The organism is Sporosarcina sp. P3, assembly GCF_002743415.1.
GTDB lineage: Bacteria > Bacillota > Bacilli > Bacillales_A > Planococcaceae > Sporosarcina > Sporosarcina ureae_A.
This window is the reverse complement of sequence record NZ_PDZE01000003.1, coordinates 173,015-288,357: the sequence shown is the minus strand read 5'-3', so window position 1 is coordinate 288,357 and position 115,343 is coordinate 173,015. Positions and strand designations below refer to the sequence as shown.

General features: G+C 41.9%; 109 protein-coding genes, 3 riboswitches and 1 other annotated feature (2 of these 113 running past the window's edge). Of the genes, 79 read left to right on the top strand and 30 right to left on the bottom strand.

Annotated features, from left to right (window positions below; genetic code table 11):
• Positions 1-773, bottom strand: partial view of a sodium-dependent transporter gene (locus CSV61_RS05720; RefSeq protein ID WP_099638401.1) — the 5' portion only. 550 nt of this gene lie to the left of the window's left edge; 773 of the gene's 1,323 nt are visible here — the first part of the coding sequence; its start codon is at positions 771-773; the stop codon falls past the left edge of the window.
• A gap of 173 nt (positions 774-946) precedes the next feature.
• Here CSV61_RS05720 and CSV61_RS05715 point away from each other — a divergent pair, with 173 nt between their 5' ends.
• The 3 genes from CSV61_RS05715 (at position 947) to CSV61_RS05705 (ending at position 3,023) form a co-directional block, all read left to right on the top strand.
• The gene (locus CSV61_RS05715; protein WP_099638400.1) at positions 947-1,399 is read left to right on the top strand and encodes a helix-turn-helix transcriptional regulator; all 453 of its coding nucleotides are present in this window, start codon (positions 947-949) and stop codon (positions 1,397-1,399) included.
• Positions 1,400-1,414: 15 nt separating this feature from the next.
• Entirely contained in the window at positions 1,415-2,572 is a 1,158-nt protein-coding gene (locus tag CSV61_RS05710; RefSeq protein ID WP_099638399.1) for a PstS family phosphate ABC transporter substrate-binding protein, read from the top strand.
• A gap of 121 nt (positions 2,573-2,693) precedes the next feature.
• Positions 2,694-3,023, top strand: a complete 330-nt coding sequence (locus CSV61_RS05705) for a hypothetical protein (RefSeq protein ID WP_143561058.1) — start codon at positions 2,694-2,696, stop codon at positions 3,021-3,023.
• A gap of 38 nt (positions 3,024-3,061) precedes the next feature.
• Here the strand turns inward: CSV61_RS05705 and CSV61_RS05700 are convergent, their stop codons facing one another.
• Both CSV61_RS05700 and CSV61_RS05695 read right to left on the bottom strand, forming a co-directional pair.
• A complete protein-coding gene (locus CSV61_RS05700; RefSeq protein WP_099638397.1) occupies positions 3,062-4,417 on the bottom strand; it encodes an S-layer homology domain-containing protein in 1,356 nt (451 codons plus the stop codon).
• Positions 4,418-4,534: 117 nt separating this feature from the next.
• Positions 4,535-4,924 carry an OsmC family protein gene (locus CSV61_RS05695; RefSeq protein WP_099638396.1) on the bottom strand — a complete coding sequence of 130 codons (390 nt, stop codon included), beginning with the start codon at positions 4,922-4,924 and terminating at the stop codon, positions 4,535-4,537.
• A gap of 131 nt (positions 4,925-5,055) precedes the next feature.
• On the opposite strand from CSV61_RS05695, the gene CSV61_RS05690 reads away from it, so the two are divergent.
• The 32 genes from CSV61_RS05690 (at position 5,056) to CSV61_RS05540 (ending at position 35,874) form a co-directional block, all read left to right on the top strand.
• A complete protein-coding gene (locus CSV61_RS05690; protein WP_099638395.1) occupies positions 5,056-5,205 on the top strand; it encodes a YfhE family protein in 150 nt (49 codons plus the stop codon).
• A gap of 142 nt (positions 5,206-5,347) precedes the next feature.
• Entirely contained in the window at positions 5,348-6,334 is a 987-nt protein-coding gene (locus CSV61_RS05685; RefSeq protein ID WP_099638394.1) for an alpha/beta hydrolase, read from the top strand.
• A 63-nt stretch (positions 6,335-6,397) separates the two neighbouring features.
• A complete protein-coding gene (locus CSV61_RS05680; protein WP_099638393.1) occupies positions 6,398-7,828 on the top strand; it encodes a sensor histidine kinase in 1,431 nt (476 codons plus the stop codon).
• Positions 7,821-8,390, top strand: coding sequence for an ANTAR domain-containing response regulator (locus tag CSV61_RS05675; RefSeq protein ID WP_099638392.1), 570 nt, complete (start codon positions 7,821-7,823; stop codon positions 8,388-8,390). The genes CSV61_RS05680 and CSV61_RS05675 overlap by 8 nt, the downstream gene beginning before the upstream one ends.
• A gap of 154 nt (positions 8,391-8,544) precedes the next feature.
• Entirely contained in the window at positions 8,545-9,813 is a 1,269-nt protein-coding gene (gene eutH, locus CSV61_RS05670; RefSeq protein WP_099638391.1) for an ethanolamine utilization protein EutH, read from the top strand.
• A 24-nt stretch (positions 9,814-9,837) separates the two neighbouring features.
• Entirely contained in the window at positions 9,838-10,179 is a 342-nt protein-coding gene (gene eutS, locus CSV61_RS05665) for an ethanolamine utilization microcompartment protein EutS (protein ID WP_083034363.1), read from the top strand.
• Positions 10,180-10,191: 12 nt separating this feature from the next.
• A complete protein-coding gene (locus CSV61_RS05660) occupies positions 10,192-10,689 on the top strand; it encodes a EutP/PduV family microcompartment system protein (RefSeq protein ID WP_099638390.1) in 498 nt (165 codons plus the stop codon).
• Between the two features lie 438 nt (positions 10,690-11,127).
• The gene (locus tag CSV61_RS05655) at positions 11,128-12,573 is read left to right on the top strand and encodes an ethanolamine ammonia-lyase reactivating factor EutA (protein ID WP_083034361.1); all 1,446 of its coding nucleotides are present in this window, start codon (positions 11,128-11,130) and stop codon (positions 12,571-12,573) included.
• A 14-nt stretch (positions 12,574-12,587) separates the two neighbouring features.
• Positions 12,588-13,952: an ethanolamine ammonia-lyase subunit EutB gene (locus CSV61_RS05650; protein ID WP_099638389.1), complete on the top strand. Its 1,365-nt coding sequence runs from the start codon at positions 12,588-12,590 to the stop codon at positions 13,950-13,952.
• 7 nt (positions 13,953-13,959) lie between these two features.
• Positions 13,960-14,952 (top strand): ethanolamine ammonia-lyase subunit EutC, encoded by a 993-nt coding sequence (eutC, locus tag CSV61_RS05645; protein ID WP_369824307.1) that lies wholly within the window; start codon positions 13,960-13,962, stop codon positions 14,950-14,952.
• A 16-nt stretch (positions 14,953-14,968) separates the two neighbouring features.
• Positions 14,969-15,613, top strand: a complete 645-nt coding sequence (gene eutL, locus CSV61_RS05640; protein WP_233193526.1) for an ethanolamine utilization microcompartment protein EutL — start codon at positions 14,969-14,971, stop codon at positions 15,611-15,613.
• Between the two features lie 73 nt (positions 15,614-15,686).
• Positions 15,687-17,156, top strand: a complete 1,470-nt coding sequence (locus tag CSV61_RS05635; RefSeq protein WP_233193531.1) for an aldehyde dehydrogenase family protein — start codon at positions 15,687-15,689, stop codon at positions 17,154-17,156.
• A 23-nt stretch (positions 17,157-17,179) separates the two neighbouring features.
• Positions 17,180-17,464 carry a BMC domain-containing protein gene (locus CSV61_RS05630; RefSeq protein ID WP_029053414.1) on the top strand — a complete coding sequence of 95 codons (285 nt, stop codon included), beginning with the start codon at positions 17,180-17,182 and terminating at the stop codon, positions 17,462-17,464.
• Between the two features lie 33 nt (positions 17,465-17,497).
• Positions 17,498-18,370: a phosphate propanoyltransferase gene (pduL, locus tag CSV61_RS05625; protein ID WP_099638386.1), complete on the top strand. Its 873-nt coding sequence runs from the start codon at positions 17,498-17,500 to the stop codon at positions 18,368-18,370.
• A gap of 15 nt (positions 18,371-18,385) precedes the next feature.
• Positions 18,386-18,691 (top strand): EutN/CcmL family microcompartment protein, encoded by a 306-nt coding sequence (locus CSV61_RS05620; RefSeq protein ID WP_083034356.1) that lies wholly within the window; start codon positions 18,386-18,388, stop codon positions 18,689-18,691.
• Entirely contained in the window at positions 18,666-19,007 is a 342-nt protein-coding gene (locus CSV61_RS05615) for a BMC domain-containing protein (RefSeq protein WP_099638385.1), read from the top strand. The genes CSV61_RS05620 and CSV61_RS05615 overlap by 26 nt, the downstream gene beginning before the upstream one ends.
• Before the next feature lie 190 nt (positions 19,008-19,197).
• A complete protein-coding gene (mdh, locus tag CSV61_RS05610) occupies positions 19,198-20,148 on the top strand; it encodes a malate dehydrogenase (protein WP_099638384.1) in 951 nt (316 codons plus the stop codon).
• A 369-nt stretch (positions 20,149-20,517) separates the two neighbouring features.
• Positions 20,518-20,688 (top strand): hypothetical protein, encoded by a 171-nt coding sequence (locus CSV61_RS16705; protein ID WP_156890552.1) that lies wholly within the window; start codon positions 20,518-20,520, stop codon positions 20,686-20,688.
• Between the two features lie 165 nt (positions 20,689-20,853).
• Positions 20,854-21,028, top strand: a riboswitch (cobalamin riboswitch).
• A gap of 173 nt (positions 21,029-21,201) precedes the next feature.
• Positions 21,202-22,476, top strand: a complete 1,275-nt coding sequence (locus tag CSV61_RS05605) for a ribonucleotide reductase N-terminal alpha domain-containing protein (RefSeq protein ID WP_099638383.1) — start codon at positions 21,202-21,204, stop codon at positions 22,474-22,476.
• 75 nt (positions 22,477-22,551) lie between these two features.
• Entirely contained in the window at positions 22,552-23,667 is a 1,116-nt protein-coding gene (locus CSV61_RS05600; RefSeq protein ID WP_143561057.1) for a CdaR family transcriptional regulator, read from the top strand.
• Positions 23,668-23,801: 134 nt separating this feature from the next.
• Positions 23,802-24,929 (top strand): YibE/F family protein, encoded by a 1,128-nt coding sequence (locus CSV61_RS05595; protein WP_369824312.1) that lies wholly within the window; start codon positions 23,802-23,804, stop codon positions 24,927-24,929.
• Complete coding sequence (locus tag CSV61_RS05590; protein ID WP_099638380.1) at positions 24,926-25,714, top strand: YibE/F family protein; 789 nt, start codon at positions 24,926-24,928, stop codon at positions 25,712-25,714. The genes CSV61_RS05595 and CSV61_RS05590 overlap by 4 nt, the downstream gene beginning before the upstream one ends.
• A 236-nt stretch (positions 25,715-25,950) precedes the next feature.
• Entirely contained in the window at positions 25,951-26,985 is a 1,035-nt protein-coding gene (locus CSV61_RS05585) for a DctP family TRAP transporter solute-binding subunit (RefSeq protein WP_083034350.1), read from the top strand.
• 18 nt (positions 26,986-27,003) lie between these two features.
• Positions 27,004-27,489, top strand: coding sequence for a TRAP transporter small permease (locus CSV61_RS05580; protein ID WP_099633620.1), 486 nt, complete (start codon positions 27,004-27,006; stop codon positions 27,487-27,489).
• Positions 27,486-28,808 carry a TRAP transporter large permease gene (locus CSV61_RS05575; RefSeq protein WP_099638379.1) on the top strand — a complete coding sequence of 441 codons (1,323 nt, stop codon included), beginning with the start codon at positions 27,486-27,488 and terminating at the stop codon, positions 28,806-28,808. The genes CSV61_RS05580 and CSV61_RS05575 overlap by 4 nt, the downstream gene beginning before the upstream one ends.
• Before the next feature lie 16 nt (positions 28,809-28,824).
• Positions 28,825-29,526 (top strand): SDR family NAD(P)-dependent oxidoreductase, encoded by a 702-nt coding sequence (locus CSV61_RS05570; protein WP_199173592.1) that lies wholly within the window; start codon positions 28,825-28,827, stop codon positions 29,524-29,526.
• Positions 29,510-29,986 (top strand): PPC domain-containing DNA-binding protein, encoded by a 477-nt coding sequence (locus CSV61_RS05565; protein WP_099638377.1) that lies wholly within the window; start codon positions 29,510-29,512, stop codon positions 29,984-29,986. The genes CSV61_RS05570 and CSV61_RS05565 overlap by 17 nt, the downstream gene beginning before the upstream one ends.
• A 2-nt stretch (positions 29,987-29,988) precedes the next feature.
• The gene (locus tag CSV61_RS05560; protein ID WP_099638376.1) at positions 29,989-31,470 is read left to right on the top strand and encodes a class I adenylate-forming enzyme family protein; all 1,482 of its coding nucleotides are present in this window, start codon (positions 29,989-29,991) and stop codon (positions 31,468-31,470) included.
• Complete coding sequence (locus CSV61_RS05555; RefSeq protein WP_099638375.1) at positions 31,467-32,600, top strand: thiolase C-terminal domain-containing protein; 1,134 nt, start codon at positions 31,467-31,469, stop codon at positions 32,598-32,600. Before CSV61_RS05560 ends, CSV61_RS05555 begins: the two co-directional genes overlap by 4 nt.
• A 4-nt stretch (positions 32,601-32,604) precedes the next feature.
• The gene (locus tag CSV61_RS05550) at positions 32,605-32,910 is read left to right on the top strand and encodes a Zn-ribbon domain-containing OB-fold protein (RefSeq protein ID WP_099638374.1); all 306 of its coding nucleotides are present in this window, start codon (positions 32,605-32,607) and stop codon (positions 32,908-32,910) included.
• A 202-nt stretch (positions 32,911-33,112) separates the two neighbouring features.
• Complete coding sequence (locus CSV61_RS05545) at positions 33,113-34,066, top strand: bile acid:sodium symporter family protein (RefSeq protein ID WP_099638373.1); 954 nt, start codon at positions 33,113-33,115, stop codon at positions 34,064-34,066.
• A 269-nt stretch (positions 34,067-34,335) separates the two neighbouring features.
• Entirely contained in the window at positions 34,336-35,874 is a 1,539-nt protein-coding gene (locus CSV61_RS05540; RefSeq protein WP_099638372.1) for a serine hydrolase domain-containing protein, read from the top strand.
• 677 nt (positions 35,875-36,551) lie between these two features.
• On the opposite strand, the gene guaC is transcribed toward CSV61_RS05540, so the two are convergent.
• The 6 genes from guaC to CSV61_RS05505 all read right to left on the bottom strand — a co-directional run bounded on the left by guaC (position 36,552) and on the right by CSV61_RS05505 (position 41,342).
• Positions 36,552-37,535, bottom strand: a complete 984-nt coding sequence (gene guaC, locus CSV61_RS05530; RefSeq protein ID WP_083034339.1) for a GMP reductase — start codon at positions 37,533-37,535, stop codon at positions 36,552-36,554.
• A gap of 95 nt (positions 37,536-37,630) precedes the next feature.
• On the bottom strand, positions 37,631-38,395 hold the full coding sequence (locus CSV61_RS05525) for an ABC transporter permease (protein ID WP_099638370.1): 765 nt from the start codon (positions 38,393-38,395) through the stop codon (positions 37,631-37,633).
• Positions 38,392-39,288, bottom strand: a complete 897-nt coding sequence (locus tag CSV61_RS05520; RefSeq protein WP_099638369.1) for an ABC transporter ATP-binding protein — start codon at positions 39,286-39,288, stop codon at positions 38,392-38,394. The genes CSV61_RS05525 and CSV61_RS05520 overlap by 4 nt, the downstream gene beginning before the upstream one ends.
• On the bottom strand, positions 39,272-39,499 hold the full coding sequence (locus CSV61_RS05515) for a PLDc N-terminal domain-containing protein (RefSeq protein WP_099638368.1): 228 nt from the start codon (positions 39,497-39,499) through the stop codon (positions 39,272-39,274). Before CSV61_RS05515 ends, CSV61_RS05520 begins: the two co-directional genes overlap by 17 nt.
• Complete coding sequence (locus tag CSV61_RS05510) at positions 39,496-40,596, bottom strand: helix-turn-helix domain-containing protein (protein ID WP_099638367.1); 1,101 nt, start codon at positions 40,594-40,596, stop codon at positions 39,496-39,498. The genes CSV61_RS05515 and CSV61_RS05510 overlap by 4 nt, the downstream gene beginning before the upstream one ends.
• Before the next feature lie 149 nt (positions 40,597-40,745).
• Entirely contained in the window at positions 40,746-41,342 is a 597-nt protein-coding gene (locus CSV61_RS05505) for an N-acetyltransferase (protein ID WP_099638366.1), read from the bottom strand.
• 608 nt (positions 41,343-41,950) lie between these two features.
• Between CSV61_RS05505 and CSV61_RS16700 the strand changes: the two genes are divergently transcribed.
• Positions 41,951-42,109 (top strand): hypothetical protein, encoded by a 159-nt coding sequence (locus tag CSV61_RS16700; RefSeq protein ID WP_158233781.1) that lies wholly within the window; start codon positions 41,951-41,953, stop codon positions 42,107-42,109.
• 289 nt (positions 42,110-42,398) lie between these two features.
• Here the strand turns inward: CSV61_RS16700 and nhaC are convergent, their stop codons facing one another.
• Complete coding sequence (nhaC, locus tag CSV61_RS05500; RefSeq protein WP_233193525.1) at positions 42,399-43,778, bottom strand: Na+/H+ antiporter NhaC; 1,380 nt, start codon at positions 43,776-43,778, stop codon at positions 42,399-42,401.
• A gap of 265 nt (positions 43,779-44,043) precedes the next feature.
• On the opposite strand from nhaC, the gene CSV61_RS05495 reads away from it, so the two are divergent.
• Together CSV61_RS05495 and CSV61_RS05490 are read left to right on the top strand one after the other, a co-directional pair.
• Positions 44,044-45,303: a cytochrome P450 gene (locus CSV61_RS05495; protein WP_099638364.1), complete on the top strand. Its 1,260-nt coding sequence runs from the start codon at positions 44,044-44,046 to the stop codon at positions 45,301-45,303.
• A 240-nt stretch (positions 45,304-45,543) separates the two neighbouring features.
• Positions 45,544-47,040 (top strand): DASS family sodium-coupled anion symporter, encoded by a 1,497-nt coding sequence (locus tag CSV61_RS05490; RefSeq protein ID WP_083034332.1) that lies wholly within the window; start codon positions 45,544-45,546, stop codon positions 47,038-47,040.
• Positions 47,041-47,293: 253 nt separating this feature from the next.
• Here the strand turns inward: CSV61_RS05490 and CSV61_RS05485 are convergent, their stop codons facing one another.
• The gene (locus CSV61_RS05485) at positions 47,294-48,796 is read right to left on the bottom strand and encodes an APC family permease (protein ID WP_099638363.1); all 1,503 of its coding nucleotides are present in this window, start codon (positions 48,794-48,796) and stop codon (positions 47,294-47,296) included.
• A 236-nt stretch (positions 48,797-49,032) separates the two neighbouring features.
• On the opposite strand from CSV61_RS05485, the gene CSV61_RS05480 reads away from it, so the two are divergent.
• The 3 genes from CSV61_RS05480 to CSV61_RS05470 are packed head-to-tail and all read left to right on the top strand — an operon-like array spanning position 49,033 to position 51,291.
• Positions 49,033-49,851 (top strand): amino acid ABC transporter substrate-binding protein, encoded by an 819-nt coding sequence (locus CSV61_RS05480; RefSeq protein WP_099638362.1) that lies wholly within the window; start codon positions 49,033-49,035, stop codon positions 49,849-49,851.
• Positions 49,841-50,557 carry an amino acid ABC transporter permease gene (locus tag CSV61_RS05475; protein WP_083034329.1) on the top strand — a complete coding sequence of 239 codons (717 nt, stop codon included), beginning with the start codon at positions 49,841-49,843 and terminating at the stop codon, positions 50,555-50,557. Before CSV61_RS05480 ends, CSV61_RS05475 begins: the two co-directional genes overlap by 11 nt.
• The gene (locus CSV61_RS05470) at positions 50,554-51,291 is read left to right on the top strand and encodes an amino acid ABC transporter ATP-binding protein (protein ID WP_099638361.1); all 738 of its coding nucleotides are present in this window, start codon (positions 50,554-50,556) and stop codon (positions 51,289-51,291) included. The genes CSV61_RS05475 and CSV61_RS05470 overlap by 4 nt, the downstream gene beginning before the upstream one ends.
• A gap of 428 nt (positions 51,292-51,719) precedes the next feature.
• Here the strand turns inward: CSV61_RS05470 and CSV61_RS05465 are convergent, their stop codons facing one another.
• Positions 51,720-52,034: an MGMT family protein gene (locus tag CSV61_RS05465; RefSeq protein ID WP_099638360.1), complete on the bottom strand. Its 315-nt coding sequence runs from the start codon at positions 52,032-52,034 to the stop codon at positions 51,720-51,722.
• Positions 52,035-52,154: 120 nt separating this feature from the next.
• Between CSV61_RS05465 and kynU the strand changes: the two genes are divergently transcribed.
• The 4 genes from kynU to CSV61_RS05445 all read left to right on the top strand — a co-directional run bounded on the left by kynU (position 52,155) and on the right by CSV61_RS05445 (position 56,577).
• A complete protein-coding gene (gene kynU, locus CSV61_RS05460; RefSeq protein ID WP_099638359.1) occupies positions 52,155-53,426 on the top strand; it encodes a kynureninase in 1,272 nt (423 codons plus the stop codon).
• Positions 53,423-54,055: an arylformamidase gene (kynB, locus tag CSV61_RS05455; RefSeq protein ID WP_083034325.1), complete on the top strand. Its 633-nt coding sequence runs from the start codon at positions 53,423-53,425 to the stop codon at positions 54,053-54,055. Before kynU ends, kynB begins: the two co-directional genes overlap by 4 nt.
• Complete coding sequence (gene kynA / locus CSV61_RS05450) at positions 54,052-54,870, top strand: tryptophan 2,3-dioxygenase (protein ID WP_099638358.1); 819 nt, start codon at positions 54,052-54,054, stop codon at positions 54,868-54,870. The genes kynB and kynA overlap by 4 nt, the downstream gene beginning before the upstream one ends.
• Before the next feature lie 66 nt (positions 54,871-54,936).
• Positions 54,937-56,577: an S-layer homology domain-containing protein gene (locus tag CSV61_RS05445; protein ID WP_099638357.1), complete on the top strand. Its 1,641-nt coding sequence runs from the start codon at positions 54,937-54,939 to the stop codon at positions 56,575-56,577.
• A 101-nt stretch (positions 56,578-56,678) separates the two neighbouring features.
• Here the strand turns inward: CSV61_RS05445 and CSV61_RS05440 are convergent, their stop codons facing one another.
• Positions 56,679-57,911, bottom strand: a complete 1,233-nt coding sequence (locus CSV61_RS05440) for a dicarboxylate/amino acid:cation symporter (protein ID WP_233193523.1) — start codon at positions 57,909-57,911, stop codon at positions 56,679-56,681.
• A gap of 184 nt (positions 57,912-58,095) precedes the next feature.
• Here CSV61_RS05440 and CSV61_RS05435 point away from each other — a divergent pair, with 184 nt between their 5' ends.
• Together CSV61_RS05435 and CSV61_RS05430 are read left to right on the top strand one after the other, a co-directional pair.
• A complete protein-coding gene (locus CSV61_RS05435) occupies positions 58,096-58,515 on the top strand; it encodes a MarR family winged helix-turn-helix transcriptional regulator (RefSeq protein WP_083034322.1) in 420 nt (139 codons plus the stop codon).
• Positions 58,516-58,527: 12 nt separating this feature from the next.
• Complete coding sequence (locus CSV61_RS05430) at positions 58,528-59,718, top strand: MFS transporter (protein WP_099638356.1); 1,191 nt, start codon at positions 58,528-58,530, stop codon at positions 59,716-59,718.
• Between the two features lie 44 nt (positions 59,719-59,762).
• On the opposite strand, the gene CSV61_RS05425 is transcribed toward CSV61_RS05430, so the two are convergent.
• The 3 genes from CSV61_RS05425 to CSV61_RS05415 form a co-directional block, all read right to left on the bottom strand.
• Positions 59,763-60,707 carry a sensor domain-containing diguanylate cyclase gene (locus CSV61_RS05425; protein WP_099638355.1) on the bottom strand — a complete coding sequence of 315 codons (945 nt, stop codon included), beginning with the start codon at positions 60,705-60,707 and terminating at the stop codon, positions 59,763-59,765.
• A gap of 3 nt (positions 60,708-60,710) precedes the next feature.
• Entirely contained in the window at positions 60,711-61,523 is an 813-nt protein-coding gene (locus tag CSV61_RS05420; RefSeq protein ID WP_099638354.1) for an alpha/beta fold hydrolase, read from the bottom strand.
• 126 nt (positions 61,524-61,649) lie between these two features.
• The gene (locus CSV61_RS05415) at positions 61,650-62,840 is read right to left on the bottom strand and encodes a coenzyme F420-0:L-glutamate ligase (RefSeq protein ID WP_099638353.1); all 1,191 of its coding nucleotides are present in this window, start codon (positions 62,838-62,840) and stop codon (positions 61,650-61,652) included.
• Between the two features lie 112 nt (positions 62,841-62,952).
• Here CSV61_RS05415 and CSV61_RS05410 point away from each other — a divergent pair, with 112 nt between their 5' ends.
• Positions 62,953-63,837, top strand: coding sequence for a LysR family transcriptional regulator (locus CSV61_RS05410; protein WP_099638352.1), 885 nt, complete (start codon positions 62,953-62,955; stop codon positions 63,835-63,837).
• A 260-nt stretch (positions 63,838-64,097) separates the two neighbouring features.
• On the opposite strand, the gene CSV61_RS05405 is transcribed toward CSV61_RS05410, so the two are convergent.
• Complete coding sequence (locus CSV61_RS05405; RefSeq protein ID WP_099638351.1) at positions 64,098-66,155, bottom strand: catalase; 2,058 nt, start codon at positions 66,153-66,155, stop codon at positions 64,098-64,100.
• A gap of 70 nt (positions 66,156-66,225) precedes the next feature.
• Complete coding sequence (locus tag CSV61_RS05400) at positions 66,226-67,902, bottom strand: ABC1 kinase family protein (protein WP_233193522.1); 1,677 nt, start codon at positions 67,900-67,902, stop codon at positions 66,226-66,228.
• A 456-nt stretch (positions 67,903-68,358) separates the two neighbouring features.
• Between CSV61_RS05400 and CSV61_RS05395 the strand changes: the two genes are divergently transcribed.
• From CSV61_RS05395 to CSV61_RS05365, 7 genes are all read left to right on the top strand, one after another.
• A complete protein-coding gene (locus CSV61_RS05395; RefSeq protein ID WP_099638349.1) occupies positions 68,359-69,606 on the top strand; it encodes an EAL and HDOD domain-containing protein in 1,248 nt (415 codons plus the stop codon).
• A gap of 185 nt (positions 69,607-69,791) precedes the next feature.
• Positions 69,792-71,477, top strand: coding sequence for a BCCT family transporter (locus tag CSV61_RS05390; protein WP_099638348.1), 1,686 nt, complete (start codon positions 69,792-69,794; stop codon positions 71,475-71,477).
• Between the two features lie 65 nt (positions 71,478-71,542).
• Complete coding sequence (locus CSV61_RS05385) at positions 71,543-72,319, top strand: ABC transporter ATP-binding protein (RefSeq protein WP_233193521.1); 777 nt, start codon at positions 71,543-71,545, stop codon at positions 72,317-72,319.
• A 121-nt stretch (positions 72,320-72,440) separates the two neighbouring features.
• Positions 72,441-73,889, top strand: coding sequence for a phospholipase D family protein (locus CSV61_RS05380; RefSeq protein ID WP_099638346.1), 1,449 nt, complete (start codon positions 72,441-72,443; stop codon positions 73,887-73,889).
• A gap of 102 nt (positions 73,890-73,991) precedes the next feature.
• Positions 73,992-74,609, top strand: coding sequence for an NAD(P)-dependent oxidoreductase (locus CSV61_RS05375; RefSeq protein ID WP_099638345.1), 618 nt, complete (start codon positions 73,992-73,994; stop codon positions 74,607-74,609).
• A 138-nt stretch (positions 74,610-74,747) separates the two neighbouring features.
• Positions 74,748-76,319 carry a sensor domain-containing diguanylate cyclase gene (locus CSV61_RS05370; protein ID WP_099638344.1) on the top strand — a complete coding sequence of 524 codons (1,572 nt, stop codon included), beginning with the start codon at positions 74,748-74,750 and terminating at the stop codon, positions 76,317-76,319.
• 50 nt (positions 76,320-76,369) lie between these two features.
• On the top strand, positions 76,370-76,981 hold the full coding sequence (locus CSV61_RS05365) for an SAM-dependent methyltransferase (protein ID WP_099638343.1): 612 nt from the start codon (positions 76,370-76,372) through the stop codon (positions 76,979-76,981).
• 27 nt (positions 76,982-77,008) lie between these two features.
• Here the strand turns inward: CSV61_RS05365 and CSV61_RS05360 are convergent, their stop codons facing one another.
• The 3 genes from CSV61_RS05360 to CSV61_RS05350 form a co-directional block, all read right to left on the bottom strand.
• The gene (locus CSV61_RS05360) at positions 77,009-78,310 is read right to left on the bottom strand and encodes a uracil/xanthine transporter (protein ID WP_233193520.1); all 1,302 of its coding nucleotides are present in this window, start codon (positions 78,308-78,310) and stop codon (positions 77,009-77,011) included.
• A 180-nt stretch (positions 78,311-78,490) separates the two neighbouring features.
• Positions 78,491-80,908 carry a bifunctional diguanylate cyclase/phosphodiesterase gene (locus CSV61_RS05355; protein ID WP_099638342.1) on the bottom strand — a complete coding sequence of 806 codons (2,418 nt, stop codon included), beginning with the start codon at positions 80,906-80,908 and terminating at the stop codon, positions 78,491-78,493.
• A gap of 257 nt (positions 80,909-81,165) precedes the next feature.
• Positions 81,166-81,870 carry a pseudouridine synthase gene (locus CSV61_RS05350; RefSeq protein WP_099638341.1) on the bottom strand — a complete coding sequence of 235 codons (705 nt, stop codon included), beginning with the start codon at positions 81,868-81,870 and terminating at the stop codon, positions 81,166-81,168.
• 171 nt (positions 81,871-82,041) lie between these two features.
• Positions 82,042-82,261 (top strand) — a binding site (T-box leader).
• Between the two features lie 91 nt (positions 82,262-82,352).
• Here CSV61_RS05350 and CSV61_RS05345 point away from each other — a divergent pair.
• The 10 genes from CSV61_RS05345 (at position 82,353) to CSV61_RS05300 (ending at position 91,952) form a co-directional block, all read left to right on the top strand.
• Positions 82,353-83,732, top strand: coding sequence for an anthranilate synthase component I family protein (locus CSV61_RS05345; protein WP_233193519.1), 1,380 nt, complete (start codon positions 82,353-82,355; stop codon positions 83,730-83,732).
• Positions 83,733-83,802: 70 nt separating this feature from the next.
• The gene (gene trpD / locus CSV61_RS05340; protein ID WP_099638339.1) at positions 83,803-84,834 is read left to right on the top strand and encodes an anthranilate phosphoribosyltransferase; all 1,032 of its coding nucleotides are present in this window, start codon (positions 83,803-83,805) and stop codon (positions 84,832-84,834) included.
• Entirely contained in the window at positions 84,831-85,619 is a 789-nt protein-coding gene (gene trpC, locus CSV61_RS05335; RefSeq protein WP_083034307.1) for an indole-3-glycerol phosphate synthase TrpC, read from the top strand. The genes trpD and trpC overlap by 4 nt, the downstream gene beginning before the upstream one ends.
• Complete coding sequence (locus tag CSV61_RS05330) at positions 85,616-86,248, top strand: phosphoribosylanthranilate isomerase (RefSeq protein ID WP_099638338.1); 633 nt, start codon at positions 85,616-85,618, stop codon at positions 86,246-86,248. Before trpC ends, CSV61_RS05330 begins: the two co-directional genes overlap by 4 nt.
• A complete protein-coding gene (gene trpB, locus CSV61_RS05325) occupies positions 86,232-87,422 on the top strand; it encodes a tryptophan synthase subunit beta (protein ID WP_099638337.1) in 1,191 nt (396 codons plus the stop codon). Before CSV61_RS05330 ends, trpB begins: the two co-directional genes overlap by 17 nt.
• Entirely contained in the window at positions 87,419-88,210 is a 792-nt protein-coding gene (gene trpA, locus CSV61_RS05320; RefSeq protein ID WP_099638336.1) for a tryptophan synthase subunit alpha, read from the top strand. The genes trpB and trpA overlap by 4 nt, the downstream gene beginning before the upstream one ends.
• 255 nt (positions 88,211-88,465) lie before the next feature.
• Positions 88,466-89,395, top strand: coding sequence for a S66 peptidase family protein (locus CSV61_RS05315; protein ID WP_099638335.1), 930 nt, complete (start codon positions 88,466-88,468; stop codon positions 89,393-89,395).
• On the top strand, positions 89,396-90,505 hold the full coding sequence (locus CSV61_RS05310) for a mandelate racemase/muconate lactonizing enzyme family protein (RefSeq protein ID WP_099638334.1): 1,110 nt from the start codon (positions 89,396-89,398) through the stop codon (positions 90,503-90,505).
• A complete protein-coding gene (locus CSV61_RS05305; protein WP_158233780.1) occupies positions 90,498-91,382 on the top strand; it encodes a C40 family peptidase in 885 nt (294 codons plus the stop codon). The genes CSV61_RS05310 and CSV61_RS05305 overlap by 8 nt, the downstream gene beginning before the upstream one ends.
• Positions 91,383-91,472: 90 nt before the next feature.
• Positions 91,473-91,952, top strand: a complete 480-nt coding sequence (locus CSV61_RS05300; protein ID WP_083034300.1) for an acyl-CoA thioesterase — start codon at positions 91,473-91,475, stop codon at positions 91,950-91,952.
• 354 nt (positions 91,953-92,306) lie between these two features.
• Here the strand turns inward: CSV61_RS05300 and mscL are convergent, their stop codons facing one another.
• Positions 92,307-92,693 (bottom strand): large conductance mechanosensitive channel protein MscL, encoded by a 387-nt coding sequence (mscL, locus tag CSV61_RS05295; RefSeq protein WP_099638332.1) that lies wholly within the window; start codon positions 92,691-92,693, stop codon positions 92,307-92,309.
• A 37-nt stretch (positions 92,694-92,730) separates the two neighbouring features.
• Complete coding sequence (locus tag CSV61_RS05290) at positions 92,731-93,384, bottom strand: phosphatase PAP2 family protein (RefSeq protein WP_158233779.1); 654 nt, start codon at positions 93,382-93,384, stop codon at positions 92,731-92,733.
• A 603-nt stretch (positions 93,385-93,987) separates the two neighbouring features.
• Here CSV61_RS05290 and desA point away from each other — a divergent pair.
• From desA to CSV61_RS05270, 4 genes are all read left to right on the top strand, one after another.
• On the top strand, positions 93,988-95,034 hold the full coding sequence (gene desA, locus CSV61_RS05285) for a Delta(5) desaturase DesA (RefSeq protein WP_099638330.1): 1,047 nt from the start codon (positions 93,988-93,990) through the stop codon (positions 95,032-95,034).
• Positions 95,035-95,150: 116 nt separating this feature from the next.
• Positions 95,151-96,278 carry a sensor histidine kinase gene (locus CSV61_RS05280; RefSeq protein ID WP_099638329.1) on the top strand — a complete coding sequence of 376 codons (1,128 nt, stop codon included), beginning with the start codon at positions 95,151-95,153 and terminating at the stop codon, positions 96,276-96,278.
• A 5-nt stretch (positions 96,279-96,283) separates the two neighbouring features.
• On the top strand, positions 96,284-96,895 hold the full coding sequence (locus CSV61_RS05275; RefSeq protein WP_099638328.1) for a response regulator transcription factor: 612 nt from the start codon (positions 96,284-96,286) through the stop codon (positions 96,893-96,895).
• 55 nt (positions 96,896-96,950) lie between these two features.
• Positions 96,951-98,243: a D-serine ammonia-lyase gene (locus tag CSV61_RS05270; RefSeq protein WP_099638492.1), complete on the top strand. Its 1,293-nt coding sequence runs from the start codon at positions 96,951-96,953 to the stop codon at positions 98,241-98,243.
• Positions 98,244-98,418: 175 nt separating this feature from the next.
• Here the strand turns inward: CSV61_RS05270 and thiW are convergent, their stop codons facing one another.
• Genes thiW through thiM form a run of 4 tightly spaced genes read right to left on the bottom strand, consistent with a single transcriptional unit; the run spans position 98,419 to position 101,180 of the window.
• Positions 98,419-98,904: an energy coupling factor transporter S component ThiW gene (thiW, locus tag CSV61_RS05265; RefSeq protein WP_083034294.1), complete on the bottom strand. Its 486-nt coding sequence runs from the start codon at positions 98,902-98,904 to the stop codon at positions 98,419-98,421.
• An 11-nt stretch (positions 98,905-98,915) separates the two neighbouring features.
• Positions 98,916-99,575 carry a thiamine phosphate synthase gene (thiE, locus tag CSV61_RS05260; RefSeq protein WP_099638327.1) on the bottom strand — a complete coding sequence of 220 codons (660 nt, stop codon included), beginning with the start codon at positions 99,573-99,575 and terminating at the stop codon, positions 98,916-98,918.
• On the bottom strand, positions 99,575-100,390 hold the full coding sequence (thiD, locus tag CSV61_RS05255) for a bifunctional hydroxymethylpyrimidine kinase/phosphomethylpyrimidine kinase (RefSeq protein WP_099638326.1): 816 nt from the start codon (positions 100,388-100,390) through the stop codon (positions 99,575-99,577). Before thiD ends, thiE begins: the two co-directional genes overlap by 1 nt.
• A 19-nt stretch (positions 100,391-100,409) precedes the next feature.
• Positions 100,410-101,180: a hydroxyethylthiazole kinase gene (gene thiM, locus CSV61_RS05250; RefSeq protein ID WP_099638325.1), complete on the bottom strand. Its 771-nt coding sequence runs from the start codon at positions 101,178-101,180 to the stop codon at positions 100,410-100,412.
• A 62-nt stretch (positions 101,181-101,242) separates the two neighbouring features.
• Positions 101,243-101,345, bottom strand: a riboswitch (TPP riboswitch).
• Between the two features lie 192 nt (positions 101,346-101,537).
• On the opposite strand from thiM, the gene CSV61_RS05245 reads away from it, so the two are divergent.
• The 3 genes from CSV61_RS05245 (at position 101,538) to CSV61_RS05235 (ending at position 104,933) form a co-directional block, all read left to right on the top strand.
• Entirely contained in the window at positions 101,538-102,734 is a 1,197-nt protein-coding gene (locus tag CSV61_RS05245) for a hypothetical protein (RefSeq protein ID WP_099638324.1), read from the top strand.
• Positions 102,735-102,992: 258 nt separating this feature from the next.
• Entirely contained in the window at positions 102,993-104,534 is a 1,542-nt protein-coding gene (adh, locus tag CSV61_RS05240; protein ID WP_099638323.1) for an aldehyde dehydrogenase, read from the top strand.
• Between the two features lie 42 nt (positions 104,535-104,576).
• Complete coding sequence (locus tag CSV61_RS05235) at positions 104,577-104,933, top strand: DUF779 domain-containing protein (protein ID WP_099638491.1); 357 nt, start codon at positions 104,577-104,579, stop codon at positions 104,931-104,933.
• A gap of 99 nt (positions 104,934-105,032) precedes the next feature.
• Here CSV61_RS05235 and CSV61_RS05230 read toward each other — a convergent pair whose 3' ends face one another.
• Positions 105,033-105,434: a thiol-disulfide oxidoreductase DCC family protein gene (locus CSV61_RS05230; RefSeq protein WP_099638322.1), complete on the bottom strand. Its 402-nt coding sequence runs from the start codon at positions 105,432-105,434 to the stop codon at positions 105,033-105,035.
• Positions 105,435-105,606: 172 nt separating this feature from the next.
• Here CSV61_RS05230 and CSV61_RS05225 point away from each other — a divergent pair, with 172 nt between their 5' ends.
• The gene (locus tag CSV61_RS05225) at positions 105,607-105,807 is read left to right on the top strand and encodes a hypothetical protein (RefSeq protein ID WP_083034287.1); all 201 of its coding nucleotides are present in this window, start codon (positions 105,607-105,609) and stop codon (positions 105,805-105,807) included.
• A gap of 137 nt (positions 105,808-105,944) precedes the next feature.
• Positions 105,945-106,334: a hypothetical protein gene (locus CSV61_RS05220; protein WP_099638321.1), complete on the top strand. Its 390-nt coding sequence runs from the start codon at positions 105,945-105,947 to the stop codon at positions 106,332-106,334.
• Between the two features lie 227 nt (positions 106,335-106,561).
• On the opposite strand, the gene metH is transcribed toward CSV61_RS05220, so the two are convergent.
• Positions 106,562-109,999 carry a methionine synthase gene (gene metH, locus CSV61_RS05215; protein WP_099638320.1) on the bottom strand — a complete coding sequence of 1,146 codons (3,438 nt, stop codon included), beginning with the start codon at positions 109,997-109,999 and terminating at the stop codon, positions 106,562-106,564.
• Positions 109,980-111,839 (bottom strand): bifunctional homocysteine S-methyltransferase/methylenetetrahydrofolate reductase, encoded by a 1,860-nt coding sequence (locus CSV61_RS05210; RefSeq protein WP_099638319.1) that lies wholly within the window; start codon positions 111,837-111,839, stop codon positions 109,980-109,982. Before CSV61_RS05210 ends, metH begins: the two co-directional genes overlap by 20 nt.
• An 83-nt stretch (positions 111,840-111,922) precedes the next feature.
• A riboswitch (SAM riboswitch) is annotated at positions 111,923-112,034 on the bottom strand.
• 164 nt (positions 112,035-112,198) lie between these two features.
• Between CSV61_RS05210 and CSV61_RS05205 the strand changes: the two genes are divergently transcribed.
• The 5 genes from CSV61_RS05205 to CSV61_RS05185 all read left to right on the top strand — a co-directional run.
• Positions 112,199-112,396, top strand: a complete 198-nt coding sequence (locus CSV61_RS05205) for a hypothetical protein (RefSeq protein ID WP_083034284.1) — start codon at positions 112,199-112,201, stop codon at positions 112,394-112,396.
• A gap of 130 nt (positions 112,397-112,526) precedes the next feature.
• Entirely contained in the window at positions 112,527-113,126 is a 600-nt protein-coding gene (locus CSV61_RS05200; RefSeq protein ID WP_083034283.1) for a biotin transporter BioY, read from the top strand.
• A complete protein-coding gene (gene bioB / locus CSV61_RS05195) occupies positions 113,126-114,127 on the top strand; it encodes a biotin synthase BioB (protein WP_099638318.1) in 1,002 nt (333 codons plus the stop codon). The genes CSV61_RS05200 and bioB overlap by 1 nt, the downstream gene beginning before the upstream one ends.
• A gap of 325 nt (positions 114,128-114,452) precedes the next feature.
• Positions 114,453-114,923 (top strand): CtsR family transcriptional regulator, encoded by a 471-nt coding sequence (locus CSV61_RS05190; protein ID WP_083034281.1) that lies wholly within the window; start codon positions 114,453-114,455, stop codon positions 114,921-114,923.
• Between the two features lie 11 nt (positions 114,924-114,934).
• Positions 114,935-115,343 carry the 5' portion of a UvrB/UvrC motif-containing protein gene (locus CSV61_RS05185; protein WP_083034280.1) on the top strand. Its footprint extends 143 nt past the window's final position, so only the first 409 of its 552 coding nucleotides appear in the window; it begins with the start codon at positions 114,935-114,937; its stop codon lies beyond the right edge, outside the window.

The window sequence follows — 115,343 nt, the reverse complement described above, 5'->3', positions numbered from 1 at the left end:
GAAATTCCTATGTTCAGTATCGAGACATTAAATGCAGACTGTCCAAGCTTCTCTTCTTTTGAAAGATAGGAAGCGTAGGTCATCATCGCTGTCACACCGACACTCAGTGAAAAGAATGCCTGTCCTAACGCCACGAGGAATGTAGTTCCATTAAAATAACTCCAATCTGGCACGAATAGAAAACGCACACCTTCCATCGCGCCATCTAGTGTCAGCGAACGAATCGCCAATACAATGAATGATAAGAATAATAAAGGCATGATCCAGCGGCTAGCCCGTTCAATACCCCCACGGATTCCGCTTTGAACGATGAAGATCGTTAGTGCCATAAATAATGCTTGTGCCAATAATACTTCCCATGGATTCGCGATTGTTGTATTAAACAGATCACCATAATCCAGCCCACCTAATGTAAACGTAAAGGCTCGAGCTAAATACGATAAAATCCATCCCCCGACAACACTATAAAAAGATAGGATAATGAAAGACGAGGCAAGTCCCATCCATCCAACCCATCCCCAACTGCGTCCTGTGGATAATTTCTTCAAAGAAGTCACAGCATCTGCATGTCCTCTTCGTCCGATAACAAATTCAGCTAATAAAATCGGTAGACCGATCAATAATGTACAAATGATAAATAACAGCACAAACACGCTACCGCCGTTCGTACCAGCCATATAAGGAAATTTCCAGATTGCACCTAGACCGATGGCACTGCCGGCAGCCGCTAAAATAAAACCAATCTTGGATGTCCATTGTTCACGCTGTTTCATAAGAGTCCTCGTTTCTTTTACTAAATCACAAAGTCAATAAATCTTATCATAATTTTAAGAAAGAATCGATAGCTGTATGGTTAACAGAGAGTTTTGAAAATTGGCTTGCGTATACAAAAGTATTGGTGTAATATTACACCAATATATATAAAATGTAACCCCGGGGTGATCTTGTGAACCAGCAACAATTAATAGAACTGATTTCATTAAAGTTACGGGTGATCCGTTTAGAGAAAGAATATTCCCAACAGAAGATGGCAGATGTACTTGGGCTCTCAAAGAAAACATTGATTCAAATTGAAAAAGCTAGAGCAAAGGCCAGTTGGACAGCCGTCGTCGCTGTCTGTGCATTATTTCGAGATAGTGATGTATTGCAAGCAACAGTCGGTGGAGATCCACTAGAAGTACTGGAAACAATCGCGCACGACGGTATTGACCGTCGGATAGATCAATCGATGGGTGGTAAAGTGTGGTGGCGTGAATTGGAAACGACAGGACGTTTCCGTTTACAGCAAAACGTAATTAGTCAGCACTTTCGTATTTTGGATGGGGAGCATTATCGTTGGTATAGTTCATTTGATGAAAACGAGGCATGGCATCGGTTGGAGGAACTGAGCCGAAAGTAAAAGGGAGGAACGCGTATGATTGCACCTATAGCATTTGCAGCACTTTTATTGCTGGCGTTATTATTTTTCACAGGAATGGGATTATTATATTTGTTGTTTACGGGATTGATTCACTTTATTCCGTTAGCACTTAGTGCAGTAATCCTTTTATATGTGTGGATCGTCATGATGATTTTTCATTTCTTCAACACGAAACAACGTAAAAGGTCGTTCAGCATCATTGCTGGAGTAGTGATAATCGGAGCGGCAGTTTGGCCAATCATGCATATGTACGAGGAAAGTATTTCGACAGTGAATGCGGAAGTAGAAGTGCGTTATTATGAACCGTTTACGATTGGACAGGAATCAAAGCTGGCTGTACTTGATGAAGCTGCTACACTCGAACTGACTGACGAATTACCGAAAATAGACGGTGCTACCGCGCTATATCCGCTATATGCAGCGTTTGTTCAAGCAGTCTATCCTAGAAAAGAATACAATCCGTATGATAGTGAAGTAATGGTCAATACAACCCCTGTTGCTTATGAGAATTTGTTTTCGGGCAAGGTAGATATGATTTTTGCAGCAGCTCCTTCCGACGCTCAAATGAAAGTGGCAGAAAAACAAGGTCTTGAACTGAACTTAACACCGGTTGGTCGAGAAGCATTTGTCTTTTTCGTCAATCAAAAGAACCCTGTTGATCATCTAGAATTAAAACAAATCCAAGATATCTATGCAGGGAAAATCACAAATTGGAAAGAAGTTGGAGGCAAAAATGAATCAATTCGAGCATTCCAACGACCAGCAGACAGTGGTAGTCAGACTGGTTTGGAACGGCTGATGGGAGATACTCCAATTATGGAGGCTCCAAAAGAAAATGTAGCCGAAGGAATGGGTGGGATCATATCGGAAGTTTCAAAGTATCGAAATTATACGAATGCTATTGGCTATACATTCCGCTATTACTCAACGGAGATGGTGGGCAATGAGGAGATTAAATTGCTTGCAATCGATGGAGTAGAGCCGACGAAAGAAACCATCCGAAGTGATGAATATCCAATTGCCTCTGAGTTTTACGTCATTACGGCAGGCACAGAAAATCCGAATGTGGAAAAATTTATTGAATGGATCACTTCACCGCAAGGACAGGAATTGGTAGAGATCGTCGGTTACGTGCCGGTGAAAAAACCGTGAAAATATGTGAGGAATGTGAAGGTTCACGAATCCGGCTAAATATACAGTGCATTTTTTACCCTTAACTAATGGGAGTGATGAAGTAATTGTGAAAAGATATTTGAACATAGTATGGCTCGTTATGAGTTTGATCCCAGCGCCATTTCTATTTCATTTCTATGAGTATGGTCAGTATATGAAACGAGAAGATGCATCATATTTATTGGTAGTATGTGTTTTATATATTGTGATAACAGGTATTTTATCTCATGCCATAAAGGTTCGTTATATGTTGCTCATTAATATAATTACAGCCATAGTATCTTTACTATTGGCTATGAATTTCATCTCAGACGATGGTGGATGGTTCAAGCCATTTGGCCGAGACTTTGTCATCTTGTTAACGGCTATCCCGTTTTTCATTGGACAATTATTGATTCGGAAGGTTACTCAGCTTGTTATAGGTCGATAGAAAAAGGCATGCCACTAGTTTAGAGGCATGCCATTTTTTTATTTCTTAAGTGTATGTTTCTTACCAGCTTGATCGGTCACCAATAACTGTGTAGCGGTAACTTCCATATCTTTCGCAAGAACGTTGGAAACCTTGCTTGTTTTTTTATCTAATAAATTATATTTATACACACCTGTTTTGTTGAAATAATACATCGTAGAAAGGTCGAATGCTACAGACTTATTGTTTTGACTGACTTGATTGGTTTTCGTAGTAGCTTCCACTTCATCGAAAATAACACGCGCGTCAAAGTTCAATAAGGTCTTTTTGTTTTTCCCGTCCATTGTAACTGAATACAACGTCAATGGATCATCCAGTGGTGTAGTAGGATCAAATTTGGAATCGAAAACGCGGTCTTTATTCTTTTCAAGTGTATAGTAGATCCGATCATTCCAAATGAACATATTACGGAACTTTTGATCGATTGGAATACTACCGATCGTGTAACTCCAGTCATTGACGTTCAACTTCACTAGATTATAATTTGCCGGCATTTTATTTCCTGCATTGATCGAGTTCCAATACGGAATATATATTTCATCATTGTATAGGACCATTTGATAGCCCGCCATGAGCAGTATTCGGTTGATTCCGTTATCTGGCATAGTCGCGCTATCTAAGATTGCCGAACGTGTTCCTGCCTTTTTATTCTCTTTAAATAGCTTAGTAGAATTTTTGTCTTTTGCAATAGTATAAGTAAAACCATTTTGTTCAACCGTTTTACCTTTAACACTTACATAGGAATGGTAGTCACGTAACTTCATAGAGTCGTCTAATGCACGTACTAAAAATGCTGAGAACTGAGAACGTGTAACGGAGTTAGTCGGCATGTATTTACCTTCTGAACCGCCAGTGATTCCTTTTTTTGCAATCCCATTAATGTCAGGGAATGACCAATGGGCCGGAGAAACGTCTACAAATGTCGCTTGATGATCGACAGGTATGTTAAATGAACGACGAATGATCGCAGCCATATGAGCTCGTGAAGTGTCTTCACCAGGACGCATGAAGCCGTTATCTCCACGCATGATGCCTTTTTCATTCACTGTTGCAAGAATTTGATAATAGGAAGACTTTTTCGAGACGTCCTTGAATTGCACCGTGGGATTTTTAACCAATGGAATTTTCAATGCTTTGATGAGCATGGAAGATGCCTGCGCCCGTGTAATGGGATCATTTGGCTTAAAGGTACCGTCTGGAAACCCTCCGATAATATTACGGTCAGCTAAATACATGATTTCTTTCTTCGCCCAATGCTTGTCTACGTCAGAAAATGGTGTGGCCGCCTGTGCCTGAAATGGTGTTGCTGCGAAAATCAATAAAGCTGCTAACAACCCGATTAGTTTATTCTTCATATAAGTAGACCTCCTTTAGGTATTCTGTTCATTATACAGGAGTTTTAATGGTAAAATAAGGTCCTTTAAACATAGAAACCGACAAAAGAAAGAACTCTCTTGTCGGGTCATTGAAACTTATTTCGTACCCATCTCGTACGTTTTCACAACATCAATACAACCTATCACGGATTGTAACATAGAACAATTTTTCTCCGTCAGCTCCATGATTCGTGGCATCTTTTCGTCTGTAACGTCCGATCCGATAACAGTAAAATGAAGATGGATCTTCATCAGGCGGCTGGCATCATCTTGGGAGCGCACCACTTCTTTTACTTCAATTGCAATGTCTTCTGCTGGCACGCGCATTTTATCAAGGACTTTTCGCATGACACCACCACCGCAAGCAGCGATCGAAGCAACCATCAGCTGGTAAGGCCGAAACCCTTTTTCTTCATTTGATGAAATGTGTAATGTGCCGAATTCTGTCTCCGTGTCAAAACCGTGTTCTGTCATATGAAAATTCATGTTGATCAGCCCCTTATGCAGTTAGTATACGATGTTTCAGCAAGAAAACCAAAGAACGATAACTGACTCTCTGTGTTTAATTTGACGAATAAGTGGAATACTAAAAGTAAGATGGAAAGGAGTGTTGAGAAATGAGTGAAAACAAACAACCACACAAAACACTGACTGATAAGAACAACGGCCTTTCATCCGCTCAGGAAGTGTTGTATGCCGAAGATTACAAACGGGCAGATAAGGCTACCGAGACCGAGAAAGAAGAAAACGACAACAATAAGAAGTAAGATACGAAAATAGTGAATGAGGCGTTCCCTAGTAGTTGTAATCCAACTACTGGGGTTTTTCTCATGAAATAGACCTGACGTATTCTTCGCATTCGCTGTATACTAAGAGTAAATGTTACTACAAAGAAAACGAGGATATAGAATGAAGAAAATTAGATGGAAAAAGGTTATCGTCTTACTAGTTGCTTTCTTCGTCATTTTTCAAATAGCAGGAAGTTTTTTCTTTTACAACTTGGCGATTAAGCGTGGACCGAAAGATTTCCTGACGGGCAATGTAGATTTGAAAGTATCGGCCGAAACTATGGATGTGTTTTTAAATGGAGACTGGATCGATTGGGTAGAACAACAGGAGTTTGAAGAAATGCATATGCCTTCAAGAGATGGTGTAGATTTGACGGGTTATTACTTAGCTGCTAAACAGCCTACCGACAAGTTGGTGATTCTGACACATGGCTATTTAGGGCATGCCAAACAAATGGGGTTATATGGTCAATATTATCATGAGGAACTCGGCTATAACATTTTCATGCCGAATGCGAGAGGGCATGGAAAAAGCGGTGGTGATTATTATGGATTTGGTTGGCCTGATCGTCTGGACGTGATGGATTGGACGAAGTTGCTTGTCGGAGAAATGGGTACTCACACACAAGTGATCTATCACGGTTTGTCTATGGGTGCTGCAACGGTATTGATGGCGAGCGGTGAAAACTTACCGAAACAAGTGAAAGCAATTATTGCAGATAGTCCGTACCAATCCGTCTATCAGCTCTTTGCTTATCAATTGGATCGAATGTTTCATTTACCAGCCTTTCCTTTACTTGACAATATGAGTTTACTGACGAGTGCCAGAGCAGGCTATTCATTGAAGGAAGCGGATGCGTTGAGCGCGGTTCAGCGTGCGACTGTACCGATCTTATATATCCATGGTAATGCGGATACATTCGTGCCGACAGAAATGACAAAAGAGCTGTTTGAGAAGACAAAAAGCGATGCAGAATTGTTTTTAGTAGATGATGCCAATCACGGTGAAGCATTCGTGATGGAACAAGAAGCGTATAAGAGAAAGGTAGTTGAATTCCTTGAAACACATTGGTCGACATCGAACCTGCCAATTGACCTCTCTCGCTAACCGTCTTATACTGTTTTTACAAAGTAGGGGAAATCGCATTCCTCATTATAAGGTCGTGGCATATTGGTAAAAGCAACAGTAGAACAACTCTGTAAACAGCATACCGAACTAACTAGTCAAGATGTGAAGATTCTTCAGGAGATGGCGTTTAGCCTACAAACCTATGCAGATCTATCTGATTCGTACATGTTTATTGATTGTAAGTTAAAACCAAGTAATCAGGCAATCGTCGTTGCGGAAGCTTTTCCAGTTGGTAGTACTCCACTGTATACTAACTCAGTCATTGGTAAGATTGTTTTTGAATCTTTTGAGCCAGGTGTGTTTTATTCCTATCGTAACGGAAAGAAATCGATCATACAGCAAGCAATGACGCAAGAAGGTATCTTGGTGCATCAGACTGTGGTACCCATTAAAAACACATTTCATCAAGTGATTGGTGTATTGATATCTGAGAAACGAGTCATTTCACCGCAACAGAGTGATGACATAAAAAGATTTTCGGTAGTTACAGAAACGGCAGAAGACCAATTGACGAATTCGGGACTTGGCGTAGTCTCAGATTTATTGATGGAAATGCTTATTTTAACGGATGCTAGTAATCGGTTAGTATACGCGAATCCTTCGGGTTTAAAGTTGATATCTGAAATGAGTGGCAAAGATGATGTGCTGAATCGCAATTTATTGGAAATATTACCGTTTTTGCACGCAGTTTATGAAAATAAAGAAGATGTGTTTGTCTTTGAGATGACGATTCAAAATAAAAGCTTAATTGTAAAAAAAATAAGAATGCGTGAAAAAAACAAATCTCAAGAAACGCTGTTGATTGTCCAAGATATTACTGAACTTCGAACGAAGGAAAAAGAATTAATGATGAAATCCGTCGTCATTAAAGAAATTCATCATCGGGTTAAAAATAATTTGCAAACTGTGGCAAGCTTGATAAGATTGCAAATGCGTAATGGATTACCAGTTGAAAGTCGGTCTGCCTTTGAGGAAACGCTTAACCGGATATACAGTATTTCTTCGGTTTATGAAATTATCCTCACGAAGGAAGATGCAGACGACGATGATGTAAATATTATAAATTTAACGAGGAAAATTTGCTCCACGATGGTGCTAAATGAATACAATTTAAAAGTAGACTTGATTATTGAGCCGAATAGCAATAAAATAATAACAACGTCGAAGAAAGCGGTTTCAATAGCACTGATCATTAATGAGCTCATACAAAACTCTCTAAAGCATGCATTTCAAGACAAAGAAGAGGGGATTATTGACGTGGAATTTATCGTAGATCATGATTTTGTAGAACTTCACGTTTCCGACAACGGCGTTGGAATGAAGAATCCGCAAACTTCGCTTGGTACGGAAATCATCCACAATTTGGTGACCAATGACTTGAATGGAGAGTTTCTATATGTGCCTAGGGAAATTGGGACTCATGCAGTAATCAGTTTTCCGTTGGGTGCGGAGGTGGAAACTTTTGATGAGTAAACGAATCTTGATAGCAGAAGATGAATCAATTATTCGCATGGACCTGAAAATGACCTTGCAAGACCATGGCTATGAAGTCGTTGGGGAAGCTGGTGACGGAGACAGAGCGATCGAGTTGGCTTTTTTGCATAAACCTGATTTGATATTGATGGATATTAAAATGCCGAAGATGAATGGGTTGAAAGCGAGTCGAATCATTGGAGAGCAACTGGATATACCAGTTTTAATCATTACTGCATACAGTCAAAAGGAATTCGTGGAAAAGGCTCAGCAGGACAATGTGGTCGGTTATTTAGTTAAACCTATTTCTGAAGCTAGTTTGATTCCTGCAGTTGAAGTGGCGCTTCATCAATCCAGTAAAGCTAAGAGATTAAAGGACAGCATTCAGCATGCGAAGCAGCAAGTGGAAAAGCGGAAAGTTGTGGAACGAGCAAAAGGTATATTGATGAATACAGAGCACTTAACCGAGCAACAAGCATTTAAAAAAATGCGTGATACGAGTATGTCACGGCAAATGACAATGGAGTCACTTGCCATGGAAATTATAGATTCGCACAAGTAAATAGATCTAAGCAAAGGCGCTTAAAGAGAAACTTTCTTTAAGCGTCTTTTTGTCTTCTTTTTTTGCGAGTTGTTTAAAATATTTAAAGGTGGTGGCTAGTGAATTAATACACGTAGATGATGTCACAATAGGATAGTAAGAGGGGGAAATTTAAATGGAAATGATCGGTACAGTCATTGTATATATCATCATGGCCTGTGCAATTGCAGGGGCATTTGCTTCAATAAAGAATCCTGAAGAGGGATTGGGTAAGGAATTTATGTCTGGATTACACGCAGTAGGGCATATCTTCGTTCCTGCGGCAGGAATTATGGCATCGATTCCATACTTAACATGGTTCATCAGTAAATTTATCGGTCCGATTTTCAACTCGATCGGGGCAGATCCGGCAATTGCCGCAACGACGATTCTAGCTTCAGATATGGGCGGATACCAGTTAGCGGAAGCGTTAAAAGTAACAAATGAAGGATGGATCATGGCATTAATCGTCGGTTTCATGTCGGGCGCAACGATTGTATTCTCCATTCCGATGGGTCTTGCGATGCTTGATAAACGGGACCATAAATATATGGCACTTGGTATCATGTCGGGTGTACTGACCATTCCGATCGGTGCTTTCATTGCATCTGTTTTAGTTGTCTTATTCAATACGGATGTGCGTGATGTGATCAGCACGACTGCAACATCTAATTATGAGTTTGCAATTGGTTATTTACAAATTTTCATAAACTTATTGCCATTATTACTATTTGTTGTCTTAATTGCGGTTGGACTGAAATTCGTCCCGCGTATTATGATTAACGGGTTTATGTTGTTTGGCCGTGTGATGGATGCGGCTATTAAACTGGTGTTAGTGTTCTCTATCGTTGAAGTATTTACAGGGATTTTCACTAAAATCTTTGGCGTTTGGGGATTCGATCCCATTATGGCGGATAAAGCCGATCAGTTCCGTGCGCTTGAAACGGCCGGATATATTGGTATTATGTTAGCAGGTGCCTTCCCAATGATTTACTTGATTCGAAAGTATATGGGAACACCTTTGGAAGCTGCTGGAAAGAAAATTGGGCTTTCGCCTGAAGGCAGTGCAGGTCTACTTGCAACTGTCGCGAATATCTTAGCGATGTTCTCGTTAGTTCGCTATATGAGACCGAAAGACAAAGTAATTAACATCGCATTCGCAGTATGTGCGGCGTTCTTGCTGGGTGATCATTTATCTTTCACAGCGAATTTCCAGCCGAATATTATTTTACCGGTTATACTAGGTAAATTGAGTGCGGGAATCATCGCAGTTATCATTGCGTACAAGCTATCTGTACCAACGGCATTAAGGCTAGAAAAGCAAGATCGTGAAGCTGGAATTATTAAAAAGGGTGAGTACGAAACTGAAAACGTTGAACCAGAAGCTCCTGCGGCTAAAGCATAAAAATATAAACAGGGAGTGTGTATAATGAGCGAAGAAAAGAAACGGTTTATACAGGAATTCGTTCCAGGAAAACAGATTACACTTAGTCATTTGATTGCTAATCCTGATTCCGATATGTTTCAGAAGTTAGGTATACAGGAAGCGGGTGCCTTAGGTATTCTTACGTGTACACCAAGTGAAACCGTCATTATTGCGGGAGACTTGGCAACGAAAGCAGCGAATGTCCGCATTGGATTTCTCGATCGATTTACAGGTAGCCTTGTCATTGTAGGCAGTGTCTCAGAAGTAGAGATGGCTATGCTGGAGATTAACCGGTTTCTATCGGAGAAGTTAAGTTATACGCCATCTGAAATTACAAAATCATAAGGAGTGAGGACGATGCGAAACAAGGCAATGCTAATCGGTGCAGTACAGGCGGGGAAGTCTACATTAACGAATGCTTTATTGGGCCGAAAAGTAGAAGCTTTCAAGACGCAAACGCTCAGTTATTATGATTGGATTGTTGATACGCCAGGAGAATACACAGAAAATCCAATGTTCTACAAAAATATTATGGCTACCGCGCTTGAAGTGACGCACGTACTATATTTGCAGGATGCAACGAGCGAAAAGATGATCTTCCCACCAGGTTTTAGCATGGGAATCCCCAAATTGCCGATTGGTGTCATCACCAAATGCGACCTCCCTGAAGCGGATATAGACCGTTCACTTGGCATGCTTAAAACGGTTATGAGCGAAGGACCTATCGTCATGGTTTCCTCTGTAACGGGCATGGGAGTCCAACATCTTAAGGAATTGACAAAGCTGAACGACCTTCAAGCAATGCGGCATTACGTCGAGTCAACAGCCGACGAGCACTTGATCTTTCTAGGCTAATCTTCTTTACAGGTAAGTAGGAATTTGATATAGTAAATTTCAGACAAGTAAATAAAACGGCAAAGGCGCCTTTACATCCCGTGGGAAAATCCATGGCTTTGTAAAGGCGTCTTTTTTACATCAAAAGTGCAGGACGCCGTCTAGCCCCGACAGGCGTTGGAGGTCTTTCCGACAAAGTGCGCACTTTGCACTTTATCGGAAAGACCGAAACGACCCGAGGGGCTGGCGTCCGGAACTAGATGTAATCAAAAGTGCAGGACGCCGTCTAGCCCCGACAGGCGTGGGAAGGCTTTTCGACAAAGTGCATACTTTGCACTTTATCGGTAAGACTGAAACGATCCGAGAGGCTGGCGTCCGGAACTAGATGTAATCAAAAGCGCAGGACGCCGTCTAGCACCAATAGGCGTTGGAAAGAAGTAATCAGAAAGGGGTGTGGGAGTGAGCAATTTCAATAGGCACGAAACTATTATTAGTGCAGGAATTGATATTGGCACAAGCACGACGAAACTGATTATCAGTCGATTCTCCCTACGTAATGTGGCAGGCGCAACACATGTGCCAAGAATAGAAATTACAGACAAAGAAATACTATACAAAAGCCCAGTATTCCGAACACCATTGCAAGATGCAGTGACGATTGATGTAGCAGGTGTCCAACAGATTATACGCTCAGAATATAACAAAGCAGGAATTCAACCTTCCCAAATCGAAACAGGAGCTGTCATTATTACGGGTGAAACTGCTACCAAGCGGAATGCCAGTGAAATGTTACACCTTTTGTCTGATGAAGCAGGTGACTTCCTCGTAGCAACGGCAGGACCAGACTTAGAAGGCATCATCGCAGCAAAAGGATCAGGCAGCTTTGAATTGTCTAGAAAAAGTGGCCGAGTAATCGCCAATATAGACATCGGTGGAGGAACGGCTAATATTGCAGTGTTCAAAGACCAACAACTTCTGGGTACATGCACGATGCATATCGGCGGCAGATTGATTGAATTTGAAAACGGAAAAGTCCGTACAATTTCACGGCCAGTCGAACGGTTATTGCAAGACCAAGGCTATACGTTACAAGTCGGTGATCCACAAAATGCGCCAGCTGTTTCATTCGTAACGACATATATGGCTGAAGCGATGGCGCGCATATTGAAAAAAGAAGTTCATGCACAGGATCAAGTACTATTACTCGGACATGAACCAAACTGGCTGCAATCGGTCGATACAATCGTCTTTTCAGGTGGTATTTCCGAATGTATGTATCATCATGCGTCTGATGAAGTCCAAGAAGCACAATACAACGATATTGGAATTCAACTCGCAGAAGCACTATTGAAAAACACATCACTGCAACACTTTACTTGGCAGGAGCCAGTAGAAACTGTGCGAGCGACTGTATTGGGAGCTGGGACCCAGACTACTGAAATTAGCGGAGCTACGATACAAGTTGCGCCCCATGAGTTGCCATTAAAGAACATTCCGATTTACCAATATGATTTTGAAGAAAATCTTGAAGCGGGGTTACTCCACTTCGAAGATGCTGTACAGCAAGCGGTTACTTTATATGACTCTGCAAAAGAAGGACAAAACTTCGCGCTCTATCTGTCCAATCTTCCATATCTAGGATTCCGCGATGTCCAGAAGCTAGCCAAAGCAATTGTTCAAATTATGAACGAACGGCCATGTCCAGAACAACCGATTATTCTGGTCATTCAATCCGATCACGCTAAAGTGATTGGTCAAACATTAGCGGCATTACAAGTGAAACAAAGCATTATTTGTATAGATCAAATTAATGTGGAAACGGGGGATTACATCGATATCGGCAATGCGCTCACTTCAGGTGTCGTACCGGTCGTTGTAAAAACCTTAACTTTTCACACAACGTAAAGGAGGTCTCGTACGTGAATTTATCCACTACACTAGGCGGCGAACGATATGTGTTCCATGACCTAAAAGAAGTACTAGCAAAAGCGAACGAAGAGAAATCCGGTGATCGCCTCGCAGGAATTGCAGCGGAAACGGTGCAAGAACGAATCGCTGCAAAAACAGTCGTCAGTGAGTTGCTTGTGAGCGATATTCGTAACAATCCACTGATTCCGATCGAAAGCGACGAAGTCTCACTGATTATTGAAAATGATATAAATGAAAAAGTTTACAGTGGAATCCAGAACTGGAGTATCGCTGAACTACGTGAATATATTTTGAGTAATGAAGTAGGCGACCGTGAATTAAAGCGACTCAGCCGCGGATTGACTTCGGAAGTCATCGCAGCCGTCACCAAGCTAATGTCCAATCTCGACTTAGTACACGCGGCCAATAAAATCGAAATCTTATCAACATGTAATATTACAATTGGCCAAAAAGGCACGTTATCTTCCCGTTTGCAACCGAATCATCCGACAGACAATATTGATGGGATTATCACTTCGTTAAAAGAAGGCTTGTCCTACGGGATCGGTGATGCGGTAATTGGGGTCAATCCCGTAGATGACTCCGTAGAGAGTGTAAAGCGTGTGTTGAATGCAACGAAAGATTTTATCGATGAATGGGAAATACCGACGCAAAACTGTGTGCTCGCACACGTTACGACACAGATGAAAGCAATTGAACAAGGGGCGCCTGCTGATATGATCTTCCAAAGTATCGCGGGAACGGAAAAAGCTCACCGTTCATTTGGTATTTCAGCCGAATTGATTGCAGAAGCAAAAGATCTCTCACTGAAAATGGGGACGGGTACCGGCCCACAAACATTGTATTTCGAAACAGGGCAAGGATCGGAGTTATCCGCTGAAGCGCATTATGGCGTAGATCAAGTAACTATGGAAGCACGTAACTACGGCTTTGCACGACATTATGATCCGTACATCGTCAACACGGTTGTCGGATTTATCGGACCGGAATATTTATATAACAGCAAGCAAGTAATCCGTGCTGGCCTTGAAGATCACTTCATGGGTAAGCTGCACGGCTTACCGATGGGTGTAGATATTTGTTATACGAACCATATTAAAGCAGATCAAAATGATATCGAAGATCTAAGTATCTTATTATCAGCGGCAGGTGTGAACTTCATCATCGCAGCACCGATGGGCGATGACGTGATGCTGAATTACCAATCTATGAGCTATCATGACGTAGCGACGGTTCTTCAGACAATGGGTAAAACACCAGCACCTGAATACTTGAAATGGCTTGAAAAGATGGGGATTTATGAAAATGGCATGCTGAGTAAACGTGCCGGAGATCTCACACTCTTCAATCGATAGGAGGTGGATGGACTTGAATGAGGAATTAATTCAGCAAATCACAAAAATGGTCGTGGAAAAATTGGAGGCTGCAAGTAGTCAAACAGTACAGCAGCCAACGAACGAAAAGAAAGTAGAGCTGTTTTCGAAGCAACCTATTGGACATGTGGAAGTGGAAACGAAAAAACGCTCACCTAGCGGTGCGGTGACATTCCATAGTACGACGGAAGAGCCGAAGCGAAATATTGCCACTGTAAAGCCCAAGCCAACGACAGCGTATGGTCATACGAAGTCAAAACCACAAACAAGTCCTGAAGAAGATCAGCTGGCAGAATATCGTAAGAAAACGCCAGCTAGGGTAGGCGTTGGGCGCGCAGGTTCACGTCCGAAGACGAAGACATGGCTACAGTTCCGACTAGATCACGCGGCAGCAGTCGACGCGGTCTACGGGGAGGTACCGGATAACTTGCTTGAGCAACTGGGGTTATTTCAAGTGCAATCCCAAGTGGCGGATAAAGAAGAGTACATTCGACGCCCCGATCTGGGTAGAAAGCTTTCAGACGAGTCAAGGTCTCTGATCCAAGAGCGCTGTAAGAAGTCACCCGTCGTACAAATCGTTGCGTCAAATGGATTGAGTGCGAAAGCAATTGAAGAAAATTTGGAAGACGTTTACTTGTCATTGGAACAATCACTTAACAACTTGAATATCGAAATGGGTACGACATTTTATGTGGATAAAGGTCGAGTTGCTGTGATGGATGATATCGGGGAGCTATTGCAACCTGATGTTGTGGTCATGCTGATCGGTGAACGTCCAGGTCTTGTATCCGCAGAGTCGCTAAGTGCGTATATGTGCTATAAACCAAGACATGGCACGATTGAAGCAGATCGTATGGTCATTTCCAATATCCATAAAGGTGGAATTCCTCCTGTTGAAGCTGGCGCATTTCTTGGGACGATTATTCAGAAAATCTTAAAATATGAAGCGAGCGGTGTATCGCTTGTTCAAAAAGAAAGTTAAGGAAGGGGGAGGACAAATGAAAGTCTATGCAGACATATTGTCGATGCAAGTCATTTCAAACGTCAGTCCGGAACTGGCTGAGAAATTTAAGTTAAGGCCTAACCAGCGTAGCTTGGGTTTGGTGACGACGACAATTGATGACGTCGGCTATACTGCAATTGATGCAGCAACGAAGCATAGTGATGTGGAAGTGGTCTACGCAAAAAGCTTTTACGCGGGCTCAGCACATTCTTCTGGACCGCTATCCGGTGAATTTATTGGAATCATTGCAGGTTCGTCACCAGAAGAAGTAAAAAGTGGTTTGGATTCGATCCGTATAACGATAGAGCATGAAGCTTATTTTGAAACGATTAACGGAAATCCAGATCATGCGTTATATGCGCATACGATCTCCAGCTGCGGGAGTTATTTAGCTGACATGGCAAATGTACCCTATGGACAGTCGTTGGCGTACTTGATTGCACCACCTGTTGAAGCCATCATTGGTTTGGATGCTGCTCTCAAAGCTGCGGACGTCACAATTTGTGTACTCTATGCACCTCCCTCCGAAACAAACTTCGGCGGTGGTCTGCTGACAGGTAGTCAATCTTCTTGCAAGGCAGCAGCCGATGCGTTCAGGGAAGCCATACAGAACATGGCGGATCATCCGTTAAGTTATTAATAGTTTAGCATGCAGAAAGGAGTGTTTTGATTTGGTTCAATTACTGGATAATGATTTATTGGCTGTGCAACAAATGCGCACGGCCGTCCAAACTGCAAAGGAAGCACAAGAGAAATTCATGGGCTATACTCAGCAACAAGTAGACAAGATTGTGAAAGCTGTTGCCGACGCGGCCTTTGAACAATCGGGTCGCCTCGCGCAAATGGCAGTAGATGAAACGGGTATGGGGGTAGCAGCTCATAAGAAAATCAAGAATGAAGTGGGCTCCCGAGATGTTTATGAAAGCATCAAAGACTTGAAAACAGTTGGTGTGATTAAAGAAGACCATTTGAATAAAGTCGTGGAGATCGCTGCTCCGTTTGGCGTAGTTGCGGCCATCATCCCCACAACGAATCCAACATCTACAGCGTTTTTCAAAACGTTGATTTCATTGAAGACACGAAATTCCATCGTGGTGAGTCCACACCCATATGCAGTGGAATGTACACATGAAGCATTAAAAGTATGTGACGCAGCAGCGGTTGCGGCTGGTGCCCCTGAAGGTTTAATCCAGTGTCTCACACTGGCTTCAATGGAGGCGACGCAGCAACTAATGTCGCATAAAGATGTCAATCTCATCATCGCAACAGGTGGTAGTGCGCTCGTTAAAGCTGCGTATAGCTCGGGTAAACCGGCATACGGTGTAGGTCCTGGTAATGTACCGGTCTATATTGAACGTTCAGCAAAGATTGAAAAAGCGGTAAAAGATATCGTCGACAGTAAATCATTCGATTACGGAACGATTTGTGCAACAGAACAAGCAATTGTTGTTGATAAGCACGTCGTTGATCTCGTTACGCGTGAGCTGAAGAAAAATGGCGCATATATTTTATCGGATGAAGAGAAGAAAATTATGGAAGGTGTCATCTCCCCGGTACCGGGTAAGGTGAACCCGAAAGTAGTCGGTAAGAGCCCGCAGTTCATCGCCAAAATGGCAGGTATTTCTTTACCGGAAGGCACTCGCTTGATGATCGGGATGGAAACAAAAGTGGGCAAAGACGTACCGTTTTCATTGGAGAAATTATCACCGATTTTCGCTATGTATGTCGTCGATGGTGTGAAGCATTCGAAAGAAGTATGTCTCGACTTGCTGAACCTTGGTGGACGCGGGCACAGCTTAGCAATTCATACGGAAATTGATGCAGTGGCTCGTGAATTTGCCATGGAAATGCCGGTTTCACGTATTTTAGTCAACACGATGGCTTCCATTGGTGCAGTTGGCGGAACGACAGGCCTGATGCCGTCGCTCACATTAGGATGCGGAACATTTGGCGGCAATATTACATCCGATAACGTTACAGCTAAGCATTTGCTGAACATTAAGCGGATGGCATACGGTACAAAAGAAGTTCAGTTGCCGAAGCACTCAGAACCTGTGGACAGCTCAAATGATCAGCTTGTTTCCAGTGTAATGAATAATGTATCAGCTTCAACAAACAGCAACATTGATCCGGCATTAGTACAGAACTTAGTCAGTGAAATTGTTAAACAACTTACAAAATAAAACACTAATTGGAGGAATTTATTATGAATAGAGAAGGTACAGCATTAGGAATGGTAGAAACTAAAGGATTAATCGGCGCAATTGAGGCGGCAGACGCAATGGTGAAAGCAGCAAGCGTAAACTTAGTAGGTAAAGTACATGTAGGCGGCGGGATCGTAACTGTTATGGTACGTGGCGACGTAGGCGCAGTAAAAGCAGCAACAGATGCAGGTGCAGCTTCTGCACAACGTGTCGGCGAATTACTTTCTGTTCACGTGATCCCAAGACCACATAATGAATTAGAACTGATGTTACCAAAAAGCGAATAATCACTGCTGACATAGTAGAAAGGCGTGAACTAAATGAATCAGCAATTGATTGAGCAGATTGTCGGAGAGATCCTTGGACAGCTAGGGCAAAGTCCCGTTCAATTGCCGGAACGAGCAGTTCCCATTGCGGTTTCTGCTCGTCACGTACATTTACAGCCTGAACATGTGGAAATATTATTTGGCGCAGGGTATGAATTGACACAGCGGTCCGAGCTTTCACAGCCGGGCCAATTCGCTGCCAATGAAACGGTAATGATTGCGGGACCTAAAAGCAGTATTGAACGTGTACGTATTTTAGGACCTGTCCGCAAAGCGACCCAAGTTGAGGTCAGCTTTACGGATGCAATGAAACTCGGCGTCAAGCCCCCACTTCGGGAATCCGGCAATATTGAAGGATCTGCACCGATTACACTAATTGGACCAAAAGGTAGTGTGCATATAGACCAAGGACTGATTATTGCACAGTCGCATATCCATATGGCCCCTTCAGATGCTGCGCGCTTTGGCGTGGTAGACGGAGAGTATGTCACTGTGGAAGCGGATGGAGTCCGATCTATTTCATTTCGCCATGTACGCATTCGGGTGAATGAGCGATATCGTCTTGAAATGCATATCGATACCGATGAAGCCAATGCAGGTTTCATTACACAGGGGTCAATTGGGCGTCTAGTGAAACCAAATGACGCAAAAGAAACCATACCTATGCAAGCGGTGACGAAAACAACGAAGACACCTGATCCAGTACGTATTCCAGAATCACTTGAATTCACTAAAAAGCTCTTATCGGCTGAAGACGTGGCTGATATTTCGGAAAAGGAAATCGTCGTCAATAAAGGTACAATTGTTACGGCACTAGCAAGAGATACAGCACGAGAACTCGGTAAAACGATAACTAGTAGAAAGTAGAAAAGGTGATTACGCATGCGAATGGGTAGAGTAATTGGCAATGTATGGGCAACCCGTAAAGAGGATGGATTATCAGGATTAAAGCTGTTAATCGTCCAGCCAATTGATGCACACGGCAATAATATACAATCGCATATGGTCGCGGCAGATCGGATTGGAGCAGGGGTTGGAGACGAGGTACTCATTACGAGTGGTGGTTCTTCACGCTTTATTTTGCCGAAAGAAAACCCGATCCCAATCGACGCGGTCATTATTGGTATTATCGATTCAACAGAAGTAAAGAGAGGTGATATACATGAGTCAAGCGATCGGAATGATTGAGACAAAAGGATTGATTGGATCGATTGAAGCAGCAGATGCAATGGTAAAGGCATCTAACGTGGAGTTGGTATCACAAGAGATGGTAGATGGTGGTATCGTCACGGTCATCGTTCAGGGGGATGTCGGAGCAGTTCAGGCAGCTGTGGATGCAGGTCGTGATGCAGCAGCGCGTGTTGGAGAGTTGCTAGGTGCGCATGTGATCCCGCGTCCTGATGATTCAGTATATGGCATGGTGAAGCCGCTAGTGCCAACTACTCCAGAAATTCCAAAAGTAAAGAAAGCGGTAGAAGTGAAGAAGACGCCGAAGAAAGACTGAGGGCGGATAACTAATGAGCGCTTGTGTTACGTGATAGAGCGGTCAAAGCATGACTATGAGCGGATATCTACGTATATGAGCGGTTACACGCAAGGTATGATCGGATAATCATTTCTTATGAGCACTTACGAAGTTTTATTGAGCGAAAACTCATTGATCATATTGAAATCTATAGAAAGGAGTGGTTTCCATGGCTTTCAAACGACATAAAATTGCAGTCATCGGAGCGGGTCATACAGGTGCGACTGCTGCATTGATGGCAGCGCAGAAGGAATTAGGGGACATCGTATTGGTCGATATTCCAGACCTCTCCAATCCTACCAAAGGTAAAGCACTGGATCTCCTTCAGACAAGTCCTGTGCAACAGTTCAATTCCCGTATTACAGGCACTTCAAATTACGAGGATATTGAAGGCGCTGCAATGGTGATCATTACAGCCGGCGTCGCGCGGAAACCAGGTATGAGTCGTGATGATTTAGTTGCGACCAATGCGAAGATTATGCGTTCTGTTTCTGAACAAGTGAAGCGTTACGCACCAGACAGCGTGGTGTTGATTTTAAGTAACCCGGTAGATGCGATGACATATGTTTGCTATAAAACAACCGGTTTTCCTAAAAACCGCGTAATCGGTCAATCGGGTGTGCTGGATACTGCCCGTTTTAATACGTTCATCTCGGAAGAATTGAATATTTCCGTAGAAGATATTTCCGGCTTTGTCCTTGGTGGACATGGTGATGATATGGTTCCACTTGTGCGTTATTCTTACGCTGGAGGCATTCCATTGGATAAAATCATTTCGAATGAACGATTGGAAGCAATTGTGGAGCGTACTCGAAAAGGCGGCGGCGAGATCGTCTCGTTGTTAGGTAATGGTAGCGCGTATTACGCACCTGCGGCGGCTTTGGTGGAGATGGCGGAAGCAATTATAAAAGATAAGAAACGAATTATGCCATCTATCGCTTATTTAGAAGGCGAATATGGATATCAAAATATTTATTTAGGCGTTCCTACTGTTTTAGGTGGAAATGGGATCGAGAGTGTAATTGAACTCCCATTAACAGCGGAAGAACAAACAGCTCTCGATCATTCAGCTGACTCTGTCAAAGCAGTGATCGACATTTGCGAAAAGCAAATGTCTTAATCACTATTGATCTCTCTAAGTCGTAACGAGGACTTAGGGAGATATTTTTCTATAGAAAGAAGTATTTCGGAGTGCATTTCATTCATTGAATGATAGAGAAGTCATATGTTCATTTAAAAAATTCACAATAGTTAATAGAGAATTATAATTTCTTTATTTACTTATAATTTTATTTGTGATACAATAAACAGAATTAACTGAATTATGAAATATGCCTTTACTATATATAATCGGAAACATATAAAGAATGTTCTCTCCTATGACCTTTGAATGTAAGCGCTACCATTTTTTATAAAGGCAAAGGACATATTCTTTTATATCCCGACAAGGCATATACTAAGAAAAATACAAATCCAGGAGGTAATTTTAATGCAAAACAACCACTATCAAAACAATTCAACACTACCAGAGCAAAATGAGACGTTTTATTTGATCACAGGTTACTCAGAGAATGGTTTCATCCATGGGATTACGTGGGAAGAAGCGTATGTTCAAGGATTGGCGGAGTGCGGCTGTCTATGCGAACAACAACTAATGTAAGTAATGAAGAAAGCTCGATACAGGGTGCCTAGCAAAAACGATTGTGGATGGACTCACAGTAGTTTTGTGCATAGGTACCCTGTTAAGTTATGCCTTGCTTCTAAATAAAACAAACGCTACCACCCTCTATGTTATCCATGATAAAATGAATTCAATCAAATAAACGAGTTTGCACGATGCGTTGGTACCTATCAAGGTATAAAAGGGAATCCGTAAACCGGAGCTGTCCCCGCAACTGTACACACGGACGACCGTTAGAATTAGCCACTATGGAGACATGGGAAGGCACTAACGGAAGGATGAAGTGAAGCCAGGAGACCTGCCACGTTTCGTAATAGCAACACTTTCTTCGGGGGTTGAGGAGTGGGAGCAAAAAAGGTATCTGTCTCTATGTTTTTTGCGTGGAGTATATTCAAACTACCTGAATTTGTTTCCTCATTCACAACTATTGCAATCATCTTGCCGAAGAGGCGGAATGATTGTTTTTTGTTGTTTACGAAAGGAGACCGCAACATGAGAGTATATGAACAGACAAGAGAACATTTACATGAATATGCGTTGTTGCAGATATTGTATAAGCAAGCAGAACAACAACGTGGAAGACCCGTGTATTCAGGATTTCATCAAGTAGTAAGGAAATTGTTACAGGACGGGTTATACGGTCAATGGATTTATAACTATTCAGTAAGTGAAATCAAATGGCTTGGCTTACAGATTGTAGCGGAACGTGATCAACTGATTTCTTCTGAGCAGTTGCAGCAATATATGAATGAATTTGTCACGTCCGATTATGACGATAAAAGGTTAGGACTGCCTCAGGAAAGACTCATGCTCATAGCTATGGCCGCCATGCAAAATGAAACTGTCCAGCGCTTGCAAAAAGTACAGGAAGCATATTGGATACTGAGTCATGGCTATGTGACTTTGCCAGCTGAAATTATGTCCTTCTTCGGAAAGTCATTCTATCAGCGAAAGACGGGAGTTCGGCAATATGCTATGGATATTGCCGACAGTAGAATTGCATCATTTTTATCAAGTAAGGTAAAAGAAAAGCATATACGTATACCCGATTATTTTATGGAACAAGTAAAAGCATGCAGCTCTTGGAGTTTATTTGATGCTGAACAAGTAGAACGCACTTTTGGATGCCCACTTGGCAATTTTAACTTTGAGCGATTCTCTCGTGTCGCTGACGTTTCTTCTATTGCACATAAAAAGGTTTCTGCCATCGGTTTAATGAAGCGACTACTTGGAAGTGAGGGTGTTGTAGTGCATTTTCATAATCATGAACAACAAGAAAAGGCAGTGCTACATTCGTATATTCAATTACCACATGTTATGCGGGAAAAAGAATTGGTACGTACTTGTACCATACTTGTACGTTTGCTAAATGGCATTGAGAGTATATGGGGACGTACTATACAAATTGAAGTGGTAGGATGGGAAACCGCAATAGCTGACCAGCAAATTGGTTTACATTCAAAAAAGGCTACCCAGTTTATTGAAAGGGTAGCCCGAGAAATAAACTGCTACTTGGAGGCGGCATCCTGTCAAAGCGGAATGAAAACACCTCTACGTAAAGCAGCTACAGTCAAGCCTCGTTCGATAAACCAGGCAACCAAACAACAGCAAATCGCGATGATTGACCGAATAACTGCAGAACAGCGACATACTGATCGAGGTGGATCTGTCACGCTAGGAAAGTCTGCCACCATTGAAACAGCAGAACTGTTGCAACTACTTATAAAGGCATGGAGCGGTAGAATTCCAGAAGTCCGACTTATCTGAAACCTCTCTATTGTAGTGGAAACTAAAGTAACGTAAACTTAGTAGGAGTAGCAGTTTCCATTCGAGGTGAGACAAGTGTTTCAATTTGATACATTAGGACATGAAATGGTAACGGAATTATCGAATCTGATACGACAGCAAGTGATTTTAACGGATCGAAGAGGCTTTATTCAAGCGAGCACAGAACCAGCTCGAATCAACCAGTTCCATGAAGGAGCACTGCTAAGCATGCGTCAGAAAATGGTGCTTCGCATGGGGGATGACGAAGTAGGGCGTCTACATGGGGTCCGTAGGGGAATCGTCTTGCCGATTATCATTGCAGATGAACCGATTGCCGTACTAGGCGTAACGGGCGATCCAGACGATATTCACCCGCAGGCACAGCTGATTTTACGCGTAGCAGAACTGTTCATTCAAGATTCCATGAAACGAAAGCAGAAGGATGAAAAAGTGCGTGATGTGGAGTTTTTCGTCTTTGACTGGCTGACAGGAAAGAAGAAAGATGAACGGTTTATGGAGCGGGGGGTTCTGCTCGGAATCGACGTTACACTCTATCGTCAAGTGGTGGTACTAGAAGTACTGGATTTATTGGAACAGTTTACAGTCGAAGAGATAGAGACATTTGCGTCGATTCAAAACATCCATCCTTCCATGAAGATGATCCGCTGGGCACAAAATAAAATTTTATTATTATTACCTGAAATGAATCAGCAAACAGTAAAAAACGAGTTAGAGTTCTTATTGCTTCATATAAAACGGCGCAAGAAAGTACGGGTGGTCGCAGGTATAGGAGCATCCACACATTATTTCGACTTAGCTAAATCATTTGCGCAAGCAGAACGAGCTGTTCATGCTACAAAGGAATCGGGTGATATTGTCTTTGAGCATGAACTGCGTCTGGAAATTGTATTGCAGAGTATTCCCGATGTAGTAAAGCAGGAATTTTTAAAGCGCACAGTTGCACCACTGAAGGATCATCAAGACTTGCTGGATAATTTGACGGTATGGTTTGAAGAAGACCAGTCAATGCAAAATACCGCGCAGCGTCTGCATATCCACAAAAATACATGGTCTTATCGTCTGCAAAAGGTCGAGCAGTTAACAGGATTATCTGTGTCCAGTACGCATGATGTCTTTCTACTATACTTGGCTTTGCGTTTAATGGAAGAGCAGTCGTTTAGTAAGGAATAAGTGGTAAATTGCTTCGCTTCCGATAGGGGAATCGAAGCTTTTCTTATTGGATTGGGCAACAGGTTATTTTTTTCAGTTTTATGTCTTATTCATGGTAGGATTAATCTGTGTCTCATCCCAAGGGTGTCAGGAGGATTGTTTTGAACAGAATCAGAAACATTACAACATGGCAGTGGATCTTGTTTTTGATCGTAGCAATTTGCTGTCTCGGTTCCATTGCCTTTGTCAATCAAAATCATTCATTCTATGACCGACCGATCGCTAAGGTGATCGATACAACAATAAAGGAAGAAACTAGCGTAACCGATATGCATGGCAATGAAGATACGCTATTTGTCCAGCAGATCGTAGCTAGGATTATGAACGGCGAAGAAAAAGGGCAAGATGTCCAGTTGGTCAATGAGTATTCCTCTTCTGGTGCGTACGATCAGCAGTACCATATAGGAAATGAAGTATTTATTTCCATTGATTCCAAAGTTGGAGAGCAACTAGCAGGCAGTATTACAGACGTAAAACGTGATAAATACGTACTAGTCGTTGCGTGGATATTCGTCTTTACACTACTAATTGTCGGGCATAAGCAAGGGCTATTAGCGATAGTAGGTTTTGTGTTGAATGTCTTGGTACTATCATTCGCTTTAGATATTTATGTGAAATATTACGAGGTCAGTTTACTTGTAGTTTGCGGATTTTGTATCCTGTTATTCACCACCATTTCACTCCTGCTCGTTAGTGGCCGCACTGAAAAAACGTATGCGGCAATTGTAGCTACGCTTGTCGCAACAGTCATATCTCTTTCCATTACATCTCTGGTCATATGGATTACATCGGGGAACGGGCTGCGTTACGAGGAAATGCAGTTTTTGACGCGTCCTTATCATACCATCTTTATGGTAGGGCTATTTATCGGATCGCTCGGTGCAATCATGGATGTGGCCATTACGATGTCGTCTTCGATGTTTGCATTATATGAAAGAGATCACACGATATCTGTTAAAGCGCTGAGAGCATCTGGCCTAGATATTGGCAAAGACATTATGGGGACTATTACAAGCATTCTATTTTTTGCTTACATCAGTGGATCCATCCCTATGTTGATCCTTTATTTGAAAAATGCTTCTCCCGTAGGCTTTGCGCTTTCAATGAATTTGTCGTTGGAATTAGCACGTGCGTTAGCTGGTGGAATTGGAATTGTTTTGACAATCCCCATTGGACTTTATACAGCGATCTTCTTCATTGAACGAAAGAGGGCGAGAATATGAATGTACTTGTATGGCTCGCGGTTATTTTACTTGTATTGATGATCTGGGTAGGTGGAAAAAGTGGAGCGAGATCATTTATTTCTCTGTTTTTTAACTTTGGCGTCGTCTTCTTTACGATGTTTTTTATGTTGGATGCAAATGCCAATCCTATTCTAATTACATTTATCGCCTGTATCGTTATTGGATGCATCAGCTTGTTTTATATTAATGAAGTGAACAGTAAAACGGTACTCGCATTTATCGCAACGATGATTACCATCAGTTTATTGTTGTTTTTCATTGTGTTAGTATCCCAAAAGCTCATGATTCAAGGATTTGGGGAAGAGGAAGAAGAGGCAATCGCAGGTATGTCTCTCTATATTGGTGTGGACTTTGTAAAAATCGGTGCTTCCGTCATTATCATGAGTACGATTGGGGCGATCATGGACGTCGCTATATCGATCGCTACGACCATGCATGAAGTATTTAAGCATACGCCTGGCTTAAGTAAGAAGGAATTGTTCAAGTCAGGTGTCAGCATTGGGCGGGATATTTTAGGAACCGATACGAATACCTTATTCTTCGCATTCTTTGGAGGGTATTTGGCATTGCTTATTTGGTTTAAGGATTTGCATTACTCTATTGGAGATATTGTCAATTCAAAAATATTCAGTTCAGAAATGATTTTGATACTGTGCGCAGGACTTGGCATAGCGCTAGTTATACCGATTGCTTCTTGGATTAATGCATATTACTTAGTAAGAGCTAGAGAAAAGTTAAATAAAGTACAAAAAGAGGAGCGATGAATTGCTCCTCTTTTTGCTTTGTGTAATGTGAATAGGACATTTTACAGTAGAAACTAGACATTGACACAAAAAACAGAGAAGTTTCTCTAGATATTATTGTACTATATTCTATATGAATTAAATTATTAGACTATTAGAATTATATACACTAATCAAAAGTTATGAATAGATACTTTATTTTTATTTGTATACTCAGTATCAGTATGACTTTTGAAAGAAAACAGGGGGAATAAGAAATGAAAATGAAGAAAAAAAGTGTATTAGGGGCAATTGGTTTATCTGCCATGCTATTGTTGGCAGCTTGCTCGTCAGACAAAGAAGAAACAACAGATAGTTCTGGCGAGTCAGAAGGAAAATCATATGATCTGAAAATGTCTGTCACGGTGAATGACTCATCAACTTGGTACCAGGCGGCAGACAAGTTAGCACAGGACTTAAAAGAACAAACGGATGGCCGGATCAATATTGAAGTATTCCCGAATGAACAACTATCAAATGGTGACCAAGGAAAAGGTGTAGAGCTTCTGACAAAAGGTCAGACCGACTTGAGTCTTCACTCGACAATCATCTATTCTATTTTGGATGATCGCTTCGGGGTAGCAAGTGCGCCATTCCTATTCAAAGACAAAGACGGCGTAGACAAAGTGTTTGATGGTGCGGGTGGAGAAGCGCTCGCAGAAATTCTTAACGAAAAGAACGTAGAATTGCTTGGATTTGGAGAGAATGGTTTCCGCCAGATTACGAACAGCAAAAAAGAAATCAAATCGCCAGCAGATATGCAAGGTTTGAAAATACGTATTCCTGGCATCACGATGTATACAGACTTGTATCGTGCACTAGGTGCAGACCCAACGACAATGGCATTCTCTGAAGTTTTCACATCTCTTCAGCAAGGTACGATTGACGGTCAAGAAAACCCGATTGATGTTATTCACTCTTCTAAGTTGAATGAAGTACAAGACTACTTAACGACATGGAACTATTCCTATGACCCACTCGTATTAGGCATCAATAAAAAGTTGTTTGATTCCATGAGTGCAGAAGATCAGGAGCTTGTGAAGAAGCTAGGTAAAGAAGCAGCAGAGTATCAAGTGGAAATGGCGCGTGAAAAGGAAGAGAAACAAATCGGTGAATTGAAGGATGCGGGGATGCAGTTCTACGCACCAACAGAAGAGGAATTAGCAGAGTTTACAGAGGCGGTACAACCGGTGTATGAAAAGTATGAAGATATTTGGGGCAAGGATCTACTAGACAAGTTCCAAGACCAATAAGAACTGGAGGGTGGATGTATGGGAAAGATATTCAATAGAGTAGAAGAATGGATTGTCGTCATTGTACTGTCCATCATGTCCACCATTGCATTCGTTAATGTGCTATCCAGAGGATTTGCCAATTATTCATTTTCTTTCACTGAAGAAATCACAGTCAATTTGTTTGTCATGTTAACATTTGTCGGAACAGCCATTGGTGTGCGTAAATACGCTCACCTTGGCTTTACGCTGATTTATGACAAGGGTAACCTGTTGCTGAAGAATATAATTACGATTTTGGTTGGATTGATGATGATGTTATTGTTTTTTATTCTCTTATATTTTGGTTTGAAGATGGTGCAATATCAGATGGACATGGGACAGAAGACACCTTCTCTTGGTTGGCCGCAATGGTGGTTTTCGATGTCGATGCCTATCGGTGCGTTGTTTTGTTTAATTCGCTCCATTCAAGTAACAATTGTTGAGTTTCGACAGCAAAACGGGAAGGGAGAACAGCCGATATGACAGCAATTATTTTATTCAGCGTGTTTTTTATTTTAGTCATGCTTCGAATGCCAATTGCTGTGGCCTTAGCGATCTCTTCTATTGTGGTGTTATTTACAGGTAGTGGATTGTTTGGTTTGGAATTGGTTGCGGATATCATGTACACGAGTGTAGCGAAATTTACGTTGCTAGCGATCCCATTTTTCATTTTGGCAGGAGTTATTATGGAGCATGCCGGAATTTCAAAAAGACTGATTGATTTTGCGCAGGCGTTAGTGGGGCACCGTAAAGGCGGCATTATTTTTGTCACTGTTATGACAGCGATTTTCTTTGCGGCAATTTCAGGATCAGGTCCTGCAACGGTTGCAGCGATCGGTGGTATTTTAATTCCAGGTATGGTGAAGAGCGGTTACAAGACGGAAACAGCGGCTGGTTTGGTGGCCAGTTCCGGGGCAATCGGTATAATCATTCCACCTAGTATTGCGTTCATCGTCTTTGCTGTCGTGGCGGGTGACCAGATCCCGGTATCCATTGGACGTATGTTCATGGCAGGAGTCATTCCTGGATTGCTATTAGGCGCTGGATTTATTGTGGCGGCTATGTTCGTTAGGCATCGCCAGGGAAAACGTGAAGGATTGACATCGCAACAGTACATAGTGGAACCAGCAACAAGTGCAGAACGTTTCAAAGCCTTCGGAAATGCGATCTGGGGCTTATTAATTCCAGTCATTATTTTAGGCGGTATTTATGGTGGATACTTCACACCGACTGAAGCAGCAGTAGTGGCGGTATTTTATAGTCTGTTTATCGGGTTTTTCATTTACCGTGAACTGACACTGAAAAAGCTATATGACATCTTAGTGGCGGCAGGTATTCAGACGGCAGTCGTTATGTTTATCGTCAGTGCGGCAAGTGTCTACGCATATATCATCACAACCGAGCAAATTGCTGCGCAGATTTCAGACGTGATGTTAAGTATTTCAGATAATAAAATTATTATCTTATTGCTCATCAATATCATTCTATTAATTGCCGGTATGTTTATCGATGCAATTTCCGCCTACTATATTTTCATTCCAATTTTATTGCCAATTGTGCTATTGTTCGACGTCGATCCAACAGTATTCGGTGTTTTCATGACAGTCAACTTAGCGATTGGACTTTTCACTCCACCAGTCGGACTCAACTTATTCGTAGCTGCGGGCATATCGAATACTTCAATAGGACAAATATCGAAAGGGGTTTTGCCTTTCGTTGTCTCCTCCGTCATTATCTTATTACTTATTACGTTTATTCCGCAGATCTCTACATTTTTACCAGACTTACTAAATATCAAGTAGATGGAGGGGGTTGCTTATGAAACTGAAAGGACAGACGGCGATCGTTACAGGGGCTGCCAATGGTATTGGTGCCCAGACGGCCCTCCTTCTTTCACAACAAGGAGCCAATGTCGTGCTGATAGATTCAACGAGCTGTGCAGGGACGTTGCAAGCCATTCAATCATTCAGAGGCAAAGGGGTTTATTTAGAATGCCTGGGTGAAATTCGTGATAAGGAATTTGTGAACGCAGCTATCGCTAGAGCGTCGGATATGTTTGGGGAATTACATATTTTGGTAAACAATATGTGTATATGTAGTACTCACAATGAAACTCCGTCATCTATTGATCAATGGGAGCTCGAAGCAGATGTGAATGTGCAAGCAACTTCTCTATTTATTCAAGGAGTATCACCGTATATGGTGGAGCAGAAATATGGTCGTATCATCAACATTAGTTCGGTTTCTAGTTGCGGCAAAGAACGAACGTTTACCGCTTCTAAAGATGCGGTGAGTAAATTGACAAAGCAGACCGCGAAGGCACTTCATGAATATGGAGTGACATGTAATTCAGTTGCACCCGTAGCTATGGCAAACTTAGACGAAGTGACAATCCATCAAACAGGCACAGCGGCTAGTATCGCAGAAGCTGTTCTGTACTTTGCCTCATCTAGATCTAGCTATACGACAGGACAAATACTGAAAGTGGATGGAGGGTTTTGTATTGAATCACTCAATTGAAGCGGTATACGACGAGAAAACGAATCGAATCATCGGTCGTTTGAAGAAAGATACCGATCTATTTGAAGGGATTCTCGCAGTGTGTAGGCAATATCATGTGGAAGTGGCCCAATTTCAATGTATAGGCTCTCTGGCGTATGCGACCATTGTCCAACCACAGCAAAACCCAGATAAAAGCTTACAATATTCCGAGCGGCTTGTTACAAACACTCCGGTCGAATTGCTTTCAGGTTCAGGATTTGTCGGACACGATGAACAAGGGCAGTTGGATATCCACTTCCATGGTCTATATGTAGACTGTGATAAACAAATGAATGGCGGGCACTTCCTTAGAGGAGAAAATCCTGTAGCGATTACAGTGGAATTCATTATATTACCGGTTTCCAACACACATGTTCATAGAAAGCCAGATGAATATTCAGGTATCCCCTTATTTCATTTTACCAAAAGGAGTGAGTAACGTTGGAGACAATCGGTAAACTAGCAATGAAATCAGCTGCAGCGTATCCAAATAAAATTGCGGTGAAAGATGAAAGACGCTCCATTACATTTCATGAACTGATACAACGAGCACTTGCGCTGACAGCGTATTTTGAGAAAGTCGGACTTCAAAAAGGCGACCGCTTCGCCGTTCTATCGTCTAACCGCCTCGAACATATTGAGCTTGATGTAGCGGCAGCAATTTCAGGTATCATCAAAGTACCGTTAAATTATCGACTTCATCCGAAAGAGCATGAATATATGCTGAACGATGCAGATGTTCAGTTGATCATTGGGGAATTAGAATTAATCGATCCGATCAATACGGCAATTCAATCGCTAATGATCGGTGAGCAGTATGAACATATGATTGAACAAAATATGGGTGCTACATGTACAACGGAAATTGAGGAAGAAGATATATTCGCGATTATGTATACATCCGGTACGACGGGAAATCCGAAAGGCGTGATGCTGAGTCATCGCAACATCATTTCAGGTGCTTTATCACTATCGCTTGCTTGTGAGACCGATTATGACGATGTGATAGGACATGTCGCACCATTGACACACGGTAGTAACTTTCTGTCGCATGTAGCGTGGCTGTATGGATTAACACAAGTTGTATTCAATAAGTTTGAGCCCGAAGAATTCGTTCATAATTTAACGCAAGAAAAAGTCAGCGTCATTTTCCTAGTACCTACTATGGTTAACTTAATGATTCAGCATCCCAAATTTGATCCAAAGAATTTGTCTACAATCAAGACGATTAATATGGCCGGTTCTTCAATTGCTGCAAGTAAGCTCGAGCAAGCGCTTGCTCTGACAGGGCCGATATTTGCGCAGACATTTGGTCAAGTGGAGGCGCCGATGTGTATTACGATGATGCCAAAACGCGAACTTGGCGATCATCTAGAATCCTGTGGGCGTGTGGGGCCTTTTGTCGATGTGAAGATTGTCGATACACAAGGAGCCGAACTACCACCAGGCGAAGTGGGCGAAATTGTTTGTAAAGGCTCTCTTGTTATGAAAGGTTATTGGAATAATGAGCAGGCGACAAATGAAACACTACGTGATGGCTGGTTACAAACAGGTGATCTCGGTTGGAAAAGTAAAACGGGCTATGTGCATATCGTGGACCGCAAAAAAGACGTTATCATTTCAGGGGGCGTCAATATTTATCCGAGGGAAGTGGAAGAAGTCCTCAATAAGCATGGGGGAGTAAAAGAGACATGTGTCATCGGTGTACCTGACGAGAAGTGGGGCGAAAACGTCATTGCGTATGTCGTTCCGAATGGGATTAAGCCCGTCATGAAAGATGAATTACTTCAATTATGTCTAGACCATATGGCGAGCTTCAAAAAACCGAAAGAGATTTTTATCGTGGATGAACTACCGAAAAGCTCATACGGTAAAATCTTAAAACGAGAATTACGCAATCAGCATGTGGAGGTGCAATCTTGACAAATGTCTATATTGAAGGAATTGGCATGACGAAGTTCGGGAAATTTGTCGACAAGTCCATGAAGCAGTTGTTAGTTGAAGCATCGATAGAAGCACTTGAAGATGCGGGAAATCCGAAAGTTGAAGCGGTGTTTGTCGGAAACTTTATGGGTGGCTCGATCGGTAATCAAGAAATTCTTGGCGCCTTAGTGGCCAATGAACTCGGACTCGGCTATATCCCGACGGCGAAAGTAGAAGGCGCCTGTGCATCAGGAGGAATCGCACTACGTCAAGGGATCATGGGGATTCTAAGTGGCGAATACGACACCGTCTTAATAGCGGGAGTAGAGAAAATGAAACATGCTTCGACTGCTGACGTTACACAGGCGATCAATGCTGCAATGGATAATGACTCCAATGAAAAGCAGGCAGGCCTGACGTTCCCTGGCTTTTTCGGTGTACTCGCGAATCGTTACTTCTATGAAACGGACGCTACGAAAGAGCATCTGGCAATGATTGCGTTGAAGAACCGTGAAAATGCTTTACATAATCCTTTGGCACAATTCCAGAAGCCAACGACGATAGCTGAGATTATGGAGGCACGTATTATTACTTCGCCACTCGGCTTATTTGATTGCTCTCCGACAACGGATGGGGCGGCAGCATTGGTCATTACACGTAAAAAAGGTGCTATTCATATCCGTTCGTCTGCACAAAGTTCAGGGCCTACACAAATGCAAGACGCGGACGATGTACTTTCATTGCCCGCGGTACGAGAATCAGGCCGCTTGGCATATGAGAGAGCTGGCGTCGGTCCGGAAGATATCGACGTCGTGGAAATTCATGACTGCTTCTCGATGACGGAAATGCTTGCGATTGAAGAATTAGGCTTTTTTAATAAACGAGAAGGCTGGCTAGCGGTGGAGCAAGGTCGAACGAAAGCGACAGGCGATAAACCAGTAAACACGAGCGGAGGATTATTATCACGCGGTCACCCAATCGGTGCAACCGGTGTCGCACAACTATATCAGCTCGTCCAACAACTGCGCGGCATAGCTCCGAATCAAGTAGAACATGCCCGACTTGCTTTGGCGCAAAACTTGGGTGGAACAGGTTCATACTCCACTGTTCATATTCTAGAAAGGTTGTGAAGAGATGAAAGTCTATCAATGCGATCAGTGTGAATATGCCAGTGTTTCGAATAAATACCGTTGTCCAAGTTGCGGAACAGGCAAGCTGCAAGAACAAGACGTTTCTTCGAGAGGCACAGTCTATAGTTACACAGATATTCATATCGCACCTGCTGAATTTGCTCATCTTACTCCTTACACAGTGGCACTCATTCAGTTGGATGAATCCAAAGCGAAGGTGACGGCAAGAACGAATGGAAATGTCGAGATTGGCGACGTGGCAGAATTAGATCATATAGAAGATGAAGCGTATATCTATCGGAAATGCTGAGTGAGAAGCGATGTTTTATCGTGAGCGCTCAAAGATTTGTGGAAAGCGCTCATAGTTGCGTCGCGAGTGCTCTATCGAATGCTTTAACCGCTCAAACATGTCCGAAGACTGATCACAGTACTTTGATTAGCGCTCATAGCGACGGACTACCCGCTCATAATCAAAATACACAGACGGACTTCCTCGCAAGGAGGAGAAAAACATGAAAACTATACAAACCCTATCCAAAATCATTTCAAAGTATTTACCACTTTGGATCGTACTCTTATCCATCATCGCCTATATCATTCCGGATGCGTTCATTTCAATCCGGCAATTGACTGGCTTTGGATTAGGGACGATCTTCTTTCTGATGGGCTTATCGCTTTCGTCGGAGAAACTATTCGAGGTCATTAAAAATCCGAAATACGCTTTACTAGGCGTCTTGCTGAAATGGACGATCATGGTTGGGGTATCAATAGGGATCGCCTATTTATTTTTTGGCAATCAAGCAGAAATCGCAACCGGTATTATTTTGGCGGGTACGGTACCAAGCGGAACATCGGCCAACATATACACATTCATTGCAGGAGGAGAAGTGGCGCTCAGTATTACGATGGCGACACTCGATACATTTATTTCACCTGTGTTGACACCCGTTTTATTACAGACATTAGCGGGGCGCTTTATTCCTATTGAGTTTTGGCCTTTATTTCTAAATATTATTTATATCGTGTTCTTCCCTTTGATTGGCGGTTTGCTGATCCAGTGGAAGTTTCAGCGGCAAGTGGAGAAGTTCAAACCATATACCGGAGTCTTGTCTCAGCTCGCTCTATTTCTAGTCATCCTATCGGTCATCTCCAATGCCCAGCAAGCACTGTCTGAGAACTTGTCCGTGCTACCGCTTGTATTTGTAGCCGTCACATTACAAGTCAGCATACCAATGGGTGCTGGCTACTTCATCTCCAGGTGGCTAGGCGTGCCTGAGCGCAACGCCCGCGCAATTTTATTCCATACAGGTATTTGCAACACTGCTCTCGCCGCAACACTTGCGATGGAACACTTCGGATCACTCGCAGCCGTACCAGCCGTTGCCAATATGGTAATGAACTTAACGATAGGGGCCTTAATGGCGAGTTTATTCGAAAACAAATTCCGACTTGCTGCGGAAGAATAACGGCTAATAATATAGTATTCAAGATACATTTTATGAAGCGTACTACTATTGGAAATATATTAGTGACAAGACGGAAGAATATTTGGAGTATTTTATTAGGCAACTGACGTGTTAGTTGAATTTGCACAATGGGGAATAAGAGAAGATTAGATCGACAGGCACCTCGACCCACTCTTGATATGGAGTAGCGGTTCGAGGTGCCTGTTCTTATGTACCTGATATATTTTGTAGAGAGTAAACATATTACAGATAGTATGGGAGGAGAATAGATGAAAGGTGTAATGCTAAAAATACTATTATTGTTAACTGCAGTAACAATACTAATGATTCCTATAGTGGGAAATGGAGTAATAAAGGCGCGAGAAATAAATGATGTAACAGAGTCGGAAGAAAAGCAAATAGAAAAAGTCGTAATGGAAAAAATGAAGAAGGGGAAGATCCCGGGACTATCCATAACGATAGTGAAAGATGATAAAACGGTTTATCAAAAAGGGTTTGGATTTTCAAATCTAAAGGAAGAAAGACCAGTTACTTCCCAGTCTTTATTTGAATTAGCCTCTACTAGTAAAGCATTTACTGCATTAGCCATTTTAAATCTAGTAGAAAGTGGGCAAATAGAACTTAACGATAATGTAACGACACATATCCCCTGGCTAAAAGTATTGTATAAAGGAAAAGAAATGCCAATCACGATTGAGCAAACATTACATCAAACAACTGGAATCCCCGCCTCTACTATAAATATGATTCCCATTTCTAATGAAGATCGTGCACTGGAAGAAACAGTGAGAACCTTAAATGGAATAGAGTTAGATAGTGAACCAGGTAAGATGTTTCAATATGCAACAATAAATTACGATATCCTAGGATTCATTATTGAACAGGTAACAGGTGGGACATATGAATACTATATGGAGGAAGCCATTTTAAAACCAATGGAATTAAACAATACGTACCTATTCGGAAATGAAGAAATAAACAATCAAATGACTACTGGATATAAGATAGGGTTTTTAAAACCACAACGATATGAAGCGCCGATATATAGGGGAAACAAACCAGCAGGATATATTATATCGAGTGGGGAGGATATGGCAAAGTGGCTTAAAATTCAAATGGGTACGATGAATGAAATGGATTTAGATAAAGGAATTATTAAAAAGTCTCATATAGCAGATCGTGCTGTTGATATGGTAGGTAATGAAGTTTTCTATGCTGGCGGCTGGTTCCTTGAACCAAATGAACAGGTCACTCATGATGGAATGAATCCGAACTATTCAACCTATGTAACATTCAATAACAAAGAAAAAATTGGAGTGGCTGTCTTAGGTAATTTAAGTTCAAATCAAGTACAAAATATAGGGGTAGAAATTAAAGAAATACTACAAGGGAATATTGTTAGCAGTGACAAAGAAGACTCAAACCAATACCTAGACCAGTTGGCACTTAGTACCATACTTGTACTAAGCATCTTAATCCTAGTTGCTTTATTCTTGATCATAAAAGTTTTACTAAAGGTGTACAGAAAACAGTTACACGTTAAACATGATGGGAAAAAGAGCATTATTAAACTGACTTTGTCTTTATTATGTGTGTTGGGTTTCAGTTTATTTATCTATTTAGTACCAAGTATTTTGCTACATGGTTACTCATGGGAAGCAGTGTTCATTTGGAGCCCTCAAAGTGTTCAAGTGGCATTGTATACGATCTATAGTGCTAGTTGGCTCATCTATATATTAATTATACTGAAAGTCTATTTTAAAAAAGTTAAAACTAGTCCACGTGATAACAAAGCAGATGCAACATAAAACGTGCATGATTATAAAAGAGATATGTTATTTTAAATTCAGTTATCAGGTGAATGACGAAACGAAATTTGCAGTACTCACTTAGTTGATCGTAGCTGAAGCGAGAGGCTCTGGAATGTTCACCACACGTTCAAAAGCTACGCGTCCAGCTAGCAACACAGATCAACGGGTTCAAAATACGGTATAAGTAATGGGCACGTTTCTGGTGAAAGAGGGTTTTCACTTATGCAATCCATGAAACAGGTTGTTAAGTAAAAAGTTATCAGGAAGGAGCAAAGACAATGGATGTATGGTTTGTGATTAAAGAGCGTTATATGCTTCTTTCCGTTATTCTAATCATACTATTAGTCAACTTGTTCTTATTTCTAGCCATTTGGAAAAACCGTTCTGACATACCCAAAAGCCAAACCCTAATCATAACGATAATTTGCACAGTCATACTGGTCTTATCACTATTCGCATTGGTATTTGCCGTATCATTTGGTTATAATTCTTGAAATATTACGCCATAAGGTGTGGTGATAAAAGAGGAATTGCTCTTAGAATAGCTTATAGTAGCAAGACATGAATTTTGCCACTTAGATACATGCACAGACCTCAAAGAACTCTATGTTGATTCACGAAAGAATTACAATAAAAAACCGCTTAGAGAACAGTCTCTAACCGGTTGAACTTCATTAAAATACTTTATCACCATTGAAGATCGAGTTCTTTACAATAACGTAATCGACATTGCGAATTGAACTGAGACTCTTGCCGCCTGAATAAGAAATAGCAGACTGAAGATCTTGTTCCATTTCAATCAAAGTGTCTTTTAATGGACCTTTGTACTCCACGAACATTTTCTTACCTTCTACATTCTTCTTTTCTCCTTTTTGGAACTCAGAAGCCGAACCGAAGTATTCTTTGTACAATTGACCATCTTGTTCCACAGTCTGTCCAGGAGATTCTTCATGGCCGGCGAATAATGACCCGACCATGACCATACTGGCGCCAAAGCGTACAGACTTTGCGATGTCGCCATGTGTACGGATTCCACCGTCCGCAATGATTGGTTTGGAAGCAGCTTTCGCACATAAGCGAACAGCTGCAAGTTGCCAGCCACCTGTTCCGAATCCTGTTTTAATTTTCGTGATACACACTTTACCTGGTCCGATCCCAACTTTTGTAGCGTCAGCACCAGCGTTTTCAAGCTCACGGACAGCTTCAGGTGTGCCTACATTCCCCGCAATGACAAAGCTCATCGGTAAATGCTTTTTAATGTGTTGAATCATGCGGATCACTTGATTGGAATGACCGTGCGCAATATCAATCGTGATGAATTCAGGAACATGTGCGTCCATCGCGAGTTGCTCAACGAATCCATACTCTTCTTCTTTTACGCCAACACTTATTGAAGCAATCAAACCACGTGCATGCATATCTTTAATGAAGTCTACACGCGTTTCAGGTTTGAAACGGTGCATAATATAGAAATAGCCTTCTTCTGCTAACTGAATTGCAATCTTTTCATCAATAATCGTCTGCATATTGGCAGGAACGACAGGTAAACGGAATGTATGACCACCTAACATAACGGATGTGTCACATTCTGAGCGGCTTTCTACTACACATTTTGCTGGAACTAGCTGAATATCTTCATAGTCAAATACGGTTTCCATTACAATCACCTCTATAAACGAATGTTTTCATATAAAGTCATCGGATTGTTCGTCCTTTTGTAATTTACATGATTTTTCATTCATTGTCAACGCTTTCAAAGTAGTTTTCTTTTGAAATGAGACATAGTCAGCAATACGACTAAAATTGCAGAAAACAAAGTGATAGTGTAAGGAATCCATACATCTGAAGGTGTTAGTTCACCGGTTACTAGTTGTGTCGTAGACGTCAGTAATTCAAGAGGATTCCAGTTGGCGGCCTGAGGAAATATAGCTACAATAAATAACGCAATTACGACTAATAATGTACTCAGTGTCCCACCGTAGGACGTGGCGAATAAGGTATTACCCCATAGTGTAACCGCAAGTAAAAGTATGCCGAACACATACAGGCAACTAGCAGCAAATAGTAAGTGTTGCAGTTGACTTTGATCCCAATAATAAGCAGTGTAAGCATAGGTGATGGTGAATGACAGCGTGATGGCTAATGTCCAATAGCAAAGAGCCATAAAGAATTTTGCTGTAATGACGGTGCTACGGCGTAATCCTTTCGTTAGCAAAATTACAAGCGTGCCTTTTTCCAGTTCTTTCGACATCATCGTACTAAATAGTAGAATAAACACGATCAATCCCATCTGTGGAATGTTTTTATAGAACTGTAGCCAAGAATCGAGTGCGGTAGGTTCGGGTAGGTTGACGAATGCACCTTCAGGCATGAATTGCTCGAATAACACGGGAGTGATCTTTGCTGTAAAGGGATTTAATATCCCGAGAATTGAGAAAATGACTAGGACAAGCAATAACTTATACGTCTTCACACTCTCCAACCATTCCTTCTTTAAAAATCCAAGCCACTGATTCATCCAAGCACCTCCAAGACGAGTTGCTCAAGCAAACGGGTTTGGGGTTGCATCGATTGTATAAGGATTTTCTGGGTAGTGAGTTCTTGCATGAACGCCAATCGAGTACTTTCATCCGGTAAATTTACAATGAATTGTTCGCTGTCGATCTTCATTTCGAATGGAGTATGTCGCAATCGTTCGTGTACTTCTGCTACAGGGATCGTAAATGTGAAAATGAATAGTCCCGTAACTTGCTGTTTGACATTTGCTAGTTCATCTTGAAATATAATAGTCCCGTCATGTAACATCGCCACATGATCACAGATTTGTTCAGCGTCAGAAACGATATGTGTGGAGAAGAAAACCGTTGTTTCCTCTTTTGCCTTGTGTAAAATGGAAAGGATTTGTGCACGTCCAGCCGGATCTAAAGCAGAAGTAGGCTCATCACAAATCAACAATTTAGGACGATTTAGAAGTGCTTGCGCGATTCCAAGTCGCTGTTTCATTCCTCGAGAATACGTACTAATTAAGGAGCGAGTGCCAGCTAATCCGACCAATTCCAATAGTTCATGGATGCGTCCTTGTCGTTCTGTTTTCGTCATATTCGTAATGACTGCACATAACTCCAAATACTGCATTGCATTATAGAAAGGATAAAATTCTGGAACGTCGGGCAAGTATCCGACATATTGATTGGACTTTGTCTCGCCAAACTTTACGCGTTCACCTGCTATTGTAATGGATCCTGCATTAAGTGGTAATAACCCTAGCATACATTTCATCAGTGTCGTTTTGCCCGAACCGTTAGCACCTACAAATCCATAAACGGTGTGCTCAGGAATGGTGAGATGTATATCTTTCAGTATTTCATGATCTCCGAAACGCTTCGTGACACCATTAATTTGCACGACCATTATAATCACCTCTTCCAAAAACGAAATAGATTAACGGCCCGATAAATTGTATTAACAACACGATCAATAACCACATCACTTGGTTGCCGAAGCGGTAGCGGGGATGGCGAATGACATGTATCGCTGAAAAGATCGCCAACCCCAGTTGTAAAATAATAAGCGGAATTAAAAATGGTAGGTACTCTATAAATAAAGCCATGTCGTTATTCATGAACGTCCCTCCAGTCCAAAGCGTAGCCGTTGCCGTAACTCTTGCATTTCACTGTCATGTTTAAAGTTCTCAAAGAATGGCGCATCCATTGACTCCAGGATGGATTGCTTAATAATTTCAGTATTGCGTGGCGCATTTGTGCCTAAATCTAATTGTTTTAACCAACTTTCCAGCAAGTCGAAGTATTCATCACCGCGTAATGAAAAAGGAAATAGATGATGAACACATACATCCACATACTTCTCTAAGTATGTATATAGTAACGACCGGTTAGATGAAAGGGCTGCACATTGCGCTACGCTAAAATAAAATTGTAAGCACACATTTGGATGAAGTGTTTGCATCGAATAGAGCCCGATTAATCCTTCTATTCGGTGGATCGTTTCGTCAAATGCTTGTTGATTAGAAGTAGCAAGTCGTAAATAGAGCGGGCTACTGCCGACAAGTTGAATAACATTTTGATACATCATGACTTGGATGACGCGCATCGCTTCCTCTTGATCACCAAGTTGTTCATGTGCAGTGGCCAGCAAAATCTCGTCTCCAATACTAGGCTTAATCACTCCGTCCAATAACTCCAATGTGGTTTCGGGATTTGATTGCATGAGCGAAACCGTAGCCTGCAACGAGTTTGCTTGACGCAAGACCCATACATCTTCACTTACATTTCGAATGCGCTCCAACCAGCCATTAGTTTTCTGTAATACAGAGGGGCTGTCACTACTCAACATATGATGATTGAGCAGTAATATACTCATCTGCAGTAGGAATGCCGGATCGTGATAGTACAATTTAACTTGCTCTTCTACGTCAATAAAAACCGATTCAAACGTTTCTTTACCAAAACGGGATGCGAATTCGTAATAGTGGTGTTGGATGGCTTCTTTAGAAAGCTGTCGTTCATAACCAAGCAACTCATCAACAGTCAATTCAAAATACGAAGCGATTTTCGGCAACAGTGTGATATCGGGATAGCTTAATCCTTTTTCCCATTTCGACACCGAAGCTTTCGATACTTGGCAATAAGATGCTAGTGTATCTTGGGTAATTTGAAGTCGTTTTCGTTGTTGTAGAATCACCATGCCTATTTGCAACATATCCTCCCACCTTTCTCTTTTATCTAGTGTAAGGTTAAATACTTGTTGATTCAATCAACCGTTAGGTGATTATTTAAAAGGGGAGTCAACTAATAAGATCGTATGTATCAGTACACAAAAAAGCCGGTCTATAAAAGACCGGCTTCTCATCACACGCTCACTGTTGTGAAAGGTTCTAAAATATTCTTTTTTGGTTTCGCTTGATACTGCAGAACTTTGTCAGTGGAATCGTATGAATCTCCATAGAAATCTTGGTCTTTGTAGGTGTGAATTTCTTCGTAGGTTGTTTTCATCGCGTTGAATACATCTTGTTCATCCGCTTGTGATGACTGCGGGGGTGCCCAATATAGAATTTCGAGGATAGTTTGTTCGCCAGTAGCTAGTGAACGACGGTTATAGCCGATTTTCTGTGCGTGCGTGAAGTTTTCACGTGCATAGAACTTCAGTCGTTTCTCAGTATCTGGTTCGGATTCGTCTACTGGTTCAACTTCCAGTAAGATCGGTTTATTCTTGGTCTTCAACGAATCCAGCAGTTTTTTTCCTAACCCTTCGCCACGTGCAGCTGAAGATACGAAAAGATAGTCTACGAAAACGAAGTCCTCCGTCTCCACGTACATTAATACGTGCTTTGGCCCTTCTTCCTTATAGTAGACATTGCCTTTGTCATTCAGTAATGTCTCCATATGTTCTTGCGACTTCATCTCTTCGACTGGAAAATACTCTTTCAATTTGTTGTACCAATGCATGTGTTAAATTCTCCTCCATAGGTAATGAATGTACCTGGAGCTTTTTGTTTGGGGATCAAACAATGTGAGGAAAAAAGAGGTCAGAAAAAAATCCTCATATTTAGTATACTCTTTTTCAGTAAAAAAGAAACCTTTTTAATGAAATAAATTTAACTTTTTTATTATAATATAGCAAAACCAATGCCCGGTAACTGCGTGGCATTGGTTTTATAAGTGCTTTACCTACGGTATTTCGTTGTTGTTTAAGCTCCTTTTTTCTTCTTTTCATTCATCACGGTTTTGACGACAGGATATAACACCATTCCCCATTTTACTAATTTTTTTATAACTCTTATCATATATGCTTCTTCCTTTCTAATTTGAAGTTGTTATAAATAACTTCCCCTTTTCCCTTGTTCATTAAACTTTTATTCAAGCGTTTTAGGAATGGCAGTAGGGTGTTCGGTTTCTGTCAATAGTTGTTTATTCCGTATGACCATACGGTTTGGCTTATGATTATTTGTGAAATAGACTCGCGAACGGAAATATGTAAAATTAAACTACCCGCCATAATAATGAATACCGCTTTTCATGCATGTATCTTTAGTATGAGAAGACCTTAAAATAGTATGCATGATTATGATGTTGCGAAACTTGGCAAGTTTTCATTTGCAATCAAGATCAGTGAATGGACAGGTAGATGGGATGAGAAGATGAAAAGAGAAATTGAAGAAGCGGCTAAGACGGAATTAAAATATGATGAAGCAGAAAAAATGTACTTGATCTGACTGCAGAGGTAGAAGATATGCGGATAGAACCAGAGAATCCAGGCTTCGTGTATATTGCTGGCAATTGGGAAGACTTCTTGAAAGAAAAAATCACAGATGTGTTTTTGATACTATATTTTCTGACTGGATGATCCATACGCGAATTACCGATGGCAAAAAGAAACTACACGCAATCATGCAAGACGTCCGTCGCATACAGGACCGACTTGCAAGAAAACGTGTAGCCTTAGATGAAGAAATCCGGTGGCTTGATCAGCAGCAAGATGATATGATCATGTCGTAATATAGATTAAATGCGTGTCAGCGTCTTTCCTAAATAGCCAAACAGTACAGTCAAAATTGGGCTTAATAAACAGAAAAACGCAAATGGTAAATAAGCAATCGTTGATACGTCAAGCACAGTCGTGATGAAAATCCCCGCTACACTCCATGGAACAAGAGGGTTAATGACGGTTCCGGCGTCTTCCATAACACGGCTCAAGTTTTTATTTGCAAGTCCAACCTTTTCGTAGCTGGATTGGAAAGCTTGGCCCGTCAACAAGATAGATAAATACTGCTCACCGATTAACACGTTGATGCCGATTGCAGTAAGCGCAGACGTTAAAATTACTGATGACACTTTACGTAGCGCACTTTCGATTTTCGCAAGTAAGCATTGCACAATACCTAATGTAAATAGCATGCCACCCATACTAAGAGCAAGCAACACAAGCGAAATCGTGAACATCATGCCTTCCATGCCATCACTGCGAGACAATAATTCATCCACAACTGCGACGCCTGTGGATCCTTCATAGCCACTAAATAAAATATTCAATACTTCAGTAACGCCATAGAATGTATGGATATATCCAACGATAATGGCAGACAGTGCACTGACAGCCAACGTCAGAATAGCTGGTACTTTGACGAATGTCAAAATGATCAGCACGACTACAGGAATCAAGGTATACCAATGTATCAAATTTGTGCCGATTAGTGCGTCACTATATTTTTCGATTGTCGAAAAATCGCTAGACGTCACATTGGGTGATAACACACCAAATAAGATGAGTGAGATGAAAAACGCGGGAAATGTTGTCCATCCCATATTGCGTATATGTTCAAATAAGTCTACACCCACAATCGAAGAGGCTAAGTTGGTTGTATCAGACAACGGTGACATCTTATCCCCAAAAAATGCACCCGAAACAATCGCACCCGCCGCAATTGGCAAAGAAAGCTCCAGAATATGCGCCATACTGATGAACGCTACACCAATCGTGGCAACAGTTGTCAATGAACTACCGACCGATAAGCCGATAATAGCTGTGACGATGAAGACGATGGCGTAAAAAAATGTTGGCGTAATGATTTGGAGTCCAGCATAGATCAAGGTAGGGATCGTTCCGCCCATCATCCAGCTACTCACGAGAACTCCGATGAAGAAGAACAAAAACACCGCGCTCATTCCAGAACTTGCACCTTCAACTAACCCTCGTTCCAACTCTTTGTATGAAATTTTCTTCCATATTCCATAGCCAAATAATAAAAGAATAGCAAATAAAATGGGTACATGTGGTACAGAGTCAAATACTATGATGCTGGCACTGATCATCGCTACAATCAGCATTGTCAATATGACTGACGCTTTAAATGTTGGCGTATGAATCGCCTTAATTGGGAACATACTTATTACCTCCTGTAAATATAGAAAAACTCCTGTCATCCCCTTTAAGGACGAAGGAGTATCTGATCAGTCTCCCCTGTAGTTGTGAATAGAAGAATAGAAGACATAGATTCATTATATAATAGATCGCTCTTTACATGTATAGAAAGTTATCGTTTTGAATTTTATCACTTCAGAAAGATATGTCAATAGAGGAATGGACCGATTACTTGCACGCTGAACAGGGTAAAGCAATAGAAAGTATTCAAAAAGGAAGTGATGACTCATGCAGGAAAGTAGACCAATACCAAAATTAGAAAGGAAAAATCAGACGGCTAGTATGATTCGTGAAGGTTATCAGTTTTTGGATAATCGCAGAAGAGGGTTACAATCCAATATATTTGAAGCGCACATACTTGGAGAAAAAGTCATTTGCCTATCGGGAGAACAAGCTGCAGCGCTCTTTTATGATACGGAGAAATTTATTCGAAAAGGAGCTATGCCGAAGCGCTTTCAAGAAACGTTAACGGGTGAAGGTGGCGTGCAATCACTCGACGGGGTAGCGCATCGCCATCGTAAAGAAGCTTTCATGTCGCTTATGTCTAAAGACAAGATCGATCAGTTGAAAGAAATGTTGAAAAGTCAATGGGAGCGGAAGCTTAATGACTTCGAAAAACAACGAGAAGTGAATGTTTATAGCGAATCGCAGGAATTACTTCTTCGCTTAGCCTGTCAGTGGGCGGGCGTCCCATTAAAAGAACAAGAAGTGCAAGAGAAAAAGGAAGCGATCGTTCAGCTCTTTGAATCACCAGTGACGCTTGGATATAAGCAGTGGAAGGCGAAGAATGCACGACAGGAATTGGAGACATGGATTGGTGGTCTTATTAAGTCGGTTCGAAAAGGTGACTTGATTCCTTTTGAAGGCACCGCTATGAAAGTCTTTGCCTTCCATCGAGACGAACAGGACAAATTACTGGATGAAAAAATAGCGGCTGTAGAAGTATTGAACGTCATTCGCCCAATTGTGGCGATCTCTATTTATATTGCATTTGAAGTACACGCGATCATTCAACATCCGCAACATCAAAAGAGATTGGCTTCAGGAGATGAAAAAGATTTGCAAGATTTCGTTCAAGAAGTACGCAGACTCTATCCTTTCTTCCCGTTTAACGCTGCACGCGTGAAGGAAGACTTTAAATGGGAAGGCTATGCGTTTAAAAAAGGGACGCTGACGATGCTCGATTTTTATGGGACGAATCATGATCCATCCCTATGGAATAATCCTGAAGTATTTGATCCGACGCGATTCGAGGATGAACCGATTACACCATACAATCTCATACCACAAGGTGGTGGAGAGTTCATACTTAACCACCGCTGTGCTGGAGAGTGGTTGACAATCGAAGTGATGAAAGTGAGTTTGGATTACTTTGCGAATCGTATGACATTCGATGTGCCTAAACAAGACTTGAGCTACAGCCTTGTCAACATCCCAAGCATCCCAAAAAGTAAAATCATTTTAAAGAATGTGAAACGAAAAGACTGACAAGCATTTGGCTTTCTAAGAAGTGATCTACTTCTTATATATAAAGCTCTCTGGATGCATCAGAAGAATACGTTTGCCCGAAGGATTCGTTAGCCCACTGAAGATCATATTGAACACTCCCTATTAAAATGCGTTGCAACGACGCCCGAATATGTTTCTGAAATCACATTTTAACACACGTCATGAACACATTTAATTGTAAATTATTTAGGGGACTATTATAGAAAGGAATGAATACTGGTGACCACAACACAAGAAGTTGCTCCTCAGCCTGATAAGCAGACGCGTAATCTGAAGGGGTTATGGATACTCTTGGCATTTGCTGTACTCATAACTATCGTTTTATTACCCAACCCTGCAGATCTACCTGTAGTCGGCCAAAGAGCACTGGCCATCTTAGCATTCGCGGTAATCTTATGGGTGACTGAAGCCGTACCGTATCCTGTCAGCGCAGCGATGATTCTTGGTTTAGCTGCAGTACTCCTCGGCCTTGCACCAAACATGGAAAATACTGGAGAACTGCTAGGAACGAAAAACGCCTTAAGAATGGCATTGGTTGGATTCTCAAGTCCTGCAGTAGCACTAGTAGCAGCGGCATTGTTCCTCGCAACCGCCATGCAGACGACCAACCTTCATAAACGATTGGCGCTTTATATCCTGTCGAAAGTAGGCGTCAAAACCGGTGCTATTATTTTTGGGTCCATCATCGTGTCCATCGTCTTGGCATTCTTCGTACCGAGTGCAACAGCACGTGCTGGAGCGGTCGTACCGATCTTGCTTGGTATGGTCGCCGCATTCGGATTGCCGACAAACAGTCGACTAGGGGCTTTGCTCGTCATTACAGCTGTTCAATCCGTCTCGATTTGGAATGTTGGTATTAAAACAGGTGCTGCACAGAATATGGTAGCACTTGGCTTTATTGAGAAGGAATTTGGTGTATCTGTCGCGTGGAGTTCTTGGTTCTTGTACGCAGCTCCATGGTCCATTCTCATGTCGATCGCTTTATTTTTCATCATGAAATTGGTTATCAAGCCTGAAACACAAGTAGTTGAAGGCGGTAAAGAATTGATTCAGGGACAATTAAAGGAACTCGGTAAAATCAAAGCTTCCGAACTCCGCTTGATTGTCGTAGCAGTTGCTTTACTTTTCTTATGGGCAACAGAAGAAAAACTACACCCATTTGATACAACAACTGTCACCATTGTCGCTATTGCGATTTTACTAACGCCGAAAATTGGTGTGTTCGATTGGAAAACCGTTCAGCAAATGATTCCATGGGGTACGATCGTCGTCTTCGCGGTAGGTATCTCAATGGGTACACTACTACTAGATACAACAGGTGCACAATGGCTGTCTGATAAAGTGTTCGGTGCAATGGGCTTGGATACTATGCCGTTGCTAGCAACTATTGCCTTACTGTCACTGTTTAATATTTTAATTCACCTTGGATTTGCAAGTGCAACGAGTTTGTCATCTGCACTGATTCCGATTTTTATTGCGTTAGCAACGACGATTTCACTTGATGTCAATGAAGTCGGATTCGTCTTGATTCAGCAGTTCGTCATCAGTTTCGGTTTCTTACTGCCAGTCAGTGCTCCGCAGAACATGCTAGCATATGGAACCGGTGCGTTTTCAGTGAAAGACTTCTTGAAGACAGGTGTCCCACTCACGATTCTTGGTTACTTGTTAATCTTATTATTCAGTGCAACTTACTGGCAGTGGATTGGTCTTCTATAAGACTAGATGTATTAAAAGCAGAGGCCGTTATGGTCTCTGCTTTTGCATGTAGATAGGAAGGAGTAAGTAAGGAAAAGCTGTCGATAGATGCATGTTCAGGTATGCCCATGATCATTTCCCTGAGTGGCTACATTCGTTTGCGAACAACTCGTTTGTCATGATGAAGTTAACGATATGTAATCATTTACTAAGTATTAAGAAAGGACCGCCACAAGAAGTGTAGACTTGTGGTGGTCCTTTTCAATTAGTATACCTACGAACGAGTAGCCTCTGGAATAGGTAGATCTATATCAGTTTCTGTATCCGTTACTTCTGATTCGATGGACTTGCCTAACACATAATACTCGGTTTCTTCTTGTGTCAGGCTATTGTAACGCTTGCGAATCCCCCCGTAGAAGATTACACCAACGACTGTCCAAGCGAGTAGCAATAAGTAAGAAGGTGTTGTAAGTGCCGCTGGAGAATTTGGCACAAGTAGTAATGCTAAGAATGAGCCACTTGCCACCATACCCAATAATGCTAAAAGCTTTTTCAATGGTGCAATTTCACGTCCGATTTCCTCTTTGCCCCAAGCCAATACTTTAAACGCAGCCAGACAAGTGAAGAAGTAGGCTACAGAGACACCTGTTGAAGACATATCAACAATCCAAGTCAATGCTTGGCGGCCGAACCATGGCGTAGGTAATGTAATTAGCGCTACAAACCAGATTCCCCATTTCGGCGTTTGTTTTGTTGTCATCTCACGGAAGAAATTAGGTAATGCACGTGCGCGTGCCATAGAGAATAATAAACGACTTGAGGACATGAAGAATCCATTCAACCCGGTGAAGATCCCCATGACAATCGCCACTGCCATAACGCCTAATCCACCAATTCCTAATGCGGATCGAACCACATCACCTGTTACCCATAAATCGCCGTTTCCGATGTTAGCTGATGCTGGGTATGACCAACTAGTTAAGCCAATCATGATTGCATAGATGATGAAAGATGTAAAAAGAGAAGCTACAATTAGCATAGTGGCTTTACGAGGAGAAAAATTAAATTCTTCCGCAGCTTGTGGGACATTATCGAATCCGACGTATGCCCATGGTGCAATGGCCAATACTACAAGTATAGAAGTAATAATTGACTGATTCCCTTTAAACAATGGTTGCAAATTCGCAAGTGGTTGTTCGGCCCCGGTGAATGTGAAGATACCGAGTACTATGACACCGGCAACAAGCAAGACGCTGAAATAAAATTGAATTTGACCTGAAATACTTGTTCCTGTCGTATTAATAAATGCGAATGCTAAAATCAGCAAACTGGCCACGATGATCTCAGGTATGTATACGTCCCACCCTGCGACGCTATAGAGAAACCCTTGCTTCATGAATCCAGGTGCTAAAAATTTCAGTAATAAAGTGAGTGCAGAAGCATTTAACGCGACGATCGATATGTACCCAAGTGACAAGAACCAACCGCAAATGAATGCCCATATCTTTCCTGCTGCTACAAAAGCATATGTAAATCCGCCCCCGGAAACCGGAAACTTCTTAATCATTACACCATAACTGGAGGCGATGATCATCATCACGAGTGCGCCAATTCCTAATCCAATGACTGCGCCTAGTGGTCCAGAAGATTGAATCCAATCACCTGGTAAGATGAATGCTCCCCAACCAACAGATGAGCCGAGTGCGATTGCAAATACCCATGATGGCTTTAATGTTTTATTTAATTTCCTTCGTGCATTCTCAGATCCTTGATCCATACGATCCAACCCCTAAATTTATAGTATAGCGATTGTATGCCCTTTCTTTAGGGAATCAAAACGTGTGAAGCGTCATATTATTATTTTACTATTTTCAAGTCAGAAATATTTAGTTTCATCAAGGAATTCTGTATAGTGTAATCACGCATGATGCAAGCTTTACATGTTGACAGAGTCTACTCAATCTTTTATGATTCTTAACAACAAATACTTATAAGAATAGTGGGGTTTTATAGATGAAGAAAGTACTTACACCATTTATGATCGTATTACTGGCCGTTGTTTTAGCCGCATGTGGTGGTAAAGAAGAGAGTAAACCCAACGACTCCGCTGAAAAACCAGCAGAGCAAGACAGTCTGCTAGAAGAAGTACTCGCAAACGGTGTGCTCAATGTAGGAACAGAAGGAACATACGCACCATTTTCATTTCATGATGAATCGGGGAAGCTGACAGGTTATGATGTGGAAGTTACTCAGGAAGTTGCCAAACGTTTGGGTGTGGAAGCGAAGTTTTTTGAAACACAGTGGGATGCTGTTTTCGCAGGGTTAGATGCGAAACGATTTGACATGATTGCCAATCAGGTCGGTATTAACGAAGAACGTAAAGCGAAGTATGATTTCTCTCAGGCGTATACGCATTCGAACTCTGTCTTAGTCGTTCGTGAAGATGCGGATATTGCATTTGATGAGATGGAAGGAAAGAAAGCTGCGCAGACTTTGACAAGTAACTATGGGGAATTAGCGAAGGCAAATGGTGCAGAAATTATAAAAATTGACGGATTTAACCAAGGTGTCGATTTAGTCATTTCAAAACGAGTAGATGGTACGTATAATGATAAACTTTCCGCACTTGATTACTTGAAGCAAAAGCCTGATGCACCTATTAAAGTGGTTGAAGAAGAAATCTCTGAAGATAATCAATCAGAGAGTGCCTTTTTATTCAGACAAGGCAATGAAGACTTAATAGAAGAAGTAAACAAAGCGTTAGATGCGATGCGTGAAGATGGTACATTGAAGAAGATCTCCGAAAAATGGTTCGGCGAAGATGTATCTTAATATGGTCGCATTAAGTCCCGAACGGATACAAAGATTCCAAGAAATCGCATCAACATCCATCGGGCCATTGATTGAAGGGGCTATCAAGTATACGATCCCCTTAGCAATCATTGCATTTAGTATTGGATTGATCATTGCAATCTTTACTGCATTAGCGAGAATTTCATCTAGTAAAATCTTGCGAGCAATTGCACGGGTGTATGTATCGATTATTCGTGGAACGCCTTTGCTTGTACAATTATTTATCATATTCTATGGGTTGCCGACCATTGGTGTCACGATTGATCCGTTCCCGTCAGCCATCATAGGGTTTTCCTTGAATGTCGGTGCGTATGCTTCGGAAATTATTCGCGCAGCTATTCTCTCCATTCCAAAAGGACAGTGGGAAGCGGCATATTCTATTGGCATGAATTACTCGCAGGCATTGCGGAAGATTGTTCTGCCGCAAGCTGCTAGGGTTTCCGTACCGCCACTCTCGAATTCCTTTATTGGACTAGTGAAAGATACGTCCCTTGCTGCGACAATTTTGGTAGCAGAGACATTTAGGCGAGCGCAAGAAATCGCCTCTATGAACTATGAGTTTTTATTCGTCTATATCATGGCTGCTCTAGTGTATTGGGTGATTTGTTTCATCTTATCGATTTTCCAAGGTAGAATTGAAAAACGCCTGGATCGCGTAGTCGGTAAGTCAGGAGGGTTATCATGATTTCTATACAAGGACTGAAAAAGTCTTTTGGATCGCAAGAAGTGATAAAAAATGTAGACTTAGAAATCGAGCAGGGAAAAGTGGTCGTGATCATCGGTCCGTCAGGTTCTGGTAAATCTACGTTGCTACGTTGCCTAAATGTACTCGAAACACCGAATGGCGGTGTGCTGTCTATAGATGGGCAGATGCTAGACTTTAATTCATCCGTTTCCAAAAAAGCAATCAGTGCATTTCGTCGATTGACAGGAATGGTATTTCAGGGCTATAACCTGTTTCCACATCTGACCACGACAGGCAATGTGACAGAAGGACTCACTACAGTCAAAGGACTGTCACACAAGGAAGCAGTGAAAAAGGCAGAACTGCTACTAGACAAAGTAGGGCTGGCTGATCACAAGGACAAGCATCCCTTCCAACTTTCAGGTGGTCAGCAACAACGTGTCGCGATTGCGCGAGCACTTGCGATGGACCCGAAAGTCATGTTGTTCGATGAGCCGACATCCGCTCTTGACCCTGAGCTTGTCGGTGAAGTACTTCGTGTTATGAAGGATCTAGCACATGAAGGGATGACGATGGCTGTCGTAACGCATGAAATGAGGTTTGCTAAGGAAGTCGCCGATGAAGTAATCTTTATCGATGACGGTGTTATTGTAGAACGTGGTGCACCAGTTGAGATCTTCAACCATCCAAAGCATGAGCGGACGAAGAAGTTTTTGAGTTTATTACAAGTATAGATCGCGAAAACGCTTGGCATATTAGATGCCAAGCGTTTTTTGATGTTGATATAAGTGAAAATTAGCGTAAGCGCTCATTAATTTGTGTAAGTGATCATAGTTTATTCCTAACCGCTCAATACGATCGCTCAATCGCTCTATCTCTCCCCGCGAGCGCTCTATTGGCTTGTACGAGCGCTCAATGTGACGCCTTAACCGCTCAATACGGCCCAGCAATCAGTGAGCGCTCAATCGGCTTGTTCAAGCGCTCATAGCAAGGTCAAAACTGCTCAATGAAGCCGCTCACCCGCTCTATGATTCTCCGTAAGCGCTCAATCGACTTGCTCAAGCGCTCATAGCGGGGTCCAAACCGCTCAATACAGCCGCACTATCGCTCATACCAACATCGTAACCGCTCTATGTCTCAATAACTCTCCGACATCTTTCCTTCAGTCTGGATGCCAGCGGTACCTATCGAGTGAGATGCGACCGTTTGCGTTAAATTGGACACCTTCTGCAAGTAATCGCTCGCGTTGTGTCTCGCCTTTGCCTTCTGCGTTTTCCGGAGTGGAGATTCCACCTTGTGCATTAATGATGCGATGCCAAGGTAACTCATATTTAGCGCTCATCGAATGTAAAATGCGTGAAATTTGTCTGGCACCGCGAGGGTTACCTGCTTCTGCGGCTACTTGCCCATAGGTCATCACACGACCTGGCGGAATTGCTTGAATGATTGCGACAGCTTGTTCTGTAAACTTTTCCATAGGCTAAACCTCCTTTTTTATAAAGTCTAGCATAGAAGTTCAGAAGGGGCATACCGTCGTTTAGAAGACATTGAATGCCAATATGGTATTATTTATGTATAGATAGAAAGGAGAATGTATATGAGCTCCAATACACTTGAGTATGCAAAAGTACTAGATCAGCAAGACGCACTTGCGCCTTACAGGGAGGAATTTTATTTACCGCAGGAGAAAATCTATATGGATGGGAATTCACTTGGACTATTATCAAAGCGTGCAGAAAAGAAGTTGTTTGAACTGCTAGACACATGGAAAACTCTTGCAATTGATGGTTGGACGGAAGGTATGCATCCATGGTATTACATGGCAGAACAAATAGGGGGAAGAATGGCACCGCTAGTTGGCGGTAAGAAGTCTGAAGTGATCGCGACAGGTTCTACTACGACGAATCTGCATCAAATGATCTCCACATTTTATCGACCCTCGGGGAAACGAACGAAAATAATAGCGGATGAATTGAATTTCCCATCGGATATTTATGCATTGCAAAGTCAAATTCGTGTCCGAGGACTTGATCCTGAAGAGCATCTGATTCGTGTGAAAAGTGACGATGGACTTACGCTGGATGAAAATCGAATCATAGAGGCAATGACGGATGAAGTGGCGTTGATTGTATTGCCGTCCGTTTTATACCGTAGTGGTCAGGTGCTAGAAATGAAAACGGTTACGCAAGCGGCGAGGGAAAGAGATATTATAATTGGCTTCGATTTATCGCATTCGGTTGGATCCGTGACACATGCCCTTCATGAATGGGATGTAGATTTTGCTTTTTGGTGTACATATAAACACTTGAATGGCGGACCTGGATCGGTTGGTGGTTTATTCGTCAATGAACGACATTTCAGTAAAGAAGCAGGTCTTGCAGGATGGTTCGGCTCCGATAAGTCCAAGCAATTTGATATGAATCATACGATGACACCTGCAACCGATGCGGGTGCATACCAAATCGGCACGCCGCATATATTGAGCCTGGCTCCGCTACTCGGTTCACTCGAAATGTTCGAGGAGCTTGGAATGGAGGGAATCCGTGAGAAGTCATTGAAACTGACGAGCTTTATGTTGAGTTGTATAGAGGCTGAACTAGGCGAGTATTCGTTCGGTATTGGGAATCCACTAGACGATTCGCGTGGAGGACACGTATTACTGCAGCACAACGAAGCCGCTAGAATATGTCAAGCATTGAAAGCGCAAGGCGTTGTTCCAGACTTCCGTGCGCCTGATGGAATTCGGTTAGCGCCTGTTGCATTGTATAATTCATTTGAAGATGTCTGGCAAACGGTGCAAATCCTCAAAAAGATTATGCAAGAAGATGTCTATAAACACTATCCGAATGAACGTGGGGTGGTAGCATGACGAGTCAATGGATTGATATTACACAGCCATTAAATCAGCGTATTGCAGAGTGGCCTGGAGATACACCGTTTACCTATGAAGTAGCCGTATCAAAAGAGCAGTCCGGTTCCGTCAATATCGGCAAATTAACAATGAGTACGCATATTGGTACGCATACGGACGCGCCTTTCCATTATGATAATGATGGATTGAAAATTTTGGAGTTGCCAGTGGATTTATACATTGGCAAAGCTCGTTTGATAGACGTGACAGGAATTAGTTGTGTGACAAGGGCAGATTTGGAGCCATTTGATTTTGACGGTGCAGAACGACTTTTACTGAAAACGGGAAGCCATCCAACACCGACGAAGTTTCCTGAGAACTTCACTGTTATCGGTGAAGATGTCGGGCCGCTATTGAAAGAGCGGGGGGTACGTCTAATCGGCGTAGATACACCATCTGTTGACTCGGAGACTAGCAAAGATCTACTTGGCCACCATTCGTTATATCGCAATGATGTAATCATCATCGAGAATTTAGTATTGCATTCATTGGAAGAAGGAAGTTATGAGTTGATTGCATTGCCTTTAGCATTGGAAGATGCGGATGGCAGTCCTGTGCGTGCGGTCGTTAGGAGGCTACCGTCATGAACGAAAAGGGAATTCATACCGATTTCCGGGATTCAATGACGTATAGTGAATACCTGCATTTAGATCAGGTGCTATCGAGTCAAAAGCGTCTATCAGGACATCATGACGAAATGCTTTTCATCATCATTCATCAGGTAAATGAATTATGGATGAAACTAATTTTACATGAGTTAGAGACAGCGATTGAATTGATTCAGCAAGATGAATTACCCGAAGCGTTCAAAATGCTAGCTCGCGTCTCAAAGATTCAGACTCAAATCATTCAGGCGTGGGATGTTTTGGCTACGTTGACGCCTGCTGAGTACATGGAATTTCGAGACAGCTTAGGAAAGGCCTCGGGATTCCAATCCTATCAAAATCGATTGATCGAGTTTGCTTTAGGTTATAAGCAACCACAAATTATAAAAATCTATGAAAAGGACACCGAGCTATCAGAGAGATTGGCGAAAGCGTATGAAGCACCGGGAATTTACGATGTAGCTATTCAAGCTTTAGCACGTGCAGGCTTTGACATCCATGCAGACTTATTAACTCGTGATTTTTCAGTTACGTATAAAGGAGATCCGAGTGTAGCGGCTGCATGGCTTGAAGTCTATCGCGATGTTGATCGTTACTGGGACTTATATCAACTAGCGGAAAAGCTAGTTGATATCGAAGACAGCCATCAGCAATGGCGCTTTAGGCATATGAAAACAGTGGAGAGAATTATCGGCTTTAAGCAAGGCACAGGCGGCTCTTCAGGTGTTCACTATCTAAAATCAGTACTAGATCATCGATTCTTTCCAGAACTCTGGGATGTCCGAACTAAAATTTGACAAACTGGTAAGCTAGCAATTATTATTAAATTTACAATAATCCGAAAATGGAAGGTGGTATGTATAATGTCCAAAAAGTCGATTAGCTATGTTGTAATGGCATTTGCCTTAGTATTGCAAATTGCTGTCATGCCGTTACAATCAACTGCTGCGGAGCCTGAAAAAGCGCCTACGTGGATTTCCCCTCTTAATTATTTAGCGCTAGGGGATTCATTAGCGGCCGGTGTCACACCGAATAATGAGTTAGGTAAAGGCTATACAGACCTTTTAGCAGAAGAGCTGGCGAACAGTGAAGTGCTGCAAGCGAGCAATAAAGGGTTTTCGTACCCCGGCTATAAGACAGAGGATGTTTTGAGAGATTTGGAGATGGACGTCACGAAGCCGATCGTAGGTATCGGGCATTCCGACAAAACAGCGACTCTCCATCAATCTGTAAAAGAAGCACAGCTCATTACGTTAACGATCGGTGCAAATGACGTATTGCCGAAAATTACGTTTGATGACAAAGGTGTACCGCAGTTCAACTCGGAAGAAATCCAGGCGGCGATCATGAAAGTCGGAATCAATACGCAAAAAATCTTAACTAAAATTTATCAACTAAATCCGAATGCGCAAGTATATGTGATGGGCTATTACAATCCATTCCCTTACTTGAGCCCACAGAATCAACCATTGGTAAATCAGCTTGTCGTACTGTTAAATGATGGTATTAAAAGTGGCGTGACAGGCACTACAGCGCAGTTTGTGGACACATCAAAGAAAATAGCTGAAGATCCATATACGTACTTACCTAATCCTGAAAATATCCATTTAAGTCAAGCAGGCTACAAAGTAGTCATGGAGGCTTTCCACAAATCATTGATGGAGAACTATACATGGTTTGCTAAAGATGCACTTACCGTCACAGCCAAAGACGCGGCAACAGTAGAACTCAACTGGAAACCAGTCATTGATACGGGAATGATCTCAACGTACCAAGTCTTTATTGGCGATAAAATAGTAGGCGAAGTGATGTCGCCCGTCTTATCATATGAAATTACAGATCTTGAGCCGAATAAAGAGTATCATTTCTCTGTTCAAGCCGTTAATCAGAATGGCCAAAAGAGCATACAGCACTTGCATACTAAATACACAATAGATAAACAACCAGTTGAACCAACAGTGGTGTTTACAGATATTGCAAATCACTGGGCTAAAGATGTAATTGAAGTGGCGGCAATGAAAGGTATTGTTAGTGGCTATGCAGATCAGACTTTCCGACCCGATACATCACTGACACGTGCACAAGCTATGTCAATTATCATTCGCGCATTGGATTTAAAGCCTACAAGCACAAAATGGGCATTTACCGATTTAGCAGACTACGCAGACAGCACTAAGATGGATATACAAGCCGCTTATGACCATGGTTTAGTGAGTGGAGTGAACGGTCACTTCATGCCAAACAAGCCGATCACTCGTGCGCAGTTAGCATTAGTACTGAGCCGAACGTATGAAGTAGTAACAGGAAAGCCATTTACGCCAACGGTAGCAGCGCCGTTTACCGATATTAAGAAGTTCTCAAAAGACACGCAGTGGGCAATAGCGGGTCTTTACCAAATGAATATTGCAACAGGGGACAATGGCAAATTCATGCCGAACGATTCCACAACGCGAGCGCATGCCGCAAAGATGATTGTTCATTCTATGGAAGCTATTGCACAATAATACAGCAAATAATAAAAGGCAAACCTTGGGTGAAGGTTTGCCTTTTAGTGTCGTCCAATTTTCAGTATAGATTCTAGTCAAACGTCGATCAATGATGTAGTTTACGCAAACTTCTTACGTGGCGCTTTCTTATCCACCACAGCGGCACCCACAATATCCCCCATGACATTGGAAGCAGTACCCGCCATGCCAATTAATGCATCTACTCCGGCAATCAGAGCGACAATCTCCAAAGGTAATCCGAACATAGTAAGTACTGCAGATAACGTAACCAATCCGGCAGCGGGAACACCCGCCGTTCCAATAGAAAGCAAGGTTCCAATGGCGATAATAACGATAAAGTCTACAGCGGATAAGTTCAAGTTTGTGATATTCGCTGCGAAGACTAGCGAAATGCCCATGCGCAATGCACCGCCATCAGAATTGAAAACTGCACCGAGTGGTAAAGCAAAGTTCGCTGTATTCTCGGAGACGCCCGCTTTTTTTGCGGATTCAATTGCAATAGGTAACGTAGCGATACTACTAGAAGTGAAAAATGCGGTTGTATAGGCATCTTTCGTATTTCGATAAAAAGGTAATACTGGATTTCCAAAGAATTTCAAGAACCCACTGTAGACAAATAACCAGAGAATTAAAACACCAAGATAGAATACACCGACGAATGATAACAATCCCAGTAATGTTTCCCATCCTTGCTCACCAAAAGCGGTGGCACTGATCGCAAAAACACCTATAGGTGCATATAACAAGACACCTTCAAGAATTTTATAAAACATCGTATTCAATGCGTTAAAGAAACGATCAAGAAAATTACCCATCTCAACGAGTTTCGTATCAGAAGAAAACTTCATGGAAGACATGGCCATGCCGATGATGATTGCAACGAATAAAATAGCCATCAAATCTCCAGACGTAAAAGCTTCGAAGATATTCTTTGGTACAATTTGCAGTAAGATTTCTGAGAATCCAGGTGCATGAGGGGGTTCTACCACTGCGTCAGTAGGTAAAGTCAAATGTCTACCCGGTTTGAGCCATATAGCCAACGAGAGCCCAATTAATACAGCGGCGGCTGTAGTTGCCGTATAATAGAGAATTAACTTACCGCCCATTTTACCGAGTTGGGCTAAATTCATTTGATTAACAGCTAATACAACTGTTAGGAAGATGACAGGAATGGCAATCAAACTGAGTAAGTTCAATAACAATGTTCCGAATGGTTTCAAAAAAGTAGTGTATTCGTTAAAAAAGATTCCAAGTAAGGTGCCCGCCATGAATCCAATCGTAATTTTAGCGACAAAAGGTGTGTTCTTATACTTATTCCAAATGGGGATCACTCTCCTGTTCGTTACTCATTCCCACATCTAGCGAACTACGGTGAGAGAATATAAATTATCATATCACATCCGTGTAAATAGGTTGCGATAAGTATCTTGCTATTGCTTTACTTTCCACAGAAAAAGGTTTAAAATAAAATAAATAGTTAGCCAGACTAACCAAATAAATTAGGGGTGTAAATTTATGGAGCAAAAACAACAATTTTTTCCAGAATATGTTCAACTCTATCGTCCGTTGTTAAATCAATTAAATAATTTGCTAGCACCGTATCGATTATTCCACTCACAATGGGGAATACTGAAGCTGTTATGGATAGATGGTGAAATGACATCGGCAGAGATTGCTATGCGTAAGCAAGTGGAAAAGCCGAGCGTCACCAAAATTGTGCAACGCTTGTTGGAAATGAACTTAGTCAGCATTCGGCCAGGGGTAGATCGCAGGGAGAAATGGATAGGCTTGACGGAGCAGGGACAAGCGACAGTAGTGAAAGTAATGGCTGACTTGGAAGTGTTTTATGAAAACTTACTTGAAGGTGCTACAAAAGAAGATTTAGAAGCAGGAATTCGTGTGTTAAAACTAGCAAGTAAAAACCTTCATATATGAGAGAGTGGTTAAATGAATAATAAAAAGATTTGGACAAAGGATTTTATCGTTACTTCAGTCATCAACTTCTTTTTGATGTTAGTTATGTATTTACTTATAGTGACGATTGCGCCTTATGCAGTGAAGGAGTATGACGTATCAACAAGTGTTGCAGGTCTTGTGTCAGGGATTTTCATCATTGGGACATTAATTGCACGCCTTGCTGTAGGTGGATTAATAGAAAAGGTCGGTAGCCGGAATATTCTATTGATTGGATTGTTGGTTACTGTATTGGCATCCGTCTTCTATTTTGCTGCCGTAAATTTGCCGTTATTAATGGCGAACCGGTTCTTTCATGGTGTTGGACTTGGCATTTCTTCTACCGCGACAGGAACAATGGTAGCTCAAATGCTTCCACCATCACGTAGAGGTGAAGGCATTGGATATTTTAGTTTGAGTACAGTTCTCGCTACAGCGGTTGGACCGTTTTTCGGTATTTTCTTAAGCCAGCACTATCATTTCAATATACTCTTTATGTTTTGTCTAGTACTTAGTATTAGTTGTGCGGCCATGTTCTTTTTTGTTGAGAAAGCGCCCACGGCCATGCCTAGAAAAAATGTGCAGACGGCAACAAAGAAATTCGGGGTTCACGGTTTATTGGAAGTACAGGCGTTACCGATTGCATTTGTGACATTGTTAGCAGCTATTGCGTATTCTGGCGTGCTCTCATTTATTTCGTTTTATGCTGAAGAAATCAACTTAGTTAGTGCAGCCAGCTTTTTCTTTTTAGTATACGCTATTGCAGTACTGATTTCGAGACCGTATACCGGAAAATTATTGGATGTAAAGGGTAATAAATTTGTCGTTTATCCTTCATTAATATTATTTGCAGGTGGATTATTACTATTAAGTGGAGCAAATGCAGGGTGGATGTTACTTCTTGCGGGTGGTGTTCTTGGACTCGGGTTTGGTAACTTCCAATCATGCGCCCAAGCAATTGCGTTGCAAGGCGTGAAACCTGAGCGCTTAGGTGTTGCTACGTCAACGTTCTTTATTTTCTTAGACTTCGGTTTTGGGTTTGGTCCGTATGTACTTGGTTTACTGGTACCGATCATCGGCTATCAGCATCTGTATTTGGTTCTCATGGTTATAGTACTAATCGCGCTCGGCCTTTTCATGTTATTCAGTCGGACGCGCCAACGTCCTATCGTAGAACAAGATTGATAAACTATGCAAAAAGACACTACTGTTCTGTCTGTAGTGTCTTTTCATATATGTGTTAAACAATTTCGACCGTTACGTTTAGAAATGTATTGGGCTTCATCCGCTCTGCTGTAAATTTGGCTCGACTGGTCGCCTTTGCGAAAACTCGTAATTCCCATACTGACGGTGATCCCGATGCTATTCCATTCAGACCTTGCTATATAGCAGCGAAGTTTTTCTGCTCTTTCACAGTTTTTTTGGTGGTTGGGATCATCAAATAATACCGCAAATTCTTCACCGCCAATCCGTGCTACTACGTGTGGAGAATGAATTTTGTACTCCAACTTGCGAGCTAATTCTTTCAACACCTCGTCACCTACTAAATGACCGTGCGTATCATTCACAGTTTTGAAATGATCGATATCAAACAGTAATAATGAGAATGAACGTGTCATAAAGAGTTCTGCACGATCGATCGCATCATCTAAATTTCGTCGGAATACACGACGATTATAAAGCCCTGTCAATTCATCCCGTGTAGCCAACTCTTGAAGTTCTCCATTCAAATCCAGAAGTTGCTGTTGCTTGTATTCCACTTCTTCAAGTAATCCAAGTAATTTATTGTACGCTTCATCTGTCTGTTGTTGAACTCTCTCTGCTTCTTTTTTTGCTTTCAATAACTGGTTCTCATATTCATCGCGTACTGTAATCTGAACCACGATACCTTCATACAATCCATTGCGTTTACTGACGTTCATTAATACAGGGAGGGGGCGTTTATCTACTTTAAAGTTTAAATACATTTCGCGTATTTCTTGGTGTACAGAAATAGACGGCACGAAGTAGGTTTGGAAATAGACTTTAGATGGGACTGTTAGCACATCGTGCATATGTCGCGGCATTTTGTCTAGATGTAATAGATCTCGCATCGTTTTATTCATTTCAACGAACTCCCATTCACTTGTTAAGACGAAATACCCGCAAGGCAAAAAGTCCATCTGCTCTTCCATAACTTATACGCTCCCGTCCTCTTCGATAAAACGTGTAATCTCCTTAATTGTTTCTGTAGGATGACTGATATGTGGATTATGTCCCTTTGCTTTCATGATGACCAGTTCACTGTTCGACATATGCTCTTCTATATAGTATCCTACTTCGATTGGTACGATAGAGTCTTCGGTTGGTTGTAAAATGAGTGTTTTTGTGGTGACTTTAGACAATTCCTCACGAACATCTGACATAAATGTTGCTTTTGCAAAGCGGCGTGCAATGCCTGGATCATTCGCACATAGCATAGACTCGAACTCATCAGAGAGATGTGGCCGGTCTTCGTTTTTCATCGCAATGGGTGCTAAGTATTTCGTGAACTCTTTATAGTTCATTTCCATCATATCAAGCAATTCATCAATATCTTCCCGTTCAAATCCACCACGATAATCAGGTTCATTCAAGTAATGGGGGGAAGGACCGATCATGATCAGTTTTTCCATCAAGTCAGGTCTTTGGATGGAAGCAAGCACACCAATCATTCCGCTTACTGAGTGGCCCACATAGATAATATCTTTTAGTTCTAGTGCGTCACATACCTCGATCACATCTTGTGCATAGCCAGGCAATGACTCATAGCGTTCTGCTGAGTAAGCTCTCTTATCACTGTGACCAGAACCGACGTAATCAAATGTCACAATCCGATACTGTTTTTCAAATGCAGGTATCACATGATTCCATACCGTCTGATCACAGCCAAAACCATGTGCAAAGACGATAGTTTGTTCACCAGAACCTGTTATATGGACCGCGTTTCTTACTTTAATATCTAGTGTCATAAACTTAATTCTCCTCTTCTGAACTTCACATAAATCATTACCATTGTAGCATAGAAAAAGATTCATTTATTATATTTAGCCGATAAGATACAAAACACCTGTGAGTATTCTCACAGGTGTTTTGTATCAGTTTGTGAAGTTATCGAAGTATCCTTGGATAAAGACAATAGGTGTACCTTTGTCACCACTACCTGAAGTTAGATCGGATAATGAACCGATTAAATCCGTTAGTTTACGAGGAGTTGTTCCTTGTGAAGCCATGGATCCCATTAAATTAGTATCTTTATTCTCAATAAAATCGGACACGGCTTTCTTTAATTCCTCTCCGCGTAATTCAGAGAAGTCATTATCAGCTAAGTATTTTAATTTTACCTCATTTGGAATGCCGTCAAGTCCATCTGTATAAGCGGGGGATACGACTGGGTCAGCCAGTTCCCAAATCTTACCTACAGGGTCTTTGAACGCGCCATCTCCGTAAATCATCACTTCGATATGTTTGCCTGTTTCTTTTTTTAACATGTCTTGAATGTTGTCTACTATAGGCTGACAGCTATGAGGAAACAGTTTGATGCTGTCTTCTTGTGCTTTGTTTGCGCCAAGTAAGCCGAACTGTTCGTTATAGCCACTGCCATCGATAGACGTAGCCAAGATATCATCCAAGCCATAAACTTTTTCGGCACCGTTAGCTTTCAAAATACGTTTGGTTCTAAAACGTGTATGGATATCACAAGTTAATACAGTCTTTGTATAATCTAAAATCGTTCTCGCGTTATTGGAGAAAATGACCTCATGTTCTACACCGAACTCATCCATTAACGATTTATAGTATTCGATATAGTCAACGCCTGTGAATGGGTGTTTGTTCTCGCCGAAGTGTTCGCGGAACTCATTTTCCGTCAATACATCCGTCCAAGGGTTCACTCCCTTTTCATCTAGACGATCCAGTTCAACTAAGTGGTTACCGACTTCATCGGAAGGATAGCTAAGCATTAAAACGATCTTCTTCGCGCCTTTTGCGATACCGCGTAAGCAGTTTCCAAAACGGTTACGACTAAGAATAGGGAAAATGACACCGATTGTATCATCACCGAATTTCGCTTCGATATCTTTTGCAACATGATCGATTGTTGCATAATTTCCCTGTGCACGCGCTACAATGGATTCCGTGATGGATACGATATCTTTATCTTGAAATGTAATATTTTCTTTTTCAGAAGCTTCTAATACACTATCCACTACGATTTGATCAATATTGTCGCCTTCATTTATAATCGGGCAACGTAATCCTCTAACAACCGTTCCTACAACTCTTCCCAAAACAATCGCTCCTTAGTGAAACTCAATTTGATCACTCTTCTTTGTATTATAACGTTCATTTATGATATAAGTAAAATTAATATACTTAATAGGGGGTATAAGGAGGAGTTATATGTCAATCAACTTAGAATGGTATAAAGTCTTTCAAATAGTTGTTCAGAATGAAAGTTTTTCAAAAGCTGCTCGAAGTTTATTTATGACACAACCTGCCGTCAGTCAAATAATATCCCAATTAGAAGGGGCATTGGATACGCGTTTGTTTAATCGTACATCCAAAGGAGTGACATTGACCGATGAAGGCTCCTTACTATACGAGTATGCCAATTCGGCACTGAATTTAATCGAGGCAGGTAATGAAAAGTTGCAGGAGTTAAAGAATTTATCATCAGGTGAATTGAAAATAGGGGTAGGAGATACGATTTCCCGTTATTACCTGCTACCTTACCTGGAAGCTTTCCATACGAGTTTTCCGGGAATACGATTCAAGATCACTAACGGTACAACTTTAGAGCTCATCGCTGCGCTGAAATCAGGCGAAGTAGATATTGCTATTTGTAACTTTCCCATTGAGGATGATTCGTTGGAGAAGCGTGCGTGTTTTGATGTACAAGACACTTTCGTATACGGTGAACGGTTTCGAAAGCTTTTCTTGAGACCTGTGCCTCTGCAAGAGCTTGCTAGGTTACCACTAATTTTATTGGAGTCGAAATCCAATTCCCGTCAGTATGTGGAAGACTTTCTATTGAAGGAAGGCGTAAAAATCTACCCTGAATTTGAATTAGGTTCTCATGAGCTGTTGCTGGAATTTGCCCAAATCAATTTGGGCGTTGCGTGTGTGGTCAAGGAGTTTTCAGAAGAGTATTTGGAACGTGGCATGCTACGGGAAGTAGAGTTTTTGAAACCCATACCTAAGCGCAGCATCGGCGTGTGCTATTTAAAAGGTGTTTCACTATCACCAGCGGCATCAAGGTTTATCGGGATATTAGAGAAGAATTAGATCAGCAGGCAGCGATGTTAGGGTTAAAATTCCCATTACAAAACTTTGCTTATACTATTAACAGTATCCGTAGTGTCGCACAGTAAAGTTAGAGTACTATACAACTTTATATAGATGTACACTTGAAATTAAGTGAACTCCAATTCTTTGTATTCACCAATTCACTATCCATGTACACATGTTTAGTAATCATTAACTCAAGGAATTCTATAAAAAGGCTGTTGCAAGAAGTAAACTTCCTTGCAACAGCCTTGGTTTGATTATGCATAAATAGTACGATCCCAGAAGCGGTGGTGTGCTACAGCCTCTACCCACTGCGTGCCTTCGCCTGAAACCGTCAAGTCTGTCAAAATGCCAGGTCCTGGTTTTACTTTAGTCTTCTCCATCAACCCTTTAGCGGCTGGAGCAGAGCCAATTGGTTTGAAATGCATATACGCTTCATTGACGTAATCAGCGACATCTGCATCGAACTTCTGTTGTTGCTTTGCTTGTCCGCCTACAACATACAGCGCATCGTATAAGACGGAGTGAACTGTCAACAAGGTTTCGTCTACATCAACAGTAGCCCCATTCTTACCCGTTAGCTTGCCGAACTTCTCGCTCACAATATTAACCGTCATACCTGCATCCAATGAAGCCTTCAAAAATGGCTCAAGTGCATCGTCGTCAAACTGGTCTGCGATCAACACAGCTACTGTACGCGTCTCGGGCACTTTTGCTGTATTTTCCTGACTAAGAGCAGGGGAAGACTTAGATTCAGTGGACTGCGTAACATCTGTTGGGGCTTCAACACCGACCGCGTCTGCAACTTGAGTCGCCATATTCATATCGACATTCGCAAACATATCGACTGCTTGTTTTCTCACGTTCATATCCTTCACTTTACCAATTTCAAAGCTAAACGCTGCAATAATATGCTCTTTCTCTGCGTCAGACATACTGTTCCAGAATAGACGCGCCTGTGAGAAGTGATCTGTAAACGAATCACTGCGGGCTTGTATTTTACGTCCCTCTACCTTCTCTTGGTAATGTACGTAACCGCCATTCTCCTCTGAAGTCGTGTCGGGTTTATTGTTGGCTAATGAATTGTTATGATAATGAGTCTGTCCAATGTTAATGGTCTGTCTGCCGTACCCATCACGCTGATTATTATGGAACGGACAGACCGGTCGGTTAATAGGCAACTCATGGAAGTTAGGTCCGCCTAAACGAATTAACTGTGTATCTGTATAAGAGAATAATCTTCCTTGTAGCAATGGATCATTCGAGAAGTCAATTCCTGGTACGACGCTGCCCGGGTGGAATGCAACTTGCTCCATTTCTGCAAATACATTGTCTACGTTGCGATTTAAAGTCATTTTTCCAATGATCTTCACCGGAATATCTTCTTCAGGCCATAGCTTAGTAGGGTCTAGAATGTCAAAATCAAATGTAAATTCATCTTTTTCCTCTAGTAATTGTACGCCAAGTTCAAATTCCACAAAGTTTCCATTTTCAATTGATTCCCATAAATCACGACGATGGAAGTCAGGATCTTTTCCGTTAATCTTCTGCGCTTCATCCCACACTAGGGAGTGGGCACCGAGCTTTGGTTTCCAATGAAATTTTACAAAGTGCGCTTCACCCTGATCGTTTACAAAGCGATACGTGTGTACGCCGAAGCCTTCCATCATACGGAAACTCCGTGGAATAGCGCGGTCGGACATTTGCCACATGACCATATGAGCAGATTCTTGATTGTTCGCAACAAAATCCCAGAATGTATCATGTGCAGATGCGGCCTGTGGCATTTCATTGTGTGGTTCAGGCTTCACAGCATGTATTAGGTCAGGAAATTTAATAGCATCTTGAATAAAGAATACCGGTATATTATTTCCGACTAAATCATAGTTCCCTTCTTGCGTATAAAACTTCACGGCAAACCCTCGTGCGTCACGTACGGTTTCAGGAGAACCTTTACTTCCTGCTACACTAGAGAATCTGGTAAATACAGGAGTTTTGATACCCGGCTCCTGTAAAAAACCAGCTTTTGTATATTTCTTCATAGACTCATACACTTCGAATTCACCATGCGCTGCAAAGCCCCGTGCGTGAACTACCCGCTCTGGAATCCGTTCGTGGTCAAAGTGCGTCATTTTCTCTCGGAAGTGGAAATCTTCCATCAACGTTGGGCCGCGTGTTCCCACTTTTAGTGAATGTTCATCTTCTGAAACTTTCAACCCTTGATTTGTTGTCATGGAATGTTTATAGTCATGTGCGCGGAATGTCTCTAATTGTTTATTTTTACTCTCTTCGTTTACTTGATGATCTTTCTCCATATAAAATCCTCCTATTGAAAATAGTAGTCTGCTTTTCTTATTCCCCAATTGGGATGGGATAAACAGAACGCTATATTCGTCCGGAACGTACAATGGAAAATAGCAAGTAAGTAAACATTAAGGTCGCGATGACAGCACCGACTTCAATGAGCGGCAACTTAAAGAAGAGTGCCGTTTGCCCAGCAATGGCAGAGCCGATAATGAGGCCGACCATCAGAATACTGAATGCCAACAACACGATACTTAACGAAAGACGATTAGCAATTTTATCAAGCCGGCGGAACATAATATTTGTTTGCTTCAAGCCGACGTCTAATTCCACTTTCCCTTTTTGTATGGTTTTGATGGCTTTTTTCATGTCGTTAGGTAATTCCGATAGAATTTCAGCATTCTTCACAAAAGTATGCCAGCCATTTTCCAGTAAGTAGCGTGGATCAAATTGTTTAAGTACCATCTTTTTGCCGTACGGTTCGATGGCTTTCATAATACTGAATGTAGGATCCAACTTTCCGAGTACACCTTCAAGTGTCAGAATCACTTTTACAAGAATAGCAATTTCATTCGGTAAACGTATGCGGTGCCGATAAGCGATTGAGAAAATTTCCATAAAAACATCGCCTAGCCTTAAATCTGTAAGGGGTGTCTCATAATATTTCCGTTGAATAATCTGTAAATCACGATATAAAGCATCTGTTTTAGTCTGTTCATGTAAAATATTCATAGCTTCGAATACATCGATTAATCGAGTAATATTTCCTTTTTGCAAGGCGACGAGCAATGAAACAAAATGATAAGTCATTTCCTTGCTTAGTTGACCGACCATACCGAAATCCAAATAGTGGATAGTGTTTCCAGGTGTGATGAAGATGTTACCAGGATGAGGATCACCGTGGAAAAAACCATTTTCCATTACTTGAGACAGCATGGAGTCTGCAATTCTTTCTGCAATCACCTTGCGATTATACCCTTCGCGGTCTAGTTGTTCGATATTGCTCACTTTAATACCGGTGACTAGCCCTGCCGTAAGTACGACACGCGTAGTGTATTCATCGTAAATAAGCGGAACTTGGATCGTAGGATTTTTTGCAAATTGTCTTGAGATCCGTTCAGCGTTACGACTTTCTAGATAGTAGTCCAATTCTTCCCGTAGAGAATGAGAAAACTCATAGATTAGATCTTTTATATGATACGCTTTCGCCCAGTCCATGTTCTTTTCAAGAAACCCTGCCAAATCGTGTAAAATAGCGAGGTCGGTATTTACTTGTTGTTGGATATTAGGGCGCTGGATTTTCACGGCTACATGTTCACCGTTAGGCAACCGAGCCGTATGCACTTGGCCTATAGAAGCTGAAGCGAGTGGCTCCTCATTGAATTCCAAGAAAAGTTCTTCAATCGTTCCGCCTAATTGCTGCTCGATTATTTCCCGTACTACTTCGAATGGGAAAGACTCCACGTGATCTTGTAGTTTTTCAAGCTCTGAAGCAATTTCCTCCGGGACTAAATCGCGTCGGCCGCTGGCGATTTGCCCAAGCTTAATGAAAGTGGGGCCGAGTTGTTCCAATGCAATTCGTAATCTTTTACCAACATGATATAAGTTTAGATCAACTTGTTCATCCGCAGAAGAAAATTTTCTGTCTGTCAGCCCAAGACGAAATAAAATATGACTGAATCCATTTCTCAAAAAAACATTTATAATTTCTTGTGAACGTTGCGCATTTTTCATTCTTCGTTTTAACAATAAGAACACCTCCGTATCGATCCTTTCTACACAAGATACCATTGATTCCTTGTAATTAAACACTAAAAGATATTCGTTCTTCTGTTCTCCTAGGAGTATAGGAGAGTCATTAGTCTATGCATCGTCTGAGATGTTGATGATCCATAGACTCGTAGTATGCGCTTCTTCTTCATATTCGTATAAATCCTCTCTTTATCTGCATGTTCATACATCAATGCATGGCGGCGGTTAGAGTTTTTTATTAAATGGTTATCATGATCATCAGCATTTCCAAGTGAGTGGAATATCGGAACGGAATAGTTATATCTAATTAATATATTTATTAATAACGTGTAATCTAGTACAATGGGAGGAGTAAAGTGTTATCTAATTGACTAAATTGGAGAAGTACATGGCTTCAGTAGTTTTCTAAGTGGAATACATACAATGAAGGGGACGTTCAAATGAAACGTGGAGATGGCATAAATGGATGATTACTCCATATTTATCGGAAGACAACCGATCCTAAACCGATCAGGTGCGATTTATGCATACGAACTACTATATCGAAATAGCGAAGAAAACTTCTTTCCTGATATAAATCCTGAAAAGGCTACAATCGGTCTATTGATCAATACTTTTCTCACTGTTGGAATAGATCAGGTAACAAGTGGTGTGCGTTCATTTATAAATTTCTCAGGTGAACTGCTAGCACAAGATGTATTTATGAATCTGAATCCCGACCAAGTAGTAATTGAGATTTTAGAAGACGTGGAAATAACACCTGCTCTGTTGCATCGGTTGCGGATGTTTAAGGAAGCGGGATTCACGCTAGCATTGGATGACTTTATTTTGCAAGATCAATATAGGATACATTCTCAGTTATTTGAACTCGTGGATATTATAAAAGTGGATTTCATCCAAACAAGTATAATGGAGAAGCATCAAATCAACAATTTTTTGAAACGATATCCATCGATTATATTATTGGCGGAAAAGGTGGAGACAGAGTCAGATTACCAGCTAGCATTAAAGAGTGGTTATGATTTGTTTCAAGGCTACTTTTTCGCAAAGCCTGATATTATTCAAAGTACCGAGATTCCATCCAATACCTTAATTCATTTGAAAATTATTGACTATTTCCAACAAGATTCCCTATCTATCAATCAACTCTCCAATTTAATTATGCAAGATGTATCGATATCCTTTAAATTATTACGTTTTATCAACTCACTAGCCTTTGACATACCGCGTCAGATCAGCTCAATCAAGCAGGCAATCATGATGGTTGGGTTAAATGAAACGAAGAAGTGGTTACAAGTTCTGATGTTACATGATTTAGGGCAAGACCTGCGCGACGGTCGTGTGAAAGCACTTATTGAATTATCGCTTCGTCGTGCACGAGCATGTGAGCTATTGGCGAAGTATAAAAGAAAGTCCAATAAGGACGAGTACTTTCTAGCAGGCATGTTTTCTTTGATCGATGCAGTGATGCGGCGGAAATGGGAAGATATTCTGCCATTACTTTCTTTGTCCGATGTGATTATGGATACGTTAAAGGGTAAGCAAACGGAAATGAGCCCATACATGGAGCTGGTAAAATCGATAGAACGTTTTGAATGGGAAGCAGTAGAGCGACTTTCACGTGAACTAGCAATCCCTCAAAAAGAACTAAGTAATATTTTTCTACAAGCCTTACGCTGGTCACAGGGAATAGAGGATGAAATGAACTGAATATATACTGGAAAAGACATTTTCACTTGAAGATGTCTTTTTTGATGTGTAATATTAACAGTTATAATCTATTTGGTAACTTCTTATTCTGTAATTTATATGGGCAGAAGTACGTTATATTTCCTGTGATTGGGGTAAGGAGTGTAGTAAGAGAGTTACCAAATGAACACTAGGAGTCGATAGGTTTGGATAAAAAGTTCTGGAAAAATCCCGTGTTCTCTATTTCTGCCGTATTTATTTTTGTGCTCGTCGTACTAGGAGCGTCCATACCTGTACCGTTTGGTGTGGTTTCTGAAAAGCTTTATCATTTTACGACAGATAATTTTGGATGGTTTTATTTACTTGCCGTATTTATTGTCATTATATTTTTAGTAGGATTGGCAATTAGTAAATTTGGAGCCATTCGTTTAGGTGGAGATACAGAACGTCCGGAATATCCGTTTTTTACTTGGATTGGTATGCTCTTTTCTGCCGGTTTCGGTGTAGGGTTGGTGTTCTGGGGTGTGGCGGAGCCGATGAGTCACTACTTTAAGTCACCCATTGCAGGTGCCGAAGCGCAGACAGAAGAGGCGGCACGTGTGGCGATGGGCTATTCATTCTTCCACTGGGGTATTTCTCAATGGGCTATATTTGGCATAGTAGGGCTAGTTATTGGGTTTCTTCAATTTCGAAAGAAGAAGGATGGTTTGATTTCAACGGCGCTTGAGCCTTTGATCGGAAGTAATCGCCACGTGAAGACAGGTATCGATTCATTTGCGGTAATAGCAACTGTTATGGGTATTGCTACTTCGTTAGGTATGGGTGTCTTGCAGATGAGTGGTGGTATGGAGTATGTCTTCAATATTAAGAGTACGTTTACGATTCAACTGCTAATCATTGCTGTTGTGTTCGTTGCCTACATGACTTCTGCTTCTACAGGTTTGAGTAAAGGTATCGCTTATCTAGGCAACTTTAACTTGGGTATGGCGATTGCGTTATTGCTATTTTTCTTTGTAGTTGGACCGAAAGTATTTATATTGGAAACCTTTACACTAGCCATTGGAGATTATATTAATAACTTCATTACGTATAGCTTGCGTCTTCAACCATATCAAGGTGGTACTTGGGTGAAGGATTGGACCATTTTCTACTGGGCTTGGACTATTGCGTGGTCTCCTTTCGTTGGTGCATTCGTTGCACGTGTATCGAAAGGACGAACAATCCGTGAATTTATCATGGGGGTCATGGTGATACCGCCTGCATTTTCTTGTATGTGGATTGCAACGCTTGGCGGAACCGCCCTATACAGTGACTTGCGCAATGGCACACAAATTGCACAAGAAGTAGACAAAGATGTGACGTCTGCTATTTTTGCGACACTTCAACATCTGCCGATGACAGGGATCGTATCGTTCTTGGCTATTGTGCTAATCTTTACCTTCTTAATCACGTCAGCTGACTCAGCAACGTATATTCTAGCGAGTATGACAACGCGAGGTAGTTTGTTCCCTCCATTAGTTGTGAAATTCGTCTGGGGATTCTTAATGACTGCAATAGCGGCTGTATTATTATATGCAGGCGGATTAGAAGCTTTGCAATCAGCGTCACTTGTATCAGCTTTACCGTTTACCTTACTTCTTCTATTACTGATCTTCTCGTTGGCTAAGTTACTAGCCAGGGAACCGATTACAGTCAGACCGACAGATATTCGTCAATTTGAACACGTAGAAGGTGAAGTCAAGAAGAGACGTAAACGGAAAGAAAGTGAAAAGGAAAAGAGAGCGCGCAGAGAAGCAGAAAAGGCTAAAAAAATAAAAGAGAAAAACGACAGAAAATATCAGGAACTCGAAAAGAAAAAGTATCGTGAAATGGAAAAAGAAAAGAACGAATAAAAGACGGGGCCGGTTCGTAGCATTTTAGCGCGAACCGGTCTTTTCTTACAAAGAGGAGAATGTATGTGGCAATTGTACAAGTGCGAGACGTGGAGTTTAAAAGAGGAGACAATCTAATCTTGCAAGATGTGGATTGGGAGATTGAGCAAGGGCAACAGTGGGGTATGCTTGGACTGAATGGTTCGGGTAAGACTTCATTATTATCCATTATTTCTACATATGAAATTCCTTCTAGTGGTGAAGTGGAAGTGCTTGGCAAACGATTTGGAAGTACCTATTTACCTGAATTACGTAAAAAAATTGGCTTTGTCAGTAGTTCTTTAGAAAAATTCTCGGACTACTTCTGGAATGAATCGATTGAGCGGATCATCATCAGTGGAAAGTTTGCAAGCTTTGGCATTTACGAAAAACTACTAACTGAAGACTGGCTACGTGCTGATTATTTAGTGAAAGAATTTCGGTTGGAGCACGTCAAAGGGAAGAAATTCAGACTACTCTCTGAAGGTGAAAAACGTCGTGTGTTAATTGCACGAGCCTTGATGGGGGATCCAGAGTTATTGATTTTGGATGAGCCTTGTTCGGGGTTGGATATTTTGGCAAGAGAACAATTTCTTGAAGCACTTGAAACAGCTACAAAAAATAATGTGCACCTCGTTTACGTTACACATCATATAGAGGAACTGGTTCCTGAAATCACTCATGCACTATTACTAAAGGAAGGAAGAATTGTAGCCAGTGGACCTAAAAAAGAAGTGTTGACGGATGAACTGTTATCCGAAACATATCAGATTCCTGTGACTATTGAATGGCATGCTGAACGACCATACCTTTCGATGAAATAATGAAGATTTATACAGTTTATTGCAAGGTCGAGAGGGAATGTTATAAAAAGCATAATATTGCCACACAAAGCGTTTAGGAGCACGTATATCAAATAAGGCGTGGGAAAGGAGGAGAGGACTTGTGTTGAAAGAAAAACGTAAAATGACTAAAAAGCGTATAGCTTCCTATGTGTTGCTTTTCGTTGCATTGCTATATGTGGGTGTCATGCTTTGGCAAACGTATAAGCCGTTGCCGCCAGGTATTTCCTATAAAGGAGACCTTCATCAAGTAGAAGACGTAGAATTCATATATGATTTAACGTACTCCAAGACGAAGTCGAAAGATCACTACAAATCAGAACTTCGTATATTCAATGAAGTGTTTCAAATGATTGAAGATGCACAAAAATTTGTCGTACTCGACTTTTTTTTAATGGATGATTACTACGATGAGAAAGAAGATTTTCCTCAAATTGCAGATCAACTAACAGATGTACTTGTGAAGAAAAAAGAAGAGTTTCCTGATATACCGATTGTCTACATAACGGATCCAGTGAATACCGGCTACGAATCTTATGAATCGGAATGGTTTAAAGCATTGGAAAAAGCAGGCGTGCAAGTAGTGTACACAGACTTAGAGCCATTACGTGATTCAATGCCTTTATATTCGGGCGTGTATCGCATCTTTCTACAGTGGTTTGATTTTAACGGGAAAAATCGTTTCCCGAACTTTTTGGCAAGTGATGCACCAGATGTGAAGTTTTCTTCTTATCTGAAGTTGTTGAATATTAAAGCGAATCATCGAAAAACTCTCGTGACAGAACAAGCGGCATTGGTCACGTCTTCGAATCCTCACGCTGCTAGTGGTCGTCACGGCAATGTGGCATTCAAAGTGAAAGGCCCAATCCAAAATGATATATTGGAATCGGAAGAAGCTGTGCTTCAGTATTCGTCGGGCGGAAAGTTACCGCGTATCGAGGCGCAAGAACAAAAGGGCCCCTACCAAGTGCAGTATTTGACTGAAAGCAAGGTCATGGACGCCTTAGTGAGCGATATTCAAAAAGCAAAAGAAGATGATACAATTCGTATGGGTATGTTTTATCTGTCGGAGCAAGAAGTCATCCGACCCTTAGAGCAAGCGGCTAATCGAGGGGTACATGTAGAAATTGTCCTAGACCCGAATGAAAACTCATTCGGTAGTAAAAAGTCCGGTCTACCAAATCGCCCCGTTGTCCAAGAGATCAGAGAGAATACCGATGATCAAATTAAAGTACGTTGGTACAATACTGTAATCGGTCAATATCACACCAAATTGGTAACCGTACAGACTGCAGAGAAGACGTATATTACAAATGGATCTTCCAATATAACAGAGCGCACGTTACGTGATTACAACTTGGAAGCGAATCTGCGCATTATAGCGCCAACGGACAGCGAGCTGACAGATGAAATCAACGCGTATTTCAACCGGATATGGGATAATGAAGATGCGCTATATACTTTAGACGTAGAAGAATATCAAAATAGCCTGACATTCTTCCAACGCGGGATCTACGCTCTGCAACGATGGGGAAAGCTAACAACATATTAACAACCCAAAGCTATCGCATGGCGGTGCATTGCTTGTCTGCGTAACATAGAACGAACATAAAACATAACGAGTTTCTACCATAGAATATAGGAGATGTAGTAGATGAAAATCGCAGTATTTGGAGCAACAGGTCGTACAGGTAGTGAAATTGTCCGTCATGCGTTAACTGACGGTAATGAGGTAACGGCATTAGTTCGATCACCCGAGAAGTGTAAGTCCCATGAAAAGCTGACGATCATAGCTGGTGATGTTCGAAATCAGAATGCAATCAAGAAGGCATTGGTAGGGGCGGATGCAGTTGTAAGTGCGCTTGGCACTGACAAAACCACTACACTAACAGAAGCGATGCCGACTATTATTGATGGAATGAAAGAACACGGAATCAAAAGAATTGTCACGATTGGAACGGCTGGCATATTGAATAGTAGAACAGAACCGTCCAAATTACGGTATCAATCGAACGAATCTCATCGTAAGTTGACATTTGCGGCAGAAGAGCACCATAAAGTATTTACGATGTTGCAAGATTCTGGTCTAGATTGGACAATCATCTGCCCAACTTATTTACCTGACGGGGAAGCGGTCGGCAATTATCGGACGGAAAGAGACTTCTTACCGATTGATGGCGCACAGATTTCTACTGGTGATACTGCTGCGTTTGCATATGATGAATTATCTAAACAAAGTCATAAAGGATACAGAGTGGGAATTTCCTATTAAAAAATACGAATAAAGACGAGGATACAAGTAAAGGACTGGGATATTTTGTATTAAAAATTGAAAAAATCTCATAATGTTCCTATGCTCTATGGTATAATAGGAAGATAGCACCATAGGGAAAAGGAGATTGGGAAACAGATGAGATGGTCCTTGAAAAAATTAATTCAAGTCGTAGCGATACTAGCAATTTTGTTGACCTTTCTAACGAGTACTACGGTAGCATATCAAGTGCACAAACAAACGTTAATAAATACCACTCTAGAAACTAACTACGCATATGTACAAAAATTAACGTCCACTACAGACACGTATTTACGGGAAATATTAAACACATTAGAAGTTAATGCGAAAGTAGTCCTATCTATCCTTGATGAACCTTCTTCACAAACGCAAATGAATGCGTTAGCTGAGCGGATTAGAACAGAAACGAATACTTTTGATTCCGTTGCAGTCGCCTCTGAAGAAGGTGTCATACTAGGCGCATCTTCTCCGAGCCTGGAGTTGCTTGGTGAAAAGTTGACATCGATTGGGGCAATGCAAGCTATTAAAGAAAAGAGGGAGATAATTTCTCACCCTTACGTAGGAATTGAAGGAGAACCCATTATATTTATTAGTGTTCCGCTTATTGAAGACGGTGAGTATAAAGGGTTTTTAGGAGGAGCTATCTATCTCGATCAACCTAACATATTAGAGAAACTATTAGGGAACCACTTCTATGAAAATGGTTCGTATGTTTACGTAGTAGACTATGTAGGGAAACTAATTTACCATCAAGAAAAAGAACGTTTGAAAGAGGATGTCTCGAGCAACCCGGTGGTTCAAAAAGTAATGAGAGGGGAAAGTGGCCATAAACAGCTAATTAACACAAAGGGAATACCTATGTTAGCGGGATATGCTTATATACCCATTGCTGAATGGGGAATCGTAGTACAAAGACGATTAGATACTTCAGTTGCTCCGGCAAAAGAAATGGTACTAGAGATGGCAGTAAAGTCTCTGCCGTTACTGCTTCTTTCGTTCTTCTTGGTTAGATATCTGTCAAGAAAAATTGCCCTACCACTTCAAAAGTTGGCATACTACACGGAGAGCAGTGTAGAGTCTGATCAAAAAGAGAAAATGGAAGCCATCTCTGATTGGTACTATGAAGCAAAACAATTAAAAGGAGCTATGTTGCATAGCTTGGACTACTTTAAAAATGAGATGAACTTCTTCATTCACCAATCAACGACCGATCCGTTGACGAAGTTAACAAATCGCCGAATGATGGATCGTTACATGAAGCAATGGGTGGACGATGGAACGCCATTCGCTCTAATTATTTTTGATATAGACAAGTTTAAACGTGTCAATGATCGCTACGGTCACGCAGTCGGCGATGAAGTGTTGATCTACTTAGCAGATTGGATGCAACGAATTGTTCGCAAACAGGATATATGTTGCCGCTATGACGGAGAGGAATTCGTCATCTTATTACCAAAGTCAGACAAAGTGACTGCATATTTGACCGCAGAACGTCTTCGTGAAAAAATGGAAGACACAGTCAGTCCTTGCGGCGAAGTTATTACAATTTCATGTGGGGTTGCTGCTTATCCACTTCACGCAAACCACCCGGCACGACTTATTGAATTAGCCGATCAAAGTCTATATGAAGCAAAACGAACAGGACGTAATAAGACCATCGTCGTTTCCGATGAACCTCGGCAGGAGTAATATGCCGGGGTTTTCTCTAGTAGAAAATAACATAAAGGGGGGATGGAAAAATGTCTGAGCAATCTATGGATAAACGCTTACATATCAAAACACTTGGTGTTAGAGAGTGGATCCATCAGTCATCTCATTATAATCGGTATGAAGCGACACCTTACGAGATGCTGGACTATTTATTTGCTGAACATGATCTCCTAAAAGAGGGGAGCTTGGTTGACTTTGGATGCGGGAAAGGAAGAGTACCTTTTTACGTAAACCATCTTTTTTGCCTAGACACGATCGGTATTGAAATGAATAGTGTGTTACATCAAAATGCAATGACCAACTTAATGGAGTATCGGCAAGCCTTTCCCAAGAGACCTGGATCTATTTCTTTTGAATGCTGTGTAGCGGAGAGTTATATCATTCCGGCGGATGCTGTGACGTTCTATTTCTTTAATCCATTTTCCTTGGATATTTTTCGATCTGTAGTTCAGCGGATTCTAAAGTCAGCAGAAAATAGCCCTCGAGCATTGGAAATCATTTTATATTATCCGACTGATGAATATGTCTATTTCTTGCATCATCACCCATTATTCGAAAAAATAGTGGAGATACCGATTACACATTTACAAATCCACGACAAAGCAGAGCGTTTTTTAGTCTACAAGTACAAACAGCCCTAATCATGTAGATCAGGGCTGTGTTTATATTCATGTGGAATGACCGAATCGCTGACCTATCCAAAATATTAATTCCATCAAGAGCGCAGCTAAGATCCCTACTAGCAACCCGCTTGATAATAGAGGTTGAACTAGCTCGGGAAGTGAAGAAAACACTGTGGCTGGTAATGTCATAATCGATAACCCAAGAAGTGCAGGTAATGCGACTCGGTAAATGGTTTTAGGTTCGAAAGTTAATCCTTCCACATTGCGCAAGGCAGACCGGAATAACTGCAAATAGGCTACAAATAATACCGTATTTCCGACGCTTTGAGGGATAGTGGAGAAAAACGCACTTAAGGGTGGCACAAGTCCAAGGATAATGAACAAGAAGGAGCCGATAAAGAAAGGAGCTCTGTCCTTTATCCCGCTAGACTGCAGAAAACCGATGGATGAGGCGTAGGGTGCATATGGTACGAGGCCTAGCGCACCTGCACCGACATTCAATCCTCCTGTTATAAAGAATGACGTTTTATACTGGCTTTTAGTCGTTTCTTTTTCATATATATCTTCTGCACCTTTTAGAGTAGCAATTGTGTTCGTCGTATTCAATAAACCTGTAATGACCACTGTAAACACGATACCCATTTCAAGTGATGGTTCACCCCAAGGAAACCATTGGATAAATGGTGTGGTTTTAATCGTTTCTGAGGCTACTTGTGGGAAAATCAGCACAGCACTAATCCATCCGACCGTCATGCCGATGAGTAAGTTCAAGCTGCTAATGATTCCTTTTCCCTTCACATGAACCATAATCGTAAGACCCGCAAGAGCGAATGAAAATACAGTCTTCGATAGACTGATGAATTCTCCGTCATTAAGACCAATCATTCCTTTCAAGAAGATAGTAATCAACTGATTAGCCAACAATAGTAGAAACACGAACATGACAGTAGGTGTAAACCACTTCTTTAGTATTTCACCCATACCAAGCATACCGAGAGTAGCAACCAGTACACCAGAAATCATGGCGCCTACCGCAATACTGCCTCCAACTGTAGCTAAACTTAAGCCCATCGCGCTCGCAGTTCCCGCCAAGCTAAGTACAACGCCCCACCATAAACCTGACTGACCTTCCATCAATGCCAATCGATGCCCAAGCGCTCCTTGAAGTAAACAAGCGATTCCCGTATAGATAAATGAGCGTTGTATGGCTGAAACGATTTCAATTTGCTCAAGTTCAAAAGCAGTACCGACCGAAATGGGGATTACAACTGTATTAGCGAACATAAAGAATAGCCATTGAAATCCGGCTAACGCAGTAATTGAATACCGCATTTGAGTGGTGCCCATTCACATCTCTCCCTGAAAATAGTTATCTATGTATGTCTAAAAAATTGAAATATAAAGAAAACTATAGCACAAAATTAATAGGAAGAATAATGTTTCTAGTATGATCTTCATGAGAAAGCGATTCAGTTGCGACCCTATATAATAGAAATAGCCAACAGATATCGATCTGCTGGCTACTTATTATGATTTTATAGTAGTAAGTAACTGTAAAAGCTCATCGGGAGGCACGGGTCTGGAATACAAGAAACCTTGTGCTTCATCACATTCAAGTTTCTTTAAAAAGTCGGCTTGCTCGTATGTTTCAACACCTTCAGCAATCACTCGTAAGTGCAAGTTCTTAGCCAAATCAATAATAGCTTTTACAATAACGGAATTTGAATGTAGTTCTCTTATGAAAGATTGGTCGATCTTAAGGTGAGTTAAAGGGAATTTTGTTAAATAACTTAATGAAGAATAACCTGTTCCGAAATCATCAATACTAATTTTGATACCGATCTCACGGAGTTCTTGTAAAATGTGTTGGCAATAGTCTACGTCAGAGGTCATACTTTCTGTAATTTCGATATTCAAATAGTGTGGAAGCAGTCCGGTTTTATGAAGTGTATCTTTGACATCGGACACAAACCTAATACTTTTAAACTGACGCAAGGAAACGTTGACGCTCATTAATAGTGAAGTGTGACCTAAGTCTTGCCACTCCTTCGCCTGTCTACAAGCAGTCTCTAGCACCCATAAACCAATAGGAAGTATCATCCCGGTTTCCTCCGCTATAGGGATGAATTGTCCAGGAGGTATTATTCCCCGTGAAGGATGTTGCCAACGCACCAATGCTTCTACACCGATTATATTTCCGGTATTAAATTCAAATTGTGGCTGGTAATGCAATGATAATTCCTCTTTTTGAAGTACTTGACGTAATTCCATCTCAATTAAAGTTCGTTCCATCAAGTCTTTATAAAGCTCTTCTGTGAAAAATTGATATGTGCTTTTACCTGATTGTTTTGCTAAATACATAGCAGAATCTGCATTACGAATGAGTGTATCATACTGTGCTCCATCGTCTGGGAACATGCTGATTCCGATGCTTGGCGCAATAAATATTTCCAAGTTATCGATGAGGAATGATTTGGATACTTCATCGACAATTCGTTTGGCGACCATTTGTGCGCCTTGTTTCGTTGTAGAAGAACACAGAATTAGAAACTCGTCACCGCTAAGTCGACCGACCAAGTCATTTTGTCTAACGAGTGTCTGTAATCTTGCACCAACTGCTTTAAGCAATTGATCACCTACATAGTGACCCATGGAATCATTGATGTTTTTAAAACGATCCAGATCCATATAAAGCAGTGCGAAAGGTTCCCGATTGTTTAAACGACTCTCGATCAAGTCTTCTACTGTCTGCTTCAATAACCTTCTATTTGGCAATCCAGTAAGATGATCGTGAAATGCCATGTATTCGATTAAACGTTCAGCTTTTTTACGATCTGTAATTTCACTGGCGGTGCCGACAACTTCGACTACATTCCCATCATCAAAAATAGGAGAAAGGTAAACTAGAAAAGTTCTTGATTGATAGTCAATTTCAAACTGCCCTACACGACCAAGTAAAGCTCCAAGAAGCTGACGCTTATAAGTAGACAAAGTGAAGCTTTTATTCGATGCAAGCTGATTCAGTGTCTCCGCAGTGACTCCCAGCTGTTCAGCAACTTTTCCTTCTAGCAATGTAATATGGATTTGATTGTTTTCATCCAAGGAATATTTAAAAATAGCATTTTGGAGGTTTTTTACAGTCATAGAAAAGTCATTTTTTAATGCCAATTCTAATGACTTTTCCGCCTCCATCTGAGATGTCACGTCTTGCCGTATGGAAATGTATTGGAATGGTTTACCGTCTGAACCGATAAACGGAACGATAGTAGTATGGACCCAATAAAAACTTCCGGACTTCGCCTTATTACGGATTACGCCTCTCCATACTTGACCAGACTGAATCGTTTTCCACATATCTGCGAAAAAACTTTTTGGATGTGTACCTGAATTGACTAACCGATGTGTTCTGCCAATCAATTCCTGACGCGAGTATTCCGAAAGAATACAGAAGTGATTATTGACGTACGTAATGACGCCTTGTGGATTAGTGATGACAACTACTGCGGATTCATCCAGTGCATATTTAAAGTTTTGCAAGTCAATACGTGTTTTAGCATACTCATTTGAGACCATTTTTGATCCCGTTACATCAATGTCGAGTGACAGATAACCTGTTAAGTCTCCGGCAGTACCGTAAATAGGAACAATGGTACTATCCAACCAGTGTATTGATCCAGACTTAGAGTGGATTTGAATAGACTCTTGATAGACAGTATCATGTATGAAATGCTTTTTAAGTATATAAAGCGTCTTTTCAATAGAGAAATCTCTATGTACCTTTCCCCATGTTTCACCTATCAACTCATCTTCGATATAACCTGTCAGCTCGCAAAAGTTCTGGTTTACATAGGTAAGATGGCCGCTTAAGTCAATAAGTGATATGCAAAACTTTTCATCAAGTATTGCAGATAAATGTGAAGAAATACTTGGAGCCTGTAACGGCATAAAGGCACATCCTTTCTTTAGAAATTGTTATGGGAAAGTAGAATAGTCCTTACTTTTAAAATGTCATAGTTATGAAGATATATAAATACATCTAATAGATTGAATAATATAGTAATCTGTCTGATTATAACATGAATAAGAGAGTTTTGAACTAGATATGGAAGAAATAATATATAGGTTATTAGAGGTGTTAGACATACGAGTGTGTTACATAACAAAAAAGATCACGAAAGCTTTGTAAAGCCTTCATGATCTATTTACCTTTTTGGTTTGTAATCAAGTGTTTTAAATAACGTATTACGCTCTGCATCTGTTAGCTCGCGCCATTCGCCAATCGGAAGATCACCCAATTCAATAGTGAGTATCCGAACACGTTGCAAGCGGCGTATATGATAGCCGAGTGCTGCACACATTCTGCGGATTTGACGATTTAAACCTTGTGTCAATATAATAGAGAAAGTTTTAGGGCCAAGTTTTGTCACCGTGCAGGGTTTTGTTACAGTATCTAGAATCTTCACTCCATTTTCCATCTGCGAAATAAACGAAGCGGTTAAGGGGCTATCCACTGTCACGATGTATTCCTTTTCATGACCGTATTCTTCCCGTAGGATTTCATTAACGATGTCTCCATCGTTTGTTAATAGTAATAAGCCATCAGAGTCTTTGTCTAAACGTCCAATGTGGAAGATTCGCAATGGATGATTCACAAAGTCTACCACATTACCTTTTATATGGCGTTCTGTTGTACTAGTGATTCCCACTGGTTTATTAAGCGCGATATACACTAACTTTTCTTCTTGTTCAACTAACTTGCCGTCGACTTCGACTTGATCACCTGATTCGACTTTACTGCCAAGTTCCGCGAGTTGGCCGTTAATTTTCACACGGCCGTCAGCAACCCACTGATCTGCACCTCGTCTAGATACAATACCCGCACTACTTAAAAATTTATTAATCCGCATAATGATTCTCCTCCCGCACTTGTTACAATAAGCTAATTATAGCATTTTTCCTGTAAGAAGTTGTTGACATTAAAGATTCAGCATATTAAGATAAGTGTAATAACTAGATGGACAGAAGGTTTCGATAGCGGAATCGTCCCGGCAGATGAGATGTAGCAGAGAAGAGAATAGCGAAAAGATATGAATAAGAAGAGTAGCGAGCACATGTGCTTTCTAGAGAGTCAGTGGCTGGTGAAAACTGATACACAGCGTTCGTGAATGGACTTATGGCAGCTGTTTTGATAAAAAACAGACGTTTGCCCGCGTTAAGGGTAGTGTGAAAACACATAAAGTGGGAGTACTTCGGTGCTTCAATTTGAGGTGGCAACGCGGTTCTATAATCGTCCTCTGCAACAGGCTAACTGGCTCTGTTTGCAGAGGGCTTTTTCTATTTAATCACACGTATTATACGGCAGTCCATAGAGAAGAGGAGAATGATGATGATGACAGAACAGAAGAACTTACGGGTCACGACGAGAAAAATTGAAGGAGATTCTTTAACCCCCATATTGATATTTAGAAGATTGAAAGGGAACCAGAAGTTCCTGTTAGAGAGTTCTTCGCAAGCAGGTGGGTCAGGGCGTTATTCATTCATTGGACTGAATCCTCAAAAAGCCTATCGAGGTCGAGATGGTGTAATAGAAGAAATCGTCTACTTGACGAACAGAACCTATACGCATGAAGGAGACCTCTATACGTTATTGAAGCGTCTCATGCCGCGTATTACAGAAGATGCAGGCTTCCCGTTCACAGGCGGTGCGGTTGGTTATGTAGGATACGGAGCAGCACGAAATGGTGAGCAGCGAGCAGCTGACGACCTCCAGCTACCGGACGTCTATTTCAATATTTACGATACTATCGTGATCTATGACCATCATTTGCACGAAGTAACGTTGCTACATACAGAGATCAATCCGGTATACGAAGCACCTGACTTAGATGCCATTGAGGATATGATTGTGAATGGTTCGGTCGATAAAGAAGACAGTGTATCTCTTTCTGATTATCGTTGTGCCATTTCCAAGGAAGAATTTGAGCGTCGTGTCCAGATTATTATCGACGCGATTCAAGACGGACAGGCGGAACAAGTTGTTCTATCACGTCGCTTTGAAGCAGATATTACAGGTGATCCGTTTGCGTTGTATCGTAAACTGCGTCGTCGCAATCCATCTCCGTATATGTATTACATGGAGTTTGAAGATCATATAGTCATCGGAACATCGCCTGAAAGTCTTGTGCGCGTCACGGGAGATAAAGTATTAACCAATCCAATTGCGGGTACTCGCAGAAGAGGGCGAAACCAAGCGGAAGACGAAGCACTGGAAATTGAATTACGCAATGATCCAAAAGAACTGTCAGAACACGATATGCTTGTGGAAGTAAGCCAGAAAGAACTGCAACAAATCTGTCGTCCCGAAACGATTGAAGTCGCAAACTATTTGGAAACAGTTCGCTATGAACATGTGATGCACTTAGTTTCCGAAGTGACAGGTGATCTTGCTCCAGGCTTACATGCTCTGGATGCATTGAAGGCGACAATGCCGGCAGGAACTGTTACAGGTTCCCCAAAACCGATCGCTATGGACATGATTGATGAACTGGAAGACCAGCACCGTGGGATTTATGGTGGCGCTATCGGCTATATTGGCCTTAACGGCAATATCGACTTCGCACTGACAATCCGTACAATGCTTGTAAAAGAAGGCAAAGCATATGTGCAGGCAGGTGCGGGGGTAGTAGGAGCTTCTGTTCCTTCATTAGAATTTAAAGAAACATCCAATAAAGCCCGTTCTTTACTAGAAGCAACAGAAGTGACCAACTAACGGCCAAGGCCTGAGCTTTGCTGAGAGACTGCGTCAATGCATTGAAGAGAAGAGAAGAGGAGAGATGAGGATGGAGAGATTTTTAAGCATAGTAGAGAAGCAGCGGAACCTTATGTACGAAGAAATGAGAGAAGCTGCTGAGCTGATGTTCAATGAAGCGACAGATGAAGATCAAATTACACAGTTTTTGACCGCGTTATCGAAAAAAGGTGAAACATCACATGAAGTAGCCGCATTGGCAGCCGTTATGAAATCCTATGCAAATGACCTGACGCCTACAGAAGCACGTTATCTAGATAACTGCGGAACGGGTGGGGATGGAGTCAATACATTCAATATTAGTACGACAGCCGCATTCGTGTTAGCGGGTGCTGGGGTCCAGGTTGCGAAACATGGTAATCGTAAAATCTCCAGCGCATCAGGTAGCCAGGATGTTTTGGATGCACTTGGCATTCATTCTAACTTCCAGATATCTGATATGCAGAATTTACTGGAACAACAAGGGATTGCTTTCATATTTGCACCGTCTATTCATCCAAAAATGAAACGGATCGGCGCTATACGAAACAAAATTGGTAAGACGACAATCTTCAACTTAGTTGGGCCGTTGACGAATCCTGTATCACTCGAAACACAGTTTACAGGTATTAACCGTCCAGATTTTATTATGGAATATGCGTCAGTACTCAGAATGCTTGGGCGGGAAAGAGCAATTGTCGTGAGCGGAGCAGGTGGAATGGATGAAGCGTCTCTTGCGGGCCAGAATGAATTTGTATTACTCGATCATGGCGACTTAATTCCCTTTTCATTGACTGCCGATGATGTAGGGCTTGAATATGCACCATTGTCAGCAATAAAAGGTGGAGACGCAATAGAGAATGCCGCGACTACTCGATCGATCTTAGGTGGGGAACGTGGACCAAAGTTCGATACAGTCGTGTTGAATGCAGGTATTGGTTTATTTGCGAATGGGCAAGTTTCTACGATTCAAGAAGGTGTGAAAGTAGCTACTGACAGTATCTTGTCAGGCAAGGCATTAGCAAAACTAGATGCTGTTGTCGCATTTAGCGATAAGATTCGGCAAAAGGCGGTTATCCAATGACGATTTTAGATAAAATTATTGCACAGAAAAAGATAGAGGTAGATCAATTATTAGCGAATAACGTGACGTTTCCTGAACGGGAGATTACACGTCCATCACTTTATCAAACACTGAGGAAAGCAAAACAACTGCAAGTCATCTCTGAAATGAAGCGTGCATCACCCTCTAAAGGAATGATTGCAGAAGGTGCAAATCCGGTTAAACAAGCGACTACTTATTATGAAGCAGGTGCTGCCTGCATCTCAGTGTTGACGGATAAAGAATTTTTCAAGGGATCGTTTGAAGACTTATCTGCAGTAGCGGATGCTGTACCTATCGCATTGTTGTGTAAAGACTTTATGATCCATAAGATTCAGATTGACCAAGCCAAAAGCGCCGGTGCATCCGTCATTTTATTGATAGTGGCAGCACTTGATGATGAAACACTTGGCAGTCTATATACGTATGCCAACGAAGAAGGGTTGGATGTGCTAGTTGAAGTGCATAACGTCGAGGAGTTGCAACGCGCATTGTCAATCGATGCGAGAATCATCGGTGTTAATAACCGCGATCTGCATACATTTGAAGTAGATTTAGCACAGACAGAACGGATTGCGTCACACTTCCCGTTTGATGAAGAGCGTGTGTTCATCAGTGAAAGCGGCATCTGGGGACCTGAAGATGCAGAACGTGCGGCAAAAGCTGGAGCAAGTGCAGTACTTGTCGGAGAATCTTTGATGCGCAGTGATTCAGTAAAAGAAGCTTTGCAAGCATTGCAAGTGGAAAAGCACGTGGATCGTCCATGACAAAAGTGAAGATTTGTGGACTAACGAAACCAGAACATGTACAAGCAGCTGTGGATGCGGGTGCTGATGCTATAGGTTTTGTATTTGCACCAAGTCGTAGGGAAGTGACGGTTGAGCAGGCACATGAACTGGCGAAGCTCATTCCGCCTTCTGTATTAAAAATTGGAGTCTTTGTCGATGAAACGAAGGAGCAGTTACTGAAAATATTCAATGAAGTACCACTGGATTACATTCAATACCATGGCGATGAGACACCTGCCTTCATTCAACAAGTAGGATTACCTTCTATTAAAGCACTTGCTATTGAAAATGAAGACGACGTGAAACTCGCTACCACATATGACGTGGATTATTATTTATTTGATACACCAGGTGTTGAATATAAAGGTGGTAGTGGTAAGACGTTCGACTGGTCGTTACTTGAACATGCAGGGGTTTTAAAAGAACAAATTATTTTAGCTGGAGGGCTTCATGCAGGGAATGTGTGTGAAGCGTTGAGGCAAGTGAATCCATATATGGTGGATGTATCAAGTGGAGTGGAGATAGAAAAGCAAAAAGACACGAAACGCATTCAAACGTTTATTCATACAGCGAAGGGTAGGAGAGATCGTCATGACAACAGAAACTAAAGGACGCTACGGGAAATTCGGAGGTCAATTCGTTCCGGAAACATTGATGACTGCATTGCAGGAGTTAGAAACTGCTTACGAAGAAGCGCAGCATGATCCCGCGTTTTCAAAGGAACTGGATTATTATTTGAAAGAGTTTGTAGGTCGTGAAACCCCTTTGTTTTTTGCAGAGCGTTTGACGAAGCATGCAGGTGGCGCGAAAATTTATTTGAAGCGTGAAGATTTGAATCATACAGGTGCTCATAAGATTAATAATTCTCTTGGCCAGGCATTGCTTGCAATTCGTATGGGCAAGAAGAAGATTGTAGCAGAAACGGGAGCGGGTCAACACGGCGTGGCAACAGCTACTGCTTGTGCGTTACTCGGTCTTGAATGCATTGTATTCATGGGCAAAGAAGATATCCGTCGTCAGGAACTAAACGTTTTCCGCATGGAACTGCTCGGTACGAAAGTAGTTTCTGTCGATAAAGGTTCAGGTACTTTGAAGGATGCAGTCAATGAAGCATTGCGCTACTGGGTTTCCAATGTAGAGGACACACATTATATTCTCGGTTCGGCTTTAGGTCCGCATCCATTCCCGCAAATCGTCCGAGACTTTCAGCGAGTGATCGGTGATGAAACACGTAAGCAAATCGTGGAACATGAAGGACGTCTACCGGATGCAGTTGTAGCTTGCATTGGTGGCGGCAGTAATGCGATTGGTATGTTCCATCCATTCGTCGATGATCAAAATGTGAAGTTGTACGGAGTAGAAGCAGCCGGCAGCGGTATTTCAACAGGCAAACATGCGGCAGCCATAGCGGGTAAACAAGAAGGCGTTTTGCACGGTGCGTACATGTATGTACTGCAAGACGAAGATGGATTTATTCAAGAAGCGCACTCCATCTCCGCGGGACTTGACTATCCCGCAGTAGGGCCTGAACATTGCCATTTGGCTGACATCCAGCGTGTACAGTATGATTCCGTCACGGACCAGCAAGCGCTTGAAGCGGTACAAGTTCTTTCGCGTGTAGAAGGAATTATTCCGGCTCTTGAAAGTGCGCACGCTGTCTATCATGCAGTGCAGTTAGCGAAAGAAATGAAAGAAGATGAGCTCCTCGTTATCTGTTTATCGGGGCGTGGCGATAAAGATATGCAAACAGTACGTGATGCGCTGGGAGGTCAATCCAAATGACAAAAAAACTAGTGACACAAGCAATTGTGCAATGTAATGAACAGGGAAGTAAAGCATTTGTACCTTATATCATGGCGGGTGATGGCGGATTACAAACGTTGAAGAAGACGATATTATTCCTACAAGAAGCGGGCGCAACTGCTATTGAAGTAGGTATACCATTTTCTGACCCGGTGGCGGACGGCGATGTGATCCAGCAAGCCGGTGAGCGGGCGTTAGCTGAAGGCATGACATTGCGAAAGATTATGAAGGAACTTGCTTCATTCAAAGAAGAAGTCAAGATTCCTCTAGTGATCATGACGTATTTGAATCCTGTGCTTAGCTATGGCTTACAGTCATTAGCAGCGGATTGTGAAGCAAGTGGTGTCTATGGTCTAATCGTTCCAGATCTTCCGCTCGAGGAAAGCGGATTACTCAAAGAAGCGTTAGAAAATAGCGATGTAGCGTTGATTCAATTAGTTTCTTTAACGAGTCCAGCTGAGCGTATTGAAGCCATTGCGAAAGCAGCGGAAGGTTTCATTTACGCAGTGACAGTAAACGGCATCACGGGTGTTCGTTCGTCATTTACAGAAGGGCTCGAAGGTCACTTGGAACGCCTCAAAGCAGCAAGTTCCGTTCCAGTTCTTGCAGGGTTCGGTATTTCTACTCCGGAACATGTTCGCACACTGGGGGGGCTTGCTGACGGTGTCATTGTTGGAAGTGCGATCGTGACAGCTCTTCATGAAGGAGATTACGAAAAGGTTCGGACGTTAATTAACGCATCTAAAAATCAACTAACTAATAGCTAATCATTTTGCGGATAACTGATACATTTCAGTTGTCCGTTTTTTTAATACAAATAAAACTATCCACAATAGCGGAATTGTGAATAACTTTTTCTGTTATTTAAGTAACTTTATGTGATATATGCACAATAGCTGGGGATTAGCTGTTCATAAAGGGGATAACTCAAAGATTACCCACAATCTATTTCAAATGTCTTATAAATCTCGTGATGACGATGGAGTTTCTTGAATATGATAAAGTAGGACGTAGAAAGGGTGATGAGTAGAATGATTCGTCCAGCACATTTAGTACAAGGTGATGTAATTGGGATCGTGGCACCTGCCAGTCCTGTGGAACGTGAAGTATTGGAACGTTCATTTCAATTTTTGGAGCAATTGGGTCTGCGCTATAAAGTAGGCCGCTCCGTTTACAAGAAAAATGGTTACTTAGCAGGGACTGATGAAGAACGATTGGCTGACTTGCATGAGATGTTTAAAGATCCTGAAGTGAAAGGGATATTCTGTGCGGGAGGCGGTTACGGCTCGGCACGCTATGCGGAACAACTGGATCTCGATTTGATCCACAACCATCCGAAAGTGTTTTGGGGGTTCAGTGATATTACGTATCTACATACCGCGATTCGTCAGGGAGCGGGACTCGTTACATTCCACGGACCTATGCTTGCATCATGTGTCGCACAAGACGAGTTTCATGAAATGTCCGGTAAAATGTTTGGGCAATTATTTGCGCCTGTGGAGGTCCACTATTCTGAAGCAATCTCGCCACTTGAAACACTTGTCGGTGGTGTTGCAGAAGGCGAAGTGGTCGGTGGTAATTTGACGCAACTAGTCAACAGTTTGGGCAGTGAGTTTGAGATTAAAACGAATCATCGATTGCTTGTAATTGAGGACGTCGGTGAAGAGCCTTATAAAGTAGATCGTCTACTCAATCAATTACGTCTTGCAGGCAAGCTTCGAGAGGCAGCCGGTATAGTAATTGGTGATTTCGCGAAAGCGGCGCCAACGAAGCCATATGCTTCACTCACGATGGATGAAGTGTTTGAACAGTATTTTGGCAAACTACATCAGCCTGTCGTAAAAGGATTCCGTATCGGTCATTGCGAACCAAATATTGCAATTCCATTTGGTGTGAAAGGACGTTTGGATGCAAATAGTAAGACGCTGACTATCTTACCGGGAGTGGAGTAATTGCAAATTCGCACGGTGGAAACATTCCTCGTGTCATCCTCATTACGTAAACCGTTTATTACCGCGTTACGTACTGTTCATACTGTACAATCGGTTATTATCAAACTAACAACTGATAACGATTTAATCGGCTGGGGAGAAGCAGTGCCGACGCATGTTATAACGGGCGATTCGATCGGTGGAATTCGTCATGTTATCGATCACGTTCTTGCGCCTCTATTGGTAGGCCAAGATATCAGACGGCTAGAATTACTAACGGAGAGAATGCAACGGGCTATTATAGGCAATACAGGTGCGAAGGCCGCAGTTGACATGGCAGTGAATGATTTGTTCGGACAGCTTTGCGGTTTACCTTTAGTACACGTGTTAGGTGGCTACCGCCAAAGCTTGAAAACAGATTTGACAGTCAGTGTCGGGAAGCCTGCTGATATGGCCAAGGAAGCAGCAGACCATGTTGCCAGAGGCTTCGATACGCTAAAAGTGAAAGTCGGTACAAGTAGTTCTCAACAAGAAAGGGAACGAATTCATGCCGTACGTCAAACCGTCGGGCCAGATATCCTCATTCGTCTCGATGCCAATCAAGGTTGGAAACCAAAAGAAGCCATTCACCTGATTCGCCAGTTGGAAGATGACGGAGTTGATTTGGAATTAATAGAACAGCCAGTTGCCGCATATGATGTAGAAGGCTTGAGAGACGTGACCAGACAGACAAGCACGCTGATTATGGCAGATGAATCATTATTTTCAGCGAGAGATGCAAAAAGGTTGCTGGAGATGCGCGCAGTGGATGTACTGAATATCAAATTGATGAAGTCGGGGGGGATCCGCGAAGCCTTGAAAATCAATGCATTGGCTGAAGCAAATGGCGTAGAGTGTATGGTCGGAAGTATGATGGAGACAGCAGTTGGGGTGACGGCAGCTGCTCACATTGCAGCGAGTCAGCCGAATATAACGCGAGTGGATTTAGACGCACCACTGTTATTGGCAGAGGAATTCTCTGCGGGTGGTGTGCTCTACCACGGATCGCATATGGAATTTAGCAAGAAGTCAGGACTAGGATTTGATTCGAAACGGATGATGCAATGGGTGAAGGAGCATGCATGTGAATGAGAAATGGATGTGCGCAGTAAGCGTTGCGACAGTCTGGACTGATCCTGACTCTCCCCGTGTGGCTGATCTTCCCGCCCTGGATCATCCTGTGCAAATTGATAGATGGCTTTCCCAGTTATCGTATGAAGAACGTCTAGCGCTAAGTGACAACGATCACATTCAAACGCAATTACTATACGGTGAATCTGTGATTGTCGAAGAAGTGGTTGGCGACTGGGCGCGTATAATTGCTAGCTCCCAGCCAACTCGTAAAGATCCTCGAGGTTATCCTGGATGGGTACCGCTTATTCAACTTTCCATAAAGAAACGAATACAGACAGAAGAGTTTGTCAGAGTGACTAATCCGAAGGTAGCTCTTTTTGATGAATCAGGTGCATTCTTTTTACGTGTTTCTTTCAATACAATCTTTCCTTCCGCAGAACGACGTGGAAAGAAGATACGCGTATGGACACCGCATGGCTGGAAATTGCTAAATGCATCCGATGTCGAGCGTGTGGGAGAAGAATCGATTCACCGTCCGCTAACTGTGGGAAGACGTTTCATTGGTTTGCCGTATTTATGGGGTGGCATGTCTGCATGGGGTTTTGATTGCTCTGGATTCACCCGTGCTATATGGGAAGCGTGTGGAGTTTGTTTGCCACGTGATGCAACCGATCAGGCAGAAGAGGGCAAACCCATCTCACTCGACTCTGCAGATTGGCAAAAAGGTGATTTAATCTTTTTCAAGAACGGAGAGCGGTGTATTCATCATGTAGCGATGTATGTGGGGAACGGAAAAATTCTTCATGCGCCTTCAACTGGAAAATTAATTGAACAAATTGAACTAAAGAAGTCTGCATATGCCAAAAATGTCTGTAGCGTGCGAAGAATGATCTAATCGAATAGACGATACATCAAGCAGGAATTGGCGCTGACTCCCTTCTTTTATGTATACTTAATGAACGTACTAAAAAAGGGAGTTGTCGTAATGTCTGAACAAAAACCGATGAGCGAGTCAAGAACCATTCAAAGTAAGTTGGTCTTACCGCCGGACACGAATCATATTGAATCCATCTTTGGAGGAAAAGTTCTCTCGTATATCGATGAGATCGCAGCTATTGCAGCTATGAAACACGCAGGTACTAGAGCTGCGATTACCGCTTCAATTGACTCTGTCGATTTTGTATCTCCAGCCTTACTGGGTGATGTCATTGAACTCGAAGCAGTAGTCACTTCCGTCGGTCGTACATCTATGGAAGTTTTTATTTCCGTTCATTCTAAAAACTTGGTAACAGGTGAAGTGAGATTGACGACGGAATCATTCTGTACGATGGTTGCGGTAGATGACACAAATCGTCCAATTCCCGTAGCGGAAGTGTATCCCGAAACAGAATTAGAAAAACGTCTTTTCGATACCGCACCTGCACGACGTGAACTTCGGAAGCAGCGGAGATTGATGAAACATTAATAATAGCGCGTAGAAGAAATGAGGAAACTGTTTCTTCCACGCGCTATTTTTATGAAAACTTCCTATATATAATCGTGTATATAAAAACAGCAGTGGATGAATAGGCCATAGCCCGTTCATTCACTGCTGTTAAGTTGTATTAGTTATTGCTGCTGAACGTACGGACTAGTCCAAGTACTGTTCCACCAAGAATAAACGCAAACAATGCATACATGATATAGACGAACCACATGAATATCCACTCCTTTGATCAGTATCCTGCCTATAATTGTAACACCTTGACAGGCGCGTTGCAATGGACTTTGTAAGACAACTGTGGCGGCTGTGCGACCGAAAGAGTGCGTAGTTGCTATTTTATCGTTCGCTTTTTAATAAATCACGGATCTCAGTAAGTAATTCCTCTTTTGTATCCAATGGTTTTTCTTCAGGTTCGTCTTCAACTGCCTCTTCCGGCTTCATTTTCAATTTCATAAGTACTCGTAAGAAAATGAAGATCGAACCTGCGACAATTAAGAAGTCAATAATAGATTGAATGAATAGACCGTATTTGATTACAGCATCACCAATTGTATAGCTCAATTCTGAAAAGTTCAGTCCACCTAATAAAATGCCAATCAGTGGTGTCATAATGTTTTCGACTAAAGAGGAAACAATCGTTCCGAAAGCGGCACCAATTACAACGCCGATGGCCAAGTCAAAAATATTCCCTTTAAACGCAAACTCCTTAAAATCCTTCCACATAGAAACAACCTCCTTATATAAACATGATTGCGTTTTACTAGTTTTGCGGATTACCTGACTTTTGTCGTTGGAATCGCTGATAGAATGCAATGGATGCGAACAACCAGACTGAACTAGCTAGCACCCCGCCGACTATATCGCTTGGGAAATGAACACCCAGGTATATTCTACTGACTGCAATCATGACAATCATCATAGCTGCAAGAAGTATAATCGCAACTCGGCTTCCTGAATTCACTAAATTCCTCCATACGATATAAGCAAGTATCGTATAAAGGCTGAATGCCATCATCGTGTGTCCGCTAGGAAAGCTATATCCGCCAATGTCGATTAGACGATGAAAATCAGGACGTTCCCGTTTAAAGATGAATTTCAGTAGTTGATTGAGAATGCCTGTACCAGCTAGTGCTATAGCAAATAATACCGCTTGGGCACGATGTTTCTTCCATACCAGAACTCCAAGTGTCAATAAGGCCAACAGAGCAACCGACGTTGTAGAACCGATAGTAGTAAATAGTTTCATAATAGACGTCAACCCTGGAGACTCCGCGCTTTGAACAAAGTCAATGATAGGTTCATCGAAACTAGAGATAGATTGTACATGAATCGATCTCGCAATATAGGCGAAAATGCCGGTAAATAGAATACAAATAATCCAAACGAATAATAAACGAAGTGATAGTTCGCGCATGGTATACATTCCTTTCTATAGTTGTATATTCTGAAGGATTGTAAAATGAATGTACAGTGAAATGGAGGGGATTATGGCGGTAAATGTCGAAGTTTTATGGGGTAAGTAGAAGGCACCTTTATTAGATGCGGCATAGGACAATTTCAGAAACGTAGTTTTCCCAAGCAGTCGCCTTCGTTGCGTCGGGTGTAGGGCAGTTCGTATACTTCTTTTTCAAAAATAGAAGATCCGTAGCACAAAGTCACTGATTTTATTCTAGTTAGAACCACAATCAAAATAAATACCACTCAGTAGCGCAGGCACAACTGCGGGGTAGGCCGTGGCCAGGAGACAACTGGCAGCACCACCGCCAGCTGGCTTCTGGCTGTAGGCAATCCCCCACGTGTCTGTGCGGGTCCAGAAAGCGAACACTCAGTAACTTCAGTCCCCAACAACCAGTCGAGCAACGACCTAACTCAACTCAACGCATATTGTAATCTGACTACCTGTCCCAAAACATATGACATTTGTCATCTCAAAGTCATGACATCTATGTCTACCCCTCCCATTGAATACAAGTTATTCTTAATGTACTAGCAAACCCAATAGGAGGGAAATTCAAACATGAGTAAAGAACAAACGAAGCAACTGCACAAAGATGTCGCGCCTTTTGCGAAATCTGATTTGAAAAAGAGTATTGTTCAGATGATCAATACAATTCCGCCAATATTCATCTTATGGTTCCTGGCTTACAAAAGCTTGAGTGTATCTGTCACATTAACGGTTGTGTTGTCAATCGTTGCTGCGTTCTTCGTAGTTCGCACATTCATCATCTTTCATGACTGTACGCACGGTTCATTCTTCCGCAATAAAAAAGCGAATAGCATTGTAGGAACAATTACTGGCGTCTTGACATTATTCCCATATGAAAAATGGAAAAGAGAGCACTCGATTCACCACGCAACTAGTTCAAACCTAGACAAACGCGGTGTTGGAGATATCTGGGTCATGACTGTGGAAGAGTACAAAAATGCCTCGAAGTTCGAGCGTTTCAGCTACCGTGTTTACCGTAACCCTATTGTGTTGTTTGGATTTGGACCTTTATACTTGGTACTGATCTCAGGTCGTTTTAACCGTAAAGACGCGCGTAAGAAAGAGCGTATGAATACGTATTTAATTAACATCATTTTAGTTGCAGTATATACAGTGTTAATCGTAGCGATTGGTTGGAAAGCCTTCTTGCTAATCCAAGGTACTATGATGTTCACAGCTGGTGCCCTTGGTATTTGGTTGTTCTACATCCAACATACATTCGAAGATTCTTATTTCGAAGAAGAAACAGATTGGGATTATGTTAAAGCAGCAGTTGAAGGAAGTTCATACTATCAATTGCCACGTGTTTTACAATGGGCAACAGGCAATATTGGATTCCACCATGTACATCACTTGGCACCACGTGTACCAAACTATAACTTGGAGATGGCGCATGAATTAACACCGCCATTGCAAAAAGCAACAACGATCACGTTAAAAACTAGCTTTGAATCTTTACGTTACCGCCTGTATGATCCAAATAATAAAAAATTCATCACATTCAAAGAGGCAAAACAATATTCATTCAAAGAGAAGTTGTCAATTGATTTAAAACCAAAACGTACACGTTTATCTTAAAGTGGCGAGAGAGGGAGTGATCCTTCTCCGCCTTTTTATTTTGTCTGTATATCCTAAAAGAGCTAGCAAAGAAAATATTTGGTACAATAGAATGAAAAGGACGGCGATGAGAACTGATGTATAGTTGGTATAGTATTTTCCCTAAAAGCCCATGGCTCAGTATTTATGCTTGGGTTGTATTTTGTATTTTGCCTTTCTTTTTTATTTTACGAAGTGCATCTCCATTTAACTTAGCAATAGGCATCATGTTATTGGTGTTATTTTTCCTTTCCTATTATTTTTCGGCCAAATCCAAAAGCGGTCTCATGTATATGTGGATCAGTTTTGAAATTGTCATTACAGTCGTAATGACATTACTATTTGGCTATGTCTATCTATCGTTGTTTATTGCGTTCTCTATTGGAAACATTAGAAGACCCGTAGGTTTTTTTATTATTTATGGATTACATATTGCAATCTTAATCGCAGCGATTGTTGCAGGGTTCTTTCTTGAAATTGAATTATTTTTACCACAAATTCACTTTGTGATTATCACAGTGATCGGTGTAGTCCTATTACCATTTAATTTGTACAATCGTCAAAAACGAGATCTACTTCAAGATCAGTTGGAGATTGCTAGAGAACGGATATCCGAACTGATGATCATTCAAGAGCGTGAGCGTATTGCACGGGATCTCCATGATACGCTTGGACAGAAGTTATCCATGATCGGTTTAAAGAGTGACTTGGCTTCTCGATTAATGGATCGGGATATCGAGTCTGCAAAAGTAGAAATTCAAGATATACGACAAATATCTAGTACGGCATTAAAAGAAGTACGAGTTCTCGTCAGTGGTATGCGACGTGTGAAGCTTAAAGACGAATTGATACGGGTTCAACAAATGCTGAAGGCAGCTGAAATTGAAGTGGATATAGAAGGTAATCCGAATTTCCCTGACGTGTCTCCTATTGTAGAAAATGTACTCGTTATGTGTTTAAAAGAAGCCATTAACAATGTAGTGAGACACAGTTATGCAACGCAATGTTGTATCCTATTTGAACAAACAGAAAAGGCATTTGTTATTCGGATACACGATAACGGTATAGGTATCGCGCAAAATGGCGTAAATTTACCAGGTAACGGACTCGATGGTATGAAGGAACGATTGGAGTTCATCAACGGTAAACTGTCGATTAAAAGTGACAATGGAACTGATTTAAAAATCGTTGTACCTGCTGTTCTAAAACAAATTAAGGAGGGGTAAAGTTTATGATCCGCATTGTAATTGCAGAAGACCAAGGAATGCTGCTCGGTGCGCTAGGGTCGTTGTTGAACCTGGAAGAAGATATGGAAGTAGTAGGCAAGGCCAAAAATGGTCAGGAGGCAGTGAATTTAGTCAAAAGTCTTCAGCCTGATGTATGTATAATGGATATTGAAATGCCGATTAAAACCGGTTTGGATGCAGCGGAAGAATTACAGGATACGGAGTGCCAAATTATAATTCTAACGACGTTTGCTAGAGCGGGTTATTTCGAACGAGCGCATAATGCAGGCGTTCGTGGCTATTTGCTCAAAGACAACCCGATTGAAGAGCTAGTGAAATCGATTCACTCTATTATTGAAGGACGTCGAATTTATGCACCGGAATTAATCGACATGGCATTTGATATGAAAGAAGAAGAGCAGAATCCATTGACTGAGCGGGAAGTCCAGGTACTTAAACTGGTATCGGAAGGCAAAACTACGAAACAGATTGCAACCGAACTGTTTTTATCACCCGGAACTGTCCGTAATTACATCTCCACGATACTGGATAAACTCGGCGTACGTAACCGAATTGAAGCTATTACGTTATTTAATGAAAAAGGCTGGTTCGAATGAAATCTGTTCAGGCATACATTCATAACAGGGGAGTGATGGGTAAGTGGATAAAATCATGCAAAGTGAGTGGCTTGTAAAACTGCCTCTATTACAAAGTGTGATCAAGAAGAAGGAAGTGTTATGGTGTAACCCTCTCGTCGAACCGGTAGCAACGGGTTTGTCGAAGACGCATCTGTCAAAAGATGATATAACTGACGCCAGCGATCGTCTAGAGAGATTTGCTCCCTATTTGGCGAAAGTTTTCCCGGATACGGATACAGGCATTATTGAATCCCCATTGACACCGATTCCAATGATGAAGCGAGAACTTGAAACAACGTATGCTGTCAATATTCCAGGCAGGCTATTATTAAAGCAAGATAATGCGTTGCCAATCTCTGGTTCAATTAAAGCGCGTGGGGGTATTTATGAAGTGCTGAAGCACGCAGAGACACTTGCGATAGATAGCCAGTTGCTAGATAATGCAAAAGACTACAGCCAATTCGATACCCCAGCATTCCGTGAGTTGTTTGCAATGCACAAGATCGCAGTAGGCTCGACGGGGAATCTAGGATTGAGTATTGGCATTATGAGTGCAAAACTTGGTTTCGATGTAACGGTGCATATGTCAGCTGACGCTAAACAATGGAAAAAGGATTTACTGCGCTCAAAAGGCGTACATGTAGTGGAGTATATGGATGATTACAGTAAGGCTGTAGAAGAAGGCCGGCGTCAGGCGGAAGCGGATCCGTCTTGTCACTTTGTAGATGATGAAAACTCTACGGATTTATTCATGGGATATGCAGTAGCAGGAGAACGTCTTGCTTCACAATTGAAAGCACAGAATATCACCGTTGATGAAGAGCATCCATTATTCGTCTATTTACCCTGCGGTGTGGGGGGTGGACCAGGCGGCGTGGCGTTTGGTCTGAAACTGGCATTCGGTGATCATGTGCATTGCCTCTTCGCGGAGCCGACACACTCACCGTGTATGATGATTGGAATGATGACAGGTTTGCACGACCAAGTTTCAGTTGCAAGCTTTGGTCTGGATAATAAAACTGCGGCTGATGGTTTAGCAGTGGGCACAGCTTCTGCATTTGTCGGAAAAACGATGGAACCTTTCTTGACAGGATGCTATACGGTAGAAGATCAGACGTTATTCATGCTTTTGAAAAAGTTGGCGGATAGTGAAGGCATATGGCTAGAACCTTCAGCGCTGGCGGGTATGATAGGGCCTGTTCAAGTGACGAAGTCTAAATTACCGTTGGCGGACTCCAAATATGCAACGCATCTCGTATGGGGAACGGGAGGGAATATGGTACCTGAAGACGAAATGAAGGACTATTATAATCATACGAGGAAATAATACATGCTATTTCCCGGGAAATCGACAAAAGATCCGCAGGGAATATTCTCTGCGGATCTTAGCTTTAAGAATATGTAATTTGGAAGCGTGAAGACATCGTGAATCAACAGGCACATCGCATTCATTTCGATGCACAAAATTCCATCCTGACACTCGCCGCTTCATCCTGGTTGTACTATAAACCTTTGAAAAGCTTCAGCTTCAAAAGTCTTGGAGCTAGCAACAGACCTATAATAGTTCCGCTCACTGTCGACACAAGAAAAGGAGGTAGGAAGAAAAAAGCGGTTACCGTTGTGCCCATCAAAATTTTTGCATATGGCACCGCAAATAAAGGCGCGATCAAACCCGTACCGATCACCTCACCAATACCGGCACTCCAATTCTTTTTGATGCGCTGATAGAATACGCCCGCCAAAAATGCTCCGATCATCCCACCTGGAAATGCGAGCAGTGAGCCTGTTCCCGTCAGTACACGTACGAGCCCTGTCATAAACGCTACGATAACAGCGGCCCCCGGCCCCATTACAATCGCTACTATGACATTCACAGCATGCTGTATGGGATATGCTCTGGCGATACCGGCAGGAAATGAAACGAACGTAGAGCCAGCAACTGCGATTGCGACAAACATTGTCATAAAAACCATTTTGCGTGTATTCATACGGACCTCATTCATCCTTGCAAGGAGTGAATTATCTTTGATAAATCACTTGCTGCATAGTGTGGATCTTTAGCCGAAGCGATAGCAGACACAACAGCTACACCATCTGCTCCTGCCTGGATAATAGAGCCGGTAGTAGATGGCGTAATTCCACCGATAGCAACAATCGGCATATCAGGGAATACAGCGTGAACTTCTTCTATCAGAGTAGTACCTACAACGGCCGAAGCATCGGGTTTAGTTGACGTCGGATAGATCGGACCCAGTCCTATATAATCCGCGCCAATTGATTGTGCAAGTCGAACTTCTTGTACATTGTGAGTTGAAACACCTAGCCACATATCCGGACCGATTCGCTGACGCACGCTGTCTGCCTGTTCGTCGTCTTGTCCTACATGAACTCCGTCTGCATGAATGGCCAATGCCAGATCCACATCGTCATTGACGATGAAAGGAACGCGATACAATTTACAGAGTTCCTGACACTTTTTGGCAAAACCGAGTAAAGCTTCACCTTCAAGTGCATGTAATCCTTTCTCACGCAACTGAAAACATGTGACACCACCCTGAAGAGCCGCTTCTACTATTGCCAATGGGTCCTGATTTCCTGAGTTCGGTGTGCCCATAATAAAATAAAGGCTTAATGCTTTTTTTACTTCCATATTTCGCATTAATGCATCTCCTTTTTTAATTCAGCGTATGCCCAGTGATTTGTTGGGCCGTGTCCTGACCCGATTTTCAAGCCATGTTCAATCGCAGCTTGTATGAATTGTTTCGCTTCGGCAACTGCATCCGGTAAGGAACAGCCTTTTGCTAGGAAACTCGTCAAAGCTGCCGCAAATGTGCATCCGGTCCCATGTGTATCTTTGGTTTGAATCCAAGGCGTTGTCACTGTGAAGGATTGACCTTCCTCATCTGCGTAATAATCCTTTGCATCTAGCACGTCATTGCGGTGACCGCCTTTCATGACAACAGCTTTCGCTCCCATGTTGATAAATGCGGTTGCGGCTTTCCGAATATCTTCGTCTGTCTGTATTTCCATTCCAGTCAGTACTTCCGCTTCAGGTATATTTGGCGTCACAATTGTAGCCAGTGGTAATAAATGTTCTTTAAGTGCTTGAATCGCTTGTTGTTGCAGTAAAGATTGTCCACCTTTCGCAATCATGACAGGGTCAATGACTAAAGGAATCGGCGGATATTCTTTTAACAATGCAGCTACTTCAGTAATAATTTCTGCCGAAAACAGCATGCCGGTTTTACAGGCTTTTACATCAAAGTCATCAAGCACGGCACGTATTTGTGCTATGACTCCGTCTGTCTGTATTGGATACACACCGTGAACACCGTGTGTGTTCTGAGCAGTCACTGCGGTTATGGCAGAAGTCCCGAATACACCTAGCTCCTGAAACGTCTTTAAGTCAGCCTGAATTCCTGCACCTCCTCCGCTATCCGAACCAGCAATGGTTAATGCCACTTGTACTGTCAATTGAAAAACCTCCTGTCTATTATGCCAAAAATGTTTTTGAATCGCGATCCAATGTATGTAATGTATTTAAGAAGTTTACAGCAAAGTCTCCAGGCCCGCGGGAAATTTTTGCTGTTTGTTCACCAGCCCGTTTATAAAATGAGAGTGCATCTGCTACGGATTCCAAAGGGTTTTCCATTCCTATGGCGAGAAAAGCACCTGTGACAGAACTGAGTAAACACCCAGTACCCGTAATGGTAGTCATCATGGGATGGCCGCCTGTAATGGATAACATGGAATGGCCGTCCGTGACTATATCGACTTCGCCTGATACTGCGACGAGACAATTGTATTTGCGTGCAGTCTTTTTCGCGATATCTTCGATGTCTGCAGAACCTTCACCTGCATCGACACCTTTGGCGGTCCAAGGGATATCTGCAATCGCAGCAAGTTCTCCTTCATTACAGCGGATCAGTGTAATATCGACTTCCTCTAGCACTTTCAACGCGCTAGCTTTACGAAAAGGTGTAGCTCCTGCACCTACTGGGTCTAGTACGACAGGTTTCCCTGCTGCGCGAGCGCTGTTTCCAGCGAGAATCATGGCATCCACCGTCTGTTGCTTTAACGTACCGATATTTAAAATACTACAGGCAGCAATTCTTGCGATATCTTCTGCTTCTTCTACTGCATCCGCCATAACAGGAGAAGCACCTAGTGCTAATAAACCATTTGCCTGGAAATTTGCGACTACAAAATTTGTAATGCAGTGAACGAGCGGTTGTTGTTGACGAAGTTGTTGAATAAGCTGCATGTTTCTATTCCTCCTATTAAAGGTATATATACAAAAAGCCCATGCGTGGATGGGCGATTGGGTATGAAAACTACCCACTTTCCTCCGCTAGAATGTACTAGATCAGGTTCAAAGGGTTTGCATACTTGCATCTCAGCCAAAAAGAAGGCACCCCTAGTGGTGGCTATGTATCAGACGAGCTCATTATATCATATACATGAAAAAGGTTAAAATAATACTGGTATAACGAGATAGAAGTACTCGAAAATGAGTGATTGCGCATAGAAGAACAGGTATAACTATATGCTGAATGTTACATAATTATCTGAAGGCGTATAACTGTTTCAGATGAAATAGATAAAAGGGAGCAGATCGCAAATGAAGAAATTATTCGAAATTCAACAGATGGATCATTCATTGGATGATATATCGTTTACATGGAGTGATATTGGTGGTTATTACCGTGTCTATAAAAATGATCGGCAAGTATATGAAGGGACGGCTCCGAATTTTACGGACGGGGAGCTAGATCCGTCACATCCTTTCCAATATACAGTAGAACGGGTAGAGGAAGAACGGGTTCAAGATGTAATCGTGATCCAGACTTCGGCCTTGACAGAAGTACAGAAAGATGAACATCCTTTACAACGCTTAGTAATTACAACGATTGCCGCTTCATCGCAAATTGCCCTTTCATGGGAATGGATTAAAGATGTGGAGAAGTTCGATATTTACCGTAACGGTCAATACCTCGAGACAATTACTGATAATCGTTTTATTGATCGCGAGGTAAGTTCTTCGGAGCCAGTGGTATACAGTGTTTCGGCAACGCGTCCGTTGATTGACAGCAATCAGAAAATGAATGTTAGTAAATCGATTGTATCAAAAGTGTATGAAGGAATTATGCCTCCAAATCCTGATAATAAACCAACAGAAGAAGTGTATACCTTTTCTGTGCGGGTTAAGCAACGAGATCGATTACTAAAACCGGTGGCCGACAGGGAAAAACAAAAAGAAGTGAAGCGATGGAAGTTCCGCTATACAACATTTTTAAAGGAAGATATCATAAAAAATCCGAATCTCTTCTCACCAATCCCATACTTTACAGGGGATGATCGGGATTTCAATGCGGAAGGAGAAAGCTTCCGCACCCGTGTGGATATAGAAGGAAAGTTTGTTGGAGAAGACAACGCACTGCAATTTACGAAAGCAACCGGACCTTCTATTGGATTGAATTATATGAAACGGTATAAGCGTCATGACCATGCTTCTGTAGATGGTATAGAAATCGAGAGGTTGGAAGGGGACTCGACTGAAGTTCATTTTGCGATCAACCACGACGTGGGCAATCCCCTGACCGCCTCACCGCCTATACATTACGAAATGAAAGCTCATTTGGATGAACAAGGGAACCTAGATCTAGTTGGCTATCATAATGATGCGCCTCATCATGAAGTCTACCTAGCGCTTGATGATGAGGACTGGCGCGCGCTACATCGTACGGAAAGTGAAGGATTAGCGTATTTGACAGGCGTACTTGGGGATAATTATTGGCGTTATATGACGTGTAATTAATGCAGGTGTAAAATAGTGCTATCTTTAGGCTTTGTTCAGTTTTATGTACGGCTATATAAATAACTAAATACTTTCAACTAAATACTGTTAAAAGTATTTAGTTGAAAGAAATAGATTCTTCCGCTAGAATAAAAGATAATACATGTAAGCGCATTCAATTTGCATAAAGCTAGTTAGAGATTCGTATAGTATCTCTGTGTGCAAAAACGATTGCACTAGAATAGAAGAAAAATGAGAGAACAGGGAGTGTGACGTAGTATGGTACAAGCTTCAGAAAGTCAGGTTTATGCAAACCCAAATACAGAAGGTTCAAAGGTTCAGTTCAAAAAGCGCTATGATAACTTCATCGGTGGCAAGTGGACAGCACCAGTAAAAGGCCAGTATTTCGATAATTCAACGCCAGTTACCGGAAAGGTATTTACCCAGGTTGCAAGATCTACAGAAGAAGATATTGAACTAGCTTTAGATGCGGCTCATGCAGCAAAAGATGCATGGGGAAAGACATCAGTCACTGAACGTTCAAATATTTTACTGAAAATTGCCGATCGTATCGAAGAGAATTTAGAAATGCTAGCTGTAGCTGAAACGTGGGATAACGGAAAAGCCGTTCGTGAAACATTGAATGCTGATCTTCCACTTGCAGTAGACCATTTCAGGTACTTTGCTTCTGCAATTCGTGCGCAAGAAGGCGGAGTAAGCCAAATCGATAACGATACGGTAGCTTACCACTTCCACGAGCCATTAGGTGTGGTAGGTCAGATTATTCCTTGGAACTTCCCGATTCTGATGGCAGTTTGGAAACTTGCTCCGGCATTGGCCGCAGGAAACTGTATCGTGTTAAAGCCGGCCGAGCAAACACCCGCTTCTATATTAGTATTGGTTGAGTTAATTGAAGACTTGCTGCCGGCAGGAGTTCTAAACGTCGTCAACGGTTTCGGACTGGAGGCAGGAAAGCCACTGGCATCCAATCCGCGCATCAATAAGGTTGCATTCACAGGCGAAACAACAACTGGCCGTCTAATCATGCAGTATGCTTCTCAAAACTTAATTCCGGTTACATTGGAACTTGGCGGGAAATCTCCGAACATTTTCTTTGAAGATGTAATGGCGGAAGACGATGCATTCCTTGATAAGGCAATTGAAGGTTTCGTTATGTTCGCATTGAACCAAGGAGAGGTCTGTACATGTCCATCCCGTGCATTAATTCAGGAATCCATTTACGATAAGTTCATGGAACGCGCACTCGAGCGTGTTAAAGCGATCAAGACAGGAAATCCATTGGATCCAACGGTCATGATGGGTGCTCAGGCATCTACTGAACAACTAGAGAAAATCCTTTCTTACTTGGATATCGGAAAACAAGAAGGTGCAGAATGTCTGACGGGAGGAGAACAGAATAAATTCGAAGGGGAACTAGCAGAAGGGTATTATGTGAAGCCGACTGTATTTAAAGGACATAACAAAATGAGAATCTTCCAAGAAGAAATCTTTGGTCCTGTAGTAGCGGTTACAACATTCAAAGATAAAGAAGAAGCGCTAGAAATTGCGAACGACACATTATATGGACTAGGTTCAGGCGTATGGACACGTGATATGAATACGGCATATCGCTTTGGACGCGGAATCCAAGCGGGACGTGTGTGGACGAACTGCTATCATGCGTATCCGGCACACTCTGCTTTCGGAGGTTACAAAGCTTCGGGTATCGGACGTGAAAACCACTTGCAGATGCTAGCGCATTATCAGCAGACGAAAAACATGCTCGTTAGCTATGACGAAAGTAAACAAGGGTTCTTTTGATCGAATCTGTCTGGAGGATCCGAAGTGAATGGAGGAATTCCTATGCCAGATCGAGTAATCGCAACAGAAGAAGCGTTGGCTCTTATAGAGTTACTAAAAGATAAACATGGGCCACTGATGTTTCATCAGTCCGGTGGTTGCTGTGACGGGTCATCCCCGATGTGTTACGAAGATGGAGATTTGATTGTAGGCAATCAGGATATCTTGCTTGGTCATATCGGTGGTATGCCGTTCTATATGATGAAAAGTCAGTTTGAGTACTGGAAACATACACAGCTGATTATTGACGTAGTCGATGGACGAGGTGGAATGTTTTCGCTCGAAGGAGTGGAAGGAAAACGTTTCCTAACCAGATCTCGGGCCTTTACTGATAAAGAATATAAAGAATTAACTCCATGAAAAAAGCCTTCCTTTAAGTAAGAAGGCCGGGACTGAAAACAACTCTAGGAACATCGGAGCTTGTTTTCAGTCTTTTTAGTATAACTGTATATATATTCTTTACGAGATGAAACGTTGACGTTCTTCAGGTGAGGGGAGCATGCAGGATAACTCCTTTTTGCCGAACCATTTATATCGGTTTGTTGCAATATAATCGTAAGCGATGTCACGGATGGCTGGTGGAATGACTACGAATAGAAATGCCAAGTGCCATAAACCATCCAGCTTTTTTGCAATCCGTAAAGCCGCACCGGACTTTGTATAGGCTTTGCCATTTTCAATCAATACTAAGCTATCTACGTTATCGGGAATTTGATAGTCTTTCCGAAGTTTTCTTCCTACGTCATCTTGTAACGAGGCGAATGAAAAGTGTTTGTACGGGTCACGTTTAATAATAAATTGCACGCTTGCGTCACAGAAGTTACATTCACCATCAAATAGTATAATTCTGTTTCGTTTCATATATATTCTCTCCTTCAAAAATAGATGATATCGTACTATACCCACATAGCATTCACTTCACTCATGAATAACGAATTGACTAATTTGAATTGTTAGATAATTGGTGTATAATAGAAGATGAATAGACTGGCTTTGTCTTATATATCATATAAAGAAGAAAGGGTGAAAATGTATGGAACGTCAATACATCCATCCAGCTGAGCTGGAGTTGCGTCGAGACTCTGACTTTTTACGTTCTGAGAATATGGTAGGCGAAGGTGCTCCGGTCCATGGTGCGTTAAATGAGTGTAAAATGATTGTGAAGAAGCTTGAATCAATAGAAAATAGTCTAGGCTACGAGAAGCCCTCTATACCAAGAAACTGTGAGTTGTAGCTAGCCTATCATGAATAAAGCAATATCCTTTATCTAAGTAGGTAAAGGATATTGCTTTTTATTTTTCACTATCCTATGTCGCTAGCCCGTAACAAATCGATTAGCTTGCATGTAATAGGATATAAGGAGGTGGAGAAATGAATCAAAGACATTGTGGAATGTCAGGTGGACATCATCAGCAAGGGTGGGGACAACAACCACATCACGGGATGCATGGTCAGCACGGTATGCAAGGCGGACAGCATCATGGTTTCCAGCCTGTTATATGCCCGCCACAGTATCGATTTAACGATTGCTTCACTAAGCAAGAAATGCCATTTATTCATCCGATCGTGAATGTAAATCGTCATCACGTGGTCGGTGTACCGCAACATTACTATACAGAAACCACTGAAGACGTTATGGGCTCTACTATTATGCCAGGAAGAGGCCCAGGATTTGGACCAGGAGCGGGACCGGGATTTGGACCAGGAGCAGGAGGTATGTGGGGTGGCGAAGGTTGTCACCGTCGTAGAAGATGTCGCTAATCGTTTTATAATATGAACAATCCGCCACCTCTAGTATGTCAGAGATGGCGGATTGTTTTAGTTCTCTCAACGCTTGTCGGGTCTACCCGGCGCTCTTAGCATTTGGGTCATCCAGCTTCAAGCGCCAGACTCTCGGGACGTTTCAGCACTACCAAAAAGGCAAGGAGCGCCTTTTGGGTAGTTCTTCCAACGCCTGTCGAGTCAACCCGGCGCTTTCAGCATTTGGGTTATGCGTTAAAGTATCGTGCATCAGGGTGCGCGAAAACGATTGCTGATACAGATGCTTCCGGTTCCATCATGAATTCTTCGGTTAGGATGACACCGTGATCTTCCGGTTTGATGAGTCGGAAGAGTTTAGCTTGGTCTTCTAAATTTGGACAAGCAGGGTAGCCGAATGAGAATCGCTGGCCTTGATATTTAGCTGCGAAACGTTCAAGCATCGTAAAGTCTGTTGGATCAGGGAATCCCCATTGGTCACGGATTTCTTGGTGAATCCTTTCGGCAAAGCCTTCTGCTAATTCCAAAGCAGTTGCTTGGAATGCATGACTTTCGAGAAACTTTCCTTCTGCCTTCAGCTTATTCGCATAATCGCGAACGCCTTTACCGGCAGTCACTTGCATGAATGCAACATAGTCCATTTCACCGCTTTGTACTGTTTTCAAATAGTCAGCCAAGCAGAGGAATGGATCCTTCTCTTGGCGAGGGAATGTAAATCGTTCAATTTCAGTTTTTGAATCTTCTGGATCATAAATGATTACGTCATCGCCATCTGCCTGGGCAGGGAAGAATTGATAAATACCAGAAGCTTTCATCTGATCGGACTTTAAGAACTCAGTTACCATCTCGTGAAGTTGTACTGCCCGTTCCTCTTTTCTTTCGAGCATTTTATCGACATTTCCACGTAGACCTAAGTGGTGTCCAATCAGTGTACGCATATTTACATAAGGATGTAAGTGGGCAACCGAGTAATCTTTCACGACCCGTCTACGTAAGTCAGTTGGGGTGAATACAGGAACGTCAGTGCGTACCGTTTTCACAGGACGCGGCTTTACTGCAACTGCTGTAGAACCTCGACTTGCTTTAATCGCGTCATTCGTCTCGCGTTTCTCAATACTATTCGCTAATTCTTCAAGTAACGCTCCTTTGTCAGTACTTTGAAGACGATTTGCTAAATCAAGACCTTGCATTGCGTCTTTTGCAAAAATAACTGGGCCATCGTACTCGGGGGCGATCTTCGTTTCAGTGAAGCGTCTCGTTAAAGCGGCACCACCAACCATTACGGGCGTATCGATTCCTGCTGCTTTAAAGTCTTGTGCCGTTAATACCATCTGTTGCGCAGATTTTACGAGAAGTCCCGACAGTCCTACAATATCTGGTTTTTCTTTACGGATCACTTCAATTAGAGAAGCTGGAGTCACTTTGATTCCGATATCAATTACTTTAAACCCGTTATTACTTAAGATAATCTCTACGAGGTTTTTTCCGATATCGTGTACATCACCTTTTACTGTCGCTAGGATAATCTTGCCCTTCCCGCTATCGTCTTCATTCTTCTCCATGAATTGTTCAAGGTAGGAAACAGAAGCCTTCATGACTTCAGCACTTTGCAGAACTTCCGCTACAATCAGTTGGTTATCATTGAATAAACGTCCAACTTCAGCCATTCCCTTCATTAAAGGACCATTGATGATATCGAGTGGTGCGTCGTATGTCTTCAAAGCTGTTTCCAGGTCAGGAATTAAACCTTCTTTCGTCCCTTCTACTACGTAGTACGCGAGACGTTCAGGTACTGTTTTCGGTATATCATCTTCTGACTTCTCATTTTTCTTCCCACGATAGAAATCCGTGAAGTCTGCTAGTGTTTCATCTGTAGTGGAAAATAGCAAGTCGTTCGCCAGCTTGATTTCAGCTTCGGGAATCGAAGCAAAGCGCTCAAGTTTCTCTGTATTGACAATTGCATAATCCAGACCTGCTTGTGTACAGTGATACAAGTATACAGCGTTCAACACTTCGCGGCCGACGGGAGGTAACCCGAAGGATACGTTGCTGACACCGAGAGTCGTTAAGGTGCGTGGAAGTTTTTCCTTGATTAATCGTATTCCTTCAATTGTTTCCACGGCTGACCCGATGTATTGCGCATCACCGGTACCGACAGGAAAGACGAGTGGATCAAAAATGATATCCTCCGGCGGGATCTTCCATTTATTGACGAGTAAATCATAGGAGCGCAACGCAACTTCCAGCTTACGTTCTCTTGTCACCGCCATTCCAACTTCATCAATCGTTCCGACAACGACAGCTGCTCCGTACTTTTTCACTAAAGGAAGTACGGCATCAAAGCGTTCTTCACCATCTTCCAAGTTGATAGAGTTAATGATTGCTTTACCTTGCGAGAACTTCAACGCTTCCGCAATGACATTTTCATCCGTAGAGTCAATGACAAGAGGAACTTTGACTTTTTTTACGACTTCTTTCATGAAGCGAGTCATATCGTACAATTCATCACGGTCAGGGTTTGCGAGACAAATATCCAATACGTGAGCACCACGTTTTACTTGTGCGCGTGCGATTTCAGAAGCCTCTTCAAATTTTTCTTCTACAATTAATTGTTTGAACTTACGTGAACCGATTACGTTGGTACGTTCACCAATTAATAACGGACGCAATGTATCGTCGTAAAGTAACGGTTCGATCCCTGAAACGGCATGGCCATGAGAAACCTCAGGCATTTTGCGCGGTGCTTTATCTTTTACGACCTCACGTATTGCGCGAATATGATCAGGTGTTGTACCACAGCAACCGCCAACCATGTTTAACCAACCTTTTTCAGCGAAGCCTTCCAGTTTTTTCGATAGAGATTCAGGGGACTCATGATAATGTCCTTCTTCATCTGGCAATCCAGCGTTTGGATAACACGTGACATAACTCGTTGCTAAGTCAGATAATGAGCGCAAGTGGTCGGTCATGAATTCAGGACCTGTCGCACAATTCAAACCGACCGAAAGAGGGTGCACGTGTTCAATGGAAATATAAAACGCCTCAATACTTTGTCCTGCAAGTGTTGTACCCATCGGTTCGATCGTTCCTGAGATCATGATAGGAATTTCGCGTCCAAGCTCTTCAAACGCCTTTTTAATACCAATTGTTCCGGCCTTCACGTTCAACATATCCTGACTCGTTTCCATCAGTATTAAGTCACTGCCCGCTTCTATAAGCGCTTTAGCCTGCACATAAAAGTCGTTGGATAGTTCATCAAATGTAATGCCGCCTGTAACCGAAAGTGTCTTTGTCGTGGGGCCAATCGCACCTGCGACAAAACGTGGCCATTCCGGTGTGGAAAACTTTGCTGCACTCTTTTTCGCAATCTCTACAGACTTTGCATTAATTTCATCTGCCCGATGCCCGAGTGAAAATTCATTCAATACAAGGGGGGTACCACCAAATGTATTCGTACAAATGATATCTGCTCCAGCTTCTAAGTACTCATCGTGAATTTTCTCTAAAACATCCGGGCGTAACACACTCATGTATTCGTTACACCCATCGTATTCTTCTCCGCCAAAGTCTTCCGTTGAGAAATTTTCCGCTTGCAGCATCGTCCCCATCGCACCATCAATGATCAGGATTCGTTTATCTAGTTGCTCTTCAATAGGATGTCTCTGCATGTGTTAATTCCCTCTCTTTCTGCTGGTCTATTTCCTTAATGTGTTCATACAACTCTAATGTCATATCGTAACGAAGGAATGGTGTGATGAGATACAGCCCATTAAAATACTGAGCTGCTGTATCAATCAATTCTTTTGCGATTTCAAGACCCGTTTCGGTTGACTTTTCACGGTCATCTCCGCACTCACGCATTCTATCCAACACCTCTTCTGAAAGCTTGATACCGGGTACTTCGTGATGCAGGAACTCGGCATTTCGTATATTGGTTAGCGGCATGATTCCAATGAAGATCGGTGTGTCCAAATGTTTTGTTGCTTCATATACCTCGATAATCTTTTCTTTCGTATAAACCGGTTGCGTGATGAAATAGTCGGCACCCGCTTCAATTTTCTTCTCGAGTCGCTGTACGGCGCGATCGATTACACGTACGTTCGGATTGAAAGCTGCCGAAATAGAGAAGCTGGCTTTCTTGCGCAACGGTTTTCCGGAGAATGAAATTCCTTCATTTAACTTCTTGATTAATTGTAATAACTCCATGCTGGATACATCATAGACACTTGTGGCACCAGGGAAGTCGCCAACTTTTGTCGGATCGCCTGTTACAGCTAGGATATCGTGAATGCCTAATGCATCGAGTCCCATCAAATGTGATTGTAAGCCAATTAGATTATGATCGCGGCATGTCAAATGTACAAGTGGGCGGATATTATGTTGCATCTTAACGATTGAACCCATCGCCATGTTGCTAATGCGGGGAGAAGCAAGTGAATTGTCCGCCATTGTTATAGCGTCAACGCCTGCGTCATATAACACATTTGCCCCTTTGATATAACCTTCAGTTTCCAAGTGGCGTGGTGTATCTAGTTCTACAATCACCGTGCGCTCTGTTTTGGCTTTTTCGTGAAGGGGTTGATGTTTTACAGGCCTTGCTTCATGAATCACGATAGGCTTTGCCGGTTGCACAATCTTTTTTGTAATAGGTGCTAGCCGCGCTAACTGTGTTTTAGCTGCTTTAATATGCTTAGGCGTCGTTCCGCAACATCCGCCAATCAACCGAACGCCTTGATCACGAAGTAATACGGCAGCGCGTCCAAAGTATTCTGCTTCAGATTCATAGACAATACGTCCATCTTCTACATCCAAAAGACTGGCATTTGGATAGGCGGATAAAAATGCCTTGTCAGGTAATGTAACATTATCGAATGCTTGAATCGTGTGGTAAGGGCCTAAGCGACAGTTGACGCCTACGATATCTGCACCGAGAGACTCGAGTTGATGAAGTGCATCGTTTAATGAAAGCCCATTCTGTAAGACACCCGGATCATGCATAGAAACTTGTGCAATCAATGGAACGTCCGTGATTTTCTTTAACGTGGTCACAACAGACGATAACTCTTCAAAATCATAATACGTCTCTAATAGAAGTCCATCAGGGTCACCTGCTAATAAAGCATGGGCCTGTTCTAGTACGACTTTCTCTATTTCGTTTAATGTAGCATCGCTTTTACGTATGCCGCGTACGCCGCCAATTGTTCCAAGTACAAATTGCCCCCCAGGCGCTGCTGCACGCTTTGCAATTTGAATGGCCGCTTTATTGAATTCTGTTACATGACTTTCTAAGCCATAGCGAGCTAATTTGTTCGCATTCGCACTGTAAGTGTTTGTCTGGATTATATCTGCGCCGGCTGCGATATAGTCTTGGTGAATTTGCTCTATAATTTCAGGCTTTTCTACGTTTAGTTCTTCATAACAGTAATCAATTCCGTAAGAATATAAAATAGTCCCCATTGCACCGTCTGCCGTTAAGACATTTGTTTGTAGCTTCTCTAGCAATGACATAATCCCATCTCCCCTTTGCTTTTTCTAATCAAAAAAAGCCTTCAAGTATAGTAGAAGGCTTTGTAATCTCAATGACTAGTTCCCTCTCATCTTTTCAGAGTGTCAATTTGACAGACTGCTGGAAGTAGCACCTTGCCTAAATGGCTGGTTGCTGAAGCGTCGACGGGCCAGTCCCTTAGCTTCTCTTGATAAGATTTGTTTCTTATTCAATTATTTTGATTATTCTAACCACATCATAGCCGCTTTGTTGGATATCGTCAAGTGAATGTTTGGTGAAGTTCCGTGTGCAGAGTTAGAGCGTAGAGAAATTGCGGCATATATGCTAAAATCAAAGAAACAACTCGAAAAGGTGAGGAACTATGCGATTCTTTAAATACTCATTTCCGATCGCTGTTCTTGTAGGTACACTTGCTTGGATTATGTTAGGTAACAGTTATGAAGAAGTTGCTTATGATATGCGTGTGTACATTACAATCGCAGCTGCTATATTTAGTGGTTTACTCTCAAGCGTTTTATTTCGTAAAGAAAAAGAAGAACAGATTGATGAGAAAAAATAGGCTGTCAGCGTTGCGCTGCAGTCTTTTTTTTATTCATTTTTATTAGTTAACTTAAAAATAAATAGTGTTGACATACGGTGTGTTAACCATTAATATTTTTAAGGTAACTAATATAAAAAGAGGTGACATAATGGCAACAGCAACAGAGAGACGACCGGTAAGTAGATTCAGTGCCTTAACTATTGTATACAGCGGGATGTTTGCATCTTTAATGATGATTGGAGCGAATATTACATCCTTCGTGCCGTTTTTAGTAGTTGGTGGTGTACCGATCACTTTGCAAACGTTTTTCGCCATCTTATCAGGACTATTACTGGGTAGTCGTCTAGGTGCATTATCTATGACAGTATATATGTTAATAGGACTAGCAGGCGCACCGGTTTTCGCTAAGTTTTCAGGCGGCTTCGGTCAAATTTTAAGTCCGACGTTTGGCTTTATTCTTACTTTCATCCTAATTGCCTATGTAGCGGGAAAGATTGTGGAGCGAAATCAGACCCTACCTGCTTTTATTACCGCAGCGCTAGTCGCCACAGCAATCAACTACATACTAGGTACAAGTTGGATGTATTTTGCGTACAAGATGTGGGCGGCTGCACCCGACGTATTTACTTATAAGATCGCATGGCTATGGATGATGCCCCCACTGCCGAAAGATCTAATTTTAGCCGTGCTGTCAGGCATATTTGCGTTCAGAATATCCAAACACTTGAAAGTGAGGCGTGCACTATAATGTATTACCAACAACTGGCCACTAAAGTACTGGAAGGACATGTGTTAACTGACGAGGAATCACTCGCTATATTAAACAGCCCAGATGAAGATTTGCTATTATTGCTACACGCGACGTACTCGATTCGATCGCATTACTTCGGAAATAAAGTAAAGTTGAATATGATCATTAATACGAAATCAGGACTATGTCCGGAGAACTGTGGTTATTGCGCCCAGTCCATCATTTCAAAAGCACCTGTCGAAAAGTACGCGATGATGAAATCAGAAGAGATACTTGAAGGTGCGGAGCGTGCGGCTGCCAATAAAGCAGGCACCTATTGCATCGTCGCAAGTGGACGGGGGCCGCGTGACAGTGAACTAGACATAGTCATTGACTCTGTTAAGCAAATTAAAGAAAAGCACAAAGGAATGACGGTATGTGCTTGCCTAGGAATTTTAAAGCCAGGACAAGCAACTCGTTTGAAAGAGGCAGGAGTAGATCGTTACAATCACAACATAAACACATCTGCAGAACATCACGAAAGTATAACCACATCCCATACATATGACGATCGTGTACACACTGTAGGACTTGCCAAAGAAGCGGGCATATCTCCTTGTTCAGGCGTCATCGTCGGTATGCGGGAAACAAAGCAAGACATTATCTCTATGGCGCGTAGCCTACGCGAACTGGACGCAGACTCCATACCTGTAAATTTCCTACATGCAGTTGATGGAACGCCATTAGAAGGAACATCAGAACTAGACCCACGCTACTGTCTAAAAGTTTTGTGTTTATTCCGCTACATCAATCCTAGCAAAGAGATCCGCATCTCAGGTGGACGTGAAGTGAACCTAAGAAGCCTGCAACCATTAGGCCTTTACGCCGCAAATTCCATCTTCATCGGTGACTACCTCACAACAGCCGGTCAAGAAAACGATCAAGATCAAAAAATGCTTGAAGACATGGGCTTCGTAGTCGACCTCGAGCCGTTGCGCAAAGAACCTATTACTATATAAATAAAAAACGAATCAATAGTTGTAGACAGTGACTGAAGACAATCCGCTATAAGGATCTGTTCTTCAGTCTTTTGTTATTCATTCAGTATTCTATTCAGGAAGATGGCGATGGTTGACGGTAAGTAGAAAGCATTCATCTTATTTTTTGTCTGATGACTAATTGAATAATTAATAGCCTGATGTGACAACCTAGCAATAGGTTTCCTTTTAACATAATAAGGTATACATACAAACAAATGAATTGCATCCCGCCTAATTTCTGCGATACAATCAAGTCAAAGATAGTCAAAGTCAACTAGATGAGCGAGCGAAAAGAGGTGACGAGATGCGTAACATTTCTGACATTATAGAAGGATATTTGAAGTCGATTATAGAAGAGGAAGATAGCGCTTCTATTGAAATCAAACGAAATGAGATTGCCGAAAAGTTCCAATGCGTACCATCACAGATTAATTACGTGATCAAAACTCGGTTTACCGTCGAGAGAGGCTATGCTGTTGAGTCTAAGCGAGGAGGCGGAGGCTACATTCGGATTTACAGGGTGCGTACCAACTCCCGCAAAGACTTACTTGAACAGGCGTTAGAAATTTTAGAGAATGAAGCATCATCTACTATGGCGGAAGATGTCATTATCCGTTTAATTGAAGAAGAAGTCATTACAGAACGTGAAGCTAAACTGATGCTTGCTGCAGTAGGCCGGGCTACTTTGCGTTATATGTTACCTGAGCGGGATGCGTTACGTTCGCGTATTCTTCGCGCTATGTTAGTTACATTAATTTATGAAGAGATAGAATGAGGTGAATTTCAATGCTTTGTGAAAACTGCAAAGAACGACCAGCTACTGTAGTGTTTAAACAAGAAACATCAAATGATGTAATAGAGCGTCATTTATGTGATAAATGTGCATTTTACTCACAAACATTTTCTTTCAGTCCGGATCAAGAACCGTTATCAATACAACAATTTTTAGCACATTGGTTGGGTGGTTCAGAGTTATTTCCGGAACAAAAAGCTGATGAAAGATTACCGGATGGTCCGAAGTGTCCGAGCTGCGGGTTGACCTTCCATCGTTTCCTCGATATCGGGAAGTTTGGTTGTGCGGTATGTTATGAAACATTCAAGGGGCAGCTGCCAAGAGTGTTTGCCAAACTGCATAATGGGCATACCCAACACCGTGGAAAGATCCCCGTATCACTTAATGAACGTTTTGCTTTAA

What these genes read in the sequence shown, in the direction of transcription:
- CSV61_RS05710 (WP_099638399.1), top strand. Translation starts at nt 1,415, where the DNA reads ATGATTGCACCTATAGCATTTGCAGCACTTTTATTGCTGGCGTTATTA.
- CSV61_RS05705 (WP_143561058.1), top strand. Translation starts at nt 2,694, where the DNA reads ATGAGTTTGATCCCAGCGCCATTTCTATTTCATTTCTATGAGTATGGT.
- CSV61_RS05700 (WP_099638397.1), bottom strand. Translation starts at nt 4,417, where the DNA reads ATGAAGAATAAACTAATCGGGTTGTTAGCAGCTTTATTGATTTTCGCA.
- CSV61_RS05695 (WP_099638396.1), bottom strand. Translation starts at nt 4,924, where the DNA reads ATGAATTTTCATATGACAGAACACGGTTTTGACACGGAGACAGAATTC.
- CSV61_RS05690 (WP_099638395.1), top strand. Translation starts at nt 5,056, where the DNA reads ATGAGTGAAAACAAACAACCACACAAAACACTGACTGATAAGAACAAC.
- CSV61_RS05685 (WP_099638394.1), top strand. Translation starts at nt 5,348, where the DNA reads ATGAAGAAAATTAGATGGAAAAAGGTTATCGTCTTACTAGTTGCTTTC.
- CSV61_RS05675 (WP_099638392.1), top strand. Translation starts at nt 7,821, where the DNA reads ATGAGTAAACGAATCTTGATAGCAGAAGATGAATCAATTATTCGCATG.
- eutH (WP_099638391.1), top strand. Translation starts at nt 8,545, where the DNA reads ATGGAAATGATCGGTACAGTCATTGTATATATCATCATGGCCTGTGCA.
- eutS (WP_083034363.1), top strand. Translation starts at nt 9,838, where the DNA reads ATGAGCGAAGAAAAGAAACGGTTTATACAGGAATTCGTTCCAGGAAAA.
- CSV61_RS05660 (WP_099638390.1), top strand. Translation starts at nt 10,192, where the DNA reads ATGCGAAACAAGGCAATGCTAATCGGTGCAGTACAGGCGGGGAAGTCT.
- eutC (WP_369824307.1), top strand. Translation starts at nt 13,960, where the DNA reads ATGGACTTGAATGAGGAATTAATTCAGCAAATCACAAAAATGGTCGTG.
- eutL (WP_233193526.1), top strand. Translation starts at nt 14,969, where the DNA reads ATGAAAGTCTATGCAGACATATTGTCGATGCAAGTCATTTCAAACGTC.
- CSV61_RS05635 (WP_233193531.1), top strand. Translation starts at nt 15,687, where the DNA reads ATGCGCACGGCCGTCCAAACTGCAAAGGAAGCACAAGAGAAATTCATG.
- CSV61_RS05630 (WP_029053414.1), top strand. Translation starts at nt 17,180, where the DNA reads ATGAATAGAGAAGGTACAGCATTAGGAATGGTAGAAACTAAAGGATTA.
- pduL (WP_099638386.1), top strand. Translation starts at nt 17,498, where the DNA reads ATGAATCAGCAATTGATTGAGCAGATTGTCGGAGAGATCCTTGGACAG.
- CSV61_RS05620 (WP_083034356.1), top strand. Translation starts at nt 18,386, where the DNA reads ATGCGAATGGGTAGAGTAATTGGCAATGTATGGGCAACCCGTAAAGAG.
- CSV61_RS05615 (WP_099638385.1), top strand. Translation starts at nt 18,666, where the DNA reads ATGAGTCAAGCGATCGGAATGATTGAGACAAAAGGATTGATTGGATCG.
- mdh (WP_099638384.1), top strand. Translation starts at nt 19,198, where the DNA reads ATGGCTTTCAAACGACATAAAATTGCAGTCATCGGAGCGGGTCATACA.
- CSV61_RS16705 (WP_156890552.1), top strand. Translation starts at nt 20,518, where the DNA reads ATGCAAAACAACCACTATCAAAACAATTCAACACTACCAGAGCAAAAT.
- CSV61_RS05605 (WP_099638383.1), top strand. Translation starts at nt 21,202, where the DNA reads ATGAGAGTATATGAACAGACAAGAGAACATTTACATGAATATGCGTTG.
- CSV61_RS05590 (WP_099638380.1), top strand. Translation starts at nt 24,926, where the DNA reads ATGAATGTACTTGTATGGCTCGCGGTTATTTTACTTGTATTGATGATC.
- CSV61_RS05585 (WP_083034350.1), top strand. Translation starts at nt 25,951, where the DNA reads ATGAAAATGAAGAAAAAAAGTGTATTAGGGGCAATTGGTTTATCTGCC.
- CSV61_RS05580 (WP_099633620.1), top strand. Translation starts at nt 27,004, where the DNA reads ATGGGAAAGATATTCAATAGAGTAGAAGAATGGATTGTCGTCATTGTA.
- CSV61_RS05575 (WP_099638379.1), top strand. Translation starts at nt 27,486, where the DNA reads ATGACAGCAATTATTTTATTCAGCGTGTTTTTTATTTTAGTCATGCTT.
- CSV61_RS05570 (WP_199173592.1), top strand. Translation starts at nt 28,825, where the DNA reads ATGAAACTGAAAGGACAGACGGCGATCGTTACAGGGGCTGCCAATGGT.
- CSV61_RS05550 (WP_099638374.1), top strand. Translation starts at nt 32,605, where the DNA reads ATGAAAGTCTATCAATGCGATCAGTGTGAATATGCCAGTGTTTCGAAT.
- CSV61_RS05545 (WP_099638373.1), top strand. Translation starts at nt 33,113, where the DNA reads ATGAAAACTATACAAACCCTATCCAAAATCATTTCAAAGTATTTACCA.
- CSV61_RS05540 (WP_099638372.1), top strand. Translation starts at nt 34,336, where the DNA reads ATGAAAGGTGTAATGCTAAAAATACTATTATTGTTAACTGCAGTAACA.
- guaC (WP_083034339.1), bottom strand. Translation starts at nt 37,535, where the DNA reads ATGGAAACCGTATTTGACTATGAAGATATTCAGCTAGTTCCAGCAAAA.
- CSV61_RS05525 (WP_099638370.1), bottom strand. Translation starts at nt 38,395, where the DNA reads ATGAATCAGTGGCTTGGATTTTTAAAGAAGGAATGGTTGGAGAGTGTG.
- CSV61_RS05520 (WP_099638369.1), bottom strand. Translation starts at nt 39,288, where the DNA reads ATGGTCGTGCAAATTAATGGTGTCACGAAGCGTTTCGGAGATCATGAA.
- CSV61_RS05515 (WP_099638368.1), bottom strand. Translation starts at nt 39,499, where the DNA reads ATGAATAACGACATGGCTTTATTTATAGAGTACCTACCATTTTTAATT.
- CSV61_RS05510 (WP_099638367.1), bottom strand. Translation starts at nt 40,596, where the DNA reads ATGTTGCAAATAGGCATGGTGATTCTACAACAACGAAAACGACTTCAA.
- CSV61_RS05505 (WP_099638366.1), bottom strand. Translation starts at nt 41,342, where the DNA reads ATGCATTGGTACAACAAATTGAAAGAGTATTTTCCAGTCGAAGAGATG.
- CSV61_RS16700 (WP_158233781.1), top strand. Translation starts at nt 41,951, where the DNA reads ATGCATGATTATGATGTTGCGAAACTTGGCAAGTTTTCATTTGCAATC.
- nhaC (WP_233193525.1), bottom strand. Translation starts at nt 43,778, where the DNA reads ATGTTCCCAATTAAGGCGATTCATACGCCAACATTTAAAGCGTCAGTC.
- CSV61_RS05495 (WP_099638364.1), top strand. Translation starts at nt 44,044, where the DNA reads ATGCAGGAAAGTAGACCAATACCAAAATTAGAAAGGAAAAATCAGACG.
- CSV61_RS05485 (WP_099638363.1), bottom strand. Translation starts at nt 48,796, where the DNA reads ATGGATCAAGGATCTGAGAATGCACGAAGGAAATTAAATAAAACATTA.
- CSV61_RS05480 (WP_099638362.1), top strand. Translation starts at nt 49,033, where the DNA reads ATGAAGAAAGTACTTACACCATTTATGATCGTATTACTGGCCGTTGTT.
- CSV61_RS05475 (WP_083034329.1), top strand. Translation starts at nt 49,841, where the DNA reads ATGTATCTTAATATGGTCGCATTAAGTCCCGAACGGATACAAAGATTC.
- CSV61_RS05470 (WP_099638361.1), top strand. Translation starts at nt 50,554, where the DNA reads ATGATTTCTATACAAGGACTGAAAAAGTCTTTTGGATCGCAAGAAGTG.
- CSV61_RS05465 (WP_099638360.1), bottom strand. Translation starts at nt 52,034, where the DNA reads ATGGAAAAGTTTACAGAACAAGCTGTCGCAATCATTCAAGCAATTCCG.
- kynU (WP_099638359.1), top strand. Translation starts at nt 52,155, where the DNA reads ATGAGCTCCAATACACTTGAGTATGCAAAAGTACTAGATCAGCAAGAC.
- kynB (WP_083034325.1), top strand. Translation starts at nt 53,423, where the DNA reads ATGACGAGTCAATGGATTGATATTACACAGCCATTAAATCAGCGTATT.
- kynA (WP_099638358.1), top strand. Translation starts at nt 54,052, where the DNA reads ATGAACGAAAAGGGAATTCATACCGATTTCCGGGATTCAATGACGTAT.
- CSV61_RS05445 (WP_099638357.1), top strand. Translation starts at nt 54,937, where the DNA reads ATGTCCAAAAAGTCGATTAGCTATGTTGTAATGGCATTTGCCTTAGTA.
- CSV61_RS05435 (WP_083034322.1), top strand. Translation starts at nt 58,096, where the DNA reads ATGGAGCAAAAACAACAATTTTTTCCAGAATATGTTCAACTCTATCGT.
- CSV61_RS05430 (WP_099638356.1), top strand. Translation starts at nt 58,528, where the DNA reads ATGAATAATAAAAAGATTTGGACAAAGGATTTTATCGTTACTTCAGTC.
- CSV61_RS05425 (WP_099638355.1), bottom strand. Translation starts at nt 60,707, where the DNA reads ATGGAAGAGCAGATGGACTTTTTGCCTTGCGGGTATTTCGTCTTAACA.
- CSV61_RS05420 (WP_099638354.1), bottom strand. Translation starts at nt 61,523, where the DNA reads ATGACACTAGATATTAAAGTAAGAAACGCGGTCCATATAACAGGTTCT.
- CSV61_RS05410 (WP_099638352.1), top strand. Translation starts at nt 62,953, where the DNA reads ATGTCAATCAACTTAGAATGGTATAAAGTCTTTCAAATAGTTGTTCAG.
- CSV61_RS05405 (WP_099638351.1), bottom strand. Translation starts at nt 66,155, where the DNA reads ATGGAGAAAGATCATCAAGTAAACGAAGAGAGTAAAAATAAACAATTA.
- CSV61_RS05395 (WP_099638349.1), top strand. Translation starts at nt 68,359, where the DNA reads ATGGATGATTACTCCATATTTATCGGAAGACAACCGATCCTAAACCGA.
- CSV61_RS05375 (WP_099638345.1), top strand. Translation starts at nt 73,992, where the DNA reads ATGAAAATCGCAGTATTTGGAGCAACAGGTCGTACAGGTAGTGAAATT.
- CSV61_RS05370 (WP_099638344.1), top strand. Translation starts at nt 74,748, where the DNA reads ATGAGATGGTCCTTGAAAAAATTAATTCAAGTCGTAGCGATACTAGCA.
- CSV61_RS05365 (WP_099638343.1), top strand. Translation starts at nt 76,370, where the DNA reads ATGTCTGAGCAATCTATGGATAAACGCTTACATATCAAAACACTTGGT.
- CSV61_RS05360 (WP_233193520.1), bottom strand. Translation starts at nt 78,310, where the DNA reads ATGGGCACCACTCAAATGCGGTATTCAATTACTGCGTTAGCCGGATTT.
- CSV61_RS05355 (WP_099638342.1), bottom strand. Translation starts at nt 80,908, where the DNA reads ATGCCGTTACAGGCTCCAAGTATTTCTTCACATTTATCTGCAATACTT.
- CSV61_RS05350 (WP_099638341.1), bottom strand. Translation starts at nt 81,870, where the DNA reads ATGCGGATTAATAAATTTTTAAGTAGTGCGGGTATTGTATCTAGACGA.
- CSV61_RS05345 (WP_233193519.1), top strand. Translation starts at nt 82,353, where the DNA reads ATGACAGAACAGAAGAACTTACGGGTCACGACGAGAAAAATTGAAGGA.
- trpD (WP_099638339.1), top strand. Translation starts at nt 83,803, where the DNA reads ATGGAGAGATTTTTAAGCATAGTAGAGAAGCAGCGGAACCTTATGTAC.
- trpC (WP_083034307.1), top strand. Translation starts at nt 84,831, where the DNA reads ATGACGATTTTAGATAAAATTATTGCACAGAAAAAGATAGAGGTAGAT.
- CSV61_RS05330 (WP_099638338.1), top strand. Translation starts at nt 85,616, where the DNA reads ATGACAAAAGTGAAGATTTGTGGACTAACGAAACCAGAACATGTACAA.
- trpB (WP_099638337.1), top strand. Translation starts at nt 86,232, where the DNA reads ATGACAACAGAAACTAAAGGACGCTACGGGAAATTCGGAGGTCAATTC.
- trpA (WP_099638336.1), top strand. Translation starts at nt 87,419, where the DNA reads ATGACAAAAAAACTAGTGACACAAGCAATTGTGCAATGTAATGAACAG.
- CSV61_RS05315 (WP_099638335.1), top strand. Translation starts at nt 88,466, where the DNA reads ATGAGTAGAATGATTCGTCCAGCACATTTAGTACAAGGTGATGTAATT.
- CSV61_RS05300 (WP_083034300.1), top strand. Translation starts at nt 91,473, where the DNA reads ATGTCTGAACAAAAACCGATGAGCGAGTCAAGAACCATTCAAAGTAAG.
- mscL (WP_099638332.1), bottom strand. Translation starts at nt 92,693, where the DNA reads ATGTGGAAGGATTTTAAGGAGTTTGCGTTTAAAGGGAATATTTTTGAC.
- CSV61_RS05290 (WP_158233779.1), bottom strand. Translation starts at nt 93,384, where the DNA reads ATGCGCGAACTATCACTTCGTTTATTATTCGTTTGGATTATTTGTATT.
- desA (WP_099638330.1), top strand. Translation starts at nt 93,988, where the DNA reads ATGAGTAAAGAACAAACGAAGCAACTGCACAAAGATGTCGCGCCTTTT.
- CSV61_RS05280 (WP_099638329.1), top strand. Translation starts at nt 95,151, where the DNA reads ATGTATAGTTGGTATAGTATTTTCCCTAAAAGCCCATGGCTCAGTATT.
- CSV61_RS05275 (WP_099638328.1), top strand. Translation starts at nt 96,284, where the DNA reads ATGATCCGCATTGTAATTGCAGAAGACCAAGGAATGCTGCTCGGTGCG.
- CSV61_RS05270 (WP_099638492.1), top strand. Translation starts at nt 96,951, where the DNA reads ATGCAAAGTGAGTGGCTTGTAAAACTGCCTCTATTACAAAGTGTGATC.
- thiW (WP_083034294.1), bottom strand. Translation starts at nt 98,904, where the DNA reads ATGAATACACGCAAAATGGTTTTTATGACAATGTTTGTCGCAATCGCA.
- thiE (WP_099638327.1), bottom strand. Translation starts at nt 99,575, where the DNA reads ATGCGAAATATGGAAGTAAAAAAAGCATTAAGCCTTTATTTTATTATG.
- thiM (WP_099638325.1), bottom strand. Translation starts at nt 101,180, where the DNA reads ATGCAGCTTATTCAACAACTTCGTCAACAACAACCGCTCGTTCACTGC.
- CSV61_RS05245 (WP_099638324.1), top strand. Translation starts at nt 101,538, where the DNA reads ATGAAGAAATTATTCGAAATTCAACAGATGGATCATTCATTGGATGAT.
- adh (WP_099638323.1), top strand. Translation starts at nt 102,993, where the DNA reads ATGGTACAAGCTTCAGAAAGTCAGGTTTATGCAAACCCAAATACAGAA.
- CSV61_RS05235 (WP_099638491.1), top strand. Translation starts at nt 104,577, where the DNA reads ATGCCAGATCGAGTAATCGCAACAGAAGAAGCGTTGGCTCTTATAGAG.
- CSV61_RS05230 (WP_099638322.1), bottom strand. Translation starts at nt 105,434, where the DNA reads ATGAAACGAAACAGAATTATACTATTTGATGGTGAATGTAACTTCTGT.
- CSV61_RS05225 (WP_083034287.1), top strand. Translation starts at nt 105,607, where the DNA reads ATGGAACGTCAATACATCCATCCAGCTGAGCTGGAGTTGCGTCGAGAC.
- CSV61_RS05220 (WP_099638321.1), top strand. Translation starts at nt 105,945, where the DNA reads ATGAATCAAAGACATTGTGGAATGTCAGGTGGACATCATCAGCAAGGG.
- metH (WP_099638320.1), bottom strand. Translation starts at nt 109,999, where the DNA reads ATGCAGAGACATCCTATTGAAGAGCAACTAGATAAACGAATCCTGATC.
- CSV61_RS05210 (WP_099638319.1), bottom strand. Translation starts at nt 111,839, where the DNA reads ATGTCATTGCTAGAGAAGCTACAAACAAATGTCTTAACGGCAGACGGT.
- CSV61_RS05205 (WP_083034284.1), top strand. Translation starts at nt 112,199, where the DNA reads ATGCGATTCTTTAAATACTCATTTCCGATCGCTGTTCTTGTAGGTACA.
- CSV61_RS05200 (WP_083034283.1), top strand. Translation starts at nt 112,527, where the DNA reads ATGGCAACAGCAACAGAGAGACGACCGGTAAGTAGATTCAGTGCCTTA.
- bioB (WP_099638318.1), top strand. Translation starts at nt 113,126, where the DNA reads ATGTATTACCAACAACTGGCCACTAAAGTACTGGAAGGACATGTGTTA.
- CSV61_RS05190 (WP_083034281.1), top strand. Translation starts at nt 114,453, where the DNA reads ATGCGTAACATTTCTGACATTATAGAAGGATATTTGAAGTCGATTATA.